Raw genomic sequence first — 111,062 nt, 5'->3', positions numbered from 1 at the left:
AGCCAGCACAAGAAGGGCAAACTGACGGCTCGTGAACGCATCGAGTTGCTGCTCGATCCCGACTCCTTCGAAGAGTGGGACATGTTCAAGGAGCACCGCTGCGTCGACTTCGGCATGAACGAAGCCGAAAAGACCCCGGGTGACGGTGTTGTCGTCGGCTACGGCACCATCAATGGTCGCCTGGTCTTCGTGTTCAGCCAGGATTTCACCGTGTTCGGCGGCTCGCTGTCCGAAACCCACGCCGAGAAGATCTGCAAGGTCATGGACCAGGCGATGAAGGTTGGCGCCCCGGTGATCGGCCTCAACGACTCGGGCGGCGCGCGTATCCAGGAAGGCGTGGCCTCCCTCGGCGGCTATGCCGACGTGTTCCAGCGCAACGTGATGGCCTCCGGCGTCGTGCCGCAGATCTCCATGATCATGGGCCCCTGTGCCGGTGGCGCCGTGTATTCCCCGTCAATGACCGACTTCATCTTCATGGTGAAGGACTCGTCCTACATGTTCGTGACCGGTCCGGAAGTGGTCAAGACCGTGACCCACGAAGACGTGACCGCCGAAGAGCTGGGCGGTGCGGTAACCCACACCACCAAGTCCGGTGTTGCCGACCTGGCTTTCGAGAACGACGTCGAAGCCCTGTCGATGCTGCGCCGCTTCATGAACTTCCTGCCGGCCAACAACCGCGAGAAGCCGCCGGTCACACCGACCAACGATCCGGCCGACCGTATGGACTATTCGCTCGACACCCTGGTGCCGGACAATGCCAACAAGCCGTACGACATGAAGGAATTGCTGGTCAAGGTTGTCGATGATAACGACTTCTTCGAACTGCAGGCCGATTACGCCAAGAACATCATCATCGGCTTCGGCCGCGTCGACGGCCATCCGGTCGGCATCGTCGCCAACCAGCCGCTGGTGCTGGCCGGCTGCCTGGACATCAAGAGCAGCATCAAGGCGGCGCGCTTCGTGCGCTTCTGCGATGCGTTCAACATCCCGGTGCTGACCTTCGTCGACGTGCCCGGCTTCATGCCCGGCACCAGCCAGGAGTACGGCGGCATCATCAAGCACGGCGCCAAGCTGCTGTACGCGTATGCCGAGTGCACCGTGCCGAAGGTGACCGTGATCACCCGCAAGGCCTACGGCGGCGCGTATGACGTGATGAGCTCCAAGCACCTGCGCGGCGACGTCAACCTCGCCTGGCCGTCGGCCGAAATCGCGGTGATGGGCCCGAAGGGCGCCGTGGAAATCATCTTCCGCGAAGAAAAGAACGACCCGGCCAAGCTGGCCGAGCGCGAAGCCGAGTACAAGCAGAAATTCGCCAACCCGTTCGTTGCAGGGGCTCGCGGCTTCATCGACGACGTGATCATGCCGCACGCCACCCGCAAGCGCATTGCCCGCTCGCTGGCCATGCTCAAGGACAAGCAGCTCGACAACCCGTGGCGCAAGCACGGCAACATTCCGCTGTGATCGCCGAGGACGCCAAGACATGTTTACCAAGATCCTGATTGCAAACCGCGGCGAAATCGCCTGCCGCGTCATCAAGACTGCCCGCAAGATGGGCATCGCCACTGTCGCCGTCTATTCCGAGGCCGACAAGGACGCCCTGTTCGTGGACCTCGCCGACGAAGCCGTCTGCATCGGTCCGGCGGCCTCCAAGGAATCCTACCTGGTCGCCGACAAGATCATCGCCGCCTGCAAACAGACCGGCGCGCAGGCTGTCCACCCCGGCTATGGCTTCCTTTCGGAGAACGCCGAGTTCTCCCGCCGCCTCGAAGAAGAAGGCATCAAGTTCATCGGGCCCAAGCACTACTCCATCGCCAAGATGGGTGACAAGATCGAGTCCAAGAAGCTCGCCATCGCCGCCGAGGTCAACACCATTCCGGGCTACAACGATGCCATCGCCGGTCCGGACGAAGCCGTCAAGATCGCCCAGGGCATCGGCTATCCGGTGATGATCAAGGCCTCCGCCGGCGGCGGCGGCAAGGGTCTGCGGGTTGCCTACAACGACGCCGAAGCGCACGAAGGTTTCTCTTCCTGCGTCAATGAAGCGCGCAACTCCTTCGGTGATGACCGCGTCTTCATCGAAAAGTACGTGCTCGAGCCGCGCCACATCGAAATCCAGGTGCTCGGCGACAGCCACGGTAACTATGTGTACCTGAACGAGCGCGATTGCTCCATCCAGCGTCGTCACCAGAAGGTCATCGAAGAGGCGCCGAGCCCCTTCGTTGATCCGGAAATGCGCAAGGCGATGGGCGAGCAGGCTGTGGCCCTGGCCCGTGCCGTGAATTACGAATCGGCCGGTACGGTCGAGTTCGTCGTTTCCGGCGCGACCAAGGAGTTCTACTTCCTGGAAATGAACACCCGCCTGCAGGTGGAACATCCGGTCACCGAGTTGATCACCGGTCTCGATCTCGTCGAACAGATGATCCGCGTCGCCTACGGCGAAAAGCTGCCGCTCAGCCAGGCCGACGTGCAGATCAACGGCTGGGCGATGGAATGCCGGATCAACGCCGAAGACCCGTTCCGCGGCTTCCTCCCTTCCACCGGTCGTCTGGTCAAGTTCCAGCCGCCGGCAGAGATTCCGGGCCAGGTTCGCGTCGACACCGGCGTGTACGATGGCGGCGAGATCTCGATGTTCTACGACTCGATGATCGCCAAGCTGATCGTCCACGGCGCTACCCGCGAGCAGGCCATCGCCCGCATGCGCGACGCCCTCAACGGCTTCGTGATCCGCGGCATCTCCTCGAACATCCCCTTCCAGGCCGCGCTGATGCAGCACCCGGTTTTCCATTCCGGCATCTTTGACACCGGTTTCATCCCCAAGCACTACCCGACGGGTTTCGACGCCTCGATGGTGCCGCACGACGATCCGGCGCTGCTGGTTTCGGTGGCGGCCTACGTCTATCGTGCCTTCACCGACCGTTCGGCCTCCATTTCCGGACAGCTGCAGGGCCATGAGCGCCTTGTCAGCGACAACTGGATGGTCATCCGCCTCAACAAGGACGGCAACGAGCACCACCCGGTGATCGCCAAGCCCATCCCCGGCGGCTACCACGTCGAGTACAAGGGCAAGGCCTACGAGCTCAAGTCCGATTGGAAGCTCGGCGAGTCCCTGTTCAACGGCACCTGCAATGGCGAGCCTTTCACCCTCCAAGTGGAGCGTCACAAGACCAAGTACAGCCTGTTCCACTGGGGCACCCGCGCTGACTTCATGGTGATGAGCGCCCGTGCTGCCGAACTGCTGGCACTGATGCCCGAAAAGCTGCCGCCCGACCTCTCCAAGTTCCTGCTCTCCCCGATGCCGGGCCTGCTGCGCGAAGTGGCCGTGAAGGTGGGTCAGGACGTGAAGGCCGGCGAGAAGCTGGCGGTGATCGAAGCCATGAAGATGGAGAACATCCTCAAGGCCGAGCAGGATTGCAAGGTCAAGAAGGTGCTCGGCGTTGCCGGCCAGAGTCTGGCGGTGGACGAAATCATCATCGAGTTCGAATAAGCAACACAGGGGCCACGCCGCGCATTCTCCTGCGCGGTGTGGCCTGAACGGTTCGTTCGATGGGGAGGGAGATCCGTCTTTCGGGGCGGGTTCCTGTCGAGGGAGTGGGGTCGTCCTTGGACGGCCCCTTTTTTTGGCCGCCGCATCCCGCTGTTGCTGCAGACGTCGAAGGATTCGCGAGACTTCGTTCAACGCTTCACGGGCTTTGCGCGTTGTTTATCGCAGAATCATCCCAACCACCTGGAGAATCCAAACCGTGTCACCGCTGCTCATCGTCAAGCTTGGCGACTTTATCCCCGACCTCGTGACCCACCGGGGCGATTTCGAAAGCTGGATCTCTGCCGGCCTTGGCAATGTGCGGGTGCGGGTTGTGGACCCGCGCCGCGGCGAAGCGCTGCCCCTGCCGGGCGAAGTGGCCGGGGTTGTCGTGACGGGGTCGCATTCGATGGTGACCGATAAGGAGGAGTGGAGCGAAACCACGGCCCGCTGGCTGGCCGGACGGGTTGCCGAAGGCGTGCCGGTGCTGGGCATCTGTTACGGCCACCAGCTCCTGGCCCATGCGCTGGGCGGCGAGGCGGCCTGGCATCCGGGCGGCATCGAGATCGGCACGGTCACCCTGCGCAAGTCGGATGCCGCGCGGCACGACCCGCTTTTCGCCGACCTGCCGGAGTGTTTCCCGGCCCACGTGGTTCATCGCCAGACCGCGAGGCGTTTGCCGCCGGGCGCCGAATGCCTGGCATCCAGCGACTTCGAGCCGCACCACGCCTTTCGCGTCGGCGAAGCCGCCTGGGGCGTGCAGTTCCATCCTGAATTCGACACCGTCGCGATGCGCGGCTACATCGACCAGCTGGCCGATCCGCTGCGTCAGGGCGGCGCCGATCCCGAGAAGCTCGCTGCCGCCGTCACCGAAACCGAAGCGGCCACCAGCCTGTTGCGACGCTTCGCACGCTTTGTGGCCGCGCGTTCAATGCAGCCGGAAATCCTGTAGCGGCGAAGTTCTTGGCCCTCAGCCGTAGCGTCGCGCGGCCTCCACGGCGAGGCCGGCGCCGATGCTGCCAAACAGGTCACCTTCCACGCTGCGCGCGTGCGGCAACTCGGCGGCGATGCGTGCCCGTAGCTGCGGCACGCCGCTGGCTCCACCCGTGAAGTAGACGGTATCCACCTGTTCGCGGGCCAGCCCGGCCTGGTCGAGCAGCTCGCTGACCGTTGCCGCGACCCGTTCCACCAGGCTGCGGGTGGCGAGCGTGAAGGCCTCGAAGGTGATGTCGTGGAAGAGTCCGGGTTCGAGGCGATCAAGGTGCAGGCGCGTGCTCGGCTCAGTGGACAGGTCGATTTTTGCCTGCTCGACCTGCAGCGCCATCCAGTGCCCTTCGCGCTGCCCGATCAGGCGGGCCAGGCGATCCAGCTCGCGGCGTGCAGCGGCGTCGCGGTAAATGCTCTGAAAATCGGCAAACGCCTGCCGCGTGTAGGCAAAGTTGATGGTGTGCCAGGTCGCCAGCTGGAAGAACAGGCCGGACGGCACCTCGGCGCCGCTCTTCATCAGGCCCTTGTAGCCCAGCAGCGGCATCACGCATTCGAGACTCAGCGCCCGGTCGAAATCCGTGCCGCCCACGTGCAGGCCGGCGTTGCCGAGCAGATCGCTGGTGCGATCCACGTGTCGGGCCCGTTCCGGCGACAGGCGCACCAGCGAAAAGTCCGCGGTGCCGCCGCCAATGTCGGCGATCAGCACCAGTTCTTCCCGGGTCAGCGAGGCTTCGTAGTGCAGCGCGGCGCCGATGGGTTCGAACTGGAAGCTGACGTCCCTGAAACCCACCTGCCGCGCGATGGCCTCCAGGGTGTCCTGGGCCCGCTGGTCGGCTACCGGGTTGTCGTCGACGAAATACACCGGCCGGCCAAACACCGCCTGCTCGAAGCTCCGCTCGGCCTGCGCTTCGGCGCGCCGTTTCAGTTCGCCGATGAAGCTCGCCAGCAGATCCTTGAAGGGCAGGGCCCGGCCGCCCACTTCGGTGCTGCTGTCCATCAGGCTGCTGCCGAGCAGGCTTTTGAGGGCCCGCATGAGCCGGCCTTCGTATCCTTCCAGGTATTCCAGCAGCGCATCGCGCCCGTAGTGGGTGCTTTCCTCGTCGGCGTTGAAGAACACCGCCGAGGGCAAGGTCGGCTTGCCGTCTTCGAGGGGCAGCAGTGTGGGCGCGCCCGGCCGCAGCCAGCCGACGGTGGAGTTGGAGGTGCCGAAGTCGATACCGCAGGCGCGGGCGGGAGTAGGGCTCATGGGCGTTGCAAAAATGGCCGGGGGGCGAATCCTACGCCACTTGGAGCCTGGCGAAAATGGACAAAGAGGCGGTGCCTCACCCCTTCTTCAGCAAGCCCCCCAGCGCCGCGAACGGTGAGTGCGTCGCGGCCTTGCCCGGCTGTTTGGCCGAGACGTTTCCCTGTGTGGCTTCGAGCTGGCGCTGGTGCTCGTTGTCGTGGCAGTAGAGGCACAGGAGTTCCCAGTTGCTGCCGTCGGGCGGGTTGTTGTCGTGGTTGTGGTCGCGGTGATGCACGGTGAGTTCGCGCAGGTTGGCGGTGGTGAACTCGCGGGTGCAGCGGCCACAGATCCATGGGTAGATCTTGAGGGCTTTTTCGCGGTAGCCCTCGGCGCGCTTGTCTGCGGCTTGGCGGGCTTCGAGGACGAGACGGTCGAGTTTTTCGCTCATGGGGTGGTTCCGGGCAGGCGTTGGGCGAGGTCGGCAAGGGCGGCTTCGACGACGTCGGCAGCGCGCATCAGGGTGGTTTCGTCGATGATCAGCGGCGGAGCGAAGCGCAGCACGCTGTCGTGGGTATCCTTGGTCATCAGGCCACGGGCGAGCAGCCACTCGGCGGCGGTGCGTGCGTTGACTCGGCGGGTGTCGAGTTCCATGCCGATCAGGAGGCCGCGTCCGCGCACTTCGACGATCAGCGGGTTCTTGATGGCCTGCAGGCGGGCGAGGAAGGCTGCGCCGAGGCGTGCCGAGCGCTCGGCGAGCTTCTCGTCGGCCAGAAGGGCCAGGGCTTCTGCTGCCACGGCCGCCGCCAGCGGGTTGCCGCCGAAGGTGGAGCCGTGGTCGCCGGGCTTGAAGACCTGCATCAGCGCGTCGTTGGCGAGGAAGGCCGATACCGGCAGCAGGCCGCCGCCCAGCGCCTTGCCCAGGATGACGCCGTCCGGGCGCACGCCGTCGTGTTCGCAGGCGAGCAGCTTGCCGGTGCGGCCGAGGCCGGTCTGAACTTCGTCGGCGATCAGGAGCACGTTGTGCTTGTGGCAGATTGCGGCGCAGCGGGCCAGCCAGCCGGCCGGCGGAATGTTGATGCCGCCTTCGCCCTGGATGGGCTCGAACAGGAAGGCCGCGGTGTGCGGGGTGATGGCGGCCTCGAGGGCGTCGGCGTCGCCGTAGGGAATGGTGCGAAAGCCCGCGCCGAAGGGGCCGAAGCCGTCGCGGTACTGGGCTTCGGACGAGAAGCCGATGACGGTGGTGGTGCGGCCGTGGAAGTTGTTGGCGCAGACGATGATCTCGGCCTGGCCTTCGGGCACGCCCTTGATCTTGTGGCCCCATTTGCGGGCGGCCTTGATGGCGGTTTCGACGGCTTCGACGCCGGTATTGACCGGCAGCGCCCGGTCGTAGCCGAGGAGCGCCGACAGGCGTTCGAGCATCAGCGGCAGGCGATCGTTGGAGTAGGCGCGGGAGGTGAGCGTGAGGCGCCCGGCCTGTTCGGTGAGGGCCTTGACCAGGCGCGGGTGACTGTGGCCGAAGCTGACCGCCGAGTAGGCGCTCATCATGTCGAGGTAGCGGCGCCCCTCCACGTCCCACAGCCAGGCGCCTTCGCCGCGGGTGAACACCACCGGCAGCGGCGCGTAGTTGCGGGCGCCGAAGGTTTCTTCCCGGTGGCGCAGCTGGGCGGTGGTGGGGCCGAGGGCGGCGCTGGCGATTTCCAGCACCCAGCGCGCACCGCTGCCGTCGCGATCGCGCTCGGGCACATATTCGACGATCTCGAGGCCGGCCAGGTCGGCGCAGTTGCGCAGGCCGTGGAGCGCGTCGACCAGCTCTTGCGGATCGATGCCGTCGGGCACCAGGCAGGTGGTGGCCGGCAGCTTGGCGCAGTCCATCGCGTCCAGGTCGACCGACACGCCGAAGCCGGCGGTGCCGTTGCGGACAATGCTCATGGCGTCGCACAGCACGGCGGCCAGTCCGCGGGTTTTGACTTCGGGCATGAAGAAGATCTTCACGCCGAGCTTTTGCAGCAGCTTGAGTTCTTCGGGCTCCCAGGAGCGGGCGCCGATGATGGTGACGTGGGCCGGGTCGAGGTGGGGGCCGGGCAGGCCGGTCAGGGTTTCATCGCCGATGCCGAGCAGTGCCGCCAGCGGCATGCCGTGGATGTTGCCGGTGTGGGTGGTTTGCGGCGTGTGGGCGTCGAGGTGGGCGTCGATCCAGATCAGGCCGAGCTTGCCGCGGGGCGCCAGCGCGCGGGCGATGCCGCGCCAGGTGCCGGCGCCGACGATGTGGTCGCCGCCAAGGACAAGCGGAATCGCGTCGTCGGCACAAGTCTGCGCCACGATGTCGGCGAGGTCGTGAAGCAGGTTGCTGACCGTGCCGAGCCGCTCGTTCATCGAAGGGCGGGGCGGCTTCGGGGCGGAGGGTTCGAGCAGGGCCTGCCAGTGGGCGCGGATACCGCGCTGGCGCAGGCTGTTTTCGAAACCGAGATCGCGTAGCGCGCGGGGGCCGGCGGCGGGGCCGAAAATCGGCGAGCCAAGGCAGGAGCCGACTCCGACGATGCGGACCGGGCGGGAAGGCATGAACGGGGCTGGCATGATTTTCTTTCGTTAGCGGGCTGGCTTCATGCCCGTTGGAGCAGGCCGGATGGCCTTTCGTTCAGCCGGTTGGAGGGGGCGCGAAGGGCCGCCCCCGCTATTTTCAGTACAGCCAGCGCAGGGCTTCGAGCGCGACGAGGATGACAACAACGGCACCGCCGGCGGCGAGCCAGCGGGTTTGCCGTTTGTTCTCGGAGGAGAGGCGCAGGATTTCGGCGTGGGTGGTGGTGTCGTTGCGGCCGTCGAGAACCTGGTGCAGCAGGCGCGGCAATTGCGGCAGCGTGGCGGCCCAGTTGGGGGCTTCGTCCTTCATGTGGCGGATCAGGGCGCGCCAGCCCATCTGGTCGTTCATCCAGCGTTCGAGGAAGGGCTTGGCGGTTTTCCACAGATCGAGGTCCGGGTCGAGCTGGCGCCCGAGGCCTTCGATGTTAAGCAGGGTTTTTTGCAGCAATACGAGTTGCGGCTGCACCTCCATCTCGAAGCGGCGCGCGGTCTGGAACAGGCGCAGCAGCGTCTTGCCGAAGGAGATGTCTTTGAGCGGGCGGTCGAAGATCGGCTCGCAGACGGCGCGGATGGCGCCTTCGAACTCGTCCACGCGGGTGTGGGCCGGCACCCAGCCGGCCTCGATGTGGGCCAGGGCGACTCGCCGGTAGTCGCGCTGGAAGAAGGCCAGGAAGTTGGTGGCCAGGTATTTTTTGTCGGAATCGTTGAGGGTGCCGATGATGCCGAAGTCGAGGGCAATGTAGCGCCCGCGGGTGGGGCCGTCGGTGGCCACGAAGATGTTGCCGGGGTGCATGTCGGCATGGAAGAAGCCGTCGCGGAAGACCTGGGTGAAGAAGATCTCGACGCCGGCCCGGGACAGGGCCTTGAGGTCGATACCGTTGCTCTTGAGCGCATCGAGCTGGGAGATCGGGATGCCCTTCATGCGCTCCATCACCATCACGCCGGTGGTGCAGTAGTCCCAGTGCACCTCGGGCACGACGAGCAGCTCGGAATCCTTGAAGTTGCGCCGCAGCTGCGAGCAGTTGGCGGCTTCGCGCATCAGGTCGAGCTCGTCGCGCAGGTACTTGGAAAACTCGGCGACGACTTCCCGCGGCTTGAGGCGGCGGCCTTCCGGCCAGATTTTCTCGAGGACGGTGGCGGCCACGTCGAGGAGGGCCAGATCGTGGGCGATGACCGGGGCGATGCCGGGGCGCAGGATCTTGACTGCGACTTCGGTGCCGTCGGGCAGTTCGGCAAAGTGCACCTGGGCGATGGAGGCGGAGGCTACCGGCTCGCGCACGAAGCGGGAGAACACGTCATCGACCGGCTTGCCGTAGGCGGTCTGCAACTGCTCGAGGGCTTCGGCGGTGGAAAAGGGCGGGACGCGGTCCTGCAGGCGGGCGAGCTCTTCGGCGATGGCCGGGGGCAGGAGGTCGCGGCGGGTGGACAGCATCTGGCCGAACTTGACGAAGATCGGCCCGAGCGATTCGAGCGCCTGGCGCAGGCGGACGCCGCTGGGTTCGGTGTAGGTCCGGCGGAAGCGGGTGAGCCGGGCAAGCCAGGCTAGCCGGCCGGTCGGCTCGTTGGAGAGAACCATCTGGTCGAGGCCGTATTTCAGGCTGACGGAGATGATCTTGACGAGTCGGAAGAGGCGCACGGCGGCAGGTAAAAAGGAAAACGCGGATTGTGCCCCTAAAGCCGGAGCGGTGAAAGCGCGGGGCACCCGGGACGGGGCGATCAGCGCCGCTTGCGGGGGCGTTCGGGGGCGGGCGGTGCCGGCGGAGACGGGGTGACGGGATGCACCTGCTCGGTGAGCCAGCGAACGGCGAGGCGGACTTCCCGCTTGATGGCTTCGTCGGCGGCCGGGTTGGTGTCGAAGCCGGGCAGGCCTTCATCGCTTACGGTGAAGGGCGGCAGGCGCCATTCGCGCTCGACGATGAAAAGGTGGTCGGCGTCGCGAATGGCCTTTTGCGCGACGACGTAGCCATAGGGCCGATCGTCGAAACGCCCGCAATAGGCGGTGCGGGTGGCGTGGGGCAGATTGTCGCGCACGCCGCTGACCAGGCCGCTGGTGGTGAAGGCCGCGCAGTGCTTGGCGAGACCCGCCGCGATGTGGCCGAGATAAACCTCCGGGCTCATGTCCTGGGCGGTGAAGCGCTGCACCAGCAGGCGGTCCCGGTAATCCTCGATGCCCTGGCCGCGGGGGATGTATTCCTCGTGGCGGATGCCGTTGCCTTCACGCAGATCGACGATCCGCCAGCCCGGCCCGGCCGGCAGCGGCAGGCTCCAGTGCAGCGTCGGCGCTTCGGCGCGGGCCGGAAGCGCCAGCAACAGGCCGGCAACGAGGGCTGAAGTGCGAAATACGTGCGGGGTCACCACGCAAGTTTGCCACGTTCGCGGCACTTTGTTAGCCCCTGAAACGGGCCATCCGCCGGGATGCCCGCCGCTTGGATATAATCCTGTGCTTTTAGTCGCAGTGTTTTTGCCATGAGCGCCGATTCCAAAACTCAGCTTGCCGACCTCCTGCGTGCCGCACTCCTCAGTGTGGCGCCCGATCAGGCCGAAACTCCCATCAACCTGGACCGTCCGAAGCAGGCCGGTCACGGGGATTTTGCAAGCAACCTGGCGCTGCAGCTGGCCAAGCCGCTCAAGCGCAACCCGCGCGAGCTGGCCAACCTGCTGCTCGCCGAGCTGCCTCCTTCCAAGCTGGTGGCCAAGGCCGAGGTTGCCGGCGCCGGCTTCATCAACTTCACGCTTGTCTCCGACGCCAAGACGGCCGTCGTGCGCAACGTGCTTGAACGCGGCGAGGCCTTCGGCCGGGGCGTCAAGAGTGGTGTGAAGGTGCAGGTCGAGTTCGTTTCCGCCAATCCCACCGGTCCGCTCCACGTCGGTCACGGCCGCGGCGCGGCCTACGGTGCGTCGCTGGCCGATGTGCTGGATTTCGCCGGCTTCGACGTCACCCGCGAGTACTACATCAACGACGCCGGCCGGCAGATGGACATCCTCGCGCTGTCCACCTGGCTGCGCTATCTGGCCCAGTTCGACATTGCCGTTCCCTTCCCGCCCAACGCCTACCAGGGCGACTACGTGAAGGACATGGCCGCGCAGATCAAGGACGCCCACGCCGACCGCTTTGCCAAGGTCGCCGCCGCCGACGTGCTGGATGGCGCGCCTTCTGTTGAGGACGACAAGGAAGGCCGCCTCGACGTGCTGATCGCCAACGCCAAGCGCCTGCTCGGCTCGGATTACGCCTGGGTGCACGGTTTTGCGCTGACCGAACAGCTCGGCGATGGCCGCGAAGACCTCGAACAATTCGGCGTCATCTTCGACTGCTGGTTCTCCGAGCGTTCGCTGTTCGACACCGGCCTCGTCGAGAAGGCTGTCGCGACGCTGGAAGCGGGCGGCCACCTGTACGAACAGGACGGCGCCAAGTGGTTCCGCTCCACCGCTTTTGGCGACGAGAAGGACCGCGTCGTGCAGCGCGAGAACGGCCTGTTCACCTACTTCGCCTCCGACATCGCCTACCACGCCAACAAATACGAGCGCGGCTTTGATCGCATCGTCGACATCTGGGGCGCCGACCACCACGGCTACATCGCCCGCGTGAAGGGCGCGCTGTCGGCGCTTGGCTTGCCGCCCGAAAAGCTCGACGTGGCGCTGGTGCAGTTTGCGGTGCTCTACCGCGACGGCCAGAAGGCGGCCATGTCCACCCGCTCCGGCGAATTCGTCACCCTGCGCGAGCTGCGCAACGAAGTCGGCAACGACGCCTGTCGCTTCTTCTACGTGCTGCGCAAGGCCGACCAGCACCTGGATTTCGACCTCGACCTCGCCAAGAGCCAGAGCAACGAAAACCCCGTGTATTACATCCAGTACGCCCACGCCCGCCTGTGCTCGGTGCTCGGTCAATGGAACGGCGTGCCGGCCGATCTGGCCGAGGCCGATCTCGGCCGCCTCGACAACGAGCGCGAACTGGCGCTGTGCGCACGCCTCACCGCCTTCCCGGAGATCGTCCAGAGTGCCGCGGCCGAATACGCGCCGCACCAGATCGCCTTCTACCTCAAGGATCTGGCTGGCGAGTTCCACAGCTACTACAACGCCGAGCGCATGCTGGTGGACGACGAAGGCCTCAAGCTTGCCCGCCTGGCCTTGGCCACGGCGGTGCGTCAGGTGATTCGCAGCGGCCTCGCGCTGCTGGGTGTTTCTGCTCCTGAGTCGATGTAATTCCGGATTTTTTCGTTCATGAGCCGCGATCAAAAGCCACGTCTGAAAACCAGCACGCCCAAGTCGGGCAGCCGGGGGAGCACCTTGGTCGGCATCTTTGTCGGCCTGATTCTTGGCGCGTTGGTGGCGGCCGGCATTGCGCTGTACTTCACCGCCGCCTCGCCTTTCCAGCGCAAGCAGGAAGAAAAGCCTGTCGTGGCGCCGCCGCCCCGGCCGCCGCAAGGCGGCGAGCCCATCGCCCTGCCCGGCAAGGCCGGCGACAAGCCCGTCGAGAAGCCCCGCTTCGACTTCTACAACGTGTTGCCCAAGGGTTCCGATGCGCTGCCGGCGCCGACCAAGCCCGAGGAAACCACCGAAGTCATGAAGTCCGACAAGCCCGAGAAGGCTGAAAAGCCGGCCAAGACCGACAAGCCGCCCAAGGCTGAAGGTGACAAGCCCAAGCCCGACGACGCCGAGCGCGCCAAGGCCGAGGCCGCGCTCCTCGACAAGCCGGTCGTGCCCGAAAAGTACTACCTGCAGGCGGGGGCTTTCGAAGATCCGTCCGAAGCGGACAACCTCAAGGCGCGTCTTGCGTTGATGGGGGTGGAGGCCAGCGTGCAGAAGGTGGATGTGCCCGACAAGGGAACCATGCACCGGGTGCGCACGGGCCCCTATCTGGGGCAGGAGGCGATGTCCAAGGCACGGGACAATCTGAGCTCGAACGGCATCAACACCGCCGTGGTCAAGATCAAGCCCAAGGAACCAAAACCGGCTCCGGCCGCTCAATGAGTGCTTTGCAGATTGAAGGAGAAACCGTAATGCAGCGTCGTGATGTACTCAAGCAGCTTTCCGCCCTGGCTGTAGCAAGTGGCATGGCCCTGCCGGCCCTGGCCGCCACCGGCACCGAGCCGGTATCGCCGCCCCAGCCGACCGAGGTCAAGGGCAAGGTCGAGGTGCTGGAGTTCTTCCATTACGGGTGCCCCCATTGCAAGGCCTTCGATCCCTTGCTCGACATGTGGGTCAAGAAGCTGCCGTCCGACGTCGCCTTCATGCGTGTGCCGGTCACCTGGGGAAACCCGCAGCTCGCCGGGCTCGCCAAGCTGCACCTCACGCTGGAGGCCACCGGTGATCTTGCCCGTTTGCACGGTCAGGTCTTCGATGCGGTCCAAGTTGAAAAGCAACCGCTGCACACCGAGGCCGGTGCGCAGGAATGGGCCGTCAAGCACGGCATCGATGCGAAGAAATTCGCCGATGCCTATCGTTCCTTCAACGTCAGTGTGCGGCTCAAGCGGATTGAGGAAATCGGCCGCAACTACAAGGTTCAGGGTGTGCCGACCCTCGCGGTGGACGGCAAGAACTTCACCTCCGGTTCGATCGCCGGGAGCCATGAAGCCGCTCTCAAGGTGGCCGATCAGCTGATCGCCAAGGCCCGCGCCGAGCAGGGTCGCAAGTAAGTCTTTCCGCCGCGCCGCCTTGTCTGGCGGCGCGGCTTTCATTTTCTGCCTCCGTGACCCTTCGTGTTTTCATTACCGGTGCCTCCAGTGGCATCGGCGCTGCGCTTGCGCGCCACTACGCTGCCCGCGGGGCCGTGCTGGGGCTCGTCGCGCGCCGCGTCGAGGTGCTGGACGCGCTGCTCGCCACGCTGCCCGGTGAACACGCCGCGTACCCGCTGGATGTGGCCGACATGGCCGCCCTGCGCGAGGCTGCCGCCGATTTTTCGACCCGCTTCGGGGTGCCCGACGTGGTCGTCGCCAATGCCGGCGTGTCGGTGGGAACGCTCACCGAGGAGGCGGACGATCTGGCCGCCTTCGAGCGCGTGATGCGCACCAACGTGCTGGGCATGGTTGCCACTTTCCAGCCCTTTGCGGCGTCGATGCGCGCCCGTGGCAGCGGCCGTCTGGTGGGCATCGCTTCGGTAGCGGGGATTCGCGGCCTGCCCGGCGCCGGCGCCTACAGCGCCTCCAAGGCAGCGGTCATCGCCTACCTGGAAAGCTTGCGGGTGGAGATGCATGGCAGCGGCGTGAAGGTTGTGACCATCGCACCGGGCTACATCGACACGCCCATGACGGCGGTCAATCGCTACCCGATGCCCTTCATGCTGCCAGCCGATGAAGCGGCCCGCCGCTTTGCGAAAGCCATCGACGCCGGCACCGGCTACGCCGTCATTCCATGGCAGATGGGCGTCGTCGCCAAGCTGATGCGTCTGCTGCCCAATGCCATTTTCGACCGGGTTTTTGCCCGGGCTGGCCGCAAGCCGCGCGGACTGCCGCTTTAGTTACACCTCCGCCAGCTGGGTGATGGCTGGCATGTATTTTTTGCCGAGCGCTTCGGCCACCCGGGGGTGGGTGACATGGCCGTTGCAGATGTTGAGCCCGGCACGCAGGCCGGCATCGTCCTTCAGCGCTTCCCGCCAGCCTTTGTCAGCCAGCGCCAGCACCACCGGCAGGGTGGCCGCGTTGAGCGCGTAGGTGGCCGTGCGCGCTACCGCGCCGGGCATGTTGGCGACGCAGTAATGCACGACGCGGTCGACCACGAAGGTAGGCTCGGTGTGGGTGGTGGGGCGGGAGGTTTCGAAGCAGCCGCCCTGGTCGATGGCCACGTCGACGATCACCGCGCCAGGCTTCATTTTTGCCAGCATGTCGCGGGTTACGAGTTTTGGGGCTGCAGCGCCGGGAATCAGCACCGCGCCGATCACCAGGTCGGCCTGCAGGACCAGGCGTTCGATGGCGTCCTGGGTGGCGTAGAGGGTTTTGACGCGGCCGCCGTAGATTTCGTCCAGGTGACGCAGCACCGGCAGGGATTTGTCCAGAATGGTGACGTCGGCGCCGATGCCGACGGCGGTGTGGGCGGCGTTGTTGCCCACCGTGCCGCCGCCAAGGATCACCACCCGGCCCGGCTCGACGCCCGGCACGCCGCCGAGCAGCACGCCGCGCCCGCCGTGGGATTTTTCGAGTGCCGAGGCGCCGGCCTGGATACTCATGCGCCCGGCCACTTCCGACATCGGGGCGAGCAGTGGCAGGCCTCCGCCGGGCGCGGTGACGGTTTCGTAGGCCAGGGCGGTGGCGCCGCTGGCGAGAATGTCGGCGGCGACGTCGGGGGCCGCCGCGAGGTGCAGGTAGGTGACCAGCAAGTGATGGGGGCGGAGGCGGGCACGTTCCTCGGGCACGGGCTCCTTGACCTTGATGATCATCTCGGTCGCGTCGAAAACTTCTGCGGCATCGGCGCAGATCTTTGCGCCGGCGGCTTCGTAGTCGGCGTCGCTGGCGCCGATGCCGAGCCCCGCGCCGGACTCGACGTAAACGGCATGGCCGTGGGCCGTGAGTTCGCGTACCGAACCGGGGGTCAGGCCGACCCGGTGTTCGTGATTCTTGGTTTCCCTGGGAACGCCGATTTTCATGATCTTCTCCGTGGCTGGATGGTCGGGCGGTACAGCGGGTGAGAGTTGCGCGGTGTTGTGCTTGTTCCGCGCATTGTTTCAATAACGGCGAAGTGCTTGAGATACTTGCGTAATGATGAACGAGACTTTCGACAGGGGCGGCGCCGTGGGGACGACCACACACACAGAAAATTTCATGGTGGATGCGCAGGGGCAGCGTCACGCGCCCTGTAGCGGGCCGGCCCGCATCGTGTCGCTGGTGCCGTCTCTGACCGAGCTGGTGTGCGATCTGGGCCTGGCCGGGCAGCTGGTCGGACGCACCGGTTTCTGCATCCATCCCAAGGCGACGTTGCGGTCCATCACCAAGGTGGGCGGGACCAAGGACGTGAATATCGCCCGCCTGCGCGAACTGGCGCCGACCCATGTGATCGTCAATATCGACGAAAACCGGCGCGACTGCGTCGAGGAAATCGCCGGCTTCGTGCCTCACGTGATCGTGACCCATCCGTGCACGCCGGAGGACAACATTCCCGTGTATCGACTGCTGGGCGGGATTTTTGGATGCGAGGCCGAGGCCTTGCGCCTGGTGGGCGAGCTCGAGGCGGCCATCGCCGAAGCGCGTGCGGTGGGCGACAGCCTGCCGCGGGAAAAGGTGCTTTACCTGATCTGGCGTGAGCCGTGGATGAGCGTGGCACGCAGCACCTACATCTCGGCCACGCTGGCAACCGTGGGCTGGGATACCTGGCCGCCGGGCGACGAGCCGCGTTATCCGGCCTTCGAGTGGGACGCGCCGTGGCTGGGAGAGGTGAGCCGGGTGTTGCTGTCGTCCGAGCCCTACAGTTTCAGGGACAAACATCTGGCCGAGGTCGAGGCTGCATCGGGCCGCCCGGCCGCGCTGATCGATGGGGAAATGGCCTCGTGGTACGGCAGCCGGGCGGTGGCGGGCCTGCGTTACCTGGCGGCGCTGCGGCGCGCGTCGGCGGGCGTGGAATGAAAAATGCCCACCGTCCGGTGGGCATTGGGGCTGTGTCCTGAGCGCTGATGGAGACAGCGTTGGCGGGCCGCGCTCAGACGGGCTGGCGCAGCACCTGGTGCGGGGCAGGGATAGGCCAGTTGTTGGCGCCGCCCACCTCTGCGAGGGCCTTGTTGGTGTCGAAGTACACCTGCCAGTAATGATCGTTGTGGCAGTAGGGGCGCACGACCAGCTTGGTGCCGGCTGCGTTGAACTCGAGGATTTCCACGTCCGGCGCCGGATCCTTCTGCACGTTCGGGATCTGGCTGATGCGCGCGCGGATCAGCTCGATGGCTTGCTTCGGATCGACCGAGTGGGCGAGTTGGGCGGTCAGGTCGACGCGGCGGCAGGGGTTGAGGGTGTAGTTGACGATGTTGTCGGAGAACAGCTTGTTGTTGCCGACGGTGGTGCGCACGTTGTCGGGCTGGTCGATGGTGGTGGCGAACAGGCCGATTTCCTTCACGGTGCCGGTGATGCCGGCGCCGCTGATGAAGTCACCCACCTTGAAGGGACGCAGGATGATCAGGAATGCGCCTGCTGCGAAGTTGGAGAGCAGGCCGCTCCAGGCCACGCCGATGGCCACACCGGCTGCAGCGATGAGCGCAGCGAAGCTGGTGGTTTCGATGCCGAACACCGACAGGATGACGATGACCAGCACGATGCGCATGATCACCCGCAGGGTTGCCTCGACGTAGCGGACGAGGGTCGGCTCGACTTTCTGGCGGGTCATGCCGCGGTTGGAGAGGTTGCCGATCAGGTTGATGACCCAGCCACCGACAATCCACAGGGCGATGGCGCCGGCGAGTTTCCAGCCGAGCGGGATGAGGTAGGTGGTGATGATGCTGCCGAGGTCGAAAGCAGATTCGGTGGCCATGGCGGATGCTCCGTCGTGAGGATGAAGATCGAGTCTAGCCAGAGTTTTGGTGTGACAGCGGCATGTTTTGTGAATTGTTGTGTCTTGATGTTCTGGTGTGGCGGGGTGGCTTGCGTCAGGGCTGCTGCGGCAGAGCGGCCTGCAGGCGTTCGGGCGTGAGGATCGCAAAACGGGCCGCAATCACCGGGCGGCGGCCGAGCTTGAGGACCAGCTTGTCGCGGGTAAGCAGCGCCCTGGCGCCGCTGTCATGGGCGAGTTCCAGAAATTTCTGGTCGTCCCGGTCGAGGCAGGCGGGCAGCTCGCAGGCGGGGCTGTCGACGACGTCGATGAGGGTGCAGCGGGCCCGGTAGGCGGCGGCAATCCCGGCCTGGCGCTCGGGCGTTTGGGCGAACTGGGAGTAGGCCAGGACGCGGGCCAGTTCGCCGAGGCAGTCCTCGCGGGTGAAGGGGCGCAGCTCGCCGTTTTCGACGGAGGCGCGCAGCCGCACGAGGGCGGGGTCTTCGAACATCCACAGCGAAAGAACGACGTTGGTGTCGAGGACGACCGGCAGGCCGGCTGGCAGCGGGGTTTCGAGAGGGTAGGTGGCCACGGGCAGGAATGACGAGAGCGGGGCGATAAAAAAAGAAGGGGGCCGAAGCCCCCTTCCGGAGTATTGCTGTTACTGCAAGACGATTACGCCGCCTTCTTGGCGTCGAGGCGAGCCTTGACGAAAGAGCCCGGTGCATCCTCGAGCACCTTGAGGGTGCCCTTGAGCGGGTCGCGGGCGGGAACCTTGGTGCTGTCCTGGGCGATCAGCCAGGCCTGCCAGTCGGTCCACCAGGAGCCTGCGTGCTGCTCGGCGCCGTTGAAGAACTCGTCGGCGGTTTCCGGCAGCTTGCCGGCAGCGGTGGTCCAGTAACCGTACTTGTTGGCTGCCGGCGGGTTGACGATGCCGGCGATGTGGCCGGAGCCGCCAAGCACGAAGCGCACGTTGCCGCCGAAGTGGCGGGCACCGGAGTAGGTGCTCTTCCACGGGGCGATGTGGTCTTCGATGGTCGAGATGAAGTAGGTCGGAACCTTGATCTTGGAGAGGTCGATGGGCACGCCAGCGACCTCGATGCCACCCGGCTCCTTGAGCAGGTTGTTCAGGTACATGTTGCGCAGGTAGAAGCTGTGCATCTTCGCCGGCATGCGCGTGGAATCGGAGTTCCAGTACAGCAGGTCGAAGGGGAACGGATCCTTGCCCATCAGGTAGTTGTTGACCACGAAGGACCAGATCAGGTCGTTGGCGCGCAGCATGTTGAAGGTGCCGGCCATCTCGGAGCCTTCCAGGTAACCGCGCTCGAACATCTTCTTTTCGAGGCTGGTGATCTGGCCTTCGTCGAGGAAGACGGAGAGTTCGCCCGGATCGGCGAAGTCGGTCATCGTCGTGAAGAAGGTGCCGGAGGCGATGCGCTTGTCTTTCTTGCCAGCCATGTAGGCCAGCGTGGTGGCGAGCAGGGTGCCGCCCAGACAGTAGCCGGCTGCGTTGATTTCCTTGGCGCCGGTCTGTTCGACGATGGCGTCGACGGCTGCCATGGTGCCCTCGAGCAGATAGGAGTCAAAGCTCTTCTCGGCCAGGCGCTCGTCCGGGTTGACCCAGGAGATCACGAATACGGTGTGGCCTTGATCGACGCACCACTTGATGTAGGAGTTTTTCTCGCGCAGGTCGAGGATGTAGAACTTGTTGATCCACGGCGGCACGACCAGCAGCGGGCGCTTGGAGACGTCCGGGGTGCTCGGCGTGTATTGCAGCAGCTGCATCATTTCGGTCTGGAAGACGACCTTGCCCGGGGTGGTGGCGACGTTGCGGCCCAGTTCGAAGGCGGTGGTGTCGGTCATCTTGACGCGCAGGCTGCCATCGCCTTCTTCCACGTCGCGCAGCAGGTTGTTCAGGCCCTTGATGAGGTTCTGACCGTGGCTCTTGACCGTTTCGCGGAAAACTTCCGGGTTGGTCAGCGCGAAGTTGGACGGGGACAGCGCGTCGATGTACTGGCGGGTGTAGAAGTTGACCTTCTTCTGGGACTGGTCGTCCAGGCCGTCGACGGTGGAGACGGTGTCGTGGATGTGGCGGGCGGTGATCAGGTAGGACTGCTTGATGAAGTCAAACAGGAAGTGTTCCTGCCATTCTTCGTCCTTGAAGCGCTTGTCGCCCTTGTCGGGGGAGGCCACCGGGGCGCCGGGCGTCATGCCGGTGAGGCGCATCATCGAGTGCTGCCACAGCGAGAAGTAATCCCACACCAGGTTCATCTGGGCCTGGGCCAGGCGGTAGGGGTTGGCCAGCAGCTTGCCCATCATGTCCATGAAGGCCTGGGCGATGCCGAGTTCGTCGGAGGGGGCGGAGATGCCCTTCTTGACTTGCTTCTGGATGTGGTCGGACAGCAGCTTGGAGGCCCGTTGTGCGACTTCAGCGTAGGTCTTGGCGACTTCTTTGGGGTCCGGCAGTTCGGATTTTGCGACTTCTTTTTCGGGCGCAGCCATTGTTGGGCTCTCCTGGTTAGTTGTTTTTGACGAAACGAAGAATTCCATCATTCCCCACGAACCGACACACCGCCCCTTTATGCTCGAGGTGGTTCAGGTGCGCTATGGCTTCTCCCATGGCGAACATCACCTGATGTGTATCCAGCTCGCGCGGGAAAAGGATGCCGAGAAGTTCCCCCGCGCTACGTGGCCCGGTACAGGCGGCAAGCAGTTCCGCACAACGGGCGTCGTGGTGCTCGATGAGCTGGTCGACGCGCAAGCCGATGTTGCGAAATGGACTTCCGTGTGATGGTAGCACGACGGTTGTTTCAGGCAATTGCCTGAAGGCCCGGATCGAATCGAGGAAGCGGCCGAGCGGGTCGTCATTCGGGGTGGCCGCAAAAACGCTCACATTGGTGGAGATGCGCGGGAGCAGCATGTCTCCGGAAATGAGCACTTCGGCCGCCTCGCAGTAGAGCGAGGCGTGTTCGGGCGAGTGGCCGAAACCCGTGATGACGTGCCATTGGCGGCCGCCGATGGCGAGTGTGTCGCCGTCATGCAGGCGCCGGAAGCTGGAGGGCAGTTCGGGCGCGCCGCGCTTGTAGGCGTTGCCGCGGCCGTCGAGGGCCTGGCAACGGGCTTCGTCGAGGCCGTGGCGGCGAAACTGGGCCAGCATGGCCGGGACGTTGTAGCCCGGCAGCTGGTGCCACAGGGCGTGTCCGGCGAGGAACTCGCCGTGGGTCATGAGCACGTCCGCCCCGGTTTTTTCGGACAGCCACTGGGCCAGGCCGAGGTGGTCCGGATGGCAGTGGGTGACGATGATCTGCGTGACGGGCTTGCCGAGGCCGTCGAGGATGATGTTCCAGGCGTCCCGGGTGGTGTCGAGGCCGTAGCCGGTGTCGACGATCGCCACACCGTCGCCGTCCTCGATGAGCCACAGGTTGATGTGGTTCAGTGCGAAGGGCAGCGGCATGCGAATCCAGTGCACGCCGGGGGCGACAGGCAGGGTTTCGCCGATGGCCGGCAGGGTGTTGAAGGGATATTCCAGCTGCGGGGTCATGGCCTTGGGGTCTCCGGGGTGGGGGCGTTGTGCCTGTGCTGCGTTGCCGGGCGTGCGTTTGCCGGCCTCTGCGAAATCTGATTTACTGGTCTGCTTGAGTGCTGCGCTGTCCGATTTCCATTTTATGAGCCAGGAACAAACCTTTACCATTTCCGAACTCGCCCGCGAGTTCGGGATCACGCCACGGGCGATCCGTTTCTACGAGGACGAAGGCCTGCTGGCGCCAGCCCGCGCCGGTCGTCAGCGCATCTACGAGAAGCGCGACCGTACCCGGCTGGGGCTGATCCTGCGCGGCAAGCGTCTTGGCCTGTCGCTGGCCGAGATCTTTGAGCTGCTCGGCATGTACGACGGCGCGCGCAACTCGGCGCTGCAGCTGCAGCGTTTTCTCGTCGTACTGGCCGAGCGTCGTCGCGTCATCGAGCAGCAGCGCGAGGATATCGTCGCGGTACTTGGCGAGATCGACAGGCTCGAGAAACAGTGCACCCACCTGCTGGCCGGGCAGTCTGACGGTGTGGGGCCGGCGTGAGTATTTTGCCTGTTACTTTACGTTTACGTAAACGGTAATTAAATCCGGCCCAAACGCATGCGATGAAATGGTTTTGCGGTGCCCCTGGGGCTTCATGGGTGAATCCGGGCGCAGGGAAGGGTATCGTGTAGGGTCGTTTCGTTCGATGGATGAGTGAATACATGGCTTTAGTTCTCCGCGTTCTGGGTGACGACGATCAGGTAGAGATCGAGCACGTCCGGCAGTTTTTCCGCAATTACGCGGCGTGGCTTGGGGTGGACCTCGCCTATCAAAATTTCGGCGAAGAAATGGCGGCCCTGCCGGGTCGTTATTCCGCGCCGTCCGGCCGCCTGTTTTTTGCTGAACTCGACGGCAAACCCGCTGGCTGTGTCGGCATCCGTTCGGCCACCGAAGGCGTCTGTGAAATGAAGCGGCTCTACGTGGAGCCGGAGATGCGTGGCCACGGTATAGGCCGCGAGCTGGCGCTGGCGGGCATCAAGTCCGCCAAGAGCCTGGGCTATCGCAAGATCATGCTGGACACCCTGCCGGCCATGCGCATCGCGGTGAAGCTTTACCGCGAGCTGGGTTTCAAGGAGGCGCCCGCTTATTACCCGACGCCCGTCGAAGGGACGATGTTCCTCGCCCTCGACCTGGAAAACTGGTCGGAGTCGGAGATTGCAAACGAGAACCTGTTTCATCTTTTCGACTACAACCTGGCCTGGGCACGCAAGATGCGCCAGGTCGATCCCGACTTCTTCCAGAAGCTCTCCCGGCTGCAGGCGCCGGAATACCTGTGGATCGGCTGTTCCGACTCCCGCGTGCCGGCCAACGAGATCATCGGCCTGTTGCCGGGCGAGGTCTTTGTGCATCGCAATGTGGCCAACGTGGTGGTGCACACCGATCTCAACTGCCTGTCGGTGATTCAGTTTGCGGTGGATGTGCTGAAGGTGAAGCACATCATGGTGGTCGGTCACTACGGCTGCGGCGGTGTTGGCGCGGCCATGCGCCGGGAGCGGGTCGGACTGGTGGACCTGTGGTTGCGCCACGTCCAGGACGTGCACGTGAAGCACGTCAGCCGGGTGGACCTGCTGCCCCCCGACATGCGCCATGATCGCCTGTGCGAACTCAACACCATCGAGCAGGTGGTCAATGTGTGCCAGACCATCGTCGTGCAGGATGCCTGGAAGCGTGGCCAGCCCCTCACCGTGCATGGCTGGGTCTATGGCCTCAAGGATGGATTGATCCGCGACCTGGGGGTCAATGTGCGTCGCCCCGAAGACCTGATGCCGCGCTACCTGGCGTCGCTGGAGGCGCTCGAAAGCTGAGCACCGCGGCCCGGGTGGTCGCGAAATAAAACAAAAAAAGTGGGGGAGACAATGAATGAATTCACCCTGAGCGACGACATCGACCTGGCGACGCTCAACGCGGAGGGGCTTGGAAACCTGCCGGGCTGGTTCGGCTTCGAGGCGGTGGCCCTGGTGCCTGGCCGGCTGTCGGCGCGCATGCTGATCCGCCCCGAAATGCTGGCGCCCAACGGTTTCCTGCATGCGGCAAGCATCATTGCGCTGGCGGATACCGCCGCCGGCTATGCCACCCGCGCCCACCTGCCCGCCGGCGCGGCGAGCTTCACGACGATCGAAATGAAGAGCAATTTTTTCGGCACCCAGACCGAGGGTGTGCTGCTGTGCGAAGCCACCGCGGTGCACACCGGACGCAACACCCAGGTGTGGGATGCCGAAGTGACCGGCGGCGGCTGCGGCAAGCGCCTTGCCCTGTTCCGCTGTACGCAGATGATCCTTTGGCCGAAGGGCCTTTGACGGAGGACGAACCCGTGACCAAGCCGCAGTACAGCACCGCACCCATCGATTTCTATTTCGATTTCTCCTCGCCCTACGGCTATTTTGCCGCCGAGGAAATCGACGCCCTGGCCGCCCGCTACGGGCGCCTGGTGCATTGGCACCCCTTTTTGCTCGGTGTCACGTTCAAGGTGACCGGCCTTGGGCCGCTGCCGGGCATACCGCTCAAGGGCGCCTATTCGATGCACGACATCGAACGCTCGGCCCGCTATTTCGGCGTGCCCTACCGGCAGCCCTCCACGTTTCCGATTCCCACCCAGCATGCCGCGCGGGCGTTTTTGTGGCTCAACGACCGCAGCCCGCTCAAGGCGCGCGAGTTCGGCCTTGCCGCCTACCGGGCGTATTTCGTCGATGACGTGAATATCTCCGACCTGGCCGCCGTGCTCGATATCGCCGCGCGGGTGGGCGTGGATCGCGACGAACTGTCGGGCGTGCTGGCCGGCACCGAGATCAAGGCGCGCCTGGCGGCCGAGGTTGACCTGGGCCTCGCCCGCGGGGTGTTCGGCTCGCCGTTCATCATCGTCGATGGCGAAGCCTTCTGGGGCGCCGACCGCCTGCCGCAGGTGGAGCGCTGGCTCGCCGAAGGCGGGTTCTGACGGGGGCTGCAGCGGGCTTCGTGACGGCGGATACGCAATGTCACGGTGGTCCGCCGCGCGGCGTGGATAATGGCTGACCCCGAATTTCCGTCCTTTCGCATCCCGGAGACCTGCATGTCCGCACCCATCGATTTTTACTTCGATTTTTCGTCGCCTTACGGTTATCTGGCCTCCGAGCAGATCGACGCCCTGGCTGCCCGTCACGGCCGCGCGGTGATGTGGCACGCCATCGTGCTCGATGCCCAGTTCCAGCCCCAGGGCGGGGTCAAGATTCCGGCTGCGCTGATGCGCACCGATTACGTCAAACGCGACACCGAGCGTTCGGCCGCCTTCCTCGGCATTCCTTACGCCGAGCCGGCCCAGTACCCGGTGCACACCGAACACGCGGCCCGCGCCTTCCAGTGGCTCAGTGACCGCAATCCCGACGAAGCCCGGGCGTTTGCCCACGCGGTGTTCCGCGCCTATTTCGTCGAGGGCCGCAACATCGCCGAAACCGGCGTGCTGCTGGATATCGCCGATACCCTCAAGCTCGATCGTGACGAAGTGTCGGCCGCCTTCTCCGATTCGGCCACCAAGGCCCGCATCAAGGCCGAGATCGATCTGGCCGAAGCCCGCGGCGTGTTCGGCTCGCCCTTTTTCATCGTCGAAGGCGAGGCGTTCTGGGGTAACGACCGTTTTCACCAGCTCGAGCGCTGGCTGGAAAAAGGCCCGTTCTGAAGCGGAGGCTGCAATGCGGCGTATCTGTGTATTTTGCGGTTCCCGCCCCGGCGTAAACCCCGCCTACCGGGCGGCGGCGGAAGCCCTCGGCCAGATGTTTGCCGAGCGGGGCATCGAGCTGGTTTACGGTGGTGGCAACGTGGGCCTGATGGGCATCGTCGCCGATGCCTGCCTGGCTGCCGGTGGCAAGGTGGTGGGGGTGATCCCGCGCGCGCTTCTTGAATGGGAAGTCGGTCACGAAGGCCTCACCCGCCTCGAAGTCGTTGATTCGATGCACACCCGAAAGGCACGCATGGCCGAGCTGGCCGACGGCTTCATCGCGCTGCCGGGCGGGCTCGGCACCTTCGAGGAACTCTTTGAAATCCTCACCTGGGCCCAGCTCGGCTTTCACAACAAGCCGGTGGCCCTCTTCAATGTCGAAGGCTATTACCTGCCATTGGTTCAGATGATGGAGCGCGGCGTGACCGAAGGCTTCATGAAGGCCGAGAACCGCGGCCTGCTGCTGGTGGAGGACAACCTCTTCGCGCTCATGCGGTCGATGGGCGCCTACCACCCGCCCGCTGTCGGCAAGCGTCTGCGCGACGAAAAGCAGCTATAACCTCTATATTCCCAAGGAGAATCACGCATGAAAACCCGCGCCGCCGTCGCCTGGAAAGCCGGAGCCCCGCTCACCATCGAAACCGTCGACCTCGAAGGCCCCAAGGCCGGTGAAGTGCTGGTGGAAATCAAGGCCACCGGCATCTGTCACACCGATTACTACACCCTCTCGGGCGCCGATCCGGAAGGCCTCTTCCCGGCCATCCTCGGCCACGAAGGCGCCGGCGTGGTGGTGGATGTGGGCCCGGACGTGAAATCCCTGCGCACTGGCGACCACGTGATTCCGCTCTACACGCCGGAATGCCGCGAGTGCAAGTTCTGCCTGTCGCAGAAGACCAACCTGTGCCAGAAGATCCGCAGCACCCAGGGCCGCGGCCTGATGCCCGACGCCACCAGCCGCTTCAGCCTGGATGGCAAGCCCATCCTGCACTACATGGGCACCTCCACCTTCTCGAACTACATCGTGGTGCCCGAGATCGCCCTGGCCAAGATCCGCAACGACGCGCCCTTCGACAAGGTCTGCTACATCGGCTGCGGCGTGACCACCGGCGTGGGCGCCGTGATCTTCACCGCCAAGGTTGAGGCCGGGGCCAACGTGGTGGTGTTCGGCCTCGGCGGCATCGGCCTCAACGTGATCCAGGCGGCCAAGATGGTCGGCGCCGACAAGATCATCGGGGTCGATCTGAACCCCCGCCGTGAAGCCATGGCCCGCAAGTTCGGCATGACCCACTTCATCAACCCGAGCGACGTCGAAAACGTGGTCGATCACATCGTCCAGCTCACCGACGGCGGCGCCGACTACAGCTTCGAGTGCATCGGCAACACCAAGGTGATGCGCCAGGCGCTGGAATGCACCCACAAGGGCTGGGGCCAGTCGGTGATCATCGGCGTGGCCGAAGCCGGCGCCGAGATTTCGACCCGTCCCTTCCAGCTGGTCACCGGCCGGGTCTGGAAAGGCTCGGCCTTCGGCGGCGCCCGCGGCCGCACCGACGTGCCGAAGATCGTCGACTGGTACATGGACGGCAAGCTCAACATCGACGACCTGATCACCCACACGCTCACGCTGGACCAGATCAACGACGGTTTCGACCTGATGAAGAAGGGCGAATCGATCCGCTCGGTGGTGCTGTATTAATCAGGCACGCAAGTAAAAGGGGGAGGGGCTGCGCGCGGCGTGCCCCTCCCCCTGACCCGTCACCCCTCACGTTTCCTCGACCATGTCCTTCGAAACCCTTTCCCAGCACGCCTGCTTTGGTGGCCGCCAGGGCTTTTACCGGCACGACTCCCGCGAAACCGGCGTGTCGATGCGCTTTGCGGTGTTCACGCCGCCGCAGGCTGCACACGGGCCGGTGCCGGTGCTGTTCTACCTCGCCGGCCTGACCTGCACCGAGGAAACCTTTCCGATCAAGGCCGGCGCCCAGCGCATCGCGGCCGAGCTCGGCCTGATGCTGGTCTGCCCGGATACCAGCCCCCGCGGCGCCCATGTGCCGGGCGAGGCAAACGCCTGGGATTTTGGCGTGGGGGCCGGGTTTTACCTCGATGCCGTGCGCGAGCCCTGGGCGCAAAACTGGCGCATGGAAAGTTACATCACCGGCGAGCTGCGCCAGCTGATCGGGCTGCGCTTTCCTGCCGATCTTTCCCGCTGCGGCATCTTCGGTCATTCGATGGGCGGCCACGGCGCGCTCACGCTGGCCCTGCGTCATCCCGATCTTTACCGCTCGGTATCGGCCTTCGCCCCGATTTGTGCGCCCAGCCTGTGCCCGTGGGGCGAGAAGGCCTTTGGCGGCTACCTCGGCGATGAGCGCAGCCTGTGGCGCGGGCACGACGCCGCTGCGCTCGTCGAGGACGGCCACCGTTGCCCGCCCATCCTCATCGATCAGGGCCTGGACGACTCGTTTCTCGCCGTTCAGCTCAATCCGGAACGCTTCGAGCAAGTGTGTGCCGACGGCCAGCCGCTCACGCTGCGCCGTCACGCCGGCTACGATCATGGCTACTACTTCATCTCCACCTTCATGGCGGATCACCTCGCGCACCACGCGCAGTACCTGAGCGCCTAGGTCGCGGCGATGGAGCTCGCCGGCCCGGACATTGCCGCCATCGCCCAGGGCCTCATGCCGCTGCTCGACTGGCGCGGCCTGCCGGTGGACCTGGCCTCGCTGGCGGCCCTGGCGGCCGGGCTCGGCTGGGCCAGCGGGCTGCGCCTCTACGCGCTGGTCTTCGTGCTCGGCGCACTGGCGCGCTTTGCCGGTGTGCAGTTGCCCGGCGGCCTTGGCGTGCTGGCCCATCCGCTGGTGCTGGGGATTTCCGGCGTGCTGGTGGTGGTCGAATTCTTTGCCGACAAGCTGCCCTGGCTCGATTCGCTGTGGGATGCGGTGCACACCTTCATCCGCATCCCCGCCGGCGCGGCGCTGGCTGCGGCGGTGATGGGCGAGCAGGGCGGTGCGCTGCAGATTGCGATGGGGCTGGTCGGCGGCACGCTGGCGGCCGGCACCCACTTTGCCAAGGCCGGGGCACGGGTCGCCATCAACACCTCGCCGGAGCCGGCAAGCAACGTGGTCACGTCGTTCGGCGAAGACGTGCTGTTTGCCGGCGGAATGTGGATGCTGCTTCACCAGCCGCTGATTTTTCTCGGTGCGCTGGCTGTGTTCGTGGTGCTGGCGGTGTTGCTGATCGTCGTGCTGTGGCGCTTCGTGCGGCGGATCTTCCGGCGCAGGCCCGCGCCCGTCGGGTGAGTCTCTCCCGCCGCAATTTGCCGGCGTTCAATTGTCTGGACTCGACATCGAGGAGCTTGGAATGGCTCGCGAAATCTTCATCAGCTACCGTCGCAGCGACGCCCAGCACGCAGCGTTCGCCTTGCATGCCCACCTGGCCCGGGCCTTTGGCGAAACGCAGGTTTTCCTCGACCGGGAACGCCTCCAGGCAGGGCGCGACTGGTCGAAGGGACTTGCCGAGGCGGTTGGCGCAGCCCGCATCGTGCTCGCGGTGATGGGGCCACGGTGGATCAACGCGGCCGACGACTGGGGACGGCGCCGGATCGACGACCCGAAGGACTGGGTCCGGATCGAACTGGCCACGGCGCTGCAGCGGGGCATTCCAGTGATTCCCCTGATGCTGGATGGCTTCCAGGCGCCGCCGCCCGAGGCCCTGAACGACGCACTGTCCGGCCTGGCTTTCCAGCAATCGCACCCCTTGCAGAACGCCAGCTGGATGAGCGACGTCCAGCACCTCATCGACCTGCTCGCGGTGCGCCTGGCCCTGCCGCGGCGCGATCGTGAATCCGCGCCGGGCACGCTCAGCAAACCCCGCAAGACGATTCGGCGCACGGCCTTGTCGGACGAGGCGGTGCTTGCCCGCTTGAACGACGAAGGCCTTGCCCACTGGGGCCTGGCACATCACACCCATCCCTGGGTGGTGGTCGGTACGGCGCAGGAACTTGCCCGGGGGTACGAGTTCGAGGGCTTTTACGAAGCCGTCGATTTCATGGCGGTTGCGGCGCGGCAGGTGGAGGCCTGGAAGCCGCCGCACCATCCCCGCTGGCAAAACCAGTGGAAATCGGTGCAGGTGTGGTTCTCGACCTGGGATGAGGGGTGCCGTATCACGGACCTGGATATCCAGGCCGCAGCAGCGCTGGACCGGGTTTATCAGGACTATCTGCGCGGCCGCCTGCCCCGCCCGGATTTCGGGACGCTGGCCGATGGGCGGACAGATTGAGCGGAGCGGTCGATGTAATGCAGGTGAAATATCATATGGTCCATCATCGAACGAATGAGGAGTCCCAATGAATCTCCCCGCCCACGTCCGCATTGTTGAAATGGGCCCCCGCGACGGCCTGCAGAACGAGAAGCAGCTTGTCGACACCGAAACCAAGGTCGAGCTGATTGCGCGCCTTGGCGCGGCCGGGCTCAAGGCCATCGAGGCCACGTCCTTCGTGTCGCCCCGCTGGGTGCCGCAGATGGGCGACAACGCCGAGGTGATGGCCCGCATCCTGCGCCTGCCGGGCGTGGCTTACCCGGTGCTCACGCCCAACCTGCAGGGCTTCGAGGCCGCGCTGGCGGCGGGGGCCACCGAAGTGGCGGTGTTTGGTGCGGCCTCCGAGTCCTTCAGCCGCAAGAACATCAACTGCAGCATTGCCGAATCGCTGACCCGCTTCGAGCCGGTGATGCTGGCCGCCAAAGCCGCCGGCGTGCGGGTGCGCGGCTATGTGTCGTGCGTGCTCGGCTGCCCCTACGAGGGCGAAATTGCCCCCGACGCGGTGGCCGGCGTGGCCGCCACGCTGTTTGAAATGGGCTGTTTCGAGGTGAGTCTGGGCGACACCATCGGCACCGGCACGCCCGGCAAAACCCGGCGCATGCTCGATACGGTGGCCCGCCGGGTACCCATCGACAAGCTTGCCGGGCATTACCACGACACCTACGGCCAGGCCATGGTCAACATCTACGCCTCGCTGGAGGCCGGCGTGGCGGTGTTCGATACTGCGGTGGCGGGCCTTGGTGGCTGCCCCTACGCGGCGGGCGCCTCGGGCAACGTGGCAACCGAGGACGTGGTATACATGCTCGACGGCCTCGGCATCGAAACTGGCATCGATCTGGATGCGCTGGTGGACACCGCGGGCTGGATCAGCGAACGCCTGGGCCGCGCCCCCGCCTCGAAGGTGGCGCGGGCGGTCCTCGCCAAACGGGCCAAGGCCTGCTGTACGTAACATCGACTCCGACCTGCCGCCCATGAGCGGCGGGCACGCAACCCCACTGAGCAAGCCATGAGTATCAAGTCCCCCTGCACCAGCGTGTGCCGCATGAGCGCGGTTTCCGGTTACTGCGAAGGCTGTTTCCGCACGATTCCCGAAATCACCGAATGGAGCCGCGCCGGTGATGCGCAAAAGCGCGCCATCCTCGCCGAAGTTGCCAGCCGGCGGGCCGCCGCCGGGCGTGTCGACGGAGGCCTGAACAGCGAGTGCCAGGAAGCCGGCCGATGAGTGGCGAATCCCCCTGCATCGGCATCTGCGAAATCGCCGACGGCTACTGTATCGGCTGCGGCCGCAGTGAAGACCAGATCTTCGGCGAAACCGATTCCGCGCCCGCCGGTGAAGAAGGCGTCGCCGAGCAGGTCCGGCGGGTCGTTGGCGGCGAGGCCGATGTGCCGGGTGACTGAGCCGATGCTTCCGCTCGGCATTGAAGTCATCGAGCGTGGCTGGCTGTCGTCCAACAACATCCTGCTCTGCGACGGCGACGAGGCAACGCTGATCGACAGTGGCTACGTGAGCCACGCCGCGCAAACCGTCGAGCTGGTTCGCACTGCCCTTGGCGGCCGGCGCCTCGCCCGGCTGATCAACACCCATTCCCATTCCGACCACATTGGTGGCAACGCCGCAGTGAAAGAGGCCTTCGGCTGCCGCATCGGCGTACCGGAAGGCATGGCCCCGGCAATCGAAAACTGGGACGAAGAGGCCCTCTTGCTGAGTGTGGCCGACCAGCAGGGCGCACCCTTCGGGCTCGATCACACCCTTGCCGTCGGCGAGCGGCTGATGATGGGCGGCCTCGAATGGCAGGCCCTGCCGGCGCCCGGCCACGACATGGACGCGCTGGTGTTCCATTCGGCGGATGCCCGCGTGCTGATTTCCGGTGACGCCCTGTGGCGTGACGGCTTCGGAATCCTGTTTGCCGAGGTGATCGGCAGTGGCGGCGGGCTGGAGGCCGCGCAGGCCACCCTCGAAGCGATTGCCCGGCTGCCGGTGGACCGGGTGATTCCTGGCCACGGCGCGCCCTTTGTCGAGGTGGATGAGGCGCTCGCTGCGGCCTTCGCGCGCCTGCGCTATTTTCAGCAGGACGGCGCCCGCATGGCCCGCAACGCGATCCGGGCCTGTTTGACCTTCATGCTGCTCGAGCAGCGTCGCGTTCCCCTCGACACGCTGCCGGCCTATCTGGAGGCGGTGCCGTTGTATCGCGAAGCCAACCGGCGCTTCCTGGGCCTCTCGGCCGACGCCCTGGCCGGATGGCTGGTGGGCGAGCTGGTGCGTGCCGGCGTGGCCCGCCGGGAGGCCGATTTTCTGTGTGCTACATGATTTAACAAATTTGCGGTTTCTTGCCAAAAACCCGTCAGTTCATTTGTCAGACTTTGTTTATGCTGTTTTCTGCGCTGTGCGACAACGTGTCGCACAGTTGTGACAGGCTGGCGCCATAGACCGGCCGTCTCTCCTTGAAACAGGGTCAACACAATGCAACTCGTTCTGATCAGTGGTTTGTCCGGTTCCGGCAAGAGCGTTGCCCTCAATGTGATGGAAGATTGCGGCCATTACGTGGTCGACAACCTCCCGTCGGCGCTCCTGCCGCAACTCGTCACCCACCTGCGCGGCGCTGGCTATCAGCGCATCGCGGTGGCCGTGGATGTCCGCTCCGGCTCCAGCATCGCGGCCTTGCCCCAGCAGGTCGAAGCCCTGCGGGCCATGGTGGGCGATGTCCGTTTTCTCTTCCTCGATGCCCGCGACGACACCTTGATCGCGCGCTTTTCCGAAACCCGCCGCAAGCATCCGCTGGGCGACGAAACCGTGACGCTGGCCGAAGCCATCTCCCGCGAGCGCGAGGCGCTGGCGCTGATTTCCGAACTCGGTCATCGCCTCGACACCAGCGATCTGTCGGCCAACACCCTGCGCAACTGGGTCAAGAGCTTCATGCAGCTGGAGGCGGGCAGCCAGATCACCCTGCTGTTCCAGTCCTTCGGCTTCAAGCACGGCATTCCGATGGATGCCGACCTGGTTTTTGACGTGCGCTGCCTGCCCAATCCCCACTACGATCCGGTGCTGCGCCCCCTCACCGGGCGCGACAAGCCGGTGATCGACTTTCTTGAGAAAGTGCCGGAAGTTGGCCAGATGGTGGACGATATCTACGGTTTCGTCGCCTCGTGGCTGCCTTCCTACGTCAACGACAATCGCAGCTATCTCACCGTGGCCATCGGCTGTACCGGTGGCCAGCACCGTTCGGTGTACATCGCCGAAGAGCTGGCCGGGCGCTTCCGCGAAACGGCCCGTGTGCTGGTGCGTCACCGCTCGTTCAAATGATGTGCCGGAGCACGCACCGGCTTTGGAGGTCATGCAAACCATGAGCCCACCGGGAAGCGTGCTGCGCCTGTGACAAAGCGTGTCGCCCTGCGCAGCTGGCTGGCCGCCTGGGCCGTGCACCTGCGGGTCGGCGACGGCCTGGTGCTGGCGGCGGCGCTGGCGTTTTGCGTCGCCTCGGCGCTGAGCCTGTGGCAGGGGGGGCGGCCGGACAAGGCCATCATCAAGGCCGGCGGCAAGGTGTTCGCCGAGGTCGATCTTGCCGCGCCGCGCATGCTTGATGTGCCGGGGCCGCTGGGCATCACCCGCATCGAGATCCAGCCCGGCCGGGCCCGCGTGGCGGCCGATCCCGGGCCGCGCCAGTATTGCGTGCGTCAAGGCTGGCTGGTGAGCGCCGGGGCGGTGGCCATCTGCGCGCCCAACCAGGTCAGCCTTGCCCTGTCGGGGCGCCATGCCGACTATGACTCCCTCAACTACTGAAATCCGCATCACTCCCACGGCGGACGACCACCGGGTGGCCCGCCATGCGGCGGCGGCCATCGTGCTTACCGTGGCCGAGGCGGCGATTCCGTTGCCGCTGCCGGGGGTCAAGCCTGGCCTTGCCAACATCGTCATCCTGGTGGTGCTGGCCCGCTGGGGCTGGCGGGAGGCGGCGTGGGTGGCGCTATTGCGGGTTTTTGTCGGCAGTGTGGTGCTGGGCCAGTTTCTGGCGCCGGGATTTTTCCTCAGCCTCGCCGGAAGCCTGGCCAGCCTGGCCGTGCTGGGTGCGGCGATGCACCTGCCGCGGCGCTGGTTCGGCCCGGTGAGCCACAGCGTGCTGGCCGCCTTCGCCCACATCGGCGGGCAGTTGCTGGTGGCCCGCCTGTGGCTGGTGCCGCACGACGGCGTGTTCTACCTGGTGCCGGTGTTTGCGCTGGCGGCCACGCTGTTCGGGCTGGTCAACGGGCTGGTGGCCGCGCGCCTGCTGGAGGCCGAGGGTGTGAAACCTACGCCCTAGCGGCGCTTGCGCGAGGCCGGCCACGGCGCGGGTTTGTCGGGCAGGCCGAGGGCCGCGCGGGATAGCCGGTCGGCATCCGGGTTGCGGTGGCGGGGAACCCACTCCAGCTGCACCGATGCAAAGGCGTCCAGCAAAAAACGGGTGTGCTCCACGAGGCAGTGCAGGCGGGCTACGTTCGTGTGCGCATCGCCCCGCGCGTGACGCACCGCAAAATCGCTGTCGCCGCGAATCCGCAGGTGACGGGCGCCAGCTTCCCGGGCCAGCTCCAGCGCCTTGCCGAGGGCCAGCAGTTCCGCCTCGTTGTTGCATCCGCCCTCCGTGGCCATGGCGGAGAAGTCGACCCGCTCGCCCTCTGGCCCCCGCAGCACGGCTCCAAGCCCGATGCGTCCGGGGTTGGGGAAGGCCGAGCCGTCGAACCAGATCTGCCATTCGGTGGGCGGGCAGGGCGGGGCGGTGTCGCTCATTGAAGTGGGGGCGCAGCCTGACGGGAGGAATGAGCGGGAACTGTACTTTTTTGGGCGGGTTTTGTCGCGGTTCGGGGCGAGTCCGCGCCTAGAATGCCGCTATCCAGTTTCCGCGGAGAGTCCGGCCATGACCGTCGTTGTTTCCCCCGATCCGCTCAGTCTCGCCCTTGGCATGCCCAAGGCCGAGCTGCATGTGCACATCGAAGGCACCCTCGAGCCTGAGCTGGCGTTCGCGCTGGCGCGGCGCAACGGGGTGAGCCTGCCCTATGCCGACGAGGCGGCGCTGAAGGCGGCATACGCCTTTGACAGCCTACAGTCCTTTCTCGACGTGTATTACGCCTGTGCCGCGGTGCTCGTCACCCGGGCCGATTTTTGTGAGCTGATGCTGGCCTACCTCGAGCGTGCGGCGGCTGACGGGGTGGTTCACGCCGAAATCTTCTTCGACCCGCAAACCCACACCGCCCGCGGCATTCCCTTTGTCACGGTGCTGGAGGGGCTGGAGGACGGCCTGGCCGAAGGGGCGCGGCGCTGGGGCGTGTCGGGGCGCCTGATCCTGTGTTTTCTGCGCCATCTGCCGGAAGACGAATGCCTGGCGGCGCTGGCCGGGGCCGAGCCGTTCATCGGGCGCATTCACGGCTTCGGGCTGGATTCGTCCGAGCGTGGTCATCCGCCGTCGAAGTTTGCGCGGCTGTTCGCCCGCTGCCGCGCGCTGGGCAAGCCGGTGGTCGCCCACGCCGGCGAGGAAGGCCCGCCGGCCTACATCACCGAGGCGCTGGATGTGCTGGGCGCGGTGCGCATCGACCACGGCGTGCGGGCCGTAGAAGACGCTGCCGTGCTCGCCCGCCTGGCGCGGGAGGGCATTCCGCTGACGGTTTGCCCGCTTTCAAACACCCGCCTGTGCGTGTTCAAAACCATGGCCGAACACAGCCTGCCGCAGCTCCTCGCCGCCGGTGTCCGGGTCACGCTCAACAGCGACGACCCGGCGTATTTCGGCGGCTATCTCAATGCCAATATCCGTGCGGTGCAGGCGGCCTTTGGCTTTGATGCGGCCACCTGGTACCGACTGGCGCGCAACAGCTTCGAGGCGAGTTTTGCGACGGACGAAGAAAAAGCCGGGTGGATCGCCCGGCTGGATGGCTGGTTTGCCGAGGCCGGCGCGGCCCCGGCCTGAATCAGCCGGCCGCGAGGGCCGCGTCGATCGCGGTCACCAGTTTGTCCGCATCGGGGGCGGTGTCGGGGGCGAAGCGGCGGATCACCTGGCCGTCACGGCCGATCAGGAACTTCTCGAAATTCCACAGCACCTCGGGCGCCGCCGTCGGTTCGATCTTGTAGCCGCGCAGGGCTTTTTCCATGCCCGCGCGATCTTCCGTTTCGGGCCGCGCGGCGGTGAGTGCGGCGTACAGCGGATGCTTGTCCGGCCCGGTGGCGATGATCTTGCTGTACATCGGAAACTGCACGCCGAAGGTGGCCGTGCAGAAGCCGGCAATTTCCGCATCGCTGCCCGGCTCCTGCCCGGCGAAATCGTTGGCCGGAAAGCCCAGCACCACCAGCCCCCTGTCGCGGTACTGCTCGTAAAGCTTCTCCAGCCCTTCGTACTGCTTGGTGAGGCCGCACCTGGATGCGACGTTCACCACCAGCAGCACCTTGCCGGCGTGCTCGGCCAGGGTGGCGGGCGTGCCGTCGATCTTGTTCACGGGGATGGTCTGCAGGGCCTGGGTCATGGGGTGATCCTCGGTTGGGGTGGTCAGCGTCTGGCGGCTTTGGTCAGCCGTTCATACATGCGTTTGGCTGCGTTGCGGGTTTCCGGCTCCAGGGCGTCGAGCAGTTCCGGTTTACCGTCGATGGCCGCCTCGAAGGCCAGCAGGAGCGGGCGGGCGTGGCGATCATAGCCCACGCCATGCAGCAGGCCCAGCACGCTGGCGGCCTGGGTGGGGTTGGCGAGGAGCGGGGCGAGGAAGCGTTCGACGAAGGCCTGGGAGACGAGGGCGGTGGGGACGTCGTCCGCGTCGGCCAGGAGTTTCTCCAGCGCAGCCCGGGTTTCCGCGAAGCTGCCAACGCCGAGGGCCCGGGTCGCGGCAATCGCGCCGCGGCGGGCGTGCAGCTTGTCGAGTTGGGCTTGCCAGAACTTGCGGGCCTTCGCGTCGAGGGTGATGGCGCGCTGAAGTTCGGGCTCGGCGGCTTCGAGGTCATCTCGGTCTAGCAGCAATCGCCCCAAATTACCGTGGGCCGTTCCGTTTTCCGGATCGAGTTCGATGGCCTTGCGGTAGGCGGCTTCGGCTTCGTCGGCGCGCTTCGGTTGTTGGACGAGGAGGGTGCCGAGGTTACTCCACGGGAGTGCATCGGTGGGATCGAGTTCGATTGCCCTGCGATAGGCGGTTTCGGCCTCGTCGGTGCGCCTCGGCTGTTTTGCGAGGAGGTTGCTGAGGTTGTTCCAAGGAGCTGAGTCGGCGGGGTTAAGTTCGATCGCCTCGCGGTAGGCGGCTTCAGCTTCGTCGGTGCGGTCCGGTTGTTGGGCGAGGAGGTTGCCGAGGTTACTCCACGGGAGTGCATCGGTGGGATCGAGTTCGATCGCCCTGCGATAGGCGGTTTCGGCCTCGTTGTTGTGCTCCGGCTGTTCGGTGAGGAGGAGACCAAGATTGTTCCACGGGGCCGCGTACGTGGAATCGAGTTCGATTGCCCTGCGATAGGCGGTTTCGGCCTCGTCAGTGCGCTCCAGCTGTTCGGCCAGAAGACAGCCGAGCCCATTCCAAGGGAAGGGATCGCTTGGGTCGAGCGTGGTCGCCGCGTGAAACGCGGCTTCGGCTTCACTCGGCAGGCGGTCGAGTAGGTGCAGCAGACAAGCGTGTTCGTACTCGGTGCGGGCGGTCATGCCTCGCTGGGTGGCTCCGGTGAGCGCGTTTCGGGCGGCGACGAGTTGCCTGGACCGGCGGAGCGCCCCGGCAACATTGGCCCAGCTGTTGGCGTCGGCATCGGTGGCGTGCTTCCTGCCCCAAGTGAGCCAGCGTTCCGCGGCGACGGCGTCCATGAACTTCACGTAATCCCAGGCGCCGACGAGGCGCCAGGCCAGGGCGTCGAGGCTCGCGCCGCCGTTGGCGCGCTGGGCCGGGGGGATGTCATCGGGGTGAAGATTAGGCAGCGGAAAGAAGCCGCGGGCGCGCAGCTTGTAGAGCAGTGGCAGGTCGACTTCGAGGAGGCCGTAGCGCAGCAGCTTGCGCTTCTCCGCAGCTTGCAACGTGCGCATGCGTTCGGCTTCGGATGTTGCCGTGTCGGACAAGCACAGCGCATCGACAGCGGCGCGTTTGGTTTCTAGGCGCAGGTCCAGCGCGCCGACGAGGGCGTCCTGTTCGGCGGGGCTGAGGCCGTGGCCGGTGCATCCCGCGAGCCGCCTGCGCAGCTGGGACAGGGCTGCGAGATCTTTGGGCAGATCTTCGGCAGGCAGAATGTCGTCGAGGGGGGTGTCGCTTTCGACGGCATAGCGGCTGGCGCATTCTGCGCCCCAGGCTTCGAGGCTGCGGCTGTCGGCGCGGCGGCCCCGCATATCGGCCATCGCAAAGGCCAGCCGGGCTTCGGCGAGGGCGGGGCCGCTGGCGCCCCGGAGGGCGGTGGAGAGCTCTTCCTCGTCGTACATGGCTTCGAGGAATTCGGTGAGGCCGAGGACGCTCTGGCGGACGCGGCGGTTGCCGCGCATCTGCAGCCACAGGCGGAAGAGCTGTTCGGCGATGCGGTACTGGGTGCGGCCGTGGGCGGCGGATTTTTCGAGGAGGCCTTCCCGCTCGAGCACGTCGAGCTGGGCGGAGACGACGTTGGTGGGCAGGCCGGCGTGGGTGCCCAGTTCGGCGGCGGTGTGGCCGAAGCGCAGGCCTCTGCCGTCGCCGGGCCGGCGCACCGCTAGGGCGTGCATGACCACCTGGGCCTGCTCCGACAGATCCTCGAAGCGGGCCTTGTAATAGGGCGTGGTGAGGTCCATCAGGCGCTCGAAGTCTTCCACGGCCCGGCTGTTGGGGCCTTGCTGCAGCAGGGTGAAGATGAGGCCGACCGCGCGGGGGTTGCCGCCAGTGAGGTCGTAGAGGGCTTCGATGCGGCTGGAGCGGGTTTTCAGGCGCGCCTTGATCTCGGGGCTGCCCTGGCGGTCGGCGAGGTGTTCGAGCACTTGGCGGACTTCGGCGAGTTCGAGCCTGCCGAGGCGCTTGGGGATAAAGAAGTCGTAGAAGGCCTTGTCGTAGTCGGTGAAGGGCTCCGAAAGGCGCACCGAGCCGCCGATGACGATGGGCGACTGGGTGGTGGAGAGTGCTTCGCGCAGCGCCCAGTAGGCGGCGGCGTGGGGGTCCTTGAGCTTGCGGCCGCGCTTGTCGATGCGGTCGAAGACCATGTCGAGGTTGTCCACCAGCATCACGGGCCGGCGCTGGAGCCGGGCGCAGGTGTCGAGGAGCAGGGCGAGGCCGGCGTCGGTGGGCTGGTCGCCGCGGCGGGCGGCGGTTCGGGCGGCGTCGGTGCGGTCCATCAGGGCGTCGGCTTCGGTGCGGCGGCCCTGGCGGTCGAGCTCGTCCACCAGGGCTTCGCAGGCGGCCCACCAGAAGTCGGCCAGATCCTTGACCTGATACAGCTCTTCGGGGAAGGACAGGGCGATGAGGTGGTCGGCGAGGTCGGCGTCGCGGCGGATGGCAACGGCGAGGCGCTTGAGCAGGGTGGTCTTGCCGGCGCCACGCAGGCCGATGAGCAGGTAATGCTGGACGCTGCCTTCGAGCGGCGCGCGGGCGAGGTCGTCGCGCAGGAAGCGGAACTCTCCCTGACGGGCGATAAAGCCGGCGACCAGGGCGTCGTCGCTGAGCCAGTCGGGGTTGTAGTGGTGGGTGGCGATGCTCACAGGCTGTTCCTCCGGTTCCACCAGCGGCGCAGGGGTTCGAGGGCGAAGCGGTAGTGGCGCCCGCCGCCGCTGCTGTCGTCGGCGAGCCAGTAGGCGTCGCGCAGCAGGATGTCGCGCAGGCGGACGAAGAGGGCGCGGGCCTCGTCGTCGGAGGCGCCGGGGTGGCGCTGCTGGACGGTGTCCAGCAGGTTTTCGGCACGGGTGCCGCCGGGGCGGGCGGCGCTCTGGGCGAGCAGGGCTTTGGCGAGGGCGGCGAGGGGCGGGGCGAGCTGCATGTCCAGGCGCTTTTCCCAGTGATGGAAGTCGTTGTCGGCGCCGACGCCGGGCTGGATGATCTGGTCGATGGCTGTTTCGATGAGATCCTGCGGCGTTGTGGCGGGGCTGGCGGCGATGAGGCTGCGCAGTTGCTGGAAGGCAATCTGCAGGTAGTAGGGCTGGGGCCAGCTCACGGCGTCCACCAACTGGCGGACGGCGTTGTCGTCGAGGGTGATCTTGTAGCTGGTGGCCAACTCGCGGATCAGCTGGCAGGCCAGCGGATCGGTGAAGGGCGGCAGGTTCTGGTGGTTGAGGCTGTTGATGGTGTCGGCCATGCCGTGTTCTTGCACCAGGGTGTCGAGGCCCACCGAGCCGGAGATCAGCCAGCGCACCTTGCCGGCGCCGGCGAGGGCGCGCACGTCGTTGCGGAACCAGTCGAGGAAACGGCGCACCCGCAAGACGCCGCCGGTCTGATCCTGGCGGATGATGTTGAAGAGCATGATCGGCAGCTCATCGACGTAGATCAGCCAGCGGTCGTCGAGCTCGCCGAGGAGGGCGAGCAGTTCGTTGCCGACGGTGATCCAGTCGTCGGCGTCGGAGCCGGCCAGCCCGACTTCGGCCGTGGCGCCGAAGCCGCCGAATTTGAGGGATTTGATGCGTTTGCCCAGGGCGCCAAACTTCTCCCGCACGCCGTCCCACAGTTTGCCGGCGCGGGAGTCGATGGCTTTCTTGAGTTCGCCTTCGAGCTTGTCGAGAAAGCCCTTCTCGTCGATGCATGACGCGACGACGATTTCGATGGCCTTCCAGCCGTCCTTGCGGGTGATGGCCATCACCGCTCGGGCCAGGGAGGTCTTGCCGATCCGCCGGGGGCCGAGGAGCAGGATGTCGTCGTGGTCGAGGATCTGGCGGAGATGCTGGGCGATGTCGTTGCGGCCAAAGAAGTTTTCGCCCTCGACGGGAGAGCCGGCGATGTTGTCCATGGGTAGGTCTCGGTGTTTGCGCAAAGAAAATATAGTGCAAAGAATTCTTTGTGCAAAGAAGCTTTTGTATTTGGCGGGGTGGCTTGACGCGATAACGAAAAAGGGCGCCCCGCAGGACGCCCTCTTGGCAGATAACCGGCCGGCGAGGCTTACACCACCCCAGCCCCTTGTGCCTGCTGGTCGGCCCAGTAGCTGGAGCGGACCATCGGGCCGCAGGCGGCGTTTTTGAAGCCCATTTTGAGCGCTTCGGTTTCGAACATCTTGAAGACGTCAGGATGCACGTAGCGCAGCACCGGCAGGTGGCCGCCGGAGGGCTGGAGGTATTGGCCGATGGTGAGCATCTCGACGTTGTGGGCGCGCATGTCGCGCATCACTTCGAGGATTTCCTCGTCGGTTTCGCCGAGGCCGACCATCAGGCCGGACTTGGTAGACACATCGGGGTGGCGGGCCTTGAACTGCTTGAGGAGTTCGAGCGAGTAGGCGTAGTCGGAACCCGGGCGGGCCTGCTTGTAGAGGCGCGGCACGGTTTCCATGTTGTGGTTCATGACGTCCGGCGGAGCCTGGTCGAAGATGTCGAGGGCGATCTCCATGCGGCCGCGGAAGTCGGGCACCAGCACTTCGATGCTGGTCTTGGGGCTGGCTTCGCGGGTGGCCTTGATGCAGTCGACGAAGTGCTGGGCGCCGCCGTCGCGCAGATCGTCGCGGTCGACGCTGGTGATCACCACGTAGTTGAGGCGCATCGCGGCAATGGTCTTGGCGAGGTCGGCCGGTTCGTTGGCGTTGAGCGGCTCGGGGCGGCCGTGGCCCACGTCGCAGAAGGGGCAGCGGCGGGTGCAGATGTCACCCATGATCATGAAGGTGGCCGTGCCCTTGCCGAAGCATTCGTGGATGTTGGGGCAGGAGGCTTCTTCGCAGACGGTGTGCAGCTTGTGCTCGCGCAGGGTGTCCTTGATCTCGTTGAAGCGTTCGGCTTCGATGCCGGCGCCCAGCTTGATGCGGATCCATTCGGGCTTCTTGAGGCGCTCGGCGGGAACGATCTTGATGGGGATGCGGGCGGTTTTTTCGGCGCCGCGCTGCTTGCGGGTAGTGGTGGAATCCATTGCTGTCCTTTGGTCAGATTGAGGCGACGGCGGGGAAGTGGTGCTGGAGGTGGCCGAGAAGCCGTTCGGCGACTTCATCGGGGCCTTCAGTCACGCCGAAGTCCTTGAGTTGTATGGTCTTGAGCCCACTATAGCCGCAGGGGTTGATCCACGTAAATGGTGTCAAGTCCATATCGACGTTGAGGGACAGTCCGTGGTAACTGCAGCCGTTTTTCACGCGCAGGCCGAGGGCGGCGATCTTGGCGCCGTCGATGTAGACGCCCGGAGCGCCTTCCTGGCGGCGTGCGTCGAGGCCGAAATCGGCGATGCAGTCGATGATCGACTGTTCGAGCAGATTGACCATTTCGCGCACCTTGAGGTGGCGGCGGTGCAGGTCGATGAGCAGATAAGCCACGACCTGGCCGGGGCCGTGGTAGGTGATCTGACCGCCGCGGTCGATCTTGACCAGCGGGATGTCGGTGGTCTGCAGCAGGTGTTCGGGCTTGCCGGCCTGGCCGAGGGTATACACCGGCGGGTGCTGGACGAGCCACAGCTCGTCCGGCGTGGAGGCGTCGCGGCGGGTGGTGAATTCCTGCATCGCCCGCCAGGTGGGCTCGTAGGGCACGAGGCCCGGGCGGCGGATGATCACAGGACGACTTTGACCATCGGATGGGAGGACATCTCCCGGTACAGCGCGTCGAGCTGGGCCTGCGAGGTGGCGTTCACGGTGCAGGTGATGGCGAGGTAGTTGCCCTTGGCAGAAGGGCGCATCTGCATCGTGGCGGCGTCGAAATCCGGCGCGTGGGTGAGCACCACCTCCAGCACGACCTGGGCGAAGTCATCCACCCGCGCGCCCATGATCTTGATCGGGAATTCGCAGGGGAACTCGAGCAGGGTTGTGCGCTCTTCGGTCATTCGGCTTTCCTTACAGATTTTTGAACCACAGGCGGATTGCATCCCACATGCGGCCGAACCAGCCGGCTTCGGGCACTTCGTCGAGGGCCACGATGGGGTAGCTGCCGATCGGCTTGCCGTCGAGGGAAAGCTGCAGCGTACCGATGGGCTGGCCCTTGGCGAGCGGGGCGAGCAGGGGCTGCTGGCTGACCACGTCGGCCTTGAGCTTCTGTGCGTCTCCCTTGGGCAGCGAGAGCACGAAATCGTTCAGGAAACCGGCCTTGACGGTGTTTTCGCTGCCTTTCCAGACGCGAAATTCATTCACGGCCTGGTTGGCGGTGTACACCTTGACGGTGTCGAAGGCCAGGTAGCCCCAGTTGAGCAGCTTCTGGGATTCCTGGGCGCGCACGCTGTCGCTGGTGGTGCCGACGACGACCGACACGAGGCGACGGTCGTTGCGCTTGGCGGACGCGATCAGGCAGTAGCCGGCGCTGTCGGTGTGGCCGGTCTTGATGCCGTCAACGGTGGGGTCGAGGAAAAGCAGGCGGTTGCGATTGGGCTGCTTGATCTTGTTGTAGGTGTATTCCTTGATGGAATAGATCGGGTAGAACTCGGGGAAGTCGCGAATGATGGCCGCGGCCAGCACGGAGAGGTCGCGCACCGTGGTGAGGTGCGACGGGTGGGGCAGGCCGGTTGAGTTTTCGAAGTGGGTGTTCTTGAGGCCGAGACGGGCGGCTTCCTTGTTCATCAGCTGGGCAAAGGCTTCTTCCGAGCCGGCGATGGCTTCGGCCAGCGCCACACAGGCATCGTTGCCTGACTGGATGATCATGCCGTGGAGGAGTTCGTTCACGGTCACGGGGGTTTGCGGCTCGATGAACATCTTGGAGCCGGGCACTTTCCAGGCCTTGGGCGAGACCGGGATGGTCTGCTCGAGCGCCAGGGTTTTGTTCTTTACCGCCGAGAAGGCCAGGTAGGCGGTCATCAGCTTGGTCAGCGAGGCGGGCTCGATGCGCTGGTCCGGCTGTTCGGCGGTGAGCACTTGACCGGAGCCCACGTCGAGAAGCAGCCAGGCCCGCGCGGCAACCGGCGGAGGAGTCATCTGGGCAAAGGCGAGGGCCGGGAGAACCAGCAGGAGCAGGATGATGCGACGCAGCATGATGGGGTGCAAAAGCGGAAAAAGTGCGATTATAGTCACGCTGCACCCCGATGAAGTTCCGGATTTTTCAGATTTTCCGGGAACTCCCGGCCCGCCGTCTGGTCTTGATTGCTGCAATGCAACGTATCCATCGATCCCTGTCCCGCGTCATCTCCCGTGTGCTTTCCCTTGCGCTGGCCTGCCTCGTGCTGGTCTGGGCGGGGGTTGCCAGTGCGGAAGAGGCCTATGAATCGGCCGCGGAACTGGTCGAGCACGTGCAGGTGGACCAGGTGACCCAGGGTGGCGTTGAGCCGGATACCGCCGAGCCGCAGGATTGTCCGGCTTTTGTCAGCGGCTTTGCCTTGCCGGTGCTGTTCCTGCTTGAAGTCCGCCCGGATGGAACATTGCCCGAGTTTCCTTCGGTTTTTCCCCGCGCCACGTCGCCGCCTCCGCGGCGCAGTTGATCCTTTCTGCTCCCCGTCCGGGGAGCCCGGTACGCCGTGACGGAGCTCTGTCACGCCCCTTGTTTCCGTGAATCGAAAAACAGCGGTTTTGCCACGCTGAAGGATCAACATGCTCACCAAGTTATGCTTGGCTGTCGCCCTTTCGGTGACGGCCGTGCCTGTGTTCTCGGCGCCCGCCGGCGCGCCTGCGCCCTATTCCCTGCAGGCGCTGCGCGATGTGGCGCGGGCCGGACATCCGGCCCTCGCCGCGGCCCGTTCCCAAGTGGAGGCCAGTCGCGCCCAGGTTGCGAGCGCCGCGGCCTACCCGAACCCCGAGGTGGAGTTTCTTGCCGGCCGCACCCAGGCCCGGGTGCCCGGTGCCACCGACGGCAGTGCCCGCAGCCTGTCGCTGCTGCAGCGGATTGACAACCCCTGGCAGCGGGACGCCCGTATCGATGCCGCCACGTTCGGGCTGGACGCGCGCCAGGCCGAGCGGCGTGCTTTCGAGAACGATCTTCTGGCGCGTCTCGACCAGCGTTACTTCGAAGTCCTGCGCCGACAGGCCGAAGTGCGCGCCGCCCGCGAAGACCTGAGCCTTGCCGAGCAGATTCGCGGCAAGGTGGCGGTGCGGGTGAACTCCGGCGAAGCGCCCCGTTATGAATTGATCAAGGCCGATACCGAACTGCTCAACGCCCAGAAGGCCTTTGAGAGCGCCGGTCTGCGGGTTGCCCGGGCGCATGCCGCGCTGCGCGCCGTGGTCGGCGCCGGTCTGCCGGCCGATTTCCAGGTGGAAGGCGTGCTTGCCGCCTACCCCGCGGGCAGCGCCGTGGTGCCGCCGCTGGATGTGCTGCGCGCCGAAGTGCTGGCCCGCAACCCCGAACTGCTCCGCAGCCAGGCCGAAGTGCGTCGTGCCGAGCGTCAGCTGGAACTCGAGCGCCTGCGCCGCCAGCCCGAACTGGCCTTGAAGGTGGCCGAGGATCGCGACAGTGAAATCCGCGACACGCGCTTCGGCGTGGTGCTCAGCGTGCCGATCTGGGATCGCCGCAAGGGGCCGATCGCCGAGGCCGGTGCGCTGCTGGCGAAGAGCCGCAGCGAGCAGGCGGGCCAGGAGCTGGGCCTGCTGCAGTCGCTCGAAATCGCCTATAGCGAATACGAAATCGCCCGCACCCAGGTGAATGCCCTCGAAAACGGCATTCTCCGCGAGGCCGAGGCGGCCATGAAGGTTGCCGAGGCGGCCTACCGCTTCGGCGAGCGCGGCATCCTCGATTACCTGGACGCCCAGCGGGTGTTTCGCGCTGCCCGCAATGAACTCATCGCCGCCCGCTACGAACTGCAGGTGGCCGTCATCGAAATCGAGCGCCTGCGCGCTGCACCGTGATCCGGATTCCGCTTATGAAACCCAACGCTCTTGCCCTGGCCGTTCTGACGGCTGCCCTGATTCTTGCCGGCTGCAAGGATTCCCCCAAGCCCGGCGCGACGACCGCACCCACGGCGGCGGCTCTCACCGAGGCCGCTACCGGTGAGACCGAGGTGCCGGTGGCCGACCCGCTGGCGGTGACGGTGCCGGCCAACTTCGGTGCCGACATCAAGGTTGCGCCGGTGGGCGCCACACCGCTTTCCGACACCCTGCGGGTGGCCGGCAAGGTGGACTTCGATGAATATCGCGTAACCCGTATCGGCGCCACGGTGACCGGCCGGGTCATCGAGATCCATGCTCACCTCGGCCAGCAGGTGAAGGTGGGTGATGCGCTGGCGGTGATCAACAGCACCGAACTGGGCCAGGCCCAGCTCGCCTACCTCAAGGCCCGCGCCCAGGCCGACCTGCAGGCGCGCAGCGTCGAGCGGGCGCGCCAGCTGTTTGCGGCCGACGTGATCGGCAAGGCCGAATTGCAGCGCCGCGAGAGCGAGCTGGCGATTGCCTCCGCCGAACAGCGCGGCGCGGCCGACCAGCTGCGCGTGCTGGGCATGTCGTCGGGGGCGATCGGCCGGCTGGGTAGCAGCGGCGTGATCCATTCGGTGACGCCGGTGGTGTCGACGATGGCCGGCACGGTGGTCGAGCGCCAGGTGGCGCCGGGCCAGGTCGTGCAGCCTTCCGACGCGCTCTATATGGTGGCCGACCTGTCCCAGGTGTGGGTGACCGCCGAGGTGCCCGAGCAGCAGGCCGCGCTGGTCAAGTCCGGCCAGAGCGTCGATATCGAGGTGCCGGCCCTTGGCGTGCGCCTTACCGGCAAGCTGATCTACGTGGCCGACACGGTCAACCCCGAAACCCGCACCGTGACCGTGCGCAGCGCGGTGGCCAACGCCAACCGCCAGCTCAAGCCGGCCATGCTGGCCACGATGCTGATCCAGGCTGCACCGGTCGAGCGGCTGGTGGTGCCGGCCCAGGCCGTGGTGCGTGACGGTGACGCCGACAACGTGTTCGTCGAGGTCGGGCCGCAGCAGTTCCGTCTGGCGCCGGTGCGTCTTGGCCCGGATGTGGACGGGCGCCGCCCGGTGCTGTCCGGCCTCAAGCCTGAACAGCGCATCCTCGTATCGGGCGCCTTCCATTTGAACAACGAACGCAAGAGGAAGGAACTGGAATGATTCAATCCCTCGTTCGTATCGCCCTCCAGCAGCGCCTGGTTGTTGTCGTGGTGGCAGTGATCCTGCTCGCCTTCGGTTTCAACGCGGCGCGCAAGCTGTCTGTGGACGCCTTTCCCGACGTGACCAACGTGCAGGTGCAGATCGCCACCGAAGCCAAGGGCCGCTCGCCCGAGGAGGTGGAGCGCTTTGTCACCGTGCCGCTGGAAATCTCCATGACCGGTCTGCCCGGTCTCGAGGAAATGCGGTCCCTCAACAAGCCCGGGCTGTCGCTGATCACGCTGGTGTTCACCGACGCCACCGACGTCTACTTTGCCCGTCAGCTGGTGATGGAACGCCTGCTCGAAGTGGGCAGCCGCATGCCGGAAGGCATCGTGCCGGTGCTCGGCCCGGTGTCTACCGGCCTCGGCGAGGTGTACCAATACACCCTCGATCACCCGGACGACGGCGACCGCAAGCTCACCGAGAAGGAACTCACCGAACGCCGGATTGCCCAGGACTGGGTGGTGCGCCCGCTGCTGCGCTCGATTCCCGGTGTGGCTGAAATCAACTCCCAGGGCGGCTACAACCGCCAGTACCAGGTGCTGGTGAACCCCGATCGGCTGCGCCACTACCAGCTCAACATCCGCGACGTGTACGAGGCGGTGGCGCGCAACAACGCCAACTCGGGCGGCGGGGTGCTGCCCCAGTACGCCGAGCAGTACCTGATCCGCGGCGTCGGGCTGGTGAAAAGCCTGTCCGACATCGGCGGCATCGTGCTCAAGGAGGTGGGGGGAACGCCGGTTTTCGTGCGTGACGTGGCCGAAGTGGCCTTTGGCCACGAGGTGCGTCAGGGCGCAGTGGTGAAGAACGGCGTCACCGAATCGGTGGGCGGCGTGGTGATGATGCTGCGCGGCGGCAACGCCAAGGAGGTGGTCGGCCGCATCAAGGCGCGGGTGGCCGAGATCAACGATAAAGGCATGCTGCCCGACGGCCTGAAGATCGTGCCCTACTACGACCGCTCCGAGCTGGTGGACGCGGCCTTGTGGACGGTGACCAAGGTGCTGATGGAAGGCATCGTGCTGGTCGTGGTGGTGTTGCTGCTGTTCCTGGGCGACGTGCGCTCCAGCCTGATCGTGGTGGCCACGCTGGTGCTGACACCGCTGATCACCTTCATGGCGATGAACCATTACGGCATCTCGGCCAACCTGATGTCGCTGGGCGGCCTCGCCATCGCCATCGGCCTGATGGTGGACGGTTCGGTGGTGGTGGTTGAAAACGCCTTCGAGCGTCTCGGCCGGGCCAACGAGGGCGAGAGCAAGGCGCGCATCATTTTTGACGCGGTGCAGGAAGTGGCCACGCCGGTGATTTTCGGCGTCGGCATCATCATCCTGGTGTTCCTGCCGCTGATGACGCTGCAGGGCATGGAGGGCAAGATGTTTGCGCCGCTGGCCTACACCATCGCCATCGCGCTGGCGGTGTCGCTGTTCCTGTCGCTGACCCTCACGCCGGTGCTGTCGTCCTACCTGCTCAAGGGCGGCGCCGAGCATGACACCTGGCTGATCGCCCGGCTCAAGGCGCCTTATCTGCGGATGCTGAAATGGGCCGTGGCCAACAGCCGCAAGGTGGTGGTGGGCGGCATCGGGCTGCTGGTGGCCACGTTGGCGGCGTTTCCGCTGCTGGGCACCGCCTTCATCCCCGAGATGAAGGAAGGCTCGGTGGTGCCGGGTATCAACCGGGTGCCCAATATTTCCCTCGAAGAGTCGATCAAGATGGAAATGCAGGCGATGAAGCTGGTGATGGAAGTGCCGGGCGTCAAGTCCGCCATTTCCGGCGTCGGCCGTGGCGAATCGCCGGCGGATCCGCAGGGCCAGAACGAATCGACGCCCATTGTCAGCCTCAAGCCCCGCGACGAATGGCCCGCAGGCTGGACCCAGGACGACATCGCCGACGCCATGCGCGAAAAGCTCAAGGTGTTGCCGGGCGCCCAGGTGGTGATGGCCCAGCCGATTTCCGACCGGGTGGACGAGATGGTCACTGGCGTGCGTTCGGACGTGGCGATCAAGGTGTTCGGTGACGATCTCGACGTGCTGAAGAAAAAGGCCGACGAAATCGCCCGGGTGGCGGGCAGCATTACCGGTGCCACCGACATCCGCGTCGAGCGGGTGACCGGCCAGCAGTACCTTTCCATCGAGATCGACCGCGTTGCCATTGCCCGCCACGGCCTCAACGTGTCGGACGTGAATGACGTGATCGAGGCGGCCATCGGTGGCAAGCAGGCCACCGAGATCTACGAGGGCGAACGGCGTTTTGCCTCGGTGGTGCGTCTGCCCGAGAGCTTCCGGGACAACCTCGAGAAGATCGGCGACATCCTGGTGAGTGCGCCGGGCGGCGTGCAGGTGGCGCTGGAAAACCTGGCCCGTATCCATGTGGTCGATGGCCCGGCGCAGATCTCGCGCGAGCTGGCCAAACGCCGGGTGGTGGTGGCGATCAACGTCAAGGACCGCGACCTCGGCGGCTTCGTGGCCGAACTGCAGAAAACCGTGGGTGCCAAGGTCGAGCTGAAGGAAGGCTATTACCTGGAATGGGGCGGCCAGTTCCAGAACCTGGAGCGCGCGATGGGCCACCTGACCATCATCATCCCGGTCACGGTGGGAGCGATCTTCTTCCTGCTGTTCCTGCTCTTCGGCTCGCTCAAGCTGGCCAGCCTGATCATCCTGGTGCTGCCGTTTGCCAGTGTGGGCGGGGTGCTCGGGTTGCTGGTGACGGGCGAATACCTGTCGGTGCCGGCCTCGGTGGGCTTCATCGCCCTGTGGGGTATCGCGGTGCTCAACGGGGTGGTGCTGGTGAGCTACATCCGCAGCCTGCGCACCGAGGGGATTCCGCTGGCCATCGCGGTGGTGCAGGGGGCAACCCAGCGTTTCCGCCCGGTGATGATGACCGCCACCGTGGCCCTGCTGGCGCTGATTCCTTTCCTGTTCGCCACCGGGCCGGGTTCGGAAGTGCAGCGGCCGCTCGCCATCGTGGTGATCGGCGGCCTGATCACCTCGACGCTGCTGACCCTCGTGGTGCTGCCCACCCTTTACAAGTGGTTTGACGATACCCCCTACGAAGCCTGATCGAGGCGGGCCGCCCGAGTGCGGCCCGTGCCTGACGCAAGGAGATGAAAATGAAGGAAATCCACGCCGTTATCCGCCCGCAGAAACTGCCCCGGCTGCGCGAGGTGCTCCGCGCCGTGCCGGGTTTTCCGGGCATGACCATCAGCAAGGCGGCGGGCTGCGGATCAACAATCCGCCACACGCCCAACAGCATCAAGGAGGAACTGACCGACTTTACCGAGAAGTTGCGGGTCGAGATCATTGCGCCGGATGAACTGGCCGACGTGCTGGTCGATCACATCGTCCAGGTGGCCACGACGGGCCAGACCGGTGATGGCCTGGTATGGGTGACCGAGGTGCAGCGGGCCGTGTTCATCCGCAAAACGGTGAGTTCGGGCAGCGACTGAAGCTGCCGAAGTTGAAACAGCGAGGGGGCGTGGCTGGAATTCCAGTCACGCCCCCTCGTTTTTTCTTTCTCCGTTCAAGAGTGCTTTGCTCTAAAGCTCCACCGCCAGCGACAGCCAGCCCATGCTGGAGGCCGGGTTGACCGGCTTCGCCGGGTTGGCCTGCAGGCACTGCTCCGAGCGGTCGGCGATTTCCTGGTGGCTGCTGCCCAGGTTGATGCCGTTCAAGGCCACTTCGATCTTGCGGCCATCGAGCCGGAAGGCCCGGGCGATGCGCAGGTCGAGGCTGGTGTAGGGGCGCGCGCTGTAGTCGCAGCCGGGCACGTAGCCATAGCCGCCGGCCAGCGGGCCCATGCGCAGCACGCTGGCGGTGCTCGTCCAGCCGTGGCCGTAGTCCTGCAGCCAGGTGAGGCTGGCCGAATACGGGGCGGTGCGCTTGGCGACTTCCGGATCGTCGGTGCGCCGGTCGATGATCGTGTGGCTGAGCAGGAATTCGGTGCCGGCCCGCGGCTTGGTGCGGAACTGGTATTCGATGCCGCGCAGCACGACGGGCGAGGACAGGTTGATGAACTGGGATGTGGGCAGCGGCAGGCTCAGCGGGCCGATCGGGGACGGGACGATGTGGCGGATCACGAAATCGTTGATTCGCTCGTTGAAGATCCGCACGTCCAGGGTGCCGTCGATGGCCGGGAAGCGGCCCAGGTAGCCGATTTCGAAGGTGTCGACGCGGGGTGTGCGCAGATCCGGGTTTGCCACATAGGGCCACGCGATGGGCCGGTCGGTCTTTGGATTGCTGTTGGCACTGTAGGCGCGCACGTCGCCGTAAAGGTCGAACAGGTTGCGCTGCTGCCAGGCCCGCGCGTAGCCGGCACGGAAGGTGTCGGTGGGGCTGGCCTGCCAGTTGATGAAGGCCCGCGGGATGAATTGCGCCGCCACGCTGCCGTTCTTCTCGAGCAGGCCGCCGAGGTTGAGCGCCCAGTCGGGCGTGATGCGCCAGTCGAGGTTGGAAAAGGCCCGGTACAGGTTCATGGCCGGCGGGTTGCCGCCGGCGAACAGGAAGGGCGCGGTGGTCTGGTCGCGCCGGCTCTCCAGGCCCCACACCAGCCGGGCCTGCGGATTTAGGGCGAAGCGGTGCTGCAATTCGACGTTGGTCCGGTCGGCCGATCGATTGCGGTTCAGGGGAACGTCGGTGTAGCCGAGTCCGGCTGCCAGCCAGCGGTCGATGCCGGATTCGTGGTTGCGATAGAGGCTGACCAGCCACTCCTCGTCGTCGGCAACCGTGCGGCGCCAGGTGAGGTGAATGGTGCTGCCCTCGGTGCCCGTGGCGCGCTCGGCATTGTTGCCGAAGGTCGAGTCCGGGTAGCCCTGGTCGCGCTCGGTATGGTTGTAGCCCGCGCGAACGGTGAGTTCGTCACGGGCGTTGATGCGGTAATCGCTGCGCAGGCTGAGGGTCTGGCTGTGGCGCGAGTCGCGCACGCCGGTGAATCCGTTGTCGCGGGTCTGGGCGGCAGAGAGGCGTACGCCGAGTCCGTCGCTGCCACCGGTCCAGCTGGCGTGGGTGTCGGTGATGCCATGATTGCCGACATTGATCTGGCCCGAGGCGCCCCGGTCCTGGTGGCTGTGGCGGGTGATGATGTTGATCACGCCAAGAAACGCGTTGGCCCCGTAGGCGTTGGAGTTGGTGCCGCGGACAACCTCGATGCGCTCGATTTCCTGGATCGTGAGGGGCAGGGCTGACCAATCGACGCCGCCAAAGCTGCTTGGGGCATACACCGAGCGCCCGTCGATCAACACCTGGATTTCGGTCGGATAGTCGCTGCCGAGGCCGTGGTAGGTGACCCACTGGCTGTGTCCGCGTTCCTGGCCGACCTGCATGCCGGGAACCAGCCGGAGCAGGCGGGCCACGTCCCGGTAGCCGGTGGCGCGGATGAACTCGCGGTCGAGGATGGTGACGGAGCCCGGTGCTTCGTTGAGCGCCTGGGGCAGGCGCGAGGCCGACAGGACGGTTGGCAGCTCTTCGAAAAACGGCAGTTCTGCGCCCGCCCCGCGCAGGGAGTCTGCGGCAAGGGCAAGCTGCAGCGGCAGCACACCCGCGAGGGTGGCAAGCAGGGTCCGTCGGAGCGGCAGCAAGGGCATCGGGTGACTTTTGTTATAAGCGGAACCGGAGGGCTCCCTGAGACCAGCTTCCCCCGTTTTTTTCCGATTATATCCAGCCCATCCGGGATGGTCTGCGTAATCTTGCCGCTTGCAGTGTGACTTGTTGCGCCCTGGGTGCACAAAGCCTGCAGGGCATGGCGCCTACAGGCTTTGTGGTTTTCAGGAGATCCGGACCGGCATGAAGATGCGGTTTCCGCCGCGCTGGACAAGCAGTGCGAAGCGGTTTCCGGCGGCATCGAGCAGCTTGCGGAATTGCTCGATACCGGTGATCGGCTGGTTGTTGATGCCGACGATCACGTCGCCCGCCTGCAAGCCGGCCTTGGCGGCCGGGCCGCTGGCGGCTTCCACCACCACGCCGCCCGGCACGCCGAGGCGCGCGGTTTCCTGGGCCGTCAGGGCGCGACCGGCGAGGCCCAGCTTGCTGCTGGCGCCGTCGTTCTTCTTCTCGGCACCGGCTGCCGCGGCGACTTTCTCGCCAAGCTGTTCGCCGAGCGTGACGCTCAGCTCGCGGGCTTTGCGGTCGCGCCAGATCGACAGGCGGACCACGGAGCCGGGCTTCTGGTCGCCGATGATGCGCGGCAGGTCGGCGGAGTTGTCCACCTTCTGGCCATTGACGCCGAGCACCACGTCACCGGGCTGCAGGCCGGCCTTTTCGGCGGGTGAGCCGCTTTCCACGTTGGCGACGAGGGCCCCGTTGGGCTTGTCGAGGCCGAAGTTCTGGGCCAGGTCCGCATCGAGGCCCTGGATCGAGACGCCAAGCCGGCCGCGGGAAACCTTGCCGTATTTCTGCAGCTGGTCCTTCACCTTCATCGCCACGTCGATGGGAATCGCAAACGAGATGCCCATGAAGCCGCCCGAGCGGGAGTAGATCTGCGAGTTGATGCCGATCACCTCGCCGGCCAGGTTGAACAGCGGCCCGCCCGAGTTGCCGGGGTTGATGGCCACGTCGGTCTGGATGAAGGGCACGTAGTTCTCGTCGGGCAGGCGGCGCGCCTTGGCGCTGATGATGCCGGCGGTGACCGTGTTCTCGAAGCCGAAGGGCGAGCCCATCGCGATGACCCATTCGCCCACCTTGGTGCGCTCGGCGTCGCCGGTCCTGACGAAGGGCAGGCCGGAGGCGTCGATCTTCAGGAGGGCCACGTCGGTGCGCTTGTCCACGCCCACCACCCGGGCCTTGAAGTCGCGCTTGTCGGTGAGCTTGACGGTGACCTCGGTGGCGCCATCGACCACGTGGGCGTTGGTCAGGACAAAGCCGTCTGCGCTGACGATGAAGCCGGAGCCGACGCCCTGCTGGATCTGCTCCGGCATGCGCCCGCCGCCGTTGCCGCCATTGCCGGGCATGCCCGGAACCGGCACCCCGAAGCGGCGCAGGAAATCGTAGAACGGGTCGCCGGCGAAGGGGTCGTCGCCGCTCGTTGCGCCATTGCCGCGGGCCAGCTTCTGGGTGACGCTGATATTCACCACCGCCGGGCCAACCTGCTCGACCAGTGCGGAAAAGTCCGGCAGGCCGTAGCGCCCGGACTGGGCGAGCGGCGCCACCGGGGGCGTCAGGGCCGGTGCAGTGGCTTGCGTCGGCGCGCCGTTGGCGGCGTGGGACGGAGAAATCGCGCCGCCCTCCTGCAGGCAGCCGGCGAGCGCAAGGGCGATGGCCGAAACGGCCAGGGTGGATCGAACCACGGCAGGCTTCATGAAGTGCTCCTGTATTTTCACGGGCAAGTGGACGCCAGCTGCGGCGCCGTGTTCCCTGTTTGAACAAACGATTACAAATGTGGGGGCGCTTCCGGCCAGGACAAGCCGCAGATGCGCAGCCCGCCGACGGCAAGAAAATGCCCTCTCGGCTGCCAGCGTTGTATAGTTATTCACTATCGCTACTGCAGCCGGGGTGACTCATGACGCTTACCGATCTTCGCTATCTCGTTGCGCTTGCCCGCGAGCGTCATTTTGGCCACGCGGCGGAACGCTGCAATGTCAGCCAGCCGACGCTCTCGGTCGCCATCAAGAAGCTCGAGGAGGAGCTGGCGGTCACGCTGTTCGAACGCAGCGCGGCCGACGTCAAGATCACCGACATCGGCGCCCGCATTGTTTCCCAGGCCGAAAAGGTGCTGCTCGAAGCCGGCCAGATCAAGGAGCTCGCCACCGCCGGCCGCGACCCGCTGTCGGGCCCGCTCAAGCTCGGCGTGATCTACACCATCGGGCCCTACCTGCTGCCGCACCTGATCCCGCGGGTGCATGCCGCGGCGCCGTCGATGCCGCTGCTGATCCAGGAAAACTACACCGCCCGCCTGGCCGAATCGCTCAAGCGCGGCGACCTCGACGTGATCGTCATCGCGCTGCCCTTCGAGGAGCCCGGCATCGTCACCCAGGCGGTATACGACGAGCCCTTCCGTGTGCTGCTGCCCGCTGGCCATCCGTGGGAGCAGGACGAGGCGATTCCCGCCAGCCGCCTGGCCGACGCGCCGCTGCTCCTGCTGGGGGCCGGCAACTGTTTTCGCGATCAGGTGCTGGAAGTCTGCCCCATGTGCCGCCCCGGCGAGGGCCTGCAGCGCACGCTGGAAGGCAGCTCGCTGGAAACCATCCGCCACATGGTGGCCACCGGCGCCGGCATCACCGTGCTGCCCAGCGCCGCGGCGGCGCCGATGTCGGGCAGCAACTCGCTGCTTGCCGTGCGGCCCTTCGAGGCGCCTGAACCCTTCCGTCGCATCGCGCTCGCCTGGCGCGTCACCTATCCGCGGAGCGGCGCCATCGACGTGATCCGCTCGGCGATTCTCGCCAGCCCGCTGCAGGGCGTGAAACCCATCAATCCCCGCTGAGGGTGCCGGCGGCCTGCGCGGCCTTGTGCGCGCCGGCCTCGGTGACGATCCAGCGCATCGGATGGTCGTGGGGCTGGGGCCAGGTGGTGTCTGCCCGGGCCAGCTCGAAAGCGACCCCGACGGTGAGTGGCGCCGGATCGAGCGCAGCCAGCGTGCGGTCGAAATAGCCGCCACCGTAGCCCAGCCGAAAACCCGCCGCGTCGAAGACATTGAGCGGAACGAGGATGAGATCCGGTTCGAGCGCTTCGGCGCCGGTCGGTACCGGAATCCCGTGGTGGTCGGTTTCCATCGCCACGCCGGGTTGCCAGCGCAGGAACTCCATCGGCTGCCCCGGCTTGCGCACGATCGGCAGCGCCGCCCGACGCGCCGGATCGGCGGCCAGCCAGCGGTGCGCCCAGGGCACCAGGTCCACCTCGCCGCGCCACGGCCAGCAGAAGGCAATCCGGGCTGGCGAGAGCTGGTCCAGGAGCGCGTCGAGATGGGTTTCGATGCGCGCCGTCAGGGCCTGGCGCAAGGCTTCCGGCAGGGCCTCGCGGGCGGCGATGCGGGCATTGCGGAGTTTTTTTCGCGCTGCAGCAATATCGGCCTCCGATTTGGCTCGGGCGGGGGCTTCAGGAAAGGGGAAGGACGAGGTCACTGTGCTATTCTCCGGCGGCATTTTGGCGGGACGTAGAGCAATGAAGAATAGCGCGTGGGCCGTTCTGGCGGCAGTGTTGTGGATGGCCATGCCCGCCGGCGGTGACCCCGGCGACGAGCGGATCCTGCTGGCAAAGGACGCAGCGCGAACGGGCGACCGCCACAGGCTCGCCCTGAATGCGCCGCCCACCGGCCACGTCCTCGATCCCTATCCCGAATACTGGGCCTTGTCCAACCAGATCGCCCGTGCCGGCGATGTGGATTTCGAGCGCATCCGCGATTTTTTGCAGCGCAACGCCGGCAGCTGGGCGGCCGAGAAACTGCGCTCCGAATGGCTGCGCAGCCTGGGCAAGCGCGGCGAGTTCGGCCCGCTGCTGGCCGAATACTCCAAGCTCGAGCAGCCCGAGCAGGACATCAAGTGTTACCACTACCAGGCGCGCCTCTACAGCGGCGATCCGGCCCTGCTTGAAGAAATCCGCCCGCTCTGGTTCTCGCTGGTCGACACGCCGGCAAGCTGTATCCCGGTGCTGCAGGCGCTGGTCAGCGAGGGGCTGATCAGCCCCGATGAAACCTGGGGGCGCGTGCGCCGCCTGATGGAAGCCAAGCGCAATGCGGGCGCCCGCGCCGTGGCCAACTGGCTGCCGGCGGATCAGCAGCCGGCCGCGTCTGACCTCGACAAGGCCGCGGCCAACCCGTCCACCTGGCTGGACCGCATGCCCGCCAACTTTGCGGCCAGCCGCCAGGGCCGCGAACTGGCCCTGGTTGCCCTGGCCCGCCTGGCCCGCGACGACCCGCAGGGCGCCTACGCCCGTTACCTTGGCCTCAACGAACGCCTGACCACCCCGGATCGCGGCTACGCCCTTGGCCAGATTGCGTGGCAGGCCGCCACCAAGCTGATGCCCGATGCCAACGCCTGGTTCAGGGCCGCCGGCGATACGCCCATGTCCGAAGAACAGGCCGCCTGGCGCGTGCGCGCGGCGCTGCGCGCCGGCGACTGGAAAACCGTCAAGGCAGCGGTCGAAGCCATGCCTGCCGAGCTGCGCAACCAGCCCGACTGGACCTACTGGCTCGGCCGTGCCGAGGCCGCCCTGGGCAACCGCGAGGTTTCGCGCAAGGCCTTTGAGCGCATCGCCGGCCACCCCACTTTCTACAGCATCCTGGCTGACGAGGAGCTTGGCCGCACTTTCACGCTGCCCAAGAAAGCCCGCGCCATCAGCTCCGACGAATTCGAGCAGACCCGCCAGGCGCCCGGCATCCAGCGCGCCCTGGCGCTGTTTCGCCTCGACATGCGCACCGAAGCCGCCCGCGAGTGGAACTGGACGATGCGCAACCGGGACGACCGCTTCCTCATCGCCGCCGCCCAGCTTGCCCAGCAGCTCGGGGTCTATGATCGGGCCATCAACGCCGCCGACCGCACCCGCAGCGAGCACGACTACAGCCTGCGCTATCTGGCGCCCTACCGCGACCGCATCGAACCCAATGCCCGCCAGCGCGATCTCGACACCGGCTGGGTGTACGGCCTGATGCGCCAGGAAAGCCGCTTCGTCACCGCTGCCCGCTCCGGCGTGGGGGCTCAGGGGCTGATGCAGATCATGCCCGCTACCGGCCAGTGGGTGGCCGGCAAGCTCGGCATGAAGGGCTACAACGTGGGCTGGCTGCAGGATCCGGACACCAACGTCATGCTCGGCACCACCTACATGCGCATGGTGCTCGAAGGCCTCGACAACCATCCGGTCCTGGCCTCGGCCGCCTACAACGCCGGCCCCGGCCGGGCCAAGCGCTGGAAGGACGTGAAGCCCCTCGAGGGCGCGATCTACGCCGAAAGCATTCCCTTCGGTGAAACCCGCGACTACGTGAAAAAGGTGATGGCCAACTCCATCGTCTATGCCGCGCTGCTCGACGGCCGGGCGCCCTCGCTGAAGGCGCGCCTGGGCACCATCTCCGCCAGCGACGGCAGCACCGCCGGACTGGGCAGCCCCGCTCCGGGCGCCGGGCTGGGCGACGAATGATTTTCCGGGGCGCGATCTGTTCGCCCCCCGGCAGCGCGGTATCTGCGGATTTCTTCGCAACAGCCGGGCCGGGCGGGAATTCCCGGTGGCCGCGACGATCAATACGTCATAGCTCGTACCCCACCGGAGATTCGCCATGACATCACCCCGCAAAATCCTCATCGTCGGCGGCAGCGGTTTCGTCGGCACGGCCATTGCCGGCCGGCTGGCCCGTGACGGCGTCACACTTGTCGTGCCGACCCGTCGCCGCGATCGCGTGCGCCACCTTTTGCCACTGCCCACCGTCGAACTGGTCGAGGCCGACGTCTTCGACCCGGCCACGCTGGATCGCCTGATGACGGGCGTCGACGCCGTCGTCAGCCTTGTCGGTGTGCTGCATTCCCGTTCCGGATCACCCTACGGCCCGGATTTCGCCCGGGCCCACGTCGAACTGCCGACCCGCCTCGTCGCCGCTGCGCGCAAGGCCGGTGTGCGTCGCATCGTGCATGTGAGCGCCCTGGGCGCCGATGCCGCCGGGCCATCCGAATACCAGCGCTCCAAGGCCGCCGGTGAGGTCGCGATCCGAGCCGCGTCGCCCGACGTCGAATGGACGATCCTGCGCCCCTCGGTGATCTTCGGGCCGGGCGACAGCTTCCTCAATCTCTTCGCCGAGCTGCTCAAGCGCTTCCCCGTCATGCCGCTGGGCGGCGCCCGGGCGCGCTTTCAGCCGGTTTACGTGGCTGACGTGGCGGACATCGTCGCCGAAGCCCTGACCCGCGGCGATGCCGCCGGCCAGGTTTTCGAGGTGGCCGGCCCGCAGGTCTACACGCTTAAACAGCTGGTCGAATACGTTGGCGACGTCACCGGCCACCGGCGCCCGGTGGTGCCCCTGCCCGAAGGCCTGGCCATGCTCCAGGCCGGCTTGCTCGAATGCCTGCCCGGCCCGCTGATGAGCCGCGACAACGTGCGCTCGATGCGCGCCGACAATGTTGCCAGCGGCGCACCTCAGCCCTGGGGCCGCGAACCGACGTCCCTCGAAACCATTGCGCCGGGCTACCTGGGCTCGGCCAACAAGCGCGCCCGTTTTGCCGCGTGGCAACTGCGTCGAGAGTAAAGATGAAGATTTACTGCGTTGGCGGTGCAATCCGCGACGAACTCCTTGGCCTGCCGGTCAAGGATCACGACTGGGTGGTGGTGGGCGCCACCCCGGAAATGCTGCTGGCCCAGGGCTACAAGCCGGTCGGCAAGGATTTTCCGGTCTTCCTCCACCCGCGCACCCACGAGGAATACGCGCTGGCCCGCACCGAGCGCAAGACGGCGCCGGGCTACGCTGGCTTCGTTTTTCACACCGATCCGGCCGTGACACTCGAAGAAGATCTGGCGCGCCGCGACCTCACCATCAACGCCATCGCCCGCGGCGCCGATGGCACGCTGGCCGACCCCTACGGCGGACAGCGCGATCTGGCCGAACGGGTTTTTCGCCATGTGAGCCCGGCCTTTGCCGAAGATCCGGTGCGCATTTTGCGTCTGGCACGCTTTGCAGCGCGCTTTGCCGATTTTTCGGTGGCACCGGAAACCCTCGCGCTGATGCGCGGCATGGTGGCGGCCGGCGAGGTGGATGCGCTGGTGGCCGAGCGGGTGTGGCAGGAAATCGCCCGTGGCCTGATGGAAGCCCGGCCGTCCCGCATGATCGAGGTGCTGCGCGACTGCGGCGCGCTGGCCCGCCTGCTGCCCGAAGTCGATCGCCTGTTTGGTGTGCCCCAGCCGCCCGAATACCACCCGGAAGTCGACTGCGGCGCGCACCTGCTGCTGGTGCTCGACCAGGCCGCGGCCACGGGCCAGCCGCTGGCGGTGCGCTTCGCCTGTTTGCTCCACGATCTTGGCAAGGGCACAACGTCGCCCGACATGCTGCCCCACCATTACGGCCATGAGGCCGCCAGCGAGGCGCTGGCCCGCGAGGTGTGCGAGCGCCTCAAGTGCCCGGCCGACTGTCGCGACCTGGCCCTGATGATGGCCCGCGAGCACGGCATCGTGCATCAGGCGCTGGTGCTGCGTGCGGCGACCGCGGTCAAGCTGGTCGAGCGTTGCGACGGTCTGCGCCGCCCGGAACGCTTCGCCGCGCTGCTCGATGCCTGCGCCTGCGATTTTCACGGGCGTGAAGGCTACGCCGGGCGCGCCTACCCCCAGCGCGAACGCCTGCTCGCCGTGCTGGCGGCGGTGCGCGGCGTGGATGCCGGCGCGATCGCCCGGCGTCTCGAGGACAAATCACGGATTCCCGCCGAAGTGCATGCCGCCCGTGTCGCGGCAGTCAAAACCCTTGGCCTGGCCGCCGACACCGACGACACGATTTGTGACACTTAGCTTGCCGGCGCGCGCCAGAAATCCCGCATCCGGCCCACCGGGAGGCGGCTTACAATGCCGCCAGCCATGCCAGCGATCCGCCAGCTCCCTTACTTTTTTCCGCTGATCCGGCGGTTCGCCGCGCTTGTGCTTGTTGCCGGCGCAGCCTCCACGGCCCACGCCACCCAGCCGATTCCGGCCTTCGCCGAGGTCAAGGCCGGGGCGAAGCCCTCGGTGGCCGTTCTGCTCGCCCGCGACGGCACGCCGCTGGCCGAGCGGCGCATCGACACGCGCGTGCGCCGCCTCGAATGGGTGGGGCTGTCCAGCCTCTCGCCATCCCTCAAGGAGGCCCTGCTGGCGGCCGAGGACAAGCGCTTCTTCGAACATTCCGGGGTGGACTGGCGGGCCTTCGCCGGCTCGCTGTGGCACAACCTCTGGTACGACCGGAAGCGGGGGGCCTCCACCCTGTCGATGCAACTGGCGGGACTTCTCGACCCGGAGCTGGCCCTCGGCTATGCCGGCATGCCGCGCCGCTCCATCGGCCAGAAATGGGATCAGGCCCTCGCCGCCCAGGCCCTGGAAGCCCGCTGGACCAAGGAACAGATCCTCGAGGCCTACCTCAATCTGGCGCCCTTTCGCGGCGACCTGCAGGGCGTGCATGCCGCATCCCGGGCCTTCTTCGGCAAGCCGCCAACCGAAATCGGCAGGCCGGAGGCGCTGGTTCTTGCGGTGCTGCTGCGCGGCCCCAACGCCCGGGCCGACACGGTGGCGCGCCGCGCCTGCGTGCTGGCCGAGCGTATCGGTGCCCCGTCGGCCTGCGGGCCGGCCCAGCGTCTCGCCGACACCAGCCTTGATCGCCAGCAGCTCGGCTCACGCTGGGATCTCGCCCCCCACACCGCCCGTCATCTGCTGCAACACGCCGGCGAACGCCTTGTCACCACCTTCGACGCGGATGCCCAGCGACTTGTGCTGCAGGTGGTGCGCCGGCTCGGCAGCGGCGAGGCCGCTGCGGTGGTCGTCGATAACGCCAGCGGCGACGTGCTCGCCTATGTGGGGGCGCCGGAAGCCGCCTTGCCGGACCAGGCTGTCCTGCTGCGCAGCGCCGGCAACCTGCTGCTGCCCTTTGCCTACGGCGTGGCGTTGGAGCGCCGCCAGCTGACGGCAGCCAGCCTGCTCGAAGAATCGCTGGCCAATCACGCGCCGACCCAGCCGGACGATCGCATGTGGGTGAGCGTCCGGCGGGCGCTGACCGAGAGCCTCACCGAACCGGCCCAGACCGTGTTGCGGATGGCCGGCGAGCAACTGCCCGAACGCCTGCGCCAGGCCGAAGTGGACATGGCCCGTGGTGGCGGGGCTGACGTGGGCCTGGTGCAACTCGCCGGCCTCTATCGCAGCCTCGCCAGCGGCGGCCAGTGGCTGGCGCCGCGCCTTGTCGCAGGGCCGGAGCGCACGCCCCGCCGCGTGCTGCGGGCCGAGGCCGGCTTCATTGTCGGCGACATGCTGGCCGAGCCCGATGCCGACGGCAATCCGCAGGCGTTTGCCTTTCGCCAGTACGTACCCGACGGGCGCGAAGCGCTGATGATCGGCTTCTCCGAGCGTTTCAGCATTGCGCTGTGGGCTGCGGGCAACCGCGGCATGCCGGCCCAGGCCGGCGCTGCCTGGCACGAGATCCTGCGCGGCCTGCACCGCAGCCAGCCCCCGGTCAGGCCGGCGCCGCCGCCGGGGGTGGTGTCCAGCCTCGTGGTCTTCGAGCCGCCTGTCGAAAGCGCACGCCGCGAGTGGTTCATCCGCGGCACCGAGCTTGAGCGGGTGATGGTGCCGCGCAGCCTCCCGCGCATCGCCTATCCCGCCGGCGGCACGATCGTTGACGGGATGCCCCTGGCCGACGACAGCAATTTCCGGATCCATTTCGAAGCGCTGCGCACCGCGCCCGGCGCCTGGTGGCGGCTCAATGGCGAGCGCATCGGCAACGGCGGAAACTCCAGCTCGGCCAGCCGGACGGCATGGCGTCCGGTGGCTGGCCGTCATGTGCTCGATCTGATGTCGGCCGAGGGGCAGGTTCTCGACAGCGTGACCTTCGCGGTGCGCGCGCCGGTCGACGACTCACAGCCAGCGGATCACTAGCCCCACCAGCAAGGACAGCAGCAGGGTGCTGGTCAGCGGAATGTGGATATGCCGCCCGAAAACATCGAAATGCAGGTCGCCGGGCAGATGCCCGAGCCGCCAGCGCCGCAGCGACAGGCTCGATCCCAGCCCTGAAACCAGCGCCAGCACCACGATCGCCAGCAACCACTTGAGCATCCGTCTTCACCTGCTATTGTCTGAAAAAAGGGATTTAACCCTATTTCGGCATGCCGTGAAGTTCAGGGTGTCGGGCACCCCGGTATCGGGCTTGTCGGTGGTCGATCTCAGGTAGCGCTGGAGGCTCGCGTGTTTTAGCTTTCTTCCTTCGTCTGCCTGCTGTAAGTTCTGCGCCTACAACAAAACAATTATCAAGAACAGCCCATGATCCTCCGCTCAGTTCCTGTGCGCAGCTCTGCCTCCCTCCGCGGAGTCTGCGCATGAACAATTCCCGTTTCGGTGACCTGGAAGTCCTCTGCCATACGCCGGCTGGCGTTGCCCACGAAACCCCGCTGCTATTCATTCACGGTGCTTATACCGGCGCCTGGTGCTGGGATGAGTGCTTCATGCCGTGGTTTGCCGAGCAGGGCTATTCCTGCTATGCCCTGTCCCTTTCCGGCCATGGTCGCAGCCGCGGGCGAGCCTACCTCGACAGCTTCTCGATTTCCGATTACGTGGATGATGTGGCGGAAGTGGTCGCCAAGCTGCCCACCGCGCCGGTGCTGATCGGCCATTCGATGGGCGGCATGGTGGTGCAGAAGTACCTTGAGCGGCATTCGGCCCCCGGCGTCGTGCTGATGTCGTCGGTGCCGCCGCAAGGCCTGCTCGGTTCGGCTTTCGGTCTGGCCTTCGCCAAGCCCCATCTGCTCGGCGACCTGAACCGCATCATGGGTGGCGGCCGGCCGCAGATGGAAACCCTGCGTGACGCGATGTTCCACGAAACCATGGAAATCGAGCGCCTGCAGCGTTATTACCACCTGTGCCAGCCCGAGTCGCACCGGGCCATCTGGGACATGTCGCTGTTCGATCTGCCCTCCATCTCGCGCATCCATCGTCCGCCCCTGCTGGTGCTGGGCGCCGAGCACGACGTACTGATTCCGCCCGACCAGGTGCAGATGACGGCCCGCCGTTACGATGTCGAGGCCATGATCCTGCCCGAACTCGGTCACGGCATGATGCTCGAGACGGACTGGCGCATTGCCGCCGATCCGATCCTGAGCTGGCTTCAAAGTGAAGGCTTGTAAAACCCGCTCCAAAACCGGGTGCCCGTGAACTTCGTCATTGCGAGCAGCGGGATGGTGGTCCATTGTTGAATCATGCGACTGGCCGCGGGCAACAATGGAAAGGGATCTTTCCGAGCCTTCAGCCGGGATTCCTTCAACCTTTGGGGGCCGCAGCCGTTAAGAACAACAAGGGGTTGGTTTCCTTGCCCCGGAACGGAGGCCGAAATGGTGATCTGCATGAGCATGGAAAGCGGCGAACGGAGTTACCTCGAGCCGGAAAACGATGTCGTCCCGGCATACGATGACGAAGTCCTGAACGCCAACCTGTTGCCACCGGAGCTGGCCTTGGGCCTGCAGGAAATCCCGCTGGCGAGCCACGGACAGCATCCGGTGCCCACGGATGTGGATGCCTTCCTGAGCGCGGTCTATCGCTTCCAGGAGTAAATTTCCGCAAACAGGTTTCCTGAATGGCGCAAAAAAGCTTGCCGGAGTGATCCGGCAAGCTTTTTTATTTCAGCCGCCCGGGTTTTACAGCGCGTGCAGCCGGTCGCCGCGCAGGAAGCCGATCAGCGGCTGCTCGATGCCACGGCCCATCGCGATGACCTTGAAGAGTTCACCCATCTCATGGGGGCCGGTGAGACGTTGCACGGCCTTCGCCGCACGGATGTAGTCGACACTGTCTTCCGGTGCCCGGCGAGCCAGGCAGGCCAGCACGCCACAGTTGAACAGCAGGTTGGCCTGGTCGGTGTAGCCGAGGATGTCCAGCCCGGCTGCGAAGCCGGCTTCGGCGGCGGCGGTGAAGTCGACGAAGGCGGTGATGTCGTTCAGCCCCGGCCACAGGAAGGGGTCGCCGTGAGCATGGTGGCGGAAATAGCACAGCAGCGTGCCGGTGCTGCGGCTGTCGAGGTAATACTCGGCGCGCGGATAACCGTAATCGACCAGCAGCATGGCGCCCTTTTCAAGGCGCTCGGCCCATTCGGCGATCCACGCGCGGCCGGCGAGGTTGAGTTCGCTCACGTATTCGCCTTCGCTGGGCAGCGGGCGATCCAGCGCTGCGGCGGCGTCGGCCACCTTGCCGCTCACCGGGCGGTCGGCCCACACGAACTGCCCTTCGTCGCCCAAGGCCACGCCCCGTTCGAAGATGCCTTCCGGCCGCCAGGCGATGAGGTGAACCGGCATGACGTCGAGCACCTCGTTGGCCACAAGGGCGCCCGAAAAGTGCTCGGGCAGGCCTTCCAGCCAGCTCACGCGGGATGCCAGGTGGGGCACTTTGCTGGCGATGGTGTCGAACTGGCGCTCGCGCAGATCCCCCGAGACTTCGAGGATGGCGTAGCTCTCGGGCAGCGAACCGCGCAGTTCGAGTTCGAGCAGCAGGTCGGCAGCCAGCAGGCCGGTGCCGGCGCCGGCCTCGATGATGTGCGGTGCTGAGAGGTCCATGATCTGCTGCACCTGGGAGGCGATCGCCTGGCCGAACAGGGGCGTGAGTTCCGGTGCGGTGATGAAGTCGCCGCCGGGGCCGAACTTGCGGGCGCCGCCGCTGTAGTAGCCCAGGCCGGGGGTGTACAGCGCTTCGGCCATGTAGGTGGCGAACGAAATCCAGCCGCCCTGGCCTTCGATCACGCGGCGCAGATGGGCGACGAGGTGCCCGCTCTGTTCAAGGGCTTCGGGGGAGGGCTGGGGCAGGTTCATGGTGGCCACGGACGAATAAAAGCGGCCATTTTACCTGCCTGCCGCGTTACGTCGGGAGTGATGCGCCAGGGGGCATGTCTTTGGAATAATCCGGAAGCCGTGAAGGTGGGGGCGGGCAGAGGCAAGGGCTTCAAAACATGGGCGAATTACCTGTCGGCACCGTATGATTACGCCCTCCATATTCAGAAGCCCCAGGCCCTCATGAATCAACAGGCAATGGCGCCCGTGGTCCTCGTGACTGGCGGCGCCAAGCGCGTCGGCGCCGAAATCGCCCGTCAGCTGCATGCCGCCGGTGCGCGGCTTGCGCTGCATTGCCGTCATTCGCGGGACGATGCGGATCGACTCGCCGCTGATTTCAATGCGCTTCGCCCCGACTCGGCGCTGGTGTTGCAGGCCGACCTGCTCGATGGTGACAGCCTGCCGGCGCTGGTGGAGGCCGTGGTCGGGCATTTCGGCCGGCTTGACGGGCTGGTGAACAACGCCTCCAGCTTCTTCCCCACGGCCATCGGCCAGATCGGCGAAGCCGCCTGGGTGGATCTTATCGGCTCCAATCTCAAGGCGCCGCTGTTCCTCTCTCAGGCCGCAGCGCCGTGGCTGCAGGAGAGCGGCGGCGCAATCGTCAATATCATCGACATCCACGCCGAGCGTCCGCTCAAGGGCTATCCCCTCTATTGCGCGGCGAAGGCCGGTTTGCTTGGCCTGACCCGCGCGCTGGCGCTGGAGCTGGCGCCGCGGGTGCGGGTGAATGGGGTTGCGCCGGGGCCGATCGAGTGGCCCGACGATGGTCAGCTGGCTCCGGCCGAGAGGGATGCCATCGTGGCCCACACCCTGCTCGGCCGGGTCGGAACGCCGTCGGATATCGCTCGCACGGTGCGTTTTTTGCTGTTTGATGCGCCCTACATCACAGGCCAGATCATTCCTGTTGATGGCGGGCGTAGCGCCCATTTATAACGTATTTAACATTTTATGTCGGTCCGATGGATTTTCGGGCGGCTTATAATCATTGGACATCTGGTGAAATGGAAGACGTAGTGGTATCTCCCGCGCCCCTGGCGACCGACCTCCCCGAAACGGAGTCCCGTTTCTCGAATACCTTTCTGCGCCTCAAGAAGCAGCTGATGCGCAAAACGGGCGAGGCTATTGTGGATTACGGCATGATCGTCGAAGGCGACGTGGTGATGGTCTGCGTCTCCGGCGGCAAGGATTCGTTCACGCTGCTGTCGATGCTGCTGGCCCTGCGCGAAAGGGCGCCCATCGACTTCCGCATCGTGGCGATGAACCTCGACCAGAAGCAGCCGGGCTTCCCCGACCATATCCTGCCGGCCTACTTCGAGTCGATCGGGGTCGAATACAAGATCGTCACCGAAAACACCTACAAGATCGTCAAGGACAAGATCCCCGAGGGCAAGACCACCTGTTCGCTGTGCTCGCGCCTGCGCCGGGGCATCATCTACCGCACTGCGAAAGAGCTTGGCGCCACCAAGATCGCCCTTGGCCACCATCGCGACGACATGATCGAAACCCTTTTCCTGAACATGTTCTTCGGCGGCAAGATGAAATCCATGCCGCCCAAGCTGGTCAGCGACGACGGTCAGAACGTGGTGATCCGTCCCCTCGCCTACTGCGCCGAGAAGGACATCGAACGCTTTGCCCGCGGCATGGAATATCCGATCATCCCGTGCAATCTGTGTGGCAGCCAGGAAAATGCCCAGCGCAAGCAGATCAAGGCCATGCTGCGCGACTGGGACAGCCGTTTCCCGGGCCGTATCGTGTCCATCTCGACGGCGCTCAAAAATGTCGTGCCATCCCATCTTGCCGATGGCAATCTGTTCGACTTCCTCAATGTTTCGAGTGCGATGAAAGTGGAAGAGGGAGACATTGTTTTCGATGCGCCCGACCTGCCGGTTTCGCATGAAAACGCCTCAGCCATCCCGATCGGGATCTGGAGAACCTAGCATCCATGGATCCATCCCCCAGCCTTTCCCGAAAGCCTGCAGCGCATTCCGCGTGGGTGTCGTGCCTGCATTCGGGGTGCACCGGAGTCCGCGACAATGACTGAGCGTGCTTCCACCCGCTGCCTGCTGTTTGCGGATGTCGCCGGTGGCGTGCGGCTCGCAGTCAAGCTGGGCGAGGCCGAGGCGGGGTATGCCGTCGAGCGCTGCCTGAACCGCATGTCGCGCTGCGCCGAGGCCTATTCGGCCAGCGGGCTCGAGCTGCGTTCGGATGTGCTCGTGGCGCATTTTCCGGATGCGGACTCAGCCCTCCTGGCGGCCCGCGAAATGCGCGAGCGGGTGAGGGCGTTGCCACCGATGAGCGGCATCAAGCTGGTCCTGCGTGCCGGTGTGGTGCCCGACCCGGAAGGCGAGGACATGGAGGAGGATCCCGAGAAGCTGGCGGCGCGCCTGGTCGAAAGTCACAACCCCGATACGATCGCCGTCTCCGAAAACCTGAGTCCGCTCCTGTCGCCATCCATGCGTCGTTTGCTCGGCCGGCTGGATGAGTCAAGCAGTGCGGTGCCGTTCCCGGTGCTCGAACTGGGCGAAGCGCCACCGCCGACGCCCGCCGAATTGCGCCTGGACGCGCTGCAGGCACAAAAGCAGCTGCGGGTGAGTTTTCGCGGCCAGATCTGGCTGATCGATGCGGCGCATCCAACCCTGCTTTTCGGGCGTGAAACCGGCAACGATATCGTCGTCTCCGATCCTCGCGTGTCGAGGCAGCATGCCCGTATCGAACTGCGCGCCGGGCTGTTCTACCTCGCGGATTCGAGCACCAACGGCACCTATCTGCTGGAGGAAGGCTCTGCCGAGCATTGCGTCAAGCGGGAAGAGTTCGCGCTCTCGGAGAAAGGGCACATCGGCTGCGGCTTCTCGGTGGCCGACAACATGCTGGACGCGGTGGCTTTTGCCATCGATTGATCGAATCCGGATCTGCAAATGAAAAAGAGCCCCGCGGGGCTCTTTTCAATTTCTGCGGAGTGGAAGGGCTCAGCCTCCCTTCAGGCACTCGCTCATGAACTTCTTGCGATCGTCGCCCTTCAGCGCCTTTTCACCGGCGTCCTTGTTACAGGACTTCATCTTCTCCTGCTGGGTCGTGCCCTTGGCGGCCGGCTTGGCGGACAGGCACTCCTTCATGAAGGCCTTGCGCTCGTCGCCCTTTTTGTCGGTGGCAGACGCGTTGCATTCCTTCATCTTGTTCTGCTGGGTCGTGGCCGCAAAGGCCGCGGGTGCCAGGCTGGCGGCAAATACGGAAACGGCGATGCTCAGGATCAGTTTTTTCATCGGGCCACTCTCCTCGGATAGGCGATTTTTCGGAACTGCGACAGCATCATAAACGGTGCACGAGTCGATCCGTTGACGGCCGGGCTGCCTGGACGGCGTCCGGGGACACATTTTTACGGGATTTCTAGCCGCCGCCTTCTTCCATCGCACGCTGCTGGCGGTCGACGAAATCCTGGGTCGAGTCGATTCCGCGTAGCAGCAGGATTGTCGAACGAACCGCGGCTTCGAGCAGCACGGCTAGGTTGCGCCCTGCCGCCACTGGCAGCACCACGCGCCGCAGGGACACGCCGAGGATCGACTGCTGCTCACCCTCCAGCGTCAGGCGGAGGGGGTCTTCCTGGCCCGGCTGACGGCGCTGAAGGTGCACGACGAGCTTGAGCTTCATCTTCCGGCGGCAGGCCGTTTCGCCAAAGATGGTGCGGATGTTGAGGATGCCCAGGCCGCGCACCTCGATAACGTCCTGGAGCAGCGCCGGGCAGCGTCCTTCGAGGACGGTCGGGGCGATCCGGGAGAATTCGACGATGTCGTCGGCCACCAGCCCGTGGCCGCGGGAGATGAGTTCCAGAGCGAGCTCCGACTTGCCGGCACCCGAGTCGCCGGTGATGAACACGCCAAGGCCCAGCACGTCCATCAGCACGCCGTGCAGCGCGACCCGTTCTGCCAGCTTGCGCGACAGGTAGCTGCGCAGCAGGTCGATGACGTTGGCGGCCGGCAAAGGGCTCGCAAACAGGGCCACGTCTTCGTTGGCGCACAGGGTGCGCACCATGCTCGGGATGTCCTCGTCGTCGGCGATGATGATGGCCGGCGGGCCGTAGGACAGGATGTCGCGGATGTGGTGGATGACCTTCTCGCGAGTTTGGCGGCGTGCCCAGGCGAGTTCCGACGAGCCGAGGATCTGCAGGCGGTCGGGGTGGATCAGGTTGAGGTGGCCGACCATGTCGGCGGGCCAGATGCGGTCTTCGGAGACCGAAATGCGGGTCTCGAGGCTGCCGCAGATATGCCGCAGCCTCAGGCGTTCGAGGTTGTCGTCAAACAGCCGCGCTACTGTTGTCTGGCGCATCGCTGCCCCACTGGGCGAAAAGGGCATGGGCCGCCAAGGCGTCGGGCGCGTTCAGGAGCTGCTCGCGAAAAGCGCGGTCGCTGAACATCTGGGCGAGTTCGGAGAGCAGTTGCAGGTGGTGTTCGTTGGCTTGTTCGGGAACCAGCAGCACGAACAGCATCGAGACCGGCTTGCCGTCGGGCGCGTCGAAGGGAACGGGTTCTGCCAGGCGGATGAAGGCGCCGAGGGCGTCCTTGAGGGTCTTGATGCGCCCGTGGGGGATGGCGATGCCTTGGCCAAGGCCGGTGGAGCCGAGCTTTTCGCGCGCAAACAGGCTGTCGAAGACCGTGCTGCGGGCGATGCCGTGATTGTTCTCGAACAGCAGGCCGGCTTGCTCGAAAGCGCGCTTCTTGCTGCTCGCCTCGAGTCCAACGACCACATTGGCCGTGGGTAATAATTTGGCGATGAGGTTCATGCGTGGACTCTCCTGCGCGCTGTGGGGGCGGGACAGGTTTCCGGTGAGGGGCAATGCGGGAAGATCCGGAGGCAGATGCCGCCGGGGCCGTTGTGTCAGTTGGGGCGCATTATAGCCACAACGGTCCCGGGGAAAACGGTATTACTTGTGCCGTCGATCAGGATTCGGCGAGGTGCTGCTTGAGCGAGTCATGGCCGTGATCGGAGGTCTTGTCCTTGTACTTCAGAACCTGACGGTCAAGCTTGTCGGTCAGTGCGTCGATGGCGGCGTACAGGTCGGCGTCTTCGCTTTCGACGTGGATATCCTTGCCGCGCACGTGCACGGTGACCTCAGCCTTCTGGCGCAGCTTTTCCACCGAGAGGATCACGCCAACGCTGGTGACGTTGTCGAAATGGCGGATCACGCGATCGAGCTTGGAGGAAATGTATTCGCGGATCGCCGGCGTAACTTCGACGTGATGTCCCGTGATGTTGAGGTTCATGATTCTTGCCTTTCTGTCAGATGGATTTGCGCAGACTGACCGGCGGGATATCGAGGGACTCGCGGTACTTTGCGATCGTCCGTCGAGCGACAACGATACCCTGCTGGCCCAACAACTCGGCAATCCTCGCGTCGGACAAGGGTTTTTTCTTGTCTTCGGCGGCGACCAACTGGCGAATCAGCGCCCGAATCGCCGTTGAGGAAGCCGCCCCACCACTGTCGGTGGCGACGTGACTGCCGAAAAAATGTTTGAATTCGAAAATGCCTCGTGGCGTGGCCATGTACTTTTGGGTGGTCACACGCGAGACGGTGGATTCGTGTAGTTCCAGCTGCTCGGCGATTTCCCGCAGGGTAAGCGGGCGCATTGCCACATCGCCATAATCGAAGAACTGGCGCTGGCGGTCAACGATCGCTTGCGAAACCCGCTGAATGGTGTCGAATCGCTGCTGTACATTCTTGATCAGCCAGCGTGCCTCCTGGAGGTGGCTGGAGAGAGATCCGCTGGCGCCGCGGTTGTCACGCAGGATCTGGGCGTAGAGCTGGTTGATGCGCAGACGCGGCATCGCGTCGGGGTTCAGGTTGACCACCCAGGTGTTGCGGACCTTGCGCACCACCACGTCGGGCACCACGTAGCGGACGTCGGACTGGGAGAAGCGGGCGCCGGGTTTGGGGTCCAGGCCGAGGATCAAGGCGTGGGCCTCGCGCAGTTCGTCGTCGTTGCAGCGCAGGGCGCGCTTGAGCTTGAGGAAATCACGCGCAGCCAGGAGTTCCAGGTGTTCTGCCACGAGGGCGAGGGCCAGCTCGCGCTCCCGGCTGGGGGGCAGGGGGCGCAGTTGCAGGGCTAGGCATTCGCTGACGGTGGTGGCGCCGATGCCGGATGGGTCGAGGCTCTGGATCTGACGCAGGGCGATGGTGAGATCGTCCAGGTCGACTTCCAATTCGGGCGGCAGCAGGGGAAGCAGCTCTTCGAGGGTCTGACTGAGATAGCCGTCGTCATCGAGGGCTTCGATCATGAAGCGGACCAGGGCCCGGTCGCGATCGCTGAGGGGCGTGAGGGCGATCTGGCTGTCCAGATGGTCGCGCAGTGAGGGAACGGAGGCCTGGAGCTCCTGGAAGTCGGAGTCGTCATCGTCGTCGCGCTGGCCGCTGCCTGAGCCCTGCCAGTCGCCGCCTTCGCTGCCGAGGTCGAAATCGCGGTCGGGTTCGCGCTCACGCTCGGATTCCCGTGCCTGCTCCTGCTCACGCTCATGGGCGGCCTCGCTGCCCGCCTGCGCCACGGGGCCGGGAGCCTCGATGCGGCTGGAGCCGAGTTCTGCCTCGGGTTCGTCCCGTTCGATCATCGGATTCTCGAGCAGGACTTTTTCGATTTCCTGGTTGAGTTCGAGGGTCGACAGCTGGAGCAGCTTGATGGACTGCTGCAACTGCGGGGTGAGCGCGAGGTGCTGGGAGAGTTTGAGCTGGAGGCTGGGCTTCATGAGTCTGATGTTGCCTCAGAGCCGGAAGTGTTCGCCGAGGTAAACCTGACGAACCTGCTCATTGCGGACGATTTCGTCGGGCCGGCCGCTGGCCAGCACTTCGCCGGCATTGATGATGAAGGCGCGATCGCAGATGCCGAGGGTTTCGCGGACGTTATGGTCGGTGATCAGGACGCCGATGCCTTTTTCCTTGAGAAAACGGATGATTTTCTGGATGTCGATGACGGCGATCGGGTCGACACCGGCGAAAGGTTCGTCGAGGAGGATCAGGCGCGGATCGGTGGCCAGCGCCCGGGCGATTTCGCAGCGTCGCCGCTCGCCGCCGGACAGGGAAATGGCGGTGTTGTCGCGCAGGTGTTCGATGCCGAGCTCGCCGAGGAGTTCTTCGAGGCGCTCGGCGATCTGAGCCTTGGTGAGGCTTTGCAGCTCGAGCACGGCCTGGATGTTTTCGGCGACCGTGAGCTTGCGGAAAACGCTCATTTCCTGGGGCAGGTAGGACAGGCCGAGGCGGGCGCGCTGGTGGATCGGGCGATGGGTCAGCACCTGGTCGTCGAGGGTGATCTCGCCGCCGTCGGCAACCACCAGGCCGACGATCATGTAGAAGCAGGTGGTCTTGCCGGCGCCGTTGGGGCCGAGCAGTCCGACGACCTCGCCGCTGCCGACGTCGAAGGACACGTCGTGGACGACCGTGCGGGCCTTGTATTTTTTGCGCAGGTTGCTGACTTTAAGCAGGCTCATCGCCGGGATGTTCTTTCAGGACTCTACGTATGATTTCGGTCGAAAATCCGCGACCTTGAAGGAATCTGGCCTGACGCGCCCATTCTCGCGCGTCCGCTGGTGCTGCGGCGAATTTTCGGCGGGTGATGTCGCGGGCACGTTCGAGTTCGCTATCGCTGCAGTTTTCTTCAATGGCAGAGACGATCTGCTCGGCGCCGACGCCGCGGCGTGACAGCTCCAGACGCAGGCGCGAGGCGCCAAAGCGGGCCGCCTTGGCCCGCACATAGGCATCGGCAAAGCGTGCGTCGGAGAGCAGTCCGAGCTCGGTGAGGCGATCGAGTTCGGCGTCGACTTCTTCTTCGCTGCCGAGCTTGCCCAGTTTGCGGGCCAGCTCGGTGCGGGAGTGCTCGCGCTGCGCGAGGCAGCGCAGCGCCCGCTCATGCAAGCTCATGGTCATGGGCTTTCGTTCGCGGGGCGGATGCGTCAGCTTGCGGTTGCGGCCGAAGCGGCGACCGGCGCTGCGATCACCGCCATTTCGGGCAGGTTAACGGCAAGGCGGATCTTGTTTTCAATTTCGCGGGCAATGTGCGGATTGGTCTTGAGAAACTCGCGGGCATTGTCCTTGCCCTGGCCGATTTTCTCGCCGTTGTAGGCGTACCAGGCTCCGGATTTGTCGACGAACTTGTGCTGCACGCCCAGGTCGATGATCTCGCCCTCGCGGGAAGTGCCTTCTCCGTAGAGGATGTCGAAGATGGTTTCGCGGAACGGCGGGGCGACCTTGTTCTTGACGACCTTGACCTTGGTTTCGGAGCCGATCACTTCGTCGTTCTTCTTGATCGTGCCGATGCGCCGGATGTCGAGGCGTACCGAGGCGTAGAACTTGAGGGCGTTGCCGCCGGTGGTGGTCTCGGGGCTGCCGAACATCACGCCGATCTTCATGCGGATCTGGTTGATGAAGATGACCAGGGTGTTGGTGCGCTTGATGTTGGCGGTGAGCTTGCGCAGGGCCTGGGACATCAGGCGGGCCTGGAGGCCGGGCAGCTGGTCGCCCATCTCGCCTTCGATTTCGGCCTTGGGGGTGAGGGCCGCGACGGAGTCGATGACGACCACGTCCACGCCGCCGGAACGCACCAGCATGTCGGCGATTTCGAGGGCTTGCTCGCCGGTGTCGGGCTGGGAGATCAGCAGTTCGCCGACGTTCACTCCGAGCTTCTGGGCGTAGGTGACGTCGAGGGCGTGTTCGGCGTCGATGAAGGCCGCGGTGCCGCCGAGCTTCTGCATTTCGGCCACGACCTGCAGCGTGAGCGTGGTCTTGCCGGAGGATTCGGGGCCGTACACTTCGACGACCCGGCCGCGGGGCAGGCCGCCGATGCCCAGGGCGATATCGAGGCCCAGCGAGCCGGTGGAGACGACCTGGATGTCGCTTTCGACCTCGCCGTCGCCGAGACGCATGATCGAGCCTTTGCCGAACTGCTTTTCGATCTGGGAAAGCGCGGCGGAGAGGGCCTTGGCCTTGTTGTCATCCATCTGTCGTGATCCTTTGAAAAAGGGTTTTGGAGATTATGGCACAGAGTTTGCGTGCAGGTGATCGCCTGTCGTGACGGCTCGTTTCGGAGCAGACGTGACACGGCGGTAGCTGTTATTTTATACAGCTCTCGCGGCGAGTCCAGCAGAATCGCCAAGCCCTTGTTGCAAGAGGCGTTTCAGGTGTAGCGGCGGAGGAGTTCGGTGAGTGCGAAGAGGACGGCCTGGCGCCTTACGGCCTCCCGGTCGCCATCGAAATGGCAGGTGGCCGTCTGGGGTGTTTCAGCGTTTCTGGCCCAGCCAAAGCAGACGGTGCCGACCGGTTTGGAGGGTGAGCCGCCGGTCGGGCCGGCGACGCCGGAGATGGACAGGGCGAGGTCGGCTTCGGAACGCTCGAGGGTGCCACGGGCCATCGCTGCGGTGGTTTGTTCGCTGACCGCGCCGTAGCGTGCGAGGGTCATCGGCGAGACGCCGAGGAGGGCGCACTTGGCGTCGTTGGAGTAGGTGATGAAGCCGCAGTCGAACCAGCCGGAGCTGCCGGCGGTGGCGGTGACGACTTCGGCGACCCAGCCGCCGGTGCAGGATTCTGCCGTGGCGAGGCGCCAGCCACGGGCGGCAAGGTGCTCGCCGACCAGGCGCGAGAGCGTTGCGAATTCGATGTCTATCAAGCGGTGAGCCTCATGATAATGGCCAGCACCACCAGCGTATAGCCGGCGGCGAGGAGGTCGTCGAGCATGACGCCAAAGCCGCCGCGGGTGCGTTCGTCCACCCAGCCGATGGGGGGCGGCTTGACGATGTCGAAGAAACGGAAGACGACGAAGGCCGTGGCCTGCCAGGCCAGCGTGGCGGGCGTGAGCCACAGGACCAGCCAGATGGCGACGATTTCGTCCCATACCACGGCGCCGTGATCGGCTACGCCGAGGGCGCGCCCGGTGCGTTCGCAGGCGATGATGCCAAACAGGAAGCAGGCGACGAGCAGGGCGCCGAAGAGGGTGTCTGAAAGAGGCGCGTAGACGAGCGGAAAGAGTATCCAGCCGAGCAGCGTGCCGGCAGTGCCGGGCCCCTTGGGAAACAGGCCGGACCCGAAGCCGAGGGCGACGAAATGGGTCGGGTCGGAGAGCAGGAAGCGGAGATTGGGTTTCATGGGCGGCTGCCGAAGTGGTCGTAGCCGCTGGCCGAGAGAAGGCGGAGGCGGCCGTCCCGTTCGTGGAGCTGGAGGCCGTGCTCGGGGCCGGTGATGGCGCCGATGCGATGCAGCGGCAGTGCGAGCCGGGCCGCCAGGGCGCCGATTTCGGCGCGGTGCTCAAGGGGGGTGGTGAACAGCAGTTCGTAGTCGTCGCCGCCCGCGGTACAGGCCCGGAAAGCCCGCGCGGAGTCGCCGCAGGCAGCGATCAGCGGATCAAGCGGCAGGGTGGCTTCCTCGATTTGTGCACCGACGCCGGATTGTTCGAGGATGTGATCGAGATCGCCAAGGAGGCCGTCGGAGACGTCGAGCATGGCGCTGGCCAGGCCGCGCAGGGCGAGGCCGAGTTCAACCCGCGGTTGCGGGCGGTGCAGGGCGGCGAGGCAGTCGTCGCGATCGGCAGGGGCGAGCCGGACTTCGCCGCGCAGATGGGCAAGGCCCAGGGCGGCCCGTCCGGGTGAGCCTGACACCCACAGGTCGTCTCCCGGACGGGCGCCCGCGCGGGTGATGGCCTGACCGACGGGCACTTCGCCGAAGATCGTCGGGCACAGGTTGAGGGGGCCGCGGGTGGTGTCACCGCCGATGACGTCGATACCGAAGGCTTCGGAGCAGGCGAAGAAGCCGCTGGCGAAGGCGGCAATCCAGTTTTCGTCGGCGGCCGGCAGGCTGGCCGCAAGCACCACCCAGCGTGGTGCTGCGCCCATCGCGGCGAGGTCGGAGACGTTGACGGCGAGGGTCTTCCAGCCGAGGTCGGCCGGATCGGTGTCGGCGAAGAAATGCGTGCCGGCCACCAGCATGTCGGTGGAGATGGCCAGCTGCATGCCGGCAGCGGGCCGGATCAGCGCCGCGTCGTCGCCCACCGCGAGGTCGGTGTGACGCGCCGGCCGGGTGAAGTGCCGGCGGATCAGGGCGAACTCGGAGGGCATCGCGCGACGCGTGTGCTGCGTGGAGTGAAGGCTCAGGCCGGCTTGTCGCCACCGCGGGCGGCACGCCGTTCACGGGCGTTGGCCTCGACTTCGTCGGGGCGCAACCGGGCCGCCAGCTTGTCGAGCACGCCGTTCACGAACTTGTGGCCGTCGGTGCCGCCATAGCCTTTGGCGAGTTCGATGGCTTCGTTGATGATGACCCGGTAGGGGGTTTCGGGGCGATGCACCAGTTCGAAGGTGGAAATCAGCAGGATGCCGCGCTCGACCGGCGAGATCTCCTTGAGCGGGCGTTCGATGTAGGGGGCGAACGCCACCTGGAGTTCGGCCGCATTGGTGACGGTTCCGCGCAGCAGGCCGACGAAGAGGTCGCGGTCGCATTTGTCGAAGCCGCCGACCTCGGCCATCTGGCTTTCAATGGCGGTGAGGGCTGATTGGTTCAGGAGCCAGTGGTACACGCCCTGCAGGGCGAATTCGCGGGCGCGGCGGCGGGGGGATTTGGGGGCGCCGCTCATGCCAGTGCCTTCAGCAGGCGGGCCATCTCGACAGCGGCCTGGGCGCAGTCGGCACCCTTGACCTGCATGCGGGAGAGGGCCTGATCGTCGTCTTCGGTGGTGAGAATGCCGTTGGCGATGGGCACGCCGGTGTCGAGGCTGACGCGGTTGATGCCGGCGCCCTGCTCGTTGGAGACGAGTTCGAAGTGGTAGGTTTCGCCGCGGATCACTGCGCCGAGGGCGACCAGTGCGTCGAAGCGGCCGCTTTTGGCCATGACCTGCAGCGTGAGCGGGGCTTCGAGGGCGCCGGGCACGGTGGCGATGGTGATCGCGTCGGCGGCGACGCCGAGGCGCAGCAGTTCGGCGGTGCAGGCCGACAGCAGGCCTTCGCAGACGTCGAGGTTGAAGCGGCACATGACGACGCCGACCCTGAGGCCGGAGCCGTCCAGGTTCGGGGCGATTTCGGGAATGTTGTCGTAGCGGGGCATGGGGTTACCTGGGAAATATTGGGCCGGGCTTCAGGCTTCGGGCGCGGCGTGGCCGACGACCGTGAGGCCGAAACCGGCCATGCTGGGAATCTTGCGCGGGCTGGCCATGATCCGCATCTTGCCGACTTGCAGTTCGCGCAGGATCTGGGCGCCGATGCCGAAGAGGCGCGGATCCCATTTCTGGGCGGGCTTGGGGGCGGCGGTGTCGCTGCCGCTGAGCTGGGCGAGGAGTTCCTGGCCGCTTTGCGGGTGGTAGAGCAGCACGATGACGCCGTGGCCGTGCTCGGCGATGCGCTTGAGGGCCGCGTCGACCGGGAAGCTGTGGCGGCCGCTGGCGGGGTCGAGGAAGTCGAGTACCGAGACGGGTTCGTGGACGCGGACCAGGGTTTCGACTTCCGGGTCGATGTCGCCGTAGGCCATGGCCAGGTGCACGTCACCGGAAGTGGTGTCTTCGAAGGCCGACAGGCGGAAGTCGCCGTGCGGGGTGGTGACGGCTTTTTCGCTGACTTTTTCGACGAGCTTCTCGGTGCGGGCGCGGTATTCGATGAGGTCGCGGATGGCGCCGATCTTGAGGCCGTGGGTTTTGCTGAACTCGACCAGTTCGGGCAGGCGCGACATGGTGCCGTCGTCGTTCATGATCTCGCAGATCACTGCGGCGGGTTCGAGCCCGGCGATGCCGGAGAGATCGCAGCCGGCTTCGGTGTGGCCGGCGCGGATCAGCACGCCGCCCGGCTTGGCCATGATCGGGAAGATGTGGCCGGGCTGGACGATGTCGGTGGCCTTGGCGTGGCGGGCCACGGCGGCCTGCACGGTGCGGGCGCGGTCGGCGGCCGAGATGCCGGTGGTGACGCCTTCGGCGGCTTCGATCGACACCGTGAAGGCGGTGCTGAACTGGCTGCGGTTGTCGCGCGCCATCTGGTTGATGCCGAGCTGGCGGCAGCGCTCTTCGGTGAGCGTGAGGCAGATCAGGCCGCGAGCGTGCTTGGCCATGAAGTTGATGGCTTCGGGCGTGATGTGCTCGGCGGCGATGACGATGTCGCCTTCGTTTTCGCGGTCTTCCTCGTCAACCAGCACGACCATTTTGCCGGCCTTGATGTCGGCGATGATTTCCTGGATCGGGGCCAGTGCGCTCATGCGGGGCTTCCTTCGTTGCGGGTGGCGTCGTTGCGCCAGGCCTGCATGCGCTCGACGTAGCGGGCGATGAGGTCGATTTCGAGGTTCACGGTGCTGCCGGCGGCAAGGCGCTTGAGCGTGGTGACCTGGACGGTGTGGGGGATCAGGTTGATGGAGAAGTCGCGGCCGTCGACCCGGTTGACGGTGAGGCTGACGCCGTCGATGGTGACCGAGCCTTTGCGGGCAATGTAGCCGGCCAGCGCGGCGGGGGCGCGGATGACGAGTTCGTGGCTTTCGCCGATGGCATCGAATTTCCGGACTTCGCCGATGCCGTCCACGTGGCCGGTGACCAGGTGGCCGCCGAGCCGGTCGGCCAGGCGCAGGGCTTTTTCGAGGTTGACCTCGCCGGGCTCGGCAAGGCCGACGGTGCAGTTGAGGGTTTCGCGCGAGACGTCGAAATGGACGGTGTTGCCATCGCGGGCGATGACGGTGAGGCACACGCCGTTGTTGGCGATGCTGTCACCGAGCTGGACGTCGTCGAGATCAAGGGTGCCGACATCCACTGCGAGGCGCACACCGTCTTCAAGGGGCGTCACGCTCAGGATGCGGCCGGTAGCGGCAACGATTCCGGAGAACATGGGATGGGGGCTTATCGAGGGAAAACGCGATTTTAGGCGATTTCGGCCTGCGGCTGGCGGTTTGTGCGGGGCAGGCGGGCCGCTGCCGTAAAGCGGGAAAGCCCCGCGAGGGGGCTTTCCGCTGTGCTGTGGAGGCGGTGGATCAAAGAATTTCGGCGATGTGGTCGCGGTCCTCGAGTTCCTTTTCGAACTGCTGGATTTCAAGGCCGAGAGCGTTGCGCGCCGACACCATGCCGACCGGCCGGCCGTCTTCCACCACCGGCACGTGGCGGAAGCCGCCCTCGAACATCATGTGCAGAGCATGCGCCAGGGGCTTGTCGGGGCTGGCGGTCTGCAGGTCGGCGGTCATGACGGTCGAGAGTTGCGTGCTGTCAGGGTCGAGGCCTTGGGCGACGACCCGGTTGAGCACGTCGCGCTCGGTGAACAGGCCGGCGAGCCGGCCCTGGTCGTCCACGACGAGAATGGCCCCGATCTTGTGCCTGGCCATCGTGATGGCGGCAGCACGTACGGTGGTATCGGCCAGGGCGGAAACGACGGTCTGGCCTTCAACGACCTGGCGCAGGGTTCTGTTGGGCATCGGTATCTCCTTGAGGCTTTTCTGATGGATGGAGCACAAAAGCGATCACTGCACGGGCGCTGCAGCGCCCCTTTTTGTGGATCAGACGGCGGGCTTCGGGCTGGCTGGCTTGCTGATGTCCGGCTTGCCGTTCTTGGCACCATTTTCACCACAGGCCTGGGCGCCTGCGGCGAAGCCGAGGGAAAGAGCGAAAACAAAAGCGATCCTGCGCATCATGGTGGTGTCTCCTTTATTCATGTTGTTCCTTCATCATGGAAACCCGCAACCCGTTTGGCAAGGGGGCGCGAACGAAAATGTGCGCGCCATTCGATACCGTATTGTGGTTGCGGCGATACAAAGCACTGGAAAGCCGGCCGCTTGGGCTTAACATCTTTCCTCTTGTTTATTGCATTTTCGTATCCGCTGGATAGATGACCGATTCAAAACCAAAAAGTGCCCGCGGCGGGGCTGCCGTGGTTGCGCTGGGCGGCTGGACGGGCGGCGATGGCCTGGCCGCCCTGTTGCAGGGGCTGGATGGCGGGACTTCGCTGGCCTTCGTGCTTGCCGAAGCGGTGCCGCCGGCGGCGTTTCCGCCGGAGACCGGGCTGGTCATCGTCACTGCGGCTGACGGGGATGTGCCGGTGCCGGGCCGCCTTTACGTCTGTCCGCCGGGCCATGCGCTGCGGATCGGCGCTGCCGGGCTCGAGTTGCGGGCGGCCGCGGTCGGCGACGGAGACGGGGCGGAGGGGTTGTTCGAGTCGCTCGCGGCACAGGCCGGTGCGGCCGCGGTCGGCGTGTTGCTGGGCGCCCGGGCCGACGTCCGCGCGGCGGGGTGCGATGCGATCGTTGCGGCGGGCGGATTGCTGCTGGCCTGCGCGGAAGGCGATCCGGAGGGCACCGGCGAGGGCGATCTGCCCCGTTTTTCGCCGGCCGACATTGCCGCCCGTCTGAACGACATCGGCGAAGGCCCGGTCGGGCTCGCCGCCGCCCGCGAGGCCCGCGACGTCCAGGCTTTCCAGGCGATCCTGGCCCTGACCTCGCGCGCGAGCGGTGTCGATATGGGAGGCTACAAGGAAGGCACGCTGCGCCGTCAGATCCTCCGGCGCAGCGCTACGCTGGGTTTTCAGGCCCTCGACGCCTACCTTGCTCACCTGTGTGCCAATCCGGATGAAGTCGGGCGTCTGCACCAGAGCTTCATGATCTCGGTGTCGGCCTTCTTTCGTGATGCGGATGTCTTTGACGAGCTGGAGCGTGCGCTGCAGGAGCGGATCGCCTCCAAGCGGCCGGGCGATGCGCTGCGGGTGTGGGTGCCGGCCTGTGCAACGGGCGAGGAGGTCTACTCCATCGCAATCTTGCTGGCCGAGATTCTCGGTGAGCGGCTCGGCAGTTTCGAAGTGCGGATCTTTGCCACCGACATCGACCAGGACGCCCTCGATTTTGCCCGCGCCGGCGTTTATGCGGCCACCGAGCTGGTCGGCCTTTCGGCCGGGCGGCTGGCGCGCTGGTTCCGGCCGGAAGGCAGTGGCTGGCGGATCAGCAAGGCGCTGCGCGAGCTGTGTGTGTTTTCGCTGCACGACCTGATTGGTCACCCGCCACTGGTGCGCATGGATCTGGTGAGTTGCCGCAATCTGCTGATCTACTTCAAGCCCGGTCAGCAGGCCGAGTTGCTGCGCAGTTTTCATTTCGCCCTCAATCCGGGCGGCTTGCTGCTGCTGGGCAAGGCGGAGTCTGCGGGCCTCGAAGGAGGCGGCTTCGAATCCGTGGATTCGGCTGGCAAGCTTTATCGCAGCAGCGCGCTACCGGTGGCTCGGCCGACCCGCCTGGTGCGTTCTGCCGTGCAGCCCCGCCCGCCCTTGCCCAAGCCGCCGCCGCTGCGGCGCGAGCTGCTGGTGGAACAGAGCCGCAGGGTGATGATCGACGCCTACGGCCCGCCGGCCGTGCTTGTCGATGCGGGCTTCGAGCCGCTGCATTTCTTTGGTGCCTCGCGGCGCTATTTCGCCCTGCCGGCGGGCAGTGCCGATTTTTCGGTGTTTGCGCTGTGTCTGCCGGAGCTGCGCGGCGAGCTCAAGGCGCTGTGCTATCGCATGCGCCAGGAGCGCATCGATACCCTGCAGGGGATTGGCGCGCTGGTCCGGCTGGGCGATGAAACGCTCAAGGTGCGGCCGGTGCTGCGCCGCGTCGAGAGCGGCGGGAGCGAGCCCCAGTGGGCCGTGCTGATCGGTTTCGAGGAGTCGCCGGCGGTTGTCGCGCAGCGACCGCCGGGCGCGACGGAGGCGCTCCTGCCCGCCGAGGCGGCCGACGAAATTGCCCGATTGCGCCAGGAACTCGGCGACACCCGCGAGCATCTGCAGGCGGTCATCACGCAGCTCGAAGCCTCCAACGACGAACTGCAGTCCCTGAACGAGGAGCTGCAATCGGCCGGCGAGGAATTGCAGGCCGCCAACGAGGAGCTGCAGGCCTCGAACGAGGAACTCACCAGCCTCAACGACGAGCTGCAGCTCAAGTCCGTCGAGTACGCCCAGCTCAACGTCACCCTTGGCAACATCCAGAACTCCATCCGCACCAGCCTGGTGGTGGTCGACCGGGACGGTCGCGTGACGCGCTTCAATGCGCTGGCGGGGCGCATTTTCGGGCTGCTGCCCAGCGATATCGGCCAGTTTCTCCACCGCGTGCCCTGCTATCTCGATCTCCCGCGCCTGAGCGAATGGGTCGACAGCGTGGTCCGCTGTGATGAATCCCGGGTCGAGCACGTCCATCAGCGCAACTTTCATTACCTGATGCAGATCGACGCCTACCGCGACGAGCAGGGGCGCAACACCGGGGCGGTGCTGACCTTCACCGACATCTCCGACCTGCACCGCGCCGAGGAGGCCCAGGCGCGCAGCGAGGCACGCTTCCGCCAGATCTGGGATTCGAGCCTCGATGGCCTGGCCGTGGTGGCCGCCGACGGCAGCATGGTGCTGGTCAATCCGGCGCTCGAAAAAATGTTCGGTTACGCACCGGGCGAGCTGGCCGGTGCGTCTGCCGATCTGCTGGTGCCGCAACGCCTGCGCGCCAACCATGCGATCCAGCGCGGCATGTACCGCGACGAGCCCGGCGCGGCCCAGGCCTTGATGGCCCGCCGCAATCTTTTCGGGGTCTGCAAGGATGGCAGCGAGCTGGCCATCGAGCTCAGCCTGGCCAGTCTGTCGATGGAAGGCGTCGATCACGTTCTCGTCACGGTATCCGACGTGACCGAACGCAGCCTCTCGGAAGCCCTGCTGCGGGCCGGCGAGCGTCGCCTGCGCCTGGCGCTGGATGCGGCGCGGGCGGGCTCCTGGGAATGGTTCATCGACAGCAACAACCATTTCTGGTCGGACGAGCTGTGGGCGCTTTACGGCCTGCCGTGCGACGGCCCGATGCCGTCCTCCGAAACCTGGTGGCAGACTATCGATCCGGATGACCTGGATCGCGTGGTGACCACCGTGACCGCCGCCCGCGATGAAGGCGTGGCCTTCGAGACCGAGTGGCGCGTGATGCTGCCGCCCGGCGCCCCGCCGCGCTGGCTGCTGTGCCGTGGCCAGCCGGTGACCGACAAGGCCGGCCGGCTCGTCAGCTATATCGGCATCGTGCTCGACGTGAGCGAGCGCCGCCTCGGCGAGGAGCGCCGGCGCCAGAGCGAGGAAATGCTGGCCACCATTCTCGACAACGTTGCCGCCCACATCTACATCAAGGATCCCGACTACCGCTACACCTACGCCAATCGCGAGGTGTGCTCGCTGTTCGGGCGAAGTCGCGAGGAGATCCTCGGCAGCGCCGACGAGGCCTACTTCGACGCCGCCACCGCCAGGCAGCTGCGCCAGAATGACCGCCGCGTCCTCGAGGGGGGCGAGCGTGTCGAGATCGAGGAGATCAACGGCAACAGCAGTTCCGGCGAGGTCCGCAGCTTCCTCTCGGTCAAGCTCCCGCTACGTCGGCAGGATGGCAGCATCTACGCCCTGTGCGGCATTTCCACCGACATCACCGAGCGCAAGTCGGCCGAAGAGCGTTTGCGCATGTTGTCCACCGCGGTCGAGCAAAACCCGGGCAGCATCGTGCTGACCGATCTCGACGCCCGCATCCTGTATGTCAATGCCGCCTTCGAGCGGATTTCCGGCTACGCGTTCGAGGAAGTGCGCGGCAAGAATCCCAGCCTGATGAAGTCCGGCGAAACCTCGCCGGAAGTCTTTCGCCAGATGTGGCAAAGCCTCGGCCGGGGCGATACCTGGCGCGGCGAACTGACCAACCGGCGCAAGAACGGCGAGATTTACATCGAATCGGCGATGATTTCGCCGGTGCGCCGGGCCGACGGCAGCATTTCCCATTACCTGGGCATCAAGCGCGACATCACCGAGGAGGCGCGCACCGAGCAGGAACTCGCCCGTCATCGTCACCAGCTTGAAAGCCTCGTCGATGCGCGTACCCGCGAACTGGCGCTGGCCAAGGATGCCGCCGAGAGCGCCAGCCGCGCCAAGAGCGCTTTTCTGGCCAACATGAGCCACGAGATCCGCACGCCGCTCAACGCGGTGCTCGGCATGGCCCACATCATGCGTCGCGAGGGGGCCAGCCCGCAGCAGACCGAGCAGCTCGACAAGATCGACAGCGCCGCCCAGCACCTCCTGAGCGTCATCAACGACATCCTCGACCTGTCGAAGATCGAGGCCGAGAAATTTTTGCTTGAAGACAGCGAGTTCGCCCTCGCCGGTGTGGTTTCCGGGGTGGCCTCGATGCTCCATGAAAAGGCCAGCGCCAAGGGCCTGCGCCTGGAAGTGAATACCGAGAGCCTGCCCAGCCTGGTGCGCGGCGACGCCACCCGCTTCACGCAGGCCCTGCTCAACCTGGCCAGCAACGCGGTGAAATTTACCGAGGCCGGCAGTGTCGTTCTCGGTGTGCGGATCGTCGAGCGGCGTGACGGGCGGCTCAAGATTCGCGCCGAAGTGTGTGACAGCGGCGTCGGCGTGCCGCCCGAGGTGCTGCCCAAGCTGTTCGGCGCCTTCGAGCAGGGCGACGCCTCCAATACGCGCAAGTACGGTGGCACCGGCCTCGGCTTGGCGATTACCCGGCGCCTGGCCGAACTGATGGGCGGCGAGGCCGGTGCCGCCAGCACCCTTGGCGTCGGCAGCACGTTCTGGTTTACCGCCTGGCTGGGCGTCGGGCGATCGATTCACGCATCTGCGCCTGCGCCGCTGGAACTCGGCCACGCCGATGTCGTGCTGCGGCGCGATTTTGCCGGCGCGCACGTACTGCTGGTGGAGGATGAACCGGTCAACCAGGAAGTGGCCCGGCTCTTCCTGACCGACGTGGGGCTTGACGTGGCGATCGCCGGCAACGGTGTCGTGGCGGTGGACATGCTGCTCGCCAGCCGCTTCGACCTGATCCTGATGGACATGCAGATGCCCGAGATGGATGGCCTGGAGGCCACCGGCCGCATCCGCCTGATACCCGGCCGGGAGCACATCCCGATTGTCGCGATGACCGCCAATGCGTTTGCGGAGGACCGCGCGCGCTGCATCGCGGCTGGCATGGACGACTTTTTGTCCAAGCCGGTGGAGCCGGAGAAACTGTTCTCGACGATATTGAGGTGGTTGAGGCAAGGCCGGAACCACTGATGGGCGGGCCGGCGTTGATCCGGCGCGTCAGGAACGAAACGGTCCATGCCGGCGTCGGCATGAACCGTTTCTGAAGGCCTCAGCCCAGCTTCTTCTTCAGGATCTCGTTGACCTGCGCCGGGTTGGCCTTGCCCTTCGAGGCCTTCATGCACTGGCCGACCAGGGCGTTGAAGGCCTTTTCCTTGCCGGCGCGGAATTCCTCGACCGACTTCTGGTTGGCCGCCAGGACTTCGTCGATGATCGCCTCGATGGCACCGCTGTCGGTGACCTGCTTGAGGCCCTGGGCTTCGATGATCGCGTCGGCGGATTCACCCTCGCCGTTCCAGAGCGCCTCGAAAACCTTCTTGGCGATGGCGTTGGAGATGGTGTTGTCGGCGATGCGCGCCACCAGCCCGGCCAGTTGCACGGCGCTGACCGGCGAGGCGGTGATGTCGAGTTCGGCCTTGTTGAGCCGGCCGGCCAGATCGCCCATGACCCAGTTGGCGCAGGTCTTGGCGTTGGCGGTGCCGGTGGCGGCCACGGTGTCGAGGTAGAAGCGGGCCATGTCGCGGCTGGCGGTGAGGGTGGTGGCGTCGTAGGCCGACAGGCCGTATTCACCCTGGAAGCGCGCCGACAGCGCCACCGGCAGCTCTGGCAGCTCGCCCCGCACGCGTTCCACCCACTCGTCCGAGATCACCAGCGGCAGCAGGTCGGGGTCGGGGAAGTAGCGGTAGTCGTGGGCGTCTTCCTTGCTGCGCATGGCGCGGGTTTCGCCGCTGTCGGGGTCGAACAGCACGGTGGCCTGCTGAACCTTGCCGCCATCTTCGATGAGGTCGATCTGCCACTGGATTTCGTAGTCGATGGCCTGCTGCAGGAAGCGGAAGCTGTTGAGGTTCTTGATCTCGCGGCGGGTGCCGAATTGTTCCTGGCCGCGCGGGCGCACGGACACGTTGGCGTCGCAGCGGAAGGAGCCTTCCTGCATGTTGCCATCGCAGATGTCGATCCAGCGCACCAGCGAATGCAGCTGCTTGGCGTAGGCCACGGCCTCGGCGGACGAGCGCATGTCGGGCTCGGAGACGATCTCGAGCAGCGGCGTGCCGGCGCGGTTGAGGTCGATGCCGGTCATGCCGTGGAAATCCTCGTGCAGGCTCTTGCCGGCGTCCTCTTCGAGGTGGGCGCGGGTGAGGTTGACGCGCTTTTCGTAGGCGCCGCCCTTGCCGTCCGGCACCAGCAGGTTCAGCGCGCCGCCGACCACGACGGGCAGTTCGAACTGGCTGATCTGGTAGCCCTTGGGGAGGTCGGGGTAGAAGTAGTTCTTGCGGGCGAAGACGCTCTTCGGCGCGATGCTTGCACCCACCGAGAGGCCGAAGCGGATGGCCCGCTCGACGGCGCCCTTGTTGAGCACCGGCAGCACGCCGGGCAGCGCGATATCCACGCCGCAGGCCTGCACGTTGGGTTCGGCGCCGAAGGCGATGCTGGCGCTGGAGAAAATTTTGGATTGCGTATTGAGCTGGGTATGTACTTCCAGCCCGATGACGACTTCCCAGTCGGTTCTGCTCATGGTTGTTCTCTAGATGTTGGGGCGATCAGTCGCACTGGCCGGTGGCCTTGTCGATCAGCAGGGGCCAGACGTAATCCTGGGCGCTGGCGGGGGAGCACAAATGGTGGCAGTTGGCGAAGGCTACGGTGACCTGCTCGCCCTGATCCCACATGTGCACGCGGCAGTCGCGGGCGCCGGTGAGTTCGATGGACGGCAGGGCCTGGGTCTGGCGGAACTGGGCGAGATCAAAGCGGCAGGTGCCGCGTTTGGGCATGGTGAGTTCGGCCTTGAAGGCATTCACCTTCGAATTGACGACATCCACGGTGGCCGAACCGAAATTGCCGGCTTCGTCCTTGAAGCGGCACTGGGTGCTCAGCGAAAAGGTGCGCAGCGGCATGGGTTTGAGGCGGCCGCTCGGACTGCTGGCCGGGCTGCCGGCCGGGCGCTCGATGATGCCGCCCTCGCGGGTGGCGGGGCGGATCGTGTCGACGACCGAACAGCCGGAAAGGGCGAGCAGCGCCGTGGCCAGGCCGATGCGAAGTACGTGCTTCATGGCGCTCAGAAGACCGGTGCCCGGCTGTGCCAGTCGGTGGCCTGCTGGAACTGGTGGGCGGTGTTCAGCAGGCGGGCTTCGGTGAAGTAGTTTCCGATGAGCTGCAGGCCGACCGGCAGGCCGTCCTTGCCGAAACCGGCCGGGTGCGACAGGCCGGGCAGGCCGGCGAGGTTTACCGCCACGGTGTAGATGTCGCCCAGATACATCTGGACCGGATCGCTGCTCTTTTCGCCGATGCCGTAGGCCACGGTCGGGTTGGTCGGGCCGGCGATCACGTCGCATTGCTCGAGGGCGGCGGCAAAATCCTGGGCGATCAGGCGGCGCAGCTTTTGGGCCTTGATGTAGTAGGCGTCGTAGTAGCCATGCGAGAGCACGTAAGTGCCCACCAGGATGCGGCGCTGCACTTCGGCGCCGAAGCCCTGGCTGCGGCTCTTGCAGTACATGTCGTTGAGATCGGTGTACTCGGCGGCGCGGTGGCCGTAGCGCACGCCGTCGAAGCGGCTGAGGTTGGAACTGGCTTCGGCGGGGGCGATCACGTAATAGGCGGGAATCGCCAGCCGGGCGTTGGGCAGGCTGACCTCCACGGTGGTTGCGCCGAGCTTGCGGTATTCGGCAAGGGCCGCCTCCACGGCAAGGCGCACGTCGTCGGACATGCCTTCGGCGAAAAACTCCTTCGGCAGGCCGATGCGCAGGCCGGCCAGCGGGCGGGCGAGATCGGCGCCGTAGTGATCGTAGCTGCGCTCGAGGCTGGTGGAGTCGCGCGGATCGTGGCCGGTCATGGCCGAGAGCAGCTGTGCGCAGTCTTCGGCCGTGCGGGCAAAGGCGCCGCCCTGATCGAGCGACGAGGCGTAGGCGATCATGCCAAAGCGCGACACCGTGCCATAGGTGGGTTTGATGCCCGTGATGCCGCACAGCGATGCCGGCTGGCGCACCGAGCCGCCGGTGTCGGAGCCGGTGGCGATCGGCACCATGCGCGCGGCCACCGCGGCGGCCGAGCCGCCGGACGAGCCGCCGGGCACCTTGGTGGTGTTCCAGGGGTTGCGGGTCGGGCCGAAGTGGGAGCTTTCGTTGGAGGAGCCCATTGCGAACTCGTCCATGTTGGTCTTGCCGACCATCACCGCGCCGGCGTTCTTGAGCAGGCTGACCACGTGGGCGTCGTAGGGGCTCACGAAGTTGGCGAGCATCTTCGAGCCACAGGTGGTGAGCACGCCTTCGGTGCAGAACACGTCCTTGTGGGCCAGCGGAATGCCGGTGAGCGGGCCGGCGTCGCCGGCGGCGATGCGCGTGTCGGCGGCCCGGGCGGCGGCCAGGGCGCCATCGCGGTCGACGGTGACGAAGGCGTTGATCCTGGGGTTGCCGGCTTCGATGCGGGCCAGGCTCTCGGTGGCGAGTTCGACGGCGGAGACGGTTTTCGCGCGGAGGGCGGCAGCGATGTCTTTAAGGCTTGAGTCGATCATGGTGCAGGAGGCGAATTGAGCGGGACGGAGGCGCCCGCCGGGGCCGGCGCCGGAATGGCAAAGCGAGGGCTGCGGCTTACTCGATGACCTTGGGTACGAGGTACAAGCCGGCTTCGGTCTGCGGGGCGATGGCCTGGTAAGCGGCGCGGCGGTCGGTTTCGCCGACCACGTCGGCGCGCAGGCGCTGGGCGAGTTCCTGGGGGTGGCTCATCGGCTCGACCCCGTCGGTATCGACCGCCTGCATTTCTTCGATCAGGCCGAAAATTCCGTTGAGTTTGGCCAGCGTTGCATCAAGCTCTCCGTCGGCGAGTTCGAGGCGGGAGAGCTTGGCGATATGGCGGACTTCGTCGAGGGAAAGTGACATGGCAATTTACAAAGTTGCTTAAACGACAAAGGTTTGTAGGTTATCATAAGCGATTCTGTTGCCCCAATTCCCAACCCCTCAAACGGTTTTTCCGGGACTTTTTCTCCGATGTTTGGTTCTCTGCGCTCCTATTTTTCGAACGATCTCGCCATCGACCTTGGCACCGCCAACACCCTGATCTACGTCCGGGGCAAAGGCATCGTTCTCGATGAACCGTCCGTGGTGGCGATTCGCACCGAAGGCGGCCCGAACGCCAAGAAAACCATCCTCGCCGTCGGCATGTCGGCCAAGCAGATGCTTGGCAAAACACCGGGCAACATCACGGCCATCCGTCCGATGAAAGACGGCGTCATCGCCGACTTCACCGTGACCGAGCAGATGCTCAAGCAGTTCATCAAGAAGGTTCACGACACCCGCCTGTTCTCGCCCAGCCCGCGCATCATCATCTGCGTGCCCTGTGGTTCGACCCAGGTGGAGCGCCGGGCGATTCGCGAATCCGCCCTCGGCGCCGGCGCCAGCAACGTCTACCTGATCGAAGAGCCCATGGCTGCGGCGATCGGTGCCGGAATGCCGGTGGCCGATGCAACCGGCTCTATGGTCGTCGACATCGGCGGCGGTACCACCGAAGTGGGCGTGATCTCGCTGGGCGGCATGGTCTATGCGGGTTCTATCCGCGTCGGCGGCGACAAGTTCGACGAAGCCATCGTCAATTACATCCGCCGCAATTACGGCATGCTGATCGGCGAAACCACCGCCGAATCCATCAAGAAGGGCATCGGTTCGGCCTTCCCGGGTTCCGAGGTGCAGGAAATGGAAGTCAAGGGCCGCAACCTGGCCGAAGGCATTCCGCGCGCCTTCACGATTTCGTCCAATGAAATCCTCGAAGCGCTCACCGAGCCGCTCAACCAGATCGTCTCCGCGGTCAAGATCGCCCTCGAGCAAACCCCGCCCGAACTCGGCGCCGACATCGCCGAGCGTGGCATGGTGCTCACCGGCGGCGGCGCGCTGCTGCGTGACCTCGACCGCCTGCTGATGGAAGAAACCGGCCTGCCGGTTATCGTTGCCGACGACCCGCTTACCTGCGTGGTACGTGGTTCTGGCATGGCCCTCGAAAAGATGGACCAGCTCGGTTCCATCTTCACCAGCGAATAAGCGTCGGCTTTACGGCCAGGGCGCACGCGTTGAACCTTCCGTTCCATCGCGTACGCCAGCGACCCGGGCTTGTCCCGGGCGCGGTCGTTTACCGTAGCTGATCGGCGTGCCAATGGTCGGCCATTCGACTCCTCCCTTCTTCAAACGCGGGCCTGCGCCGCTGGCCAAGCTCGTCTTTTTCGTGATCGTCTCCCTCGGGCTGCTGGTGAGCGACCTGAACCTGCGCTACCTGGATGCCTTTCGCCAGGGGTTGTCGGTGCTTGCCTATCCGCTGCAGATGGCGGCCGCCACGCCGGCGGATTTCGTTCGCAACGCGTCCAATTATTTCGCCTCGCTGGTCCGCCTGCAGATCGAGAACAAGGATCTCAAGGCCCGCCAGCTCCAGGGCGCCGAGCGCCTGCTGCGCCTCGACCAGATCGAGCAGGAGAACCGTCACCTGCGGGCGCTGCTCGACGCGCGGGAGCGGCAGGCGGTGAAGTCGGTGGTGGCCGAAATCATGTACACCGCCAAGGATCCGTTCTCGCGCACGGTCATCCTCGACAAGGGCGCCCAGGCCGGCATCGAGGCCGGGCAGGCCGTGGTGGATGACGCTGGCGTGATCGGCCAGATCACCCGGGTCTTCCCGATGCAGTCCGAGCTGACCCTCCTGACCGACAAGGACCAGGCCATTCCGGTGATGATCGTGCGCAGCGGCCTGCGGGCGGTGCTGTTCGGCTCCGGCAACGGCCTGATGGAGCTGCGTTATCTCGCGGCCAACGCCGACATCCAGCCTGGCGACAAGGTCGTCACCTCCGGCCTCGATGGTGTCTTCCTGGCCGGCCTGCCGGTGGCGACCGTGGCCCGGGTGGAGCGCGATCAGGCCCAGACCTTCGCCCGCATCCCCTGCCTGCCGGCCGCAGGTGTCGAGCAGTTCAGCCACGTGCTGGTGCTGGGGCAGCGGGAAAGCCTGCCGCCGCGGCCGCCCGAGCCCGAGCTGATCAACAAGGGCAAGTCGGGCAAGGGCCGCAAGGCCAGAGCCGGCAAGGAGTAAGCCATGCAACCGACCAACCGCTCGAGCCGCATCCTGCTCCCGGTGAAGATGTGGTTTGTTTATCTGACCCTCTTCGTCGCCCTGTTCCTGAACTACATTCCCACCGGCCACCTGCCGGCGGTGCCTGATTTCGTCGCCCTCGTGCTGGCCTTCTGGTGCGTGCGCGAGCCGCTCAAGATCGGCATCGGCGCGGGCTTCGTGTTCGGGCTGCTGGTCGATATCGGCGTCGGAGCGGCGATGGGGCAGCATGCCTTTGCCTATGTGCTGCTCACTTATGCGGCCAACGAACTGTCGCGTCGGGTCATGTGGTTCACCCCGGTCGAGCAGGCGCTCCACGTGCTGCCCTTGCTCTTCATGTCCCAGGTGCTGATGGTTGTCGTGCGCCTGATGGCCGGCGCCGAGTTTCCCGGCTGGTGGATGTTCTTCGGATGCTTCGTTGCAGCGCTGCTGTGGATTCCGCTGCATTACGTGCTGCTGCTACCCCAGTACCGGCCCGTGGAGCGGGACGAGAACAGGCCGATCTAGTGAGCGGCGAAGGGTGTTCGTTGAAGGCTGAGCCGTTCGTGCTTGTGCTCGACCCGCGCGAGCCCGTTTCGATGTGCTTTGTGGCGCGTCAGTCGTGCCCTCTCATGCTTCACGCTTCAGCCTTCAACCCGACATGAGCGTCATGCGTACTCCCGAGCAGGAACTTGCCCGTTTCCGCGGCCGGCTGGCGGTGGCGGGCGCTGTTGCGCTGGTGTGTTTCGGTCTGCTGGCGGCGCGGTTTTTCTATCTTCAGGTGCTGCGCTACGATTATTACTCGACGCGCGCCGAGGACAACCGCATCTCGCTGGTGCCCATCGTGCCCAACCGCGGCCTGATCATGGACCGCAACGGTACGGTGCTGGCGCGTAATTACTCGGCCTACACGCTTGAAATCACCCCTTCGCGGGTGGCCGATCTCGAAGCCACGATCGAGGCGCTGTCGACGCTGGTGGATATCCAGCCCAAGGACCGCAAGCGTCTCAAGAAGCTCATGGACGAGAGCAAGAGCTTCGAGTCGCTGCCGATCCGCAACCGGCTCTCCGACGAGGAGGTTGCCCGCTTCATCGCCCAGCGTTACCGCTTTCCCGGCGTGGAACTCAAGGCGCGGCTGTTTCGTGACTATCCGATGGGCAGCTTCGGCTCCCACATCATCGGCTACATCGGCCGCATCAACGATCGCGACCTCGAGCGTATCGAGGAAAACGAAGATTCCGCCAATTACCGCGGCACCGACCACATCGGCAAGGCCGGCCTCGAAAAGAGCTACGAGCGAGAACTCCACGGCCTGACCGGCTTCGAAGAGGTCGAGGTGGACTCCGGCGGGCGTGCCGTGCGGGCCCTGCGCCGCACCCCGGCCACGCCCGGCAACAACCTTGTGCTGACCATCGATCTCAAGCTGCAGGAGGTCGTCGAGAAGGCCTTCGGCAACCGTCGCGGTGCCCTTGTGGCCATTGAGCCGGGGAGCGGCGGCGTGCTGGCGCTGGTGTCGCTGCCTACCTTCGACCCCAACCTGTTTGTCGATGGCATTGCCCCCCAGGACTGGGACGAGCTCAACACCTCGCCCGATCACCCGATGGTGAACCGCGCCCTCAACGGCGCCTATCCGCCGGGCTCCACCTTCAAGCCCTTCATGGCGCTGGCAGCGCTGATGAGCGGCAAGCGCACGCCCGGGCAGGCGATTTCCGATCCTGGCTTCTTTGATTTCGGCGGCCACCACTTCCGCGACGACAAGGCTGGCGGCCACGGCACCGTGGATATGTACAAGTCCATCGTGCAATCGTGCGACACCTACTATTACCGCCTTGCCAACGACATGGGGATCGACCTGATCGCGTCCACGATGGGCGTGTTCGGTTTTGGCAGCCGGACCGGAATCGACATCGAAGGCGAAAGCTCCGGCGTGCTGCCTTCGCCCGAATGGAAGAAGCGCCGCTTCAAGAAGCCCGAGCAGCAAAAATGGTTTGGCGGCGAAACCATCTCCATCGGCATCGGCCAGGGCTACAACGCCTACACCATGCTCCAGCTCGCCCACGCCACGGCAACCGTGGCTGCCGGCGGCGTGATGTTCAAGCCGCACCTGGTGAAATACATCGAGAGCGCCAAGGACAGCAGCCGGCGAATGATCGAACCCCAGCCGATCAAGACCATCCCGATCAAGCCTGAGCACCTGGAAACCATCCGCCGTGGAATGATAGGCGTGAACCGGGAAGGGACCGGAGCCCGCGCCTTCGCGGGCGCCCCCTACGTTTCGGCCGGCAAGACCGGCACGGCCCAGGTGTACTCCCTGAAGGGCGCAAAATATTCGGCGAAGATCGCCGAGCGCCTGCGCGACCACGCTCTCTTCATTGCCTTTGCACCAGCCGACAAGCCGACGATCGCGCTGGCCGTGCTCGTCGAGAACGGCGGCTTTGGCGCCCAGTCGGCCGCGCCGATCGCCCGTCAGGTGCTCGACTACTACCTGCTCGGCAAGTTGCCGGCCGGTGTCGCGCCGGAAGATCCGGGCGCCGAAGGCTCGGCGGAGGAAAGCACTGGTGACTAATTCCCGCTTCGATCCGCGCAAGTGGGTGGCCTACATCCTGGCGCCGCTGGATGGGCCGCTGATGCTGATCGTTCTCGCCATCCTCGGCTTTGCCACGGTGGTCATGGTGAGCGCTTCGCCCGAACGCCTGGGCACCCTCGGGCTGAACATCGCGGTGGCCTTCGCGGTGATGTGGGTTGCCGCCAGTCTTCCGCCCCAGCGGATGATGAGCATTGCGCTGCCGATTTACATCCTGGGGGTGCTGCTGCTCGTTGGCGTGGCCCTGTTTGGCGACGTGTCGAAGGGCGCCCGGCGCTGGCTCAACATCGGGGTGGCGCGAATCCAGCCGTCCGAACTGATGAAGATCGCCATGCCGCTGATGCTCGCCTGGTACTTCCAGTGCCGTGAAGGCATGCTCCGGGTGCGCGATTTCTTCGTCGCCGCCGGTTTGCTGCTGGTGCCGGTCGGGCTGATCGCCAAGCAGCCCGATCTCGGCACCGCAGTCCTCGTGGCTGCGGCGGGCTTCTACGTGCTGTTCTTTGCCGGCCTCGCCTGGCGCCTCATCCTGCCTTTTGCCGTGGTCGGGATCGTCGGTATCGTGACGATCGTGGCCATGGGCGACACCATCTGCCAGCCGGGCGTCGAGTGGCCAGGCATGCGGGAGTACCAGAAACACCGCGTGTGCACCCTGCTCGATCCGACCTCCGATCCGCTCGGCAAGGGCTTTCACATCATCCAGTCCACCATCGCCATCGGTTCCGGCGGCATTCTTGGCAAGGGCTGGGGCAGCGGCACCCAGACCCATCTGGACTTCCTCCCCGAGCGACACACCGACTTCATCTTTGCGGTGCTGACCGAGGAATTTGGGCTGGTCGGCGCCCTGTTTCTCGTGGTAATGTATATCCTGTTGATTTTTCGCGGCCTTTTCATTGCCGCTGGTGCCCCGACCCTGTTCTCGCGCCTTCTTGCTGGCGCCCTCACGCTGATCTTCTTTACCTACGCGTTTGTGAACATGGGCATGGTGAGCGGAATTCTCCCCGTTGTCGGGGTGCCCTTACCCTTCGTCAGTTACGGCGGCACTGCACTCGTTACCCTTTGTCTTGGCGTCGGCATGCTCATGAGCATCCAGCGCCATCGACGTCGGGTAGGTACCTGAACCCGCGCGCCTAGCGCGCGCCCGAACAGGAAAGAGCGTCATGACCCCTGTAGCGATATCCCGTCGCGCCCGCTTGTTGCTGGCGCCTCTCTGTAGCACCCTCCTGCTGGTCGGCCCTGTCCATGCGGCCCCGGATTCGTCGATCGAAGCCGCTTCCGACGCAGGCCCCCGCACCGGCCTCAAGGCTGCCTTGCCCGCCCGATTCAAAGGCGGCGTTTTCAAGTTCGATGCCCAGTCCGACGAATCTTCCGCCGAAGCGGATGAGGAGGCCGTCGCCACGCCGCGCGTCGACAAGAACGATTATTCACTCCAGGGCAGCATGTCGTCCGGCGGTGGGCTCACCCTCGAGAAGGGAGTGGCTAGCTGGTACGGCAAGATGTTCCACGGCCGCAAGACGTCCAGCGGCGATCCGTACGACATGTACGCGATGACGGCGGCGCATCCGACCCTGCCTATTCCAAGCTACGTGCGGGTGACCAACCTGGCCAACGGCCGCTCCGCCGTGGTGCGCGTGAACGATCGCGGCCCTTTCCATCCGGGGCGCATCATCGATCTGTCGTATGCGGCTGCCTACAAGCTCGGCTATACAGACCAGGGTCACGCCAGGGTTGAAGTGGCGCTGGTGCTGCCGGAAGAAGTGTCGCTGGTCCGGCCGGGCCGCCCGGTGCCGCCCGTCCGCAGATTGAAGGCTCCCGCGGCTGCGCCCGTCGTGGTGGCGGCACGTCCGGCCGCTGCGCCGCTCGAAGTTCCGTCCCGCACGGTCGTCGAGCCGGTGCTGCCGCAGGTTGCGGCTGCGGCGCCAGTCTCCCGGCCCACCGAAAAGGTGGCCGAGCGTGTGGCCGACAACAAGGCGGCAGGCGAGGTTTTCCTGCAGCTCGGCGCCTTCGCCACTTTTGTGACGGCCGAGCAGTTCAAGGGCCTGGTGGAGCACGAACTCAAGTGGCTCAAGGAATCGGTGTCGGTGCTGGCCTCGGAAGGCAAGTATCGCCTTCACGTGGGGCCGTTCGCCTCCGCCATGGAGGCCCGGTCGATTGCCGAGCGGATTGCCGGCACGCTCAAGCTCAGGCCTTTTGTAGTGCAGCGCTGACGCTGCCGGGCTCGATGCCTTAGGGTTTTTTCGGCGTGGGGCGCCCGTTGCTGCGCCACCAAAATGTTGCGAAAAAGCAACACGCATAAAACCCTTCTACCATCAAGGAAATTTTTCACTTGTTGTCTATACTCAGTACAGACAAAGGGAGAAAAATCATGAGCTTCATCGATTCGCCCATCAGCAGTTGCAACGCCGTTCGCGAAATGGTTCTGACTGATCAGACCCAGCGTGAGTGTGCCCTTGAACATGGCTGCCCGCCGGGCCGTAATTGCCCGCTGGATGGCTGTTTCGCCGAGATTTCCGGTATCACCGAAGCGGCCACGCTGGAGCAGCTTGCCGCTGCCGAAGCTGCTCATCACAGAGCCTGAAGTCGTGGCCAACCGCACGCTGGGAACACGCCAGAAACTGGTGTTCCGCGGGCCGGCAAAAGGGCCGGGCGGTGGTGCTGCGAAGGCCCCACGGAACCCGTTCGTGGTGCCTCTGCTGCAGCGCAAGGCCGGCCCTCATGAAAAAACGCCGGGTGGAAAGCGACAGGACGAGAAGCGGGAAACAGCCCGGTTGCTGCAAAAGCTTCCGGGCGTGTCGCCGAAAAACGCTTAGCGGAGCTTTTCCAGCAAGCCGTCCAGTTGGTCAAGATCGCCAAACTGGATTGTTACCGCGCCGGCGCCTTTCTTGTTGGCCTTGATTTTCACCGTTGCGCCGAGGCGGTCGGCGATTTCCTCTTCAAGACGCAGGATGTCCCGGTCGGGCTGGGGGGCGGGCAGGTGTGTCTTCGGGTTCAGTTCCTGGTGGACGAGGCGTTCCGCCTCGCGCACAGATAGCCCGCGGGCGGCGATCAGGTTGGCGAGGCCGACCTGGGCGGCGCCATCGAGGGGGAGCAGCGCGCGGGCGTGGCCCATGTCGATGTCGCCGGCCATGAGCAGTTCCTGCACCTGCGGGGCCAGTTGCAGCAGGCGAAGCAGGTTGGACGCCGCCGGGCGGGAGCGCCCCACGGCGTCGGCTGCTGCCTGGTGGGTCATGCCGAATTCGTCGATGAGCCGCTGGATGCCGCCGGCTTCTTCAAGCGGATTGAGGTCTTCGCGCTGGATGTTCTCGATGAGCGACATCGCCAGTGCGGCTTCGTCCGGAATCTCCCGCACAAGGCAGGGCACCTGGCTCAGGCCGGCGATCTGGGCGGCGCGCCAGCGTCGTTCGCCGGCGATGATCTCGTAGCGTTTGGCGTCGAACAGGCCGCCGATCTGGCGCACGAGAATCGGCTGCATGACGCCCTGTGACTTGATCGAGGCGGCCAGTTCTTCCAGCGAGCCCGGGTCCATCCGCGTGCGCGGCTGATATTTTCCGGGCTGCAGTTCGCTGGCCGGCAGTTGCTGGAGTTCGCCTTCGTTCTTGTCGGCGTCGTCGGTGTTGGCGGCGAGGAGGGCATCGAGGCCGCGGCCGAGGCCTTTGAGTTTGGGAGTTGCCATGGTGTATCTCTCAGGGAATCGCCGGGCCGCCCCAAGATGCCTTGAGGCCCCCCCGGGGGCACGATCGCTGAAGGGTGGCGATCGCGGGGGCGGTTATGACTCAGAGGGTCTTGACGCGCTCGATCATTTCTTTGGCGAAGGACAGGTAGGCCTGGGCGCCCTTGGCGCTGCGGTCGAAGACGACGCCGGGGATGCCGTGGCTGGGGGCTTCGGCGAGGCGCACGTTGCGCGGCACGACAGCCTTGAAAACCTTGTCGCCGAAGTGGGCTTCGAGCTGGGCGGATACCTGCTGCTGGAGGGTGACGCGCGGGTCGAACATGACCCGCAGGAGGCCGATGATGGAAAGGTCGCGGTTGAGGTTGGCGTGCACCTTCTTGATCGAGTTGACCAGGTCGGACAGGCCTTCCAGCGCGTAGTACTCGCACTGCATCGGGATGATCACGCCGTGGGCGACGCACAGGCCGTTGAGCGTGAGCAGCGACAGGGACGGCGGGCAGTCGATGAGGATGAAATCGTATTCTTCGGTGTGCAGCGCGAGGGCGTCGCGCATGCGGTTTTCGCGGCGCTCGAGGCCGACCAGTTCGACTTCGGCACCGGCCAGGTCGCGGTTGGCGGGGATGATGTCGTACTTGCCGGTTTCAGAGTGGACGCGGGCTTCGGCCACCGTGCACAGGCCCACCAGCAGGTGATAGACCGACTTGCCAAGGGTGCGCTTGTCGATGCCGCTGCCCATCGTGGCATTGCCCTGGGGATCGAGGTCGACCAGCAGCACGCGCTGGCCGGAGGCGGCGAGACCGGCGGCGAGGTTGACACAGGTGGTCGTCTTGCCGACGCCGCCCTTCTGGTTTGCGATACAGAAAATGCGGGCCATTAGTTTTTGGTTCGTTTCACGATGATGAGGTGACGTTCGGCGTCAAGGCCGGGCACCGTCAGGGGTGTGCTGCGCTCCAGCGCGAAACCGGCCGGAATGCGGGCGATCTCGTCGGCAGGATAGACGCCTTTCATGGCAAGGATGCGAGTCTCGGGGCCTGCGAGGTGGGCGGTAAGGTTGACGAAGTCGGCCAGGTCGGCGAAGGCGCGCGAGACGATGCCATCCACCGGCTGCTCGGCAAAATAGGCGGGCTGCCAGTTTTCGATGCGGGCGTGGTGGGCGCGGAAGTTGGCGAGCTTGAGTTCGATTCGCGCCTGGTTCTGGAACGTGGCCTTCTTTTGCACCGTTTCGACCGAATCCACCTGCAGCTCGGGCCGGCAGATGGCCAGCACGACGCCGGGCAGGCCACCGCCGGAACCCACATCCACCAGCCGGGTGATGCCTGCCAGTTGCGGCAGCACCGACAGCGAATCGAGCAAATGGTGGGTGACGACCTGAGCCTCGTCGCGGATGGCGGTGAGGTTGTACACCTTGTTCCACTTGATCAGCAGCCGGGCGAAGGCAAGGAGTTTTTCCTGCGCTTCTGCGGGCAGGTCGAGGCCGAGGGCGACGATGCCCTTTTCGAGCGTGGTGGCCATGCTCATGCGGATTTCTCCTCGCGGCCGCGGGCCAGTTCGCCGCGCTTGAGCCACACCAGCAGCAGCGAAATGGCGGCCGGCGTGATGCCCTGGATGCGGCTGGCCTGGCCGATGGTTTCGGGCTTGTGCTGGTTGAGGCGGCCCTGCACCTCCTTGGAGAGGCCGCGCACGCTGGTGTAGTCGAGATCGGGCGGCAGGCGGGTGCTTTCGGCGCCGGCCTGGCGGGCGACTTCATCGAGCTGGCGGTCGATATAGCCCTGGTATTTGGCTGCGATTTCGAGTTGCTCGACCACCTGCGGGTCGGTTTCCGGGGTTTCGGGCGCGCACGGCAGGCTCATCAGCGCGGCGTAGCTCACGGCCGGGCGGCGCAGGAGTTCGAAAAAACTGTATTCGCGTTCGATGGCCTTGCCAAGCACGGCTTCGGCCGCTTCGGCGGGCACTTTGGCCGGCGTGGCCCAGGTGGCGCGCAGGCGGGCGCTTTCGCGTTCGATGGCTTCGCGCTTGGTGTTGAAGGCGGCCCAGCGGATGTCGTCCACCAGGCCCAGCTTGCGGCCGGCCTCGGTGAGGCGCAGGTCGGCGTTGTCTTCGCGCAGGCTGAGGCGGAACTCGGCGCGGGAGGTGAACATGCGGTAAGGCTCGGTGACGCCGCGGGTGATCAGGTCGTCGACGAGCACGCCCAGGTAGGCCTCGTCGCGGCGCGGGCACCAGGCGTCCTGGCCCTTGACCTGCAGCGCGGCGTTGAGGCCGGCCAGCAGGCCTTGCGCGGCGGCTTCTTCGTAGCCGGTGGTGCCGTTGATCTGGCCGGCGAAGAAGAGGCCGGAAATCGACTTGGTTTCGAGGCTGGACTTGAGGTTGCGCGGATCGAAGTAGTCGTACTCGATGGCGTAGCCGGGACGCAGGATGTGGCAGTTTTCGAGGCCGCGGATCGAGCGGACGATGTCCAGCTGCACGTCGAAGGGCAGGCTGGTGGAGATTCCGTTGGGGTAGATCTCGTGGGTGTCCAGGCCTTCGGGTTCGAGAAAGACGTGGTGGCTGTCCTTGTCGGCGAAGCGGTGGATCTTGTCTTCGATGCTCGGGCAGTAGCGCGGGCCCACGCCTTCGATCACGCCGGAATACATCGGCGAGCGGTCGAGGTTGGCGCGGATGATGTCGTGGGTGCGGCTGTTGGTGTTGGTGATCCAGCACGGCAGCTGGCGCGGGTGCTGGGCCGCGTTGCCGAGAAAGCTGAACACCGGCACCGGATCGTCGCCGGGCTGCTCCTGCATCACCGAAAAATCGATCGTGCGGGCATCGAGCCGCGGCGGCGTGCCGGTTTTGAGGCGGCCCTGCGGCAGGGCGAGCTCCTTGAGGCGCTGGCCGAGGCTGATGGCCGGCGGATCACCGGCGCGGCCGGCGGCGTAATGCTGCATGCCCACGTGGATCAGGCCGTTGAGAAAGGTGCCGGCGGTGAGCACCACGGCGGGCGCTTCGAAGCGCAGGCCGATTTGCGTGACCACCCCGGTGACGCGGTCGCCGACCACGGTGAGATCGTCCACGGCCTGCTGGAACAGCCACAGGTTGGGCTGGTTTTCGAGGCGCTGGCGGATCGCGGCCTTGTAAAGCACCCGGTCGGCCTGGGCGCGGGTGGCACGCACGGCCGGGCCCTTGCTGGCGTTGAGGATGCGGAACTGGATGCCGCTTTCGTCGGTGGCCGCCGCCATGGCGCCGCCGAGGGCGTCCACTTCCTTGACCAGGTGACCCTTGCCAATGCCGCCGATGGACGGGTTGCAGCTCATCTGGCCGAGGGTTTCGATGTTGTGGGTGAGCAGCAGCGTGGCGCACCCGGCCCGTGCCGCAGCCAGCGCGGCTTCGGTGCCAGCATGGCCGCCGCCGACAACGATCACGTCGAATCGGGTGGGATGAAGCATTGGGAGACCGGAGGAAGGTGAATCGGGGGAGCAGAATGATACGACCTTGCGCTGCAAAAATACAGCGCCGCAATCCGGGTAGGCGGCGAAAAACGGCGGATTTACAACGGCTTACCAGCGGAGTTCGAATCGTTCGGATAGCCGGAGACGGTACTTTCGTCACCCGGCGGCCAAATGGGGCCATGCACGGTGGATAACAGGGGCTGCAGGCCTGGCGGTGAGGTGGGCAGGGTGGGGCCAGACAATAGGATTTTTCGATTGTTGCATTGAACAATTTTCCTCCGCGGTTTCTCAAGTTCGAATCTGGAGGGCCGTAAAGCCTTGCAATACAAAGGCTCCATGTTTTGGGCGGCAGTTGCATCCGTCGCGCTTTTCGGGAGCTTCAACAATCCAGCCATGTTGTCGGCCCCGGTTTGAAAGGCTTTCTGCTCGGGGTCAGGAGTTGAAAATTGAAAACCATCATGCTGGTGGATGATTCCGCCACTGTTCTGCTTTCCATCTCGGGCATCCTGGCCAAGGCCGGTTTCAACGTGGTGACCGCCAACAGTGCCGAAGACGGGCAGCGGAAACTTGCTGCCGGCACCAAGCCCGACCTGCTCATCACCGATCTGAACATGCCGGGCATGAACGGTATCGAGTTCATCAAGGTGGTCAGGCAGCGGGCCGAACTGCGTTTCATGCCCATCCTGTTTCTCACCACCGAATCGCAGCAGAGCAAGCGTGCCGAGGCGAAGGCCGCCGGTGCTTCCGGCTGGATCGTCAAGCCCGCGACTGCGGAAACCCTGCTCAGCACGATCAAGCTTGTGGTGCGTTGAGTCATGACGGCCATCCGGGATAAATCACGGCGGCGCCGGCTGTTGCTGGCCTGTGTGACGGCCGTGGGCGCCTTTGTCGTCGTTTATTTCGCCAATGCGACCTATCACGAGCTGTTGCTCGACAAGGTGGGGCTGAGTCAGGCGCTGGTCGATGCGCTGGGTGCGGCGGCAGCGGTGCTGGTGAGCTTCCTGGCCCAGCAGATGCTGTCCGTCGCCCGCTACCGCGACCCCTCTTACGGCGCCGAAAACGCCTTGCAGCATGCGCGTGACGAGACCGCCAGGCGGCTGGATGTGGCCACCGAAGTGAGCCACTCCCTGGCCCAGGTGCCGCACCTCAACAACATTCTCGTCGGCCAGCTCAGCGCCGTTACCACCCAGACCGAAAGCGCGGCCTTCAGCATGGTGGAGCGCCTGCAGGCCGTCGATTCCGTGGTGCAGGGGCTTGACCGCTGTGTCCAGACTTTTTCGCAGGAATCCGGCGAGATCGTCGATGCGGCCAGTGCCCGCGCCGTTCGCAACCAGCAAACGCTGGTGGCCTTGCAGGGCTACATTCATCGCCGCCTCGAAAACCTGGGCGAAGACCGGCAGCACGTGATGTCGGCCCTGAACGAGGCCAAGTCGCTGGGCCAGTTCGTCAAGCTGGTGCACGACATTTCCAGCCAGACCAATCTGCTGGCCCTCAACGCCGCCATTGAGGCCGCCAGGGCCGGTGAAGCCGGACGCGGTTTTGCGGTGGTGGCCGACGAAGTCCGCAAGCTGGCCGGGCAGACCGACCAGGCCGTGCTGAAGATAAGCGAAGGCATCGGTCGGGTGGTGAGCACCATCGAAGCCCAGTTCCGCGAACAGCTCGACCAGTCGAGCAGCGACGCGGAAGACCAGGCCCTGCGTACCGTGGCCGACGAATTCGACGAAGTGAGCCAGAGCTATACCCGGCTCATCGAGCACGAGAGCCGGATTCTCGCGGCGTTTCGGGAATCCAGCGCCACGCTCGCCGAGATGTTCATGGAAACCATGGCCAGCGTGCAGTTCCAGGACGTGACCCGCCAGCAGGTCGGCCATGTCATCGAGGCGCTGCAACGCCTCGACGAACACGTACTCAAGCTCGCCGACTGCCTGACCGACAAGGCCGCGGTGGCCGATGTTCCGGCCATGACCGAGCAGATCGACCGCCTGTTTGAAAGTTACGTGATGCAGAGCCAGCGCGACGAGCACGTACGCTACAGCGGCGATCGCGCCCCGGCGGCTTCGGGCGCCGGCCCGGCCGTCGAACTGTTCTGAATACCAGGAGAAGCGAATGAGCGCGATCCGCCGGGCTTTTACCGAGGATTTCACGATTTACCGGGTGGCCGAACTCAAGCCGGTCCTGCTCGCCGTGATTCAGGAGGGCGAGCACATCGAGCTGGACCTGTCCGGTGTCGAGCACATGGATTCGGCCGGCTGCCAGTTGCTGATCTTCGCCAAGCGCGAGGCCGGTGCTGCCGGCAAGACGCTGGCGATCGTCGCCCACAGCCGGGCCGTGCAATCCCTGATCGAGTTCTACAACCTGGCAGCCTGGTTCGGCGATCCCCTCGTCGTGCCCGCGGCATAGCTCCGGCAAATCCATCATGGACGAACTGAAACAAGTTTTCTTGCAGGAGAGCTTCGAGCAGCTCGATGCCCTCGAGTCCCTGCTCCTCGAGCTGGAAAACCGGCCCGACGACGAAACCACGCTCAACGGCATCTTCCGCGCCGCACATACCATCAAGGGCGCGGCGGGAATGGTCGAGTGCGCGGCCGTCGAATCCTTTGCCCACGTGGTCGAGAACGTGCTTGACCGCCTGCGCAACCACGAAATCGCGGTCAGCACCAAGCTGGCGGCCCTGATGCTCGGATGCACCGACCACCTCCGGGTGCTGGTTGCCAACGAAGCCGGGGTGGCGCAGATGGCGGGCGAAGAGATCGAGGCGCAGGGCGCCCGCCTGCTCAAGCAGCTGGGCGAATACGGCCCGGGCGGGCAGGTTTCCGCCAGCCCCAAGACCGTCGAATCCGGTGTCGAGCGGATTCCCTCAAGCGGTTCGGCCCAGAACTGCTGGCACATTTCGGTGCGCTTCGGGCCTGAAGTGCTGCGCCAGGGCATGGACCCGGAAAACTTTTTGCGTTTCCTGGAAACCCTGGGCGATATCCGGCACCTGGAAACGCTGGCCGACGCCATGCCGGCGGCGGCCGAGATGGACCCGGAAGTGTGCTACCTGGGTTTTGAAATCACCCTCGAATCCAGCGCCGACAAGCAGGCCATCGAAGACATCTTTGCCTTCGTTCGCGACGAATGCCAGCTGTCCATCCTGCCCCCCAACAGCAAGGTCGCGGATTACCTCGACCTGATCCGGAATTTGCCCGAGGACACCCTGAGGCTCGGCGAAATTCTGGTGCAGGTGGGCGCGCTGACCGCCGATGAACTGGCCGAAGGGCTGCGGGCCCAATCGGCGCCCGTCGATGAACCGGAGCCGGAGGCCAGGCAGATCGGCGAAATCCTGGTCGCCCAGCAGGTCGTCCAGCCGGAGCTGGTCGTGGCCGCGGTGGCCAAGCAGGCCCAGGTCAGCGAGAAAAAGGCCCAGGACGCCAAACTGATCCGGGTGCCGGCCGACAAGCTCGACCACCTCATCAACCTGGTCGGCGAGCTGGTGATTGCCGGTGCGGCCACCAGCCTGCTCGCCCACACCCGCCGCGACGGCGAACTGATCGAAGCGTCGTCCCTGCTGACCCGGCTGGTGGAGGAAATCCGCGATGCCTCGCTGCAGCTGCGCACGGTGCAGATCGGCGAAACCTTCAACCGATTCCACCGCCTGGTGCGCGATGCCTGCAAGGATCTGGGCAAGGATGTGCAGCTCGTGATCAACGGCGGCGAGACCGAACTCGACAAGTCCATTGTCGAGAAGATCGGCGACCCGCTGATGCACCTGGTGCGCAACTCCCTCGACCACGGCATCGAAGCCCCGGCCGTGCGCGAGGCCGCCGGCAAGGATCCGCAGGGCACGCTCTTTCTCAATGCCTTCCACGACGCCGGCAACATCGTCATCGAAGTGAGCGACGACGGCGCCGGCCTCAACCGCAACAAGATTCTGGCCAAGGCCGTCGAGCGCGGCCTGGTGGATGCCGAGGCTCATCTTTCCGACCGGGAAGTGTTCGACCTGATCTTCGCCCCCGGCCTGTCCACCGCCGATCAGGTGACCAACCTCTCGGGCCGCGGCGTAGGCATGGACGTGGTGCGACGCAACCTGCAGGCCCTGCGCGGCACCATCAACGTGGATAGCCAGTCCGGCCAGGGCACCCGCCTGACCCTGCGCCTGCCGCTTACGCTGGCGATCATCGACGGCTTTCTGGTCGTGTCGGGCAACCGCTCCTACGTGATTCCCCTCGATGCCGTGGTGGAGTGCATCGAGCGGCCCGAATCCGAGCACGAGCGCAATTACTTCAACCTGCGCGGCCAGGTTCTGCCGGCCGTATGCCTGCGCGAAATTTTCAACCTGCCGGGCGAACGTCCGGCCCGCGAAAGCGTGGTTGTCGTGCAGTACGCCGGGCTGCGTGCCGGCATTGTCGTGGACCGGCTGGCCGGCGAACTGCAGGCGGTGATCAAGCCCCTCGGGGTGATCTTCCGCCACCTGCAGGGCATCGGTGGCTCAACCATTCTTGGCAGCGGCGAAGTGGCCCTGATCCTGGATATTTCCGCACTCATCAAGATTTCGGGTCAGCTCGAGCAGCGCCTGATCGCACGTCCTGAATTACGTAACGCCTGACATTTTTTGTATTACCCGGAGATTAATCATGTTCAACAATCTAAAGATCGGTGTGCGCCTGGGGCTAGGCTTCGCCTTCGTGCTGCTGATGCTGGCCGCGATCTCGATCCTGTCGATCACCCGCATCAACGAACTCAACGCCGGGATCGACGAACTGGCGGAGGGTCGGATCCCCAAGATCATCATGGCCGACGAGCTTTCCCTGAACGTCCAGCTGGTTGGCCGTGGCGTGCGCAACATGATCATGGCCAGTGACAAGACGGTCGAGAAGCAGCAAGCCGAAGCGATCGCCAAGGCCCGCAGCCGCAACACCGAGATCTACGAAAAGATGACGCCGCTGATCCTGACCGAAAAGGGCAAGGCCCTGCTCGCCAAGGCCACCGATGCGCGCACCAAGTACGACGTGGTGACCGACAGGCTGCTGAGCCTCGCCGATACCTCGTCGCCCCAGTACAACCAGGACAAGGCCACCCAGCTGCTGTTCGGTGAGTACACCGAGGCAGCCGGCGTGTATGTGACGGCGCTCAACGAGTTCGCGGCCTTCCAGATCGACGGCGCGCGCAAGGCCGGAACCCACGCGGTCGAGCTGGCCAGCTCGTCCAGAACCCTGGTCATCACCCTGGCCTCGGTGGCCTTCGTGCTGGCGGCCCTGTTTGCCCTGTGGCTGACCCGCAGCATCACCCGCCCGATCAACGAGGTTGTCGGCGCCGCCAAGAAGATGGCGGTCGGCGACTTCGACTTCACCCTCAAGAGCGAAGCCAAGGACGAGGTCGGACAGCTGGTGCAGGCCGTTGAGGCGATCCAGCATGCCGTCCAGGCCATGTCCGCCGACACGACGCTGCTGGCCAGCGCGGCGATCGACGGCCGTCTGGCTACTCGCGCCGATGCCAGCAAGCACCAGGGCGATTTCCGCAATATTGTCGAAGGCGTCAATGAAACCCTCGACTCCGTGATCGGTCCGCTCAACGTGGCCGCCAACTACGTCGACCGCATCTCCAAGGGCGACATTCCGGCCAAGATCACCGACATCTACAACGGTGACTTCAACACCATCAAGAACAACCTCAACACCTGTATCGACGCAGTGAACAAGCTGGTGGCCGATGCCGTGGTGCTGTCGAAGGCGGCTGTGGATGGGCGTCTCGCCACCCGCGCCGATGCGACCCAGCACCAGGGTGATTTCCGCAAGGTGGTCGAAGGCGTCAATGCCACCCTCGACTCGGTGATCGGCCCGCTCAACGTGGCCGCCAACTACGTCGACCGCATCTCCAAGGGCGATATTCCGGCCAAGATCACCGACACCTACAACGGTGACTTCAACACCATCAAGAACAACCTCAACACCTGTATCGAAGCGGTGAACAAGCTGGTGGCCGACGCGAACCTTCTGTCCGCCGCGGCCATTGCCGGCCGGCTCGAAACCCGTGCCGACGGCAGCCAGCACCAGGGCGATTTCCGCAAGATCGTGGATGGTGTCAATGGCACGCTGGACGCCATCGTCGGCCCGATCAACGAAGTGCGCCGGATCATGACCGCCATCGAGCAGGGCGATCTGACCCAGAACATCACGCAGGATTACCAGGGTGATTTCAAGGCCCTGAAGGAAGCGGTGAACAACACCGTCGGCAAGCTCTCCGACACCATCACCCAGGTGCGTACCGCCGCCGATGCGCTGACCAACGCCTCCGGCCAGGTTTCGGCCACCGCCCAGTCCCTGTCCCAGTCTTCGTCGGAACAGGCGGCCAGCGTGGAAGAGTCGTCGGCTTCGGTCGAACAGATGTCGGCCTCCATCAACCAGAACGCCGAGAACGCCAAGGTGACCGACAACCTCGCCTCCAAGACCGCGGTGGAAGCCACCGAAGGCGGCGGTGCGGTGAAGAACACCGTGGATGCGATGAAGAAGATCGCCCAGAAGATCGGAATCATCGACGACATCGCCTACCAGACCAACCTGCTCGCGCTTAACGCGGCCATCGAGGCTGCCCGTGCCGGCGAGCACGGCAAGGGCTTCGCGGTGGTGGCGGCCGAAGTGCGCAAGCTGGCCGAACGCTCGCAGGTGGCAGCCCAGGAAATCGGCGGGCTGGCCGGGGATTCGGTGGGGCTTGCCGAACGTGCCGGTCACCTGCTCGACGAGATCGTCCCGTCAATCCGCAAAACCTCCGACCTGGTTCAGGAAATTGCCTCGGCATCCCAGGAGCAGTCGTCCGGCGTGGCCCAGATCAACAACGCCATGAACCAGCTCAACCAGGCCACCCAGCAAAACGCCTCGGCTTCCGAAGAGCTGGCCGCGACCGCCGAAGAACTGGGCGGCCAGGCCGAACAGCTTCAGCAGTTGATGCAGTTCTTCACCATCGACGAGCGCAACATGGGGCGCGGCATGATGCGTGCCGCCCCGGTGGCGGCCATGCGCAGCACTGCTGCTAGCCGGCCGCAGGCGGGGGCGCGGGTGGCGGGCTTCGCGTTCAACGAGAATGACTTCGAGAAGTTCTGAGCGGCGAAAGGAGCATGAACATGTCCCCGCAGCCCGCTTCGCCGGCCAGCTTTTCCGTTGCCGGGGCCAAGGCCCCGGTGGCGGTCGAGTCCAGCCCGGCCCAGTACCTCACCTTTGTCCTCGGCGGCGAGATGTTCGCCGTCGGCATTCTCAACATCAAAGAGATCATCGAGTACGGCGCCGTCACCGAGATTCCGATGGTGCCGCCCTTCATCCGGGGGGTGATCAACCTGCGCGGCGCGGTGGTGCCGGTGATCGACCTGGCCAGCCGCTTCGGCGGCAAGCGCTCCGAGATATCCCGGCGCACCTGCATCGTCATCATCGAACTCACCGAGAACGACGAGCGCCAGGATATCGGCGTGGTGGTGGACGCGGTGTCGGAAGTGCTGGAAATCCCGGCCGCCGAAATCGAGCCGCCGCCGTCCTTCGGTGCCCGCATCCGGGCCGACTTCATCAAGGGCATGGGCAAGGTGAATGGCAAGTTCGTCATCCTCCTCGAAGTGGACAAGGTGCTGTCGGTGGATGAAATCGCTTCGTTGTCGCACCTGGCGACCGAAGGCGCCGTGGAGCTTGCGGCCGGAGGCGTGCCGTCGGCCTGAGCGCCGCACACGGGGCGATCTCCATGGACTACGCCAGCCTGCCCGCCCGCGAGATCGAGCGCCTGTCCCGCAACGTGGCACCCGGCGCGTGGGCGGTGGAGCGGGAGCGGCCCCTCTCCACCTTGCTGGGTTCCTGCGTGGCGGTGTGCATGTTCGACACCCAGGCGCGGGTTGGCGGCATCAACCATTTCATGCTGCCCAACATGCAGCGCAGCGCCAACAGCGAGGTGGATTCGCTGCTTTCAGGCGACTACGCGATGGAGGCGCTGCTCAATGCCCTGCTGGCCCAGGGCGCCCGCAAGGCGCGCATCCAGGCCAAGGCCTTCGGCGGTGGCACGATCATCGAAACCTCGGGGCAGTCGTTTGCCATCGGCCAGCGCAACGCCAAGTTTGCGCGGGACTGGCTGCAGCGGGAGGGCATCCCGATCATCGCCTCGGATTTTCTCGGCCCCTGGTCGCGCAAGGTGCTTTTTGTGCCGGGCACCGGTGACGCCTGGTGCAAGCGCATCGTGACCTCCCACGCCACCGCCGAGGTGATCGCCCGGGAAGAGCGCGCCTACGCCGCCACGCTCGCCGCGCCCAAGCCGCCGGCCAACAACGTCGAACTGTTCTGAGGCTGTCATGAACCACCGGGCCAGTGCCGCCACCGGAAGCTCAATGGACTCCGCGATCACCGACCAGGAGTTCGCCCTCTTCCAGCGCCTGATCTACAAGATTGCCGGCATCAGCCTCTCCGATGCCAAGAAGGTGCTGCTCGTCGGGCGCCTGGCCAAGCGGCTCAAGCATTACAACTTCGGCACCTTTTCCCAGTATTACCGGATGCTGGCGGGGGGGCACCACCCCGAGGAAATGCAGGTGATGGTGGATCTGCTCACCACCAACGAAACCTATTTTTTCCGCGAGCCGGGCCACTTTCATTTTCTGCGCGACGAAATCCTCAAACCGCGGCGCAGCTCGGCGCCCTTCCGGGTGTGGAGCGCGGCCTGCTCCAGCGGCGAGGAGGTCTACACCCTCGCCATGCTGCTCGACGACACCCTGTCCAATTCGCCCTGGGAGGTGGTCGGCTCGGACATCAGCACCCAGGTACTGGCCAAGGCCGAGGCCGGCCATTATCCCCTCGGCCGCCACGAGGGCATTCCGCCGGCCTACCTGAGCAAGTATTGCCTCAAGGGTGTGCGCTCCCACAGCGGCACTTTCCTCATCACACCGGAACTCAAGCGCCGGACGCGCTTCCACCAGGTTAACCTGACCCTGCCGGTGGATACGAGCCTGGGTGAGTTCGAGGTCATCTTCCTGCGCAACGTGATGATTTATTTCGACACCGAAACCAAGCGCAAGGTGATCGGCCACCTGCTGCCGCGGCTCAAGTCGGGCGGGCACCTGATCATCGGCCACTCGGAAACCCTCAACGGCATCCAGCAAGGCCTGGAGCCGGTGCGGGCGACCATCTATCGCAAGCCATGATCGAGTTTGGCGACGACATCCGCGAAGTCTTCCTGCAGCCCGGCGGTTTCCATTTCGGCGGCGGTCGCACGCGGATCTCGACGCTGCTCGGCTCGTGCATTTCCATCACCCTGTGGCATCCGGCCCGGCTCGTCGGCGGGATGTGCCACTTCATGCTGCCCTCCCGCGGCCGGGTTGCCGGTGCCGCGCCCGACGGACGCTACGCCGACGAGGCCCTTGAACTGTTCGACCGGGAGGTGGCGAGGCTGGCCAGTCGTCCGGCCGACTACCAGGTCAAGGTCTTCGGCGGCGGCAACATGCTGACCCGCCCGGACGACAGTTCCGAAGTGATGGACATTGCCGCCCGCAACGTCGAATCGGCTTATGCCTTGCTGGCCCGCCACGGCTACCGGCCGGCGGCCCTCGCCCACTGCGGCGGCAAGGGCCATCGCAAGCTGATCTTCGATCTGTGGACCGGCCATGTGTGGCTGGCCCATCGGCCCCTGGGCACCGCGGCCTGATGGCGTCCGCGCCGATCCGCGTGATGATCGTCGACGACTCGGCCATCGTGCGCCAGGTGGCCAGCGAGGCCATTGCCGCCCAGCCCGACATGCGGGTGCTGGCCACTGCCGCCGACCCGCTCTTTGCCATCGAAAAGATGCGCAAGGAGTGGCCGGACGTGATCGTCCTCGACATCGAGATGCCGCGCATGGACGGGCTGACCTTCCTGCGCAAGCTGATGGCCGAGCGGCCGACGCCGGTGGTGATCTGCTCGTCGCTGGTGGGGCGGGGCGCCCGGGCCAGCTTCGATGCGCTGGCGGCCGGGGCGGTGAGCCTGGTGAGCAAGCCCAAGGTGGGCGTCAAACAGTTTCTGCAGGATGAAAGCGACAACCTGGTCGCTGCCGTCCGGGCCGCTGCCGGCGCCCGTCTGCGCCCCCGGCAGCAGGCGGCGGCGCCGCGTCCCAAGATCACCCTCGACAGCCTGCCGCGCGGGCCGAACGTGCCCGCGGCGGGCGACCGCACCCGGGTGGTGGCCATCGGCACCTCCACCGGTGGCACCCAGGCCCTGGAGGCCGTGCTCACGATGCTGCCTGCGGAGGTGCCGGGCATCGTGGTGGTGCAGCACATGCCGGCCGGCTTTACCGACATGTTTGCCCGCCGCCTCGACGGCCTTGCCAGCATCCGCGTGCGCGAGGCGCAGCACGGCGACCGGGTCGAGCCCGGCCTGGCCCTGATCGCGCCGGGCGGGCGCCACCTGCAGCTGGCCCGCGATGGCCGGGGCTATTTCGTGGGCGTGGTCGATGGCCCGCTGATCAACCGTCACAAGCCTTCGGTGGATGTGCTGTTCCGCTCGGTGGCCCGCATGGCCGGCAGCAACGCGCTGGGCATCGTCATGACCGGCATGGGCGACGACGGCGCCCTCGGGCTGAAGGAAATGCGCGACGC

108 protein-coding genes (1 of these 108 running past the window's edge) are annotated in these 111,062 nt (G+C 65.7%); 61 read left to right on the top strand and 47 right to left on the bottom strand.

The features are described from left to right. The 3 genes from Q1W26_RS07140 to Q1W26_RS07130 form a co-directional block, all read left to right on the top strand. A protein-coding gene (locus Q1W26_RS07140; RefSeq protein WP_300437768.1) for an acyl-CoA carboxylase subunit beta crosses the window boundary here: on the top strand, positions 1 to 1,461 show its 3' portion. The gene continues 75 nt to the left of window position 1, outside the view; the window shows 1,461 of its 1,536 coding nt (coding positions 76-1,536); its start codon lies beyond the left edge, outside the window; it ends in the stop codon at positions 1,459 to 1,461. Positions 1,462 to 1,480: 19 nt separating this feature from the next. Further along, positions 1,481 to 3,484: an acetyl/propionyl/methylcrotonyl-CoA carboxylase subunit alpha gene (locus Q1W26_RS07135; protein ID WP_300437765.1), complete on the top strand. Its 2,004-nt coding sequence runs from the start codon at positions 1,481 to 1,483 to the stop codon at positions 3,482 to 3,484. A gap of 256 nt (positions 3,485 to 3,740) precedes the next feature. Further along, positions 3,741 to 4,472, top strand: a complete 732-nt coding sequence (locus Q1W26_RS07130; protein ID WP_300437763.1) for a glutamine amidotransferase — start codon at positions 3,741 to 3,743, stop codon at positions 4,470 to 4,472. Positions 4,473 to 4,490: 18 nt separating this feature from the next. On the opposite strand, the gene Q1W26_RS07125 is transcribed toward Q1W26_RS07130, so the two are convergent. The 5 genes from Q1W26_RS07125 to Q1W26_RS07105 form a co-directional block, all read right to left on the bottom strand. Continuing rightward, positions 4,491 to 5,753, bottom strand: a complete 1,263-nt coding sequence (locus tag Q1W26_RS07125; RefSeq protein ID WP_300437760.1) for an Hsp70 family protein — start codon at positions 5,751 to 5,753, stop codon at positions 4,491 to 4,493. A gap of 76 nt (positions 5,754 to 5,829) precedes the next feature. Next, positions 5,830 to 6,180: a YajD family HNH nuclease gene (locus tag Q1W26_RS07120; RefSeq protein WP_300437757.1), complete on the bottom strand. Its 351-nt coding sequence runs from the start codon at positions 6,178 to 6,180 to the stop codon at positions 5,830 to 5,832. Next, complete coding sequence (gene rocD / locus Q1W26_RS07115) at positions 6,177 to 8,306, bottom strand: ornithine--oxo-acid transaminase (RefSeq protein ID WP_300437754.1); 2,130 nt, start codon at positions 8,304 to 8,306, stop codon at positions 6,177 to 6,179. The genes Q1W26_RS07120 and rocD overlap by 4 nt, the downstream gene beginning before the upstream one ends. 103 nt (positions 8,307 to 8,409) lie before the next feature. Continuing rightward, positions 8,410 to 9,945: a ubiquinone biosynthesis regulatory protein kinase UbiB gene (ubiB, locus tag Q1W26_RS07110; RefSeq protein WP_300437751.1), complete on the bottom strand. Its 1,536-nt coding sequence runs from the start codon at positions 9,943 to 9,945 to the stop codon at positions 8,410 to 8,412. A gap of 80 nt (positions 9,946 to 10,025) precedes the next feature. Beyond that, complete coding sequence (locus tag Q1W26_RS07105; protein ID WP_300437749.1) at positions 10,026 to 10,664, bottom strand: hypothetical protein; 639 nt, start codon at positions 10,662 to 10,664, stop codon at positions 10,026 to 10,028. A 111-nt stretch (positions 10,665 to 10,775) separates the two neighbouring features. Between Q1W26_RS07105 and argS the strand changes: the two genes are divergently transcribed. Genes argS through Q1W26_RS07085 form a run of 4 tightly spaced genes read left to right on the top strand, consistent with a single transcriptional unit; the run spans position 10,776 to position 14,763 of the window. Continuing rightward, positions 10,776 to 12,509: an arginine--tRNA ligase gene (gene argS, locus Q1W26_RS07100; protein WP_300437746.1), complete on the top strand. Its 1,734-nt coding sequence runs from the start codon at positions 10,776 to 10,778 to the stop codon at positions 12,507 to 12,509. Between the two features lie 18 nt (positions 12,510 to 12,527). Next, positions 12,528 to 13,277 carry an SPOR domain-containing protein gene (locus Q1W26_RS07095; protein ID WP_300437743.1) on the top strand — a complete coding sequence of 250 codons (750 nt, stop codon included), beginning with the start codon at positions 12,528 to 12,530 and terminating at the stop codon, positions 13,275 to 13,277. Between the two features lie 29 nt (positions 13,278 to 13,306). After that, positions 13,307 to 13,942, top strand: coding sequence for a thiol:disulfide interchange protein DsbA/DsbL (locus tag Q1W26_RS07090; RefSeq protein WP_300437740.1), 636 nt, complete (start codon positions 13,307 to 13,309; stop codon positions 13,940 to 13,942). 53 nt (positions 13,943 to 13,995) lie between these two features. Beyond that, the gene (locus Q1W26_RS07085) at positions 13,996 to 14,763 is read left to right on the top strand and encodes an SDR family oxidoreductase (protein ID WP_300437738.1); all 768 of its coding nucleotides are present in this window, start codon (positions 13,996 to 13,998) and stop codon (positions 14,761 to 14,763) included. Here Q1W26_RS07085 and ald read toward each other — a convergent pair whose 3' ends face one another. After that, a complete protein-coding gene (gene ald / locus Q1W26_RS07080) occupies positions 14,764 to 15,885 on the bottom strand; it encodes an alanine dehydrogenase (protein WP_300437736.1) in 1,122 nt (373 codons plus the stop codon). A 175-nt stretch (positions 15,886 to 16,060) separates the two neighbouring features. Here ald and Q1W26_RS07075 point away from each other — a divergent pair, with 175 nt between their 5' ends. Continuing rightward, positions 16,061 to 16,858: a helical backbone metal receptor gene (locus tag Q1W26_RS07075; protein WP_300437733.1), complete on the top strand. Its 798-nt coding sequence runs from the start codon at positions 16,061 to 16,063 to the stop codon at positions 16,856 to 16,858. 73 nt (positions 16,859 to 16,931) lie between these two features. Here the strand turns inward: Q1W26_RS07075 and Q1W26_RS07070 are convergent, their stop codons facing one another. The 4 genes from Q1W26_RS07070 to Q1W26_RS07055 form a co-directional block, all read right to left on the bottom strand. Then, positions 16,932 to 17,750: a mechanosensitive ion channel family protein gene (locus tag Q1W26_RS07070; RefSeq protein WP_300437731.1), complete on the bottom strand. Its 819-nt coding sequence runs from the start codon at positions 17,748 to 17,750 to the stop codon at positions 16,932 to 16,934. Positions 17,751 to 17,865: 115 nt separating this feature from the next. Next, positions 17,866 to 18,339 carry a putative toxin-antitoxin system toxin component, PIN family gene (locus Q1W26_RS07065; protein ID WP_300437728.1) on the bottom strand — a complete coding sequence of 158 codons (474 nt, stop codon included), beginning with the start codon at positions 18,337 to 18,339 and terminating at the stop codon, positions 17,866 to 17,868. Between the two features lie 83 nt (positions 18,340 to 18,422). Beyond that, the gene (gene phaC, locus Q1W26_RS07060; RefSeq protein ID WP_300437724.1) at positions 18,423 to 20,249 is read right to left on the bottom strand and encodes a class I poly(R)-hydroxyalkanoic acid synthase; all 1,827 of its coding nucleotides are present in this window, start codon (positions 20,247 to 20,249) and stop codon (positions 18,423 to 18,425) included. 16 nt (positions 20,250 to 20,265) lie between these two features. After that, on the bottom strand, positions 20,266 to 21,288 hold the full coding sequence (locus Q1W26_RS07055) for an MBL fold metallo-hydrolase (RefSeq protein ID WP_300437721.1): 1,023 nt from the start codon (positions 21,286 to 21,288) through the stop codon (positions 20,266 to 20,268). Positions 21,289 to 21,412: 124 nt separating this feature from the next. On the opposite strand from Q1W26_RS07055, the gene Q1W26_RS07050 reads away from it, so the two are divergent. The 17 genes from Q1W26_RS07050 to Q1W26_RS06970 all read left to right on the top strand — a co-directional run bounded on the left by Q1W26_RS07050 (position 21,413) and on the right by Q1W26_RS06970 (position 33,604). Then, a complete protein-coding gene (locus Q1W26_RS07050; protein WP_300437718.1) occupies positions 21,413 to 21,814 on the top strand; it encodes a MerR family DNA-binding transcriptional regulator in 402 nt (133 codons plus the stop codon). 161 nt (positions 21,815 to 21,975) lie between these two features. Further along, the gene (can, locus tag Q1W26_RS07045) at positions 21,976 to 23,118 is read left to right on the top strand and encodes a carbonate dehydratase (protein WP_300437716.1); all 1,143 of its coding nucleotides are present in this window, start codon (positions 21,976 to 21,978) and stop codon (positions 23,116 to 23,118) included. Between the two features lie 51 nt (positions 23,119 to 23,169). Then, positions 23,170 to 23,610 carry a PaaI family thioesterase gene (locus tag Q1W26_RS07040; protein ID WP_300437714.1) on the top strand — a complete coding sequence of 147 codons (441 nt, stop codon included), beginning with the start codon at positions 23,170 to 23,172 and terminating at the stop codon, positions 23,608 to 23,610. A 14-nt stretch (positions 23,611 to 23,624) separates the two neighbouring features. Continuing rightward, positions 23,625 to 24,245, top strand: a complete 621-nt coding sequence (locus tag Q1W26_RS07035) for a 2-hydroxychromene-2-carboxylate isomerase (RefSeq protein WP_300437712.1) — start codon at positions 23,625 to 23,627, stop codon at positions 24,243 to 24,245. Between the two features lie 114 nt (positions 24,246 to 24,359). Then, positions 24,360 to 24,962: a 2-hydroxychromene-2-carboxylate isomerase gene (locus Q1W26_RS07030; protein WP_300437710.1), complete on the top strand. Its 603-nt coding sequence runs from the start codon at positions 24,360 to 24,362 to the stop codon at positions 24,960 to 24,962. Between the two features lie 13 nt (positions 24,963 to 24,975). Further along, complete coding sequence (locus tag Q1W26_RS07025) at positions 24,976 to 25,560, top strand: TIGR00730 family Rossman fold protein (RefSeq protein WP_300437708.1); 585 nt, start codon at positions 24,976 to 24,978, stop codon at positions 25,558 to 25,560. 27 nt (positions 25,561 to 25,587) lie between these two features. After that, entirely contained in the window at positions 25,588 to 26,694 is a 1,107-nt protein-coding gene (locus tag Q1W26_RS07020; protein WP_300437705.1) for an S-(hydroxymethyl)glutathione dehydrogenase/class III alcohol dehydrogenase, read from the top strand. A gap of 82 nt (positions 26,695 to 26,776) precedes the next feature. Next, the gene (gene fghA, locus Q1W26_RS07015) at positions 26,777 to 27,616 is read left to right on the top strand and encodes an S-formylglutathione hydrolase (protein WP_300437702.1); all 840 of its coding nucleotides are present in this window, start codon (positions 26,777 to 26,779) and stop codon (positions 27,614 to 27,616) included. Positions 27,617 to 27,625: 9 nt separating this feature from the next. Continuing rightward, a complete protein-coding gene (locus tag Q1W26_RS07010; RefSeq protein WP_300437699.1) occupies positions 27,626 to 28,291 on the top strand; it encodes a DUF4126 domain-containing protein in 666 nt (221 codons plus the stop codon). 61 nt (positions 28,292 to 28,352) lie between these two features. Then, complete coding sequence (locus Q1W26_RS07005) at positions 28,353 to 29,270, top strand: 4a-hydroxytetrahydrobiopterin dehydratase (RefSeq protein WP_300437696.1); 918 nt, start codon at positions 28,353 to 28,355, stop codon at positions 29,268 to 29,270. Positions 29,271 to 29,337: 67 nt separating this feature from the next. Beyond that, entirely contained in the window at positions 29,338 to 30,258 is a 921-nt protein-coding gene (locus Q1W26_RS07000; RefSeq protein ID WP_300437694.1) for a hydroxymethylglutaryl-CoA lyase, read from the top strand. 57 nt (positions 30,259 to 30,315) lie between these two features. Beyond that, positions 30,316 to 30,531, top strand: coding sequence for a DUF1289 domain-containing protein (locus Q1W26_RS06995; protein ID WP_300437691.1), 216 nt, complete (start codon positions 30,316 to 30,318; stop codon positions 30,529 to 30,531). Then, positions 30,528 to 30,707, top strand: coding sequence for a DUF1289 domain-containing protein (locus Q1W26_RS06990; protein ID WP_300437688.1), 180 nt, complete (start codon positions 30,528 to 30,530; stop codon positions 30,705 to 30,707). The genes Q1W26_RS06995 and Q1W26_RS06990 overlap by 4 nt, the downstream gene beginning before the upstream one ends. 4 nt (positions 30,708 to 30,711) lie before the next feature. Beyond that, a complete protein-coding gene (locus Q1W26_RS06985; RefSeq protein ID WP_300437686.1) occupies positions 30,712 to 31,617 on the top strand; it encodes an MBL fold metallo-hydrolase in 906 nt (301 codons plus the stop codon). A 153-nt stretch (positions 31,618 to 31,770) separates the two neighbouring features. Next, positions 31,771 to 32,610, top strand: a complete 840-nt coding sequence (gene rapZ / locus Q1W26_RS06980; RefSeq protein WP_300437683.1) for an RNase adapter RapZ — start codon at positions 31,771 to 31,773, stop codon at positions 32,608 to 32,610. Positions 32,611 to 32,730: 120 nt separating this feature from the next. Continuing rightward, a complete protein-coding gene (locus Q1W26_RS06975) occupies positions 32,731 to 33,087 on the top strand; it encodes a NusG domain II-containing protein (protein WP_300438085.1) in 357 nt (118 codons plus the stop codon). Then, on the top strand, positions 33,068 to 33,604 hold the full coding sequence (locus Q1W26_RS06970) for a Gx transporter family protein (RefSeq protein ID WP_300437680.1): 537 nt from the start codon (positions 33,068 to 33,070) through the stop codon (positions 33,602 to 33,604). The genes Q1W26_RS06975 and Q1W26_RS06970 overlap by 20 nt, the downstream gene beginning before the upstream one ends. On the opposite strand, the gene Q1W26_RS06965 is transcribed toward Q1W26_RS06970, so the two are convergent. Beyond that, entirely contained in the window at positions 33,601 to 34,068 is a 468-nt protein-coding gene (locus tag Q1W26_RS06965) for a ribonuclease HI family protein (RefSeq protein ID WP_300437678.1), read from the bottom strand. The genes Q1W26_RS06970 and Q1W26_RS06965 overlap by 4 nt on opposite strands. A 127-nt stretch (positions 34,069 to 34,195) precedes the next feature. Between Q1W26_RS06965 and Q1W26_RS06960 the strand changes: the two genes are divergently transcribed. Beyond that, the gene (locus tag Q1W26_RS06960) at positions 34,196 to 35,239 is read left to right on the top strand and encodes an adenosine deaminase (protein ID WP_300437675.1); all 1,044 of its coding nucleotides are present in this window, start codon (positions 34,196 to 34,198) and stop codon (positions 35,237 to 35,239) included. Between the two features lies 1 nt (position 35,240). Here Q1W26_RS06960 and Q1W26_RS06955 read toward each other — a convergent pair whose 3' ends face one another. From Q1W26_RS06955 to Q1W26_RS06925, 7 genes are all read right to left on the bottom strand, one after another. After that, positions 35,241 to 35,789, bottom strand: a complete 549-nt coding sequence (locus Q1W26_RS06955) for a glutathione peroxidase (protein ID WP_300437671.1) — start codon at positions 35,787 to 35,789, stop codon at positions 35,241 to 35,243. 23 nt (positions 35,790 to 35,812) lie between these two features. Continuing rightward, positions 35,813 to 38,932 (bottom strand): tetratricopeptide repeat protein, encoded by a 3,120-nt coding sequence (locus Q1W26_RS06950; protein WP_300437668.1) that lies wholly within the window; start codon positions 38,930 to 38,932, stop codon positions 35,813 to 35,815. Next, positions 38,929 to 40,167, bottom strand: coding sequence for an ATP-binding protein (locus tag Q1W26_RS06945; RefSeq protein ID WP_300437665.1), 1,239 nt, complete (start codon positions 40,165 to 40,167; stop codon positions 38,929 to 38,931). Before Q1W26_RS06945 ends, Q1W26_RS06950 begins: the two co-directional genes overlap by 4 nt. 149 nt (positions 40,168 to 40,316) lie before the next feature. Further along, the gene (gene lipA, locus Q1W26_RS06940; RefSeq protein WP_300437662.1) at positions 40,317 to 41,267 is read right to left on the bottom strand and encodes a lipoyl synthase; all 951 of its coding nucleotides are present in this window, start codon (positions 41,265 to 41,267) and stop codon (positions 40,317 to 40,319) included. Between the two features lie 13 nt (positions 41,268 to 41,280). Further along, the gene (gene lipB / locus Q1W26_RS06935; RefSeq protein ID WP_300437659.1) at positions 41,281 to 41,895 is read right to left on the bottom strand and encodes a lipoyl(octanoyl) transferase LipB; all 615 of its coding nucleotides are present in this window, start codon (positions 41,893 to 41,895) and stop codon (positions 41,281 to 41,283) included. After that, positions 41,892 to 42,161: a DUF493 domain-containing protein gene (locus Q1W26_RS06930; protein ID WP_300437656.1), complete on the bottom strand. Its 270-nt coding sequence runs from the start codon at positions 42,159 to 42,161 to the stop codon at positions 41,892 to 41,894. Before Q1W26_RS06930 ends, lipB begins: the two co-directional genes overlap by 4 nt. Positions 42,162 to 42,171: 10 nt before the next feature. Beyond that, a complete protein-coding gene (locus Q1W26_RS06925) occupies positions 42,172 to 43,296 on the bottom strand; it encodes a D-alanyl-D-alanine carboxypeptidase family protein (RefSeq protein WP_300437654.1) in 1,125 nt (374 codons plus the stop codon). Positions 43,297 to 43,412: 116 nt separating this feature from the next. Between Q1W26_RS06925 and Q1W26_RS06920 the strand changes: the two genes are divergently transcribed. From Q1W26_RS06920 to Q1W26_RS06900, 5 genes are all read left to right on the top strand, one after another. Next, positions 43,413 to 43,739, top strand: a complete 327-nt coding sequence (locus Q1W26_RS06920; RefSeq protein ID WP_300437650.1) for a hypothetical protein — start codon at positions 43,413 to 43,415, stop codon at positions 43,737 to 43,739. Between the two features lie 109 nt (positions 43,740 to 43,848). Then, positions 43,849 to 45,096: a TolC family protein gene (locus tag Q1W26_RS06915; protein ID WP_300437647.1), complete on the top strand. Its 1,248-nt coding sequence runs from the start codon at positions 43,849 to 43,851 to the stop codon at positions 45,094 to 45,096. Between the two features lie 14 nt (positions 45,097 to 45,110). After that, on the top strand, positions 45,111 to 46,301 hold the full coding sequence (locus Q1W26_RS06910) for an efflux RND transporter periplasmic adaptor subunit (RefSeq protein WP_300437645.1): 1,191 nt from the start codon (positions 45,111 to 45,113) through the stop codon (positions 46,299 to 46,301). Beyond that, entirely contained in the window at positions 46,298 to 49,396 is a 3,099-nt protein-coding gene (locus Q1W26_RS06905) for a CusA/CzcA family heavy metal efflux RND transporter (RefSeq protein WP_300437642.1), read from the top strand. The genes Q1W26_RS06910 and Q1W26_RS06905 overlap by 4 nt, the downstream gene beginning before the upstream one ends. A 50-nt stretch (positions 49,397 to 49,446) precedes the next feature. Continuing rightward, positions 49,447 to 49,782, top strand: a complete 336-nt coding sequence (locus Q1W26_RS06900) for a P-II family nitrogen regulator (protein WP_300437639.1) — start codon at positions 49,447 to 49,449, stop codon at positions 49,780 to 49,782. 90 nt (positions 49,783 to 49,872) lie between these two features. Here Q1W26_RS06900 and Q1W26_RS06895 read toward each other — a convergent pair whose 3' ends face one another. Then, positions 49,873 to 51,915: a TonB-dependent receptor plug domain-containing protein gene (locus Q1W26_RS06895; protein WP_300437636.1), complete on the bottom strand. Its 2,043-nt coding sequence runs from the start codon at positions 51,913 to 51,915 to the stop codon at positions 49,873 to 49,875. A gap of 180 nt (positions 51,916 to 52,095) precedes the next feature. Continuing rightward, positions 52,096 to 53,625, bottom strand: coding sequence for a DegQ family serine endoprotease (locus tag Q1W26_RS06890; protein WP_300437633.1), 1,530 nt, complete (start codon positions 53,623 to 53,625; stop codon positions 52,096 to 52,098). Positions 53,626 to 53,825: 200 nt separating this feature from the next. On the opposite strand from Q1W26_RS06890, the gene Q1W26_RS06885 reads away from it, so the two are divergent. Further along, complete coding sequence (locus tag Q1W26_RS06885) at positions 53,826 to 54,746, top strand: hydrogen peroxide-inducible genes activator (RefSeq protein ID WP_300437630.1); 921 nt, start codon at positions 53,826 to 53,828, stop codon at positions 54,744 to 54,746. On the opposite strand, the gene Q1W26_RS06880 is transcribed toward Q1W26_RS06885, so the two are convergent. Beyond that, positions 54,733 to 55,383: a 5-formyltetrahydrofolate cyclo-ligase gene (locus Q1W26_RS06880; RefSeq protein WP_300437627.1), complete on the bottom strand. Its 651-nt coding sequence runs from the start codon at positions 55,381 to 55,383 to the stop codon at positions 54,733 to 54,735. The genes Q1W26_RS06885 and Q1W26_RS06880 overlap by 14 nt on opposite strands. 82 nt (positions 55,384 to 55,465) lie before the next feature. On the opposite strand from Q1W26_RS06880, the gene Q1W26_RS06875 reads away from it, so the two are divergent. The 4 genes from Q1W26_RS06875 to Q1W26_RS06860 all read left to right on the top strand — a co-directional run bounded on the left by Q1W26_RS06875 (position 55,466) and on the right by Q1W26_RS06860 (position 61,834). Then, positions 55,466 to 57,391, top strand: coding sequence for a lytic transglycosylase domain-containing protein (locus tag Q1W26_RS06875; protein ID WP_300437625.1), 1,926 nt, complete (start codon positions 55,466 to 55,468; stop codon positions 57,389 to 57,391). Between the two features lie 136 nt (positions 57,392 to 57,527). Then, positions 57,528 to 58,484 carry a complex I NDUFA9 subunit family protein gene (locus tag Q1W26_RS06870; RefSeq protein ID WP_300437623.1) on the top strand — a complete coding sequence of 319 codons (957 nt, stop codon included), beginning with the start codon at positions 57,528 to 57,530 and terminating at the stop codon, positions 58,482 to 58,484. 2 nt (positions 58,485 to 58,486) lie between these two features. Next, positions 58,487 to 59,731: a multifunctional CCA addition/repair protein gene (locus tag Q1W26_RS06865; RefSeq protein WP_300437621.1), complete on the top strand. Its 1,245-nt coding sequence runs from the start codon at positions 58,487 to 58,489 to the stop codon at positions 59,729 to 59,731. Between the two features lie 66 nt (positions 59,732 to 59,797). Continuing rightward, a complete protein-coding gene (locus Q1W26_RS06860; RefSeq protein WP_300437618.1) occupies positions 59,798 to 61,834 on the top strand; it encodes a transglycosylase domain-containing protein in 2,037 nt (678 codons plus the stop codon). Here the strand turns inward: Q1W26_RS06860 and Q1W26_RS06855 are convergent. Then, positions 61,814 to 62,011: a DUF2905 family protein gene (locus Q1W26_RS06855; protein WP_300437615.1), complete on the bottom strand. Its 198-nt coding sequence runs from the start codon at positions 62,009 to 62,011 to the stop codon at positions 61,814 to 61,816. The two genes, Q1W26_RS06860 and Q1W26_RS06855, sit on opposite strands and share 21 nt — an antisense overlap. A gap of 260 nt (positions 62,012 to 62,271) precedes the next feature. Between Q1W26_RS06855 and Q1W26_RS06850 the strand changes: the two genes are divergently transcribed. Then, a complete protein-coding gene (locus tag Q1W26_RS06850; RefSeq protein WP_300437612.1) occupies positions 62,272 to 63,075 on the top strand; it encodes an alpha/beta fold hydrolase in 804 nt (267 codons plus the stop codon). Between the two features lie 216 nt (positions 63,076 to 63,291). After that, positions 63,292 to 63,498, top strand: coding sequence for a hypothetical protein (locus Q1W26_RS06845; RefSeq protein ID WP_300437609.1), 207 nt, complete (start codon positions 63,292 to 63,294; stop codon positions 63,496 to 63,498). A gap of 84 nt (positions 63,499 to 63,582) precedes the next feature. Here Q1W26_RS06845 and Q1W26_RS06840 read toward each other — a convergent pair whose 3' ends face one another. Then, entirely contained in the window at positions 63,583 to 64,743 is a 1,161-nt protein-coding gene (locus Q1W26_RS06840; protein ID WP_300437606.1) for an SAM-dependent methyltransferase, read from the bottom strand. A gap of 201 nt (positions 64,744 to 64,944) precedes the next feature. On the opposite strand from Q1W26_RS06840, the gene Q1W26_RS06835 reads away from it, so the two are divergent. From Q1W26_RS06835 to Q1W26_RS06825, 3 genes are all read left to right on the top strand, one after another. After that, the gene (locus Q1W26_RS06835) at positions 64,945 to 65,694 is read left to right on the top strand and encodes a pteridine reductase (protein ID WP_300437603.1); all 750 of its coding nucleotides are present in this window, start codon (positions 64,945 to 64,947) and stop codon (positions 65,692 to 65,694) included. Positions 65,695 to 65,762: 68 nt separating this feature from the next. Further along, positions 65,763 to 66,698 (top strand): tRNA 2-thiocytidine(32) synthetase TtcA, encoded by a 936-nt coding sequence (gene ttcA / locus Q1W26_RS06830; RefSeq protein WP_300437600.1) that lies wholly within the window; start codon positions 65,763 to 65,765, stop codon positions 66,696 to 66,698. A gap of 96 nt (positions 66,699 to 66,794) precedes the next feature. Beyond that, positions 66,795 to 67,658: an FHA domain-containing protein gene (locus Q1W26_RS06825; RefSeq protein ID WP_300437598.1), complete on the top strand. Its 864-nt coding sequence runs from the start codon at positions 66,795 to 66,797 to the stop codon at positions 67,656 to 67,658. Positions 67,659 to 67,727: 69 nt separating this feature from the next. On the opposite strand, the gene Q1W26_RS06820 is transcribed toward Q1W26_RS06825, so the two are convergent. The 16 genes from Q1W26_RS06820 to Q1W26_RS06745 form a co-directional block, all read right to left on the bottom strand. Further along, on the bottom strand, positions 67,728 to 68,021 hold the full coding sequence (locus tag Q1W26_RS06820; protein WP_300437595.1) for a PsiF family protein: 294 nt from the start codon (positions 68,019 to 68,021) through the stop codon (positions 67,728 to 67,730). A 124-nt stretch (positions 68,022 to 68,145) separates the two neighbouring features. Beyond that, positions 68,146 to 69,081 (bottom strand): HPr(Ser) kinase/phosphatase, encoded by a 936-nt coding sequence (gene hprK / locus Q1W26_RS06815; RefSeq protein ID WP_300437592.1) that lies wholly within the window; start codon positions 69,079 to 69,081, stop codon positions 68,146 to 68,148. Next, positions 69,050 to 69,535: a PTS IIA-like nitrogen regulatory protein PtsN gene (gene ptsN / locus Q1W26_RS06810; RefSeq protein WP_300437589.1), complete on the bottom strand. Its 486-nt coding sequence runs from the start codon at positions 69,533 to 69,535 to the stop codon at positions 69,050 to 69,052. The genes hprK and ptsN overlap by 32 nt, the downstream gene beginning before the upstream one ends. Before the next feature lie 157 nt (positions 69,536 to 69,692). After that, positions 69,693 to 70,016, bottom strand: coding sequence for a ribosome-associated translation inhibitor RaiA (raiA, locus tag Q1W26_RS06805; protein ID WP_300437586.1), 324 nt, complete (start codon positions 70,014 to 70,016; stop codon positions 69,693 to 69,695). Between the two features lie 16 nt (positions 70,017 to 70,032). Beyond that, complete coding sequence (locus Q1W26_RS06800; protein ID WP_300437583.1) at positions 70,033 to 71,490, bottom strand: RNA polymerase factor sigma-54; 1,458 nt, start codon at positions 71,488 to 71,490, stop codon at positions 70,033 to 70,035. A 15-nt stretch (positions 71,491 to 71,505) separates the two neighbouring features. After that, positions 71,506 to 72,228, bottom strand: coding sequence for an LPS export ABC transporter ATP-binding protein (gene lptB / locus Q1W26_RS06795; RefSeq protein ID WP_300437581.1), 723 nt, complete (start codon positions 72,226 to 72,228; stop codon positions 71,506 to 71,508). Then, positions 72,215 to 72,664 carry a recombination regulator RecX gene (gene recX, locus Q1W26_RS06790; protein ID WP_300437578.1) on the bottom strand — a complete coding sequence of 150 codons (450 nt, stop codon included), beginning with the start codon at positions 72,662 to 72,664 and terminating at the stop codon, positions 72,215 to 72,217. The genes lptB and recX overlap by 14 nt, the downstream gene beginning before the upstream one ends. 26 nt (positions 72,665 to 72,690) lie before the next feature. After that, complete coding sequence (recA, locus tag Q1W26_RS06785) at positions 72,691 to 73,734, bottom strand: recombinase RecA (RefSeq protein WP_300437575.1); 1,044 nt, start codon at positions 73,732 to 73,734, stop codon at positions 72,691 to 72,693. A gap of 176 nt (positions 73,735 to 73,910) precedes the next feature. Further along, entirely contained in the window at positions 73,911 to 74,399 is a 489-nt protein-coding gene (locus tag Q1W26_RS06780; protein WP_300437572.1) for a nicotinamide-nucleotide amidohydrolase family protein, read from the bottom strand. Further along, positions 74,396 to 74,875, bottom strand: coding sequence for a phosphatidylglycerophosphatase A (locus tag Q1W26_RS06775; protein ID WP_300437569.1), 480 nt, complete (start codon positions 74,873 to 74,875; stop codon positions 74,396 to 74,398). The genes Q1W26_RS06780 and Q1W26_RS06775 overlap by 4 nt, the downstream gene beginning before the upstream one ends. Then, positions 74,872 to 75,840 carry a thiamine-phosphate kinase gene (gene thiL, locus Q1W26_RS06770; protein ID WP_300437566.1) on the bottom strand — a complete coding sequence of 323 codons (969 nt, stop codon included), beginning with the start codon at positions 75,838 to 75,840 and terminating at the stop codon, positions 74,872 to 74,874. The genes Q1W26_RS06775 and thiL overlap by 4 nt, the downstream gene beginning before the upstream one ends. Positions 75,841 to 75,872: 32 nt before the next feature. Continuing rightward, complete coding sequence (nusB, locus tag Q1W26_RS06765; protein ID WP_300437563.1) at positions 75,873 to 76,352, bottom strand: transcription antitermination factor NusB; 480 nt, start codon at positions 76,350 to 76,352, stop codon at positions 75,873 to 75,875. Next, complete coding sequence (ribH, locus tag Q1W26_RS06760) at positions 76,349 to 76,819, bottom strand: 6,7-dimethyl-8-ribityllumazine synthase (protein WP_300437560.1); 471 nt, start codon at positions 76,817 to 76,819, stop codon at positions 76,349 to 76,351. The genes nusB and ribH overlap by 4 nt, the downstream gene beginning before the upstream one ends. 30 nt (positions 76,820 to 76,849) lie before the next feature. Further along, positions 76,850 to 77,953, bottom strand: a complete 1,104-nt coding sequence (gene ribBA / locus Q1W26_RS06755) for a bifunctional 3,4-dihydroxy-2-butanone-4-phosphate synthase/GTP cyclohydrolase II (protein ID WP_300437557.1) — start codon at positions 77,951 to 77,953, stop codon at positions 76,850 to 76,852. Beyond that, positions 77,950 to 78,570 carry a riboflavin synthase gene (locus Q1W26_RS06750; RefSeq protein ID WP_300437555.1) on the bottom strand — a complete coding sequence of 207 codons (621 nt, stop codon included), beginning with the start codon at positions 78,568 to 78,570 and terminating at the stop codon, positions 77,950 to 77,952. Before Q1W26_RS06750 ends, ribBA begins: the two co-directional genes overlap by 4 nt. Before the next feature lie 142 nt (positions 78,571 to 78,712). Then, positions 78,713 to 79,147, bottom strand: coding sequence for a CBS domain-containing protein (locus tag Q1W26_RS06745; RefSeq protein WP_300437552.1), 435 nt, complete (start codon positions 79,145 to 79,147; stop codon positions 78,713 to 78,715). Between the two features lie 28 nt (positions 79,148 to 79,175). Here Q1W26_RS06745 and Q1W26_RS06740 point away from each other — a divergent pair, with 28 nt between their 5' ends. Beyond that, positions 79,176 to 79,514, top strand: coding sequence for a hypothetical protein (locus tag Q1W26_RS06740; RefSeq protein ID WP_300437549.1), 339 nt, complete (start codon positions 79,176 to 79,178; stop codon positions 79,512 to 79,514). A 43-nt stretch (positions 79,515 to 79,557) separates the two neighbouring features. Then, entirely contained in the window at positions 79,558 to 84,753 is a 5,196-nt protein-coding gene (locus tag Q1W26_RS06735; protein WP_300437546.1) for a PAS domain S-box protein, read from the top strand. A gap of 79 nt (positions 84,754 to 84,832) precedes the next feature. On the opposite strand, the gene gatB is transcribed toward Q1W26_RS06735, so the two are convergent. The 4 genes from gatB to gatC all read right to left on the bottom strand — a co-directional run bounded on the left by gatB (position 84,833) and on the right by gatC (position 88,646). Then, positions 84,833 to 86,293, bottom strand: a complete 1,461-nt coding sequence (gatB, locus tag Q1W26_RS06730) for an Asp-tRNA(Asn)/Glu-tRNA(Gln) amidotransferase subunit GatB (RefSeq protein WP_300437543.1) — start codon at positions 86,291 to 86,293, stop codon at positions 84,833 to 84,835. A gap of 25 nt (positions 86,294 to 86,318) precedes the next feature. Next, the gene (locus Q1W26_RS06725) at positions 86,319 to 86,825 is read right to left on the bottom strand and encodes a hypothetical protein (protein WP_300437541.1); all 507 of its coding nucleotides are present in this window, start codon (positions 86,823 to 86,825) and stop codon (positions 86,319 to 86,321) included. Between the two features lie 5 nt (positions 86,826 to 86,830). Then, positions 86,831 to 88,282, bottom strand: coding sequence for an Asp-tRNA(Asn)/Glu-tRNA(Gln) amidotransferase subunit GatA (gene gatA, locus Q1W26_RS06720; protein ID WP_300437538.1), 1,452 nt, complete (start codon positions 88,280 to 88,282; stop codon positions 86,831 to 86,833). 76 nt (positions 88,283 to 88,358) lie between these two features. After that, a complete protein-coding gene (gene gatC, locus Q1W26_RS06715; protein WP_300437536.1) occupies positions 88,359 to 88,646 on the bottom strand; it encodes an Asp-tRNA(Asn)/Glu-tRNA(Gln) amidotransferase subunit GatC in 288 nt (95 codons plus the stop codon). A 108-nt stretch (positions 88,647 to 88,754) separates the two neighbouring features. On the opposite strand from gatC, the gene Q1W26_RS06710 reads away from it, so the two are divergent. The 8 genes from Q1W26_RS06710 to Q1W26_RS06675 all read left to right on the top strand — a co-directional run bounded on the left by Q1W26_RS06710 (position 88,755) and on the right by Q1W26_RS06675 (position 96,216). Continuing rightward, entirely contained in the window at positions 88,755 to 89,798 is a 1,044-nt protein-coding gene (locus Q1W26_RS06710) for a rod shape-determining protein (RefSeq protein ID WP_141352592.1), read from the top strand. A gap of 112 nt (positions 89,799 to 89,910) precedes the next feature. Next, complete coding sequence (gene mreC / locus Q1W26_RS06705) at positions 89,911 to 90,828, top strand: rod shape-determining protein MreC (protein WP_366143643.1); 918 nt, start codon at positions 89,911 to 89,913, stop codon at positions 90,826 to 90,828. 3 nt (positions 90,829 to 90,831) lie between these two features. Further along, the gene (gene mreD / locus Q1W26_RS06700; RefSeq protein WP_300437532.1) at positions 90,832 to 91,353 is read left to right on the top strand and encodes a rod shape-determining protein MreD; all 522 of its coding nucleotides are present in this window, start codon (positions 90,832 to 90,834) and stop codon (positions 91,351 to 91,353) included. A gap of 133 nt (positions 91,354 to 91,486) precedes the next feature. Then, positions 91,487 to 93,391, top strand: coding sequence for a penicillin-binding protein 2 (mrdA, locus tag Q1W26_RS06695; RefSeq protein WP_300437529.1), 1,905 nt, complete (start codon positions 91,487 to 91,489; stop codon positions 93,389 to 93,391). Beyond that, positions 93,384 to 94,526: a rod shape-determining protein RodA gene (gene rodA / locus Q1W26_RS06690; protein ID WP_300437526.1), complete on the top strand. Its 1,143-nt coding sequence runs from the start codon at positions 93,384 to 93,386 to the stop codon at positions 94,524 to 94,526. Before mrdA ends, rodA begins: the two co-directional genes overlap by 8 nt. Positions 94,527 to 94,566: 40 nt before the next feature. Further along, complete coding sequence (locus Q1W26_RS06685) at positions 94,567 to 95,613, top strand: septal ring lytic transglycosylase RlpA family protein (RefSeq protein WP_300437523.1); 1,047 nt, start codon at positions 94,567 to 94,569, stop codon at positions 95,611 to 95,613. A 158-nt stretch (positions 95,614 to 95,771) separates the two neighbouring features. Then, complete coding sequence (locus Q1W26_RS06680) at positions 95,772 to 95,984, top strand: hypothetical protein (protein WP_300437521.1); 213 nt, start codon at positions 95,772 to 95,774, stop codon at positions 95,982 to 95,984. After that, positions 95,950 to 96,216 (top strand): hypothetical protein, encoded by a 267-nt coding sequence (locus Q1W26_RS06675; RefSeq protein ID WP_300437518.1) that lies wholly within the window; start codon positions 95,950 to 95,952, stop codon positions 96,214 to 96,216. The genes Q1W26_RS06680 and Q1W26_RS06675 overlap by 35 nt, the downstream gene beginning before the upstream one ends. On the opposite strand, the gene Q1W26_RS06670 is transcribed toward Q1W26_RS06675, so the two are convergent. The 4 genes from Q1W26_RS06670 to mnmG form a co-directional block, all read right to left on the bottom strand. Further along, complete coding sequence (locus Q1W26_RS06670; protein ID WP_300437516.1) at positions 96,213 to 97,079, bottom strand: ParB/RepB/Spo0J family partition protein; 867 nt, start codon at positions 97,077 to 97,079, stop codon at positions 96,213 to 96,215. The genes Q1W26_RS06675 and Q1W26_RS06670 overlap by 4 nt on opposite strands. A gap of 100 nt (positions 97,080 to 97,179) precedes the next feature. Further along, positions 97,180 to 97,950, bottom strand: a complete 771-nt coding sequence (locus tag Q1W26_RS06665) for an AAA family ATPase (RefSeq protein ID WP_300437513.1) — start codon at positions 97,948 to 97,950, stop codon at positions 97,180 to 97,182. Continuing rightward, complete coding sequence (gene rsmG / locus Q1W26_RS06660) at positions 97,950 to 98,588, bottom strand: 16S rRNA (guanine(527)-N(7))-methyltransferase RsmG (protein WP_300438082.1); 639 nt, start codon at positions 98,586 to 98,588, stop codon at positions 97,950 to 97,952. Before rsmG ends, Q1W26_RS06665 begins: the two co-directional genes overlap by 1 nt. Positions 98,589 to 98,590: 2 nt before the next feature. Further along, positions 98,591 to 100,495, bottom strand: a complete 1,905-nt coding sequence (gene mnmG / locus Q1W26_RS06655) for a tRNA uridine-5-carboxymethylaminomethyl(34) synthesis enzyme MnmG (protein ID WP_300437510.1) — start codon at positions 100,493 to 100,495, stop codon at positions 98,591 to 98,593. 449 nt (positions 100,496 to 100,944) lie between these two features. Between mnmG and Q1W26_RS06650 the strand changes: the two genes are divergently transcribed. From Q1W26_RS06650 to Q1W26_RS06605, 10 genes are all read left to right on the top strand, one after another. After that, on the top strand, positions 100,945 to 101,310 hold the full coding sequence (locus tag Q1W26_RS06650; protein ID WP_300437506.1) for a response regulator: 366 nt from the start codon (positions 100,945 to 100,947) through the stop codon (positions 101,308 to 101,310). A gap of 3 nt (positions 101,311 to 101,313) precedes the next feature. Next, complete coding sequence (locus Q1W26_RS06645; protein ID WP_300437504.1) at positions 101,314 to 102,588, top strand: methyl-accepting chemotaxis protein; 1,275 nt, start codon at positions 101,314 to 101,316, stop codon at positions 102,586 to 102,588. 16 nt (positions 102,589 to 102,604) lie between these two features. Next, positions 102,605 to 102,898, top strand: a complete 294-nt coding sequence (locus tag Q1W26_RS06640) for an STAS domain-containing protein (protein ID WP_141354811.1) — start codon at positions 102,605 to 102,607, stop codon at positions 102,896 to 102,898. 16 nt (positions 102,899 to 102,914) lie between these two features. Beyond that, the gene (locus Q1W26_RS06635) at positions 102,915 to 105,083 is read left to right on the top strand and encodes a chemotaxis protein CheA (RefSeq protein WP_300437502.1); all 2,169 of its coding nucleotides are present in this window, start codon (positions 102,915 to 102,917) and stop codon (positions 105,081 to 105,083) included. Between the two features lie 28 nt (positions 105,084 to 105,111). Then, entirely contained in the window at positions 105,112 to 107,574 is a 2,463-nt protein-coding gene (locus tag Q1W26_RS06630) for a methyl-accepting chemotaxis protein (RefSeq protein WP_300437500.1), read from the top strand. A 20-nt stretch (positions 107,575 to 107,594) separates the two neighbouring features. Beyond that, positions 107,595 to 108,173 carry a chemotaxis protein CheW gene (locus tag Q1W26_RS06625; RefSeq protein WP_300437498.1) on the top strand — a complete coding sequence of 193 codons (579 nt, stop codon included), beginning with the start codon at positions 107,595 to 107,597 and terminating at the stop codon, positions 108,171 to 108,173. A 23-nt stretch (positions 108,174 to 108,196) separates the two neighbouring features. Next, complete coding sequence (locus tag Q1W26_RS06620) at positions 108,197 to 108,787, top strand: chemotaxis protein CheD (RefSeq protein ID WP_300437495.1); 591 nt, start codon at positions 108,197 to 108,199, stop codon at positions 108,785 to 108,787. Positions 108,788 to 108,830: 43 nt separating this feature from the next. Continuing rightward, positions 108,831 to 109,637, top strand: a complete 807-nt coding sequence (locus Q1W26_RS06615; protein ID WP_300437492.1) for a protein-glutamate O-methyltransferase CheR — start codon at positions 108,831 to 108,833, stop codon at positions 109,635 to 109,637. After that, positions 109,634 to 110,137, top strand: a complete 504-nt coding sequence (locus Q1W26_RS06610) for a chemotaxis protein CheD (RefSeq protein ID WP_300437489.1) — start codon at positions 109,634 to 109,636, stop codon at positions 110,135 to 110,137. Before Q1W26_RS06615 ends, Q1W26_RS06610 begins: the two co-directional genes overlap by 4 nt. Beyond that, positions 110,137 to 111,062, top strand: a 926-nt coding sequence (locus Q1W26_RS06605; protein WP_300437487.1) for a chemotaxis response regulator protein-glutamate methylesterase, incomplete at its 3' end; no start/stop codon positions are given. The genes Q1W26_RS06610 and Q1W26_RS06605, both read left to right, overlap by 1 nt.

It is taken from the genome of Zoogloea sp. (genome assembly GCF_030157465.1).
In the GTDB taxonomy this organism is placed as follows: Bacteria; Pseudomonadota; Gammaproteobacteria; order Burkholderiales; family Rhodocyclaceae; genus Zoogloea.
This window is presented reverse-complemented; position numbering and strand designations above follow the sequence as displayed.

Excerpts from the sequence above, each read along its gene's own strand:
- Q1W26_RS06985 (WP_300437686.1), top strand. The coding sequence starts at position 30,712 with ATGCTTCCGCTCGGCATTGAAGTCATCGAGCGTGGCTGGCTGTCGTCC.
- Q1W26_RS06875 (WP_300437625.1), top strand. The coding sequence starts at position 55,466 with ATGGCCATGCCCGCCGGCGGTGACCCCGGCGACGAGCGGATCCTGCTG.
- Q1W26_RS06710 (WP_141352592.1), top strand. The coding sequence starts at position 88,755 with ATGTTTGGTTCTCTGCGCTCCTATTTTTCGAACGATCTCGCCATCGAC.
- Q1W26_RS06625 (WP_300437498.1), top strand. The coding sequence starts at position 107,595 with ATGTCCCCGCAGCCCGCTTCGCCGGCCAGCTTTTCCGTTGCCGGGGCC.
- gatA (WP_300437538.1), bottom strand. The coding sequence starts at position 88,282 with ATGATCGACTCAAGCCTTAAAGACATCGCTGCCGCCCTCCGCGCGAAA.
- Q1W26_RS06615 (WP_300437492.1), top strand. The coding sequence starts at position 108,831 with ATGGACTCCGCGATCACCGACCAGGAGTTCGCCCTCTTCCAGCGCCTG.
- Q1W26_RS06905 (WP_300437642.1), top strand. The coding sequence starts at position 46,298 with ATGATTCAATCCCTCGTTCGTATCGCCCTCCAGCAGCGCCTGGTTGTT.
- ttcA (WP_300437600.1), top strand. The coding sequence starts at position 65,763 with ATGGAAGACGTAGTGGTATCTCCCGCGCCCCTGGCGACCGACCTCCCC.
- hprK (WP_300437592.1), bottom strand. The coding sequence starts at position 69,081 with ATGCGCCAGACAACAGTAGCGCGGCTGTTTGACGACAACCTCGAACGC.
- Q1W26_RS06670 (WP_300437516.1), bottom strand. The coding sequence starts at position 97,079 with ATGGCAACTCCCAAACTCAAAGGCCTCGGCCGCGGCCTCGATGCCCTC.
- mnmG (WP_300437510.1), bottom strand. The coding sequence starts at position 100,495 with ATGCTTCATCCCACCCGATTCGACGTGATCGTTGTCGGCGGCGGCCAT.
- Q1W26_RS06885 (WP_300437630.1), top strand. The coding sequence starts at position 53,826 with ATGACGCTTACCGATCTTCGCTATCTCGTTGCGCTTGCCCGCGAGCGT.
- Q1W26_RS06740 (WP_300437549.1), top strand. The coding sequence starts at position 79,176 with ATGGAGCACAAAAGCGATCACTGCACGGGCGCTGCAGCGCCCCTTTTT.
- Q1W26_RS07005 (WP_300437696.1), top strand. The coding sequence starts at position 28,353 with ATGGCTCGCGAAATCTTCATCAGCTACCGTCGCAGCGACGCCCAGCAC.
- Q1W26_RS07055 (WP_300437721.1), bottom strand. The coding sequence starts at position 21,288 with ATGACCCCGCAGCTGGAATATCCCTTCAACACCCTGCCGGCCATCGGC.
- nusB (WP_300437563.1), bottom strand. The coding sequence starts at position 76,352 with ATGAGCGGCGCCCCCAAATCCCCCCGCCGCCGCGCCCGCGAATTCGCC.
- ribH (WP_300437560.1), bottom strand. The coding sequence starts at position 76,819 with ATGCCCCGCTACGACAACATTCCCGAAATCGCCCCGAACCTGGACGGC.
- Q1W26_RS06955 (WP_300437671.1), bottom strand. The coding sequence starts at position 35,789 with ATGACCCAGGCCCTGCAGACCATCCCCGTGAACAAGATCGACGGCACG.
- Q1W26_RS06855 (WP_300437615.1), bottom strand. The coding sequence starts at position 62,011 with ATGCTCAAGTGGTTGCTGGCGATCGTGGTGCTGGCGCTGGTTTCAGGG.
- Q1W26_RS06800 (WP_300437583.1), bottom strand. The coding sequence starts at position 71,490 with ATGAAGCCCAGCCTCCAGCTCAAACTCTCCCAGCACCTCGCGCTCACC.
- ald (WP_300437736.1), bottom strand. The coding sequence starts at position 15,885 with ATGAAAATCGGCGTTCCCAGGGAAACCAAGAATCACGAACACCGGGTC.
- Q1W26_RS06860 (WP_300437618.1), top strand. The coding sequence starts at position 59,798 with ATGCCAGCGATCCGCCAGCTCCCTTACTTTTTTCCGCTGATCCGGCGG.
- Q1W26_RS06840 (WP_300437606.1), bottom strand. The coding sequence starts at position 64,743 with ATGAACCTGCCCCAGCCCTCCCCCGAAGCCCTTGAACAGAGCGGGCAC.
- Q1W26_RS06995 (WP_300437691.1), top strand. The coding sequence starts at position 30,316 with ATGAGTATCAAGTCCCCCTGCACCAGCGTGTGCCGCATGAGCGCGGTT.
- Q1W26_RS06845 (WP_300437609.1), top strand. The coding sequence starts at position 63,292 with ATGAGCATGGAAAGCGGCGAACGGAGTTACCTCGAGCCGGAAAACGAT.
- Q1W26_RS06930 (WP_300437656.1), bottom strand. The coding sequence starts at position 42,161 with ATGACCGAAGAGCGCACAACCCTGCTCGAGTTCCCCTGCGAATTCCCG.
- Q1W26_RS06970 (WP_300437680.1), top strand. The coding sequence starts at position 33,068 with ATGACTCCCTCAACTACTGAAATCCGCATCACTCCCACGGCGGACGAC.
- ribBA (WP_300437557.1), bottom strand. The coding sequence starts at position 77,953 with ATGAGCGCACTGGCCCCGATCCAGGAAATCATCGCCGACATCAAGGCC.
- Q1W26_RS06735 (WP_300437546.1), top strand. The coding sequence starts at position 79,558 with ATGACCGATTCAAAACCAAAAAGTGCCCGCGGCGGGGCTGCCGTGGTT.
- Q1W26_RS06620 (WP_300437495.1), top strand. The coding sequence starts at position 108,197 with ATGGACTACGCCAGCCTGCCCGCCCGCGAGATCGAGCGCCTGTCCCGC.
- Q1W26_RS06775 (WP_300437569.1), bottom strand. The coding sequence starts at position 74,875 with ATGAAACCCAATCTCCGCTTCCTGCTCTCCGACCCGACCCATTTCGTC.
- Q1W26_RS06725 (WP_300437541.1), bottom strand. The coding sequence starts at position 86,825 with ATGAAGCACGTACTTCGCATCGGCCTGGCCACGGCGCTGCTCGCCCTT.
- Q1W26_RS06630 (WP_300437500.1), top strand. The coding sequence starts at position 105,112 with ATGTTCAACAATCTAAAGATCGGTGTGCGCCTGGGGCTAGGCTTCGCC.
- Q1W26_RS07095 (WP_300437743.1), top strand. The coding sequence starts at position 12,528 with ATGAGCCGCGATCAAAAGCCACGTCTGAAAACCAGCACGCCCAAGTCG.
- Q1W26_RS06665 (WP_300437513.1), bottom strand. The coding sequence starts at position 97,950 with ATGGCCCGCATTTTCTGTATCGCAAACCAGAAGGGCGGCGTCGGCAAG.
- Q1W26_RS07040 (WP_300437714.1), top strand. The coding sequence starts at position 23,170 with ATGAATGAATTCACCCTGAGCGACGACATCGACCTGGCGACGCTCAAC.
- Q1W26_RS06890 (WP_300437633.1), bottom strand. The coding sequence starts at position 53,625 with ATGAAGCCTGCCGTGGTTCGATCCACCCTGGCCGTTTCGGCCATCGCC.
- Q1W26_RS06645 (WP_300437504.1), top strand. The coding sequence starts at position 101,314 with ATGACGGCCATCCGGGATAAATCACGGCGGCGCCGGCTGTTGCTGGCC.
- rapZ (WP_300437683.1), top strand. The coding sequence starts at position 31,771 with ATGCAACTCGTTCTGATCAGTGGTTTGTCCGGTTCCGGCAAGAGCGTT.
- Q1W26_RS06915 (WP_300437647.1), top strand. The coding sequence starts at position 43,849 with ATGCTCACCAAGTTATGCTTGGCTGTCGCCCTTTCGGTGACGGCCGTG.
- Q1W26_RS07000 (WP_300437694.1), top strand. The coding sequence starts at position 29,338 with ATGAATCTCCCCGCCCACGTCCGCATTGTTGAAATGGGCCCCCGCGAC.
- mreD (WP_300437532.1), top strand. The coding sequence starts at position 90,832 with ATGCAACCGACCAACCGCTCGAGCCGCATCCTGCTCCCGGTGAAGATG.
- Q1W26_RS06680 (WP_300437521.1), top strand. The coding sequence starts at position 95,772 with ATGAGCTTCATCGATTCGCCCATCAGCAGTTGCAACGCCGTTCGCGAA.
- ptsN (WP_300437589.1), bottom strand. The coding sequence starts at position 69,535 with ATGAACCTCATCGCCAAATTATTACCCACGGCCAATGTGGTCGTTGGA.
- Q1W26_RS06960 (WP_300437675.1), top strand. The coding sequence starts at position 34,196 with ATGACCGTCGTTGTTTCCCCCGATCCGCTCAGTCTCGCCCTTGGCATG.
- Q1W26_RS06685 (WP_300437523.1), top strand. The coding sequence starts at position 94,567 with ATGACCCCTGTAGCGATATCCCGTCGCGCCCGCTTGTTGCTGGCGCCT.
- Q1W26_RS06640 (WP_141354811.1), top strand. The coding sequence starts at position 102,605 with ATGAGCGCGATCCGCCGGGCTTTTACCGAGGATTTCACGATTTACCGG.
- Q1W26_RS06925 (WP_300437654.1), bottom strand. The coding sequence starts at position 43,296 with ATGCTGCGTCGCATCATCCTGCTCCTGCTGGTTCTCCCGGCCCTCGCC.
- Q1W26_RS06865 (WP_300437621.1), top strand. The coding sequence starts at position 58,487 with ATGAAGATTTACTGCGTTGGCGGTGCAATCCGCGACGAACTCCTTGGC.
- Q1W26_RS06910 (WP_300437645.1), top strand. The coding sequence starts at position 45,111 with ATGAAACCCAACGCTCTTGCCCTGGCCGTTCTGACGGCTGCCCTGATT.
- can (WP_300437716.1), top strand. The coding sequence starts at position 21,976 with ATGGCTTTAGTTCTCCGCGTTCTGGGTGACGACGATCAGGTAGAGATC.
- Q1W26_RS06990 (WP_300437688.1), top strand. The coding sequence starts at position 30,528 with ATGAGTGGCGAATCCCCCTGCATCGGCATCTGCGAAATCGCCGACGGC.
- Q1W26_RS06850 (WP_300437612.1), top strand. The coding sequence starts at position 62,272 with ATGAACAATTCCCGTTTCGGTGACCTGGAAGTCCTCTGCCATACGCCG.
- Q1W26_RS06870 (WP_300437623.1), top strand. The coding sequence starts at position 57,528 with ATGACATCACCCCGCAAAATCCTCATCGTCGGCGGCAGCGGTTTCGTC.
- argS (WP_300437746.1), top strand. The coding sequence starts at position 10,776 with ATGAGCGCCGATTCCAAAACTCAGCTTGCCGACCTCCTGCGTGCCGCA.
- Q1W26_RS07010 (WP_300437699.1), top strand. The coding sequence starts at position 27,626 with ATGGAGCTCGCCGGCCCGGACATTGCCGCCATCGCCCAGGGCCTCATG.
- Q1W26_RS06825 (WP_300437598.1), top strand. The coding sequence starts at position 66,795 with ATGACTGAGCGTGCTTCCACCCGCTGCCTGCTGTTTGCGGATGTCGCC.
- Q1W26_RS06895 (WP_300437636.1), bottom strand. The coding sequence starts at position 51,915 with ATGCCCTTGCTGCCGCTCCGACGGACCCTGCTTGCCACCCTCGCGGGT.
- Q1W26_RS07075 (WP_300437733.1), top strand. The coding sequence starts at position 16,061 with ATGGTGGATGCGCAGGGGCAGCGTCACGCGCCCTGTAGCGGGCCGGCC.
- Q1W26_RS07135 (WP_300437765.1), top strand. The coding sequence starts at position 1,481 with ATGTTTACCAAGATCCTGATTGCAAACCGCGGCGAAATCGCCTGCCGC.
- Q1W26_RS06745 (WP_300437552.1), bottom strand. The coding sequence starts at position 79,147 with ATGCCCAACAGAACCCTGCGCCAGGTCGTTGAAGGCCAGACCGTCGTT.
- Q1W26_RS07120 (WP_300437757.1), bottom strand. The coding sequence starts at position 6,180 with ATGAGCGAAAAACTCGACCGTCTCGTCCTCGAAGCCCGCCAAGCCGCA.
- Q1W26_RS06920 (WP_300437650.1), top strand. The coding sequence starts at position 43,413 with ATGCAACGTATCCATCGATCCCTGTCCCGCGTCATCTCCCGTGTGCTT.
- raiA (WP_300437586.1), bottom strand. The coding sequence starts at position 70,016 with ATGAACCTCAACATCACGGGACATCACGTCGAAGTTACGCCGGCGATC.
- lptB (WP_300437581.1), bottom strand. The coding sequence starts at position 72,228 with ATGAGCCTGCTTAAAGTCAGCAACCTGCGCAAAAAATACAAGGCCCGC.
- Q1W26_RS06635 (WP_300437502.1), top strand. The coding sequence starts at position 102,915 with ATGGACGAACTGAAACAAGTTTTCTTGCAGGAGAGCTTCGAGCAGCTC.
- Q1W26_RS07050 (WP_300437718.1), top strand. The coding sequence starts at position 21,413 with ATGAGCCAGGAACAAACCTTTACCATTTCCGAACTCGCCCGCGAGTTC.
- rocD (WP_300437754.1), bottom strand. The coding sequence starts at position 8,306 with ATGCCAGCCCCGTTCATGCCTTCCCGCCCGGTCCGCATCGTCGGAGTC.
- Q1W26_RS06610 (WP_300437489.1), top strand. The coding sequence starts at position 109,634 with ATGATCGAGTTTGGCGACGACATCCGCGAAGTCTTCCTGCAGCCCGGC.
- Q1W26_RS06900 (WP_300437639.1), top strand. The coding sequence starts at position 49,447 with ATGAAGGAAATCCACGCCGTTATCCGCCCGCAGAAACTGCCCCGGCTG.
- Q1W26_RS06945 (WP_300437665.1), bottom strand. The coding sequence starts at position 40,167 with ATGGACAACATCGCCGGCTCTCCCGTCGAGGGCGAAAACTTCTTTGGC.
- recA (WP_300437575.1), bottom strand. The coding sequence starts at position 73,734 with ATGGATGACAACAAGGCCAAGGCCCTCTCCGCCGCGCTTTCCCAGATC.
- mrdA (WP_300437529.1), top strand. The coding sequence starts at position 91,487 with ATGAGCGTCATGCGTACTCCCGAGCAGGAACTTGCCCGTTTCCGCGGC.
- thiL (WP_300437566.1), bottom strand. The coding sequence starts at position 75,840 with ATGCCCTCCGAGTTCGCCCTGATCCGCCGGCACTTCACCCGGCCGGCG.
- phaC (WP_300437724.1), bottom strand. The coding sequence starts at position 20,249 with ATGGCTGCGCCCGAAAAAGAAGTCGCAAAATCCGAACTGCCGGACCCC.
- rsmG (WP_300438082.1), bottom strand. The coding sequence starts at position 98,588 with ATGGCCACCACGCTCGAAAAGGGCATCGTCGCCCTCGGCCTCGACCTG.
- Q1W26_RS07025 (WP_300437708.1), top strand. The coding sequence starts at position 24,976 with ATGCGGCGTATCTGTGTATTTTGCGGTTCCCGCCCCGGCGTAAACCCC.
- Q1W26_RS07125 (WP_300437760.1), bottom strand. The coding sequence starts at position 5,753 with ATGAGCCCTACTCCCGCCCGCGCCTGCGGTATCGACTTCGGCACCTCC.
- Q1W26_RS06750 (WP_300437555.1), bottom strand. The coding sequence starts at position 78,570 with ATGTTCTCCGGAATCGTTGCCGCTACCGGCCGCATCCTGAGCGTGACG.
- gatC (WP_300437536.1), bottom strand. The coding sequence starts at position 88,646 with ATGTCACTTTCCCTCGACGAAGTCCGCCATATCGCCAAGCTCTCCCGC.
- Q1W26_RS07070 (WP_300437731.1), bottom strand. The coding sequence starts at position 17,750 with ATGGCCACCGAATCTGCTTTCGACCTCGGCAGCATCATCACCACCTAC.
- Q1W26_RS07030 (WP_300437710.1), top strand. The coding sequence starts at position 24,360 with ATGTCCGCACCCATCGATTTTTACTTCGATTTTTCGTCGCCTTACGGT.
- fghA (WP_300437702.1), top strand. The coding sequence starts at position 26,777 with ATGTCCTTCGAAACCCTTTCCCAGCACGCCTGCTTTGGTGGCCGCCAG.
- Q1W26_RS06965 (WP_300437678.1), bottom strand. The coding sequence starts at position 34,068 with ATGAGCGACACCGCCCCGCCCTGCCCGCCCACCGAATGGCAGATCTGG.
- gatB (WP_300437543.1), bottom strand. The coding sequence starts at position 86,293 with ATGAGCAGAACCGACTGGGAAGTCGTCATCGGGCTGGAAGTACATACC.
- lipA (WP_300437662.1), bottom strand. The coding sequence starts at position 41,267 with ATGGATTCCACCACTACCCGCAAGCAGCGCGGCGCCGAAAAAACCGCC.
- recX (WP_300437578.1), bottom strand. The coding sequence starts at position 72,664 with ATGACCATGAGCTTGCATGAGCGGGCGCTGCGCTGCCTCGCGCAGCGC.
- Q1W26_RS07020 (WP_300437705.1), top strand. The coding sequence starts at position 25,588 with ATGAAAACCCGCGCCGCCGTCGCCTGGAAAGCCGGAGCCCCGCTCACC.
- Q1W26_RS06820 (WP_300437595.1), bottom strand. The coding sequence starts at position 68,021 with ATGAAAAAACTGATCCTGAGCATCGCCGTTTCCGTATTTGCCGCCAGC.
- mreC (WP_366143643.1), top strand. The coding sequence starts at position 89,911 with ATGGTCGGCCATTCGACTCCTCCCTTCTTCAAACGCGGGCCTGCGCCG.
- Q1W26_RS07090 (WP_300437740.1), top strand. The coding sequence starts at position 13,307 with ATGCAGCGTCGTGATGTACTCAAGCAGCTTTCCGCCCTGGCTGTAGCA.
- Q1W26_RS06835 (WP_300437603.1), top strand. The coding sequence starts at position 64,945 with ATGAATCAACAGGCAATGGCGCCCGTGGTCCTCGTGACTGGCGGCGCC.